This is a genomic window from Serratia sp. EC4, from assembly GCF_059652115.1.
In genome coordinates this window covers 1-114,565 of sequence record NZ_JBNIDE010000005.1, presented here as the reverse complement: position 1 = coordinate 114,565, position 114,565 = coordinate 1, and the positions used below count along the sequence as shown (strand labels likewise).

Here is a 114,565-nt window from a genome sequence, read left to right as displayed (position 1 = left end):
TTTCCCGCGCATCGGCTGGTGCTGGCGGCGGTGGGGCCGTTTCTGATCCTGGAAGGCTCGGAAGAAAGCCTGCGCCCTTTCCGCAGCACCGTCGGCACGCTGCTGGTCGATGACATTTATCCCTACCATCAGCGGCTGCTGGCCGCCGGAGCCGATATCTTCTTTGGCCCGGTGGAAGTGCCCACCGGCGCCTGTTTCAATGCCCGCCTGCCGGACGGCACGATTATCGAATACGTGCATCACCGGCCGCGCGCGGACGAATAAACCGCCTCAGGGGAGCGCCGGCGTCATGGCGTAACCGCGCAGATCCTTGCGCAGGCTGACCATGTACAACACGATCACCGCCGAGAACGGCAGGCCGCACAGCACCACCGCAGTCTGCATCGCGCTGAAACTGCCGGCGTACAGCAACCCGGCGCAGATCAACGTGGTGACCGCCGCCCAAAATACCCGCAGCCAGGCCGGCGCGTCATCGTGGGCGGAACCGCCCTGGCAGGAGAGGTTCGCTATCATCAGCGTGCCGGAATCGACCGGCGTCAGGAACAGCACGAAACTGATCGCCACCACAAAACCGGCGGTCAGCTGGGTATAGGGCAGGTATTCGAACAGCTTGAACACCGCCATCGGCGGATCGCTTTGCGCCACCTGCCCGAGGATCGCCTGCCCGCCTTCCAACACCAGGCTGATGGCGGTATTGCCGAAGATCGACAGCCACGCCAGCGTGAAGCCCAACGGGATCAGCAACACGCCGAAGATCAGTTCACGAATGGTGCGCCCTTTGGAGATGCGCGCGATGAACAGCCCGACAAACGGCGCCCACGCCACCCACCAGGCCCAATAGAATAACGTCCAGGCGCCCTGCCACTGGCGCGCCTTGCCGTACAAATACATATCGAAGCTGCGGCTGACCAGCGAAGTGAGATAATCGCCGAGGTTCTGCAACATGCCGTTGAGCAGATTCAGCGTCGGGCCGGCCAGAAACACGAACAGCAGCAACAGGCACAGGAAGCCGACGTTGATGTTCGACAGCATGGCAATGCCCTTCTCGACGCCGGTGACCGCCGCCAGCGTGGCCACCACCATCATCACCACGATCAGCGCCAGCAGCACGCCGGTGCTTTGCGGAATGTCGAACAGATAAAACAGCCCCGAGTTCACCAGCAGCGCGCCGATCCCCAGGTTGGTCACCATCGAAATCACCGTCACCAGAATGCCGAAACTGTCCACCAGATGGCCGGCGCCGCCGTGGATGCGCTCGCCGAAGATCGGGTATAACGCAGAGCGCAGCGCCAACGGCAGGCCGCGGCAATAGGCGAAATAGGCCAGCGCGGTGGCGATCAGCGCATACAGCGCCCAACCGTGCAGCCCCCAGTGCAAAAAGGTCAGCGCCATCGCCTGCCGCGCCGCCTGCACGGTGCCGCCGCTGCCTTCCGGTGGCGACAGGAAGTGATCCAGCGGTTCGTAGGCGCCGTAGTACACCAACGCAATGCCGATGCCCGACGAGAACAGCATCGCCACCCACGAGGGATAGCTGAACTGCGGCGGTTCGTCATCCTGGCTGAGGCGAATATGGCCGAAGCGCGACAGCGCCAGCCAGAAGACGAACACCATGCAGGCGACCATCAACAGCATGTAGTACCAGCCGAACACGTCGGCGACCCAGCTTTGCGCGGCGTTCAACCACTGTTTGCTGGCGGCGGGAAACAGCACGACCAGCGATCCCAGCAGCAGGATCACCGCCGCCGAGCCGAAAAATACCGGAACATTCAATCTGACAGGTTCTTCGTCAAGCGATGGAGGAGTTTTTGTTGTCATTGGCAGGCTTCCATGATGCGAAAGACAGACGATTTAAATGCAACTTTTAATTAACATTCTATCGTCATTTATTTGACATTTTCGCAGCATATAGAGTATTGATTGACCGTTCAATCAATCAAATTCAAAGTGTGATTTGCCTATCAGTTGGGGAAAATATGTACCGCAGAGACATTCCTGAGCAGCGTAAGGAGCAGTTGATTAACGCCGCCTTCGAGACCATAAACGTCGTCGGGCTGGCCGGCGTCACTCTCTCTCAGGTCGCGAAAGAAGCCGGGCTGTCGACCGGCATCGTCAGCCACTATTTTGGCGATAAAGAGGGGTTGCTGAGCGCCACCATGCGCAAGATCCTGCGCGATCTGCGCGACGCGGTGGCCGAGTGCCGCGCGCAAGCGGCGAGCGACAGCCAGTCACAGCTGTTCGCCATTATCCAGGGCAACTTCCACCCCAGCCAAACCAACGCCGTGTCCATGCGCGCCTGGCTCGACTTCTGGGCCGCCAGCATGCATCAGCCGGTGCTGCGCCGCCTGCAGCGCGCCAACGATCGGCGGCTCTATTCCAATATTTGCAGCCAGTTCCGCCGCGAGCTGCCGCTGCAGCAGGCGCGCGACGCGGCGCGCGGGCTGGCGGCGATGATCGATGGGCTTTGGCTGCGCGGCAGCCTGGCCGGCGACGAGACAGACCTAAAGCAGGACTGCCGCATCGCCTGCGACTACGTGGCGCAGCGGCTCAACGCCGCCCAGCAGCAGGGGTGAACGTGAACGGCGGCTCCATCAGTGCGGTTCCTGCTCTTCACTGTACTGGGTTTGCCACATGGCGGCGTAACGGCCGTTCGCGGCCAGCAACGCCTCGTGCCCCCCGCGCTCGACGATCTCCCCCGCCTCCAGCACGATAATTTCATCGGCGTCCACCACGGTGGAGAGCCGATGAGCGATCACCAGCGTGGTGTGGTTGCGGCTCACCTCGCGCAGGTGCCCCTGGATTTCGCGCTCGGTCTGGGTATCCAACGCGCTGGTCGCCTCGTCAAACACCAGGATGGCCGGATTTTTCAGAATGGTGCGCGCAATCGCCACCCGCTGCTTTTCCCCGCCCGACAGCTTCAGCCCGCGCTCACCCACCCGGGTGTCGTAACCGTCGGGCAGACCGACGATAAAATCATGGATATGCGCCAGCCGCGCCGCCCGCTCGATTTCTTCATCGCTGGAGCCGGTTTTGCCGTAACCGATGTTATAACGCAACGTATCGTTGAACAGCACCGTATCCTGCGGCACGATGCCGATCGCCTGCCGCAGGCTGGTCTGGGTCAGTTGGCGAATGTCCTGGCCGTCGAGGGTAATGGCGCCCCCCTGCACGTCGTAAAAGCGAAACAGCAGGCGCGACAGCGTGGACTTGCCCGCGCCGGAGGCGCCGACCACCGCCACCGTGTGGCCCGCCGGAATGGTAAAGCTCACCTGCTTGAGGATCGGCCGACGCGTGTCGTAACCGAAGCTGACCGCGTCGAACTTCACTTCGCCGCGATCGAGGCGCAGCGGCTGCGCATCCGGGCTATCGACGATCTCACGCGGTTCCTGCAGCAGATCGAACATGTTCTCCATGTCGATCAGCGCCTGGCGCACCTCGGAATAAATAAAGCCGAAGAAGTTCAGCGGCTGATACAGCTGCAGCAGATAGGCATTGACCAGCACGAAGTCGCCGACCGTCATCGTCCCCTGGGTAATGCCCTGCGCCGCCATGGTCATCATCACGATCAGTCCGATCGAAATAATGGCGGTTTGCCCCAGGTTGATCGCCGTAAAACTGAATTGGTTCTTGATGGCGGCGTATTCGTACAGCCGGCGCGAGAGGTCGAAACGCTCGGCCTCGAACTCTTCATTGCCGAAGTACTTCACGGTCTCATAGTTCAGCAGGCTGTCGATGGATTTGCTGTTGGCGTCGGCATTGGCCTTGTTGAGCTCGCGGCGAAAGCGGGTGCGCCAGCTGACCGCCAACACGGTGAACAGGATGTAGCAGCCGACCGTCGTCAGGATCGCCAGCGCGAACCAGCCGTTCAGCATATGCCACATGATCGCCGTGACCAGCGTCAGCTCGAACAGGATCGGCACGATGGAGAACAGCAGCCGCGACAGCACCGTGGACACCGCCTGAGTGCCGCGCTCGATGGACAGCGACAATCCGCCGGTCTGGCGCTCCAGATGGAAACGCAGGCTCAGCGCATGCAGCTGGCGGAACACCCGCACGCCCAACAGGCGCGTGGCGTTCTGGCTGACGTGGATAAACATCACGTTGCGCAGTTCCTCAAACAGCGCGCCGCCCACCCGCGCCACGCCGTAGGCGACGATCAGCCCAAGCGGCACCGCCAGCATTTTCGCCGTCTCGCCGCTCAGCGCATCGACCATAGCTTTATAAGCCAGCGGCACCAGCGTGGTGCTGACCTTGGCCGCCACCATGAACACGAAGGCCACCACCAGATACCCCCGCAGCCGCGGGTTGTCTTTCGGCCACAGATAGGGCAGCAGGAATTTCAGCAAACGGGAACGATCCATCATGTAATATTCATCTTCTCGATCGGGATCGCGGCGCACAGCCGCGCGGGGTTATGAGTTTGGCCTGGCCGACGGCGAACGCCGCACCCTCCCATTTTCCTGCGGCGACAACTCAGCATCATCCGTCAGGAGAAGCGGCGGCGGCTCGGGCAAAGTTCAGGCATGGAGGAGACAATCACATGACCCAGACGTATGCAAAGCGCTTTGCGCTGGTCTTTGACTATATCGACCGCCACCTGGACGAGGCGCTCACCGTCGAAAAACTGAGCGAAGTGGCCCACTTTTCGCGCTTTCACTTTCAACGCCAGTTTAGCGCGTATTGCGGCATCTCGGTGTGGCGTTATATCCAGTGGATGAGGCTCAAACGCGCCTCGTACCGCCTGGCGTATAACCCGCTGGAGCCGGTGATTGACATCGCGCTGGACGCCGGTTTTCAAAACCCGGAGTCCTTCAGCCGCGCCTTCAAACAGGCGTTCAGCCAAACGCCAAGCCAGTTTCGCAAACGGCCGGCCTGGATCGATTGGCAGCAGCGCTTTCCCGAGCCGAAACACAAAAGGAAACAACCCATGAAAGTAGACATTGTCGACTTCCCGGCCACGCCGGTGGCGATGATCGAACATCGCGGCCCGTCCGCGCTGGTCAACGAAACCGCCGCACGCTTTATCGAGTGGCGCAAAACCAGTGGCCTGTCGCCGGTCAGAAGCAGCCGCACTTACGGTATCGCACCGCACGATCCGGCCGCCACCGAAGCGCAGGACTTCCGCTTCTTCATTTGCGGCGAGGTCACTGCGCCGCTCCCGGAGGACAACGCCTTCGGCGTGGTGAACGGCACGCTGCCGGCCGGGCGCTGTGCGGTGCTGCGCCATCTCGGATCGCTGGATGGGCTCTCGGAAAGCGCCCGCTATCTTTACAGCGAGTGGTTGCCGGCCAGCGGCGAGGAGCTGCGCGATTTTCCGCTCTATTTCCACTACCACAACTTCGTGCACGAGGTGGCGGAATATGAACTGGTGACCGATCTTTATCTGCCGCTGAAATAGCTGACATCCGGCTCCGCAAGGAGCCGGATTGACGTTAACAGGACGGCGACGATCCCTGCGGCGGCAGATAGCGCTGCGGATCGAGCGCGGTGGCGCGATAGCGGATCTGGAAATGCAGGAACACCGAATCGGTGCCGGTGCTGCCCATAGTGCCAATCTTCTGCCCCGCTTTCACATCCTGGCCGTTGCGCACCAATGTAGTGTCGTTGTGCGCGTAGGCGGTAATAAAGTCTTCGCCGTGCTTAATCATGATCAGGTTGCCGTAGCCACGCAGTTGGTTGCCGACGTACACCACTTTGCCCTTGGCGGAAGCATAGATCGGCTGGCCGCGTTTACCGGCGATGTCGATGCCCTTGTTGCCGCCATCGGCATTGGAGTACGCCTGCGCGATCCGGCCGCTGGCCGGCCAGCGCCAACAGCGGGCGGCGCCCGGCGGCGGCGTTTGCTTGGCGATCGCGGAGGAAGACGTTTTACGGCGCGTGGCGGCGGTTTTGGTCGGCGCGCTGCCGCTCAGCCGCAGCTTTTGCCCCACTTCCAGGCTATAAGGCGGGCGTATCTTGTTGATTCTGGCCAGATCGCTGACTTCGCTGTCGGTGATCCAGGCGATGTAGTACAGCGTATCGCCCCGTTTGACGGTGTAGGACTTGCCGGTGTAGCTGCCCTTCGGCAGTTTGTCGTAGTCGCGGTTGTAGGTATTTTTACCCGAACACCCGGCCAACAATAGCCCCAATGTCAGACACACCGCGATGCGGCGCCACCTCGCCAGCTTGCTTCCTGTGCTCAAATCCTGTCCCCAATCGTCTTTTCGGTTCTGATACGCCTCAGCCGCACAGTGTAACATTTGCGCCGGGTCAGTCAAAAAGCGGGAAAGAGGCAACTATCGGAAAACAGCGGGCACGGAGGCCGCTGCGGCGCGATCGGCGGGAGGAAAATGGCGCCATAAGGCGCCAAACCATGCAGCGATGCCGGGATTACTGTTTACCTGAGGTCAGCAAACTGAAGCTGGTCATCAGATTGCGATAGTCAGGAATATGTTGAGAGAACAGGTTCCCCAACCCTTCGATATCATTTCGCCAATCGCGGTGCAATTCGCACGCCGCGCCAAACCAACTCATCAGCTGCGCGCCGGCCTGGGACATGCGATCCCAAGCCGCATCGCGCGTAATCGCATTGAACGTGCCGGATGCGTCGGTGATGACGAAAACCTCATACCCCTCTTCCAGCGCAGAGAGCGCAGGAAACGCCACGCAAACCTCGGTCACCACGCCGGCGATGATCAGTTGTTTCTTGCCCGTGGCCTTTACCGCCTTGACGAAATCTTCATTATCCCAGGCATTGATATTGCCGGGACGAGCAATATAGGGGGCGTCAGGGAAAGTTTGCTTTAGCTCTGGCACCAAAGGGCCGTTCGGCCCGTTTTCAAAACTCGTGGTCAGTATCGTCGGTAAATTGAAGTATTTAGCCAGATCGGCCAGCGCCAAAACATTATTTTTGAATTTATCCGGATCCTGATCTCTAACCAGGGACAGTAGCCCCGTCTGATGATCGACTAATAAAACGGCGGCCTGTGTCTTATCTAATCGGTTATATTTAAAAGTCATTCCCTTCTCCTTTATCATCAAAATCATCAAATTCCGATCGCCCCATGCATTCCAAGCATGTAGCATGCTTTCAAACGCTCCGACATCAGGCTAGCAATGAACCAGCCGGGTAAATAGCACGATTATTGGGAATGAGTGTTTCACCACTGGGAAGGTTAATTTTATATGATAGATTTCAATGAGATGGTTATGTTTGCCAGAGTAGTTGAATGCGGTGGATTTCTTTCCGCCAGTAAGAAGTTTGGTATACCCAAATCGACGCTATCAAGACGAATATCCAATTTGGAAAAAAGGCTTAATGTCAGGCTTATTCAGCGCTCAACGCGAAACCTTATGGTCACCGATATAGGAAAAGAATATTTTCAGTACTGCCTGCAGATGATTAGCACCGCAGAGAAAGCGGAATGCCTTATTATTAACAAAAGCGAAAAACCCACTGGAAAAATAAAACTGACCTGCTCAAACATTCTCCTGGATCTTGGCCTAACGGAAGTGCTGGCGAGATTCATGCTGCAATATCCCAAGGTCAATTTGCATGTAAAAATATTTAATCGCAACGTGGATATTATTTCTGAAGGGTATGACCTCTCATTAAAACTCATCGCCGATGAGCCCAAAAACAGCAATTTGGTGATGCGTCGAATTTGCGCTGTGCCCACCGCATTTATGGTCTCCCCCTCTGCAGCTATTCAGTACCAAAGTATAAATACGCCCGAAGATCTCTCCAGTTTGCCAACGGTCGGGTGGTTATCGACCCATCTTCAGGCCGCCTGGACGTTTCAACAAGCCGATCGCGAAGTCAAAATAAACAACGAGTCGCGCATGGTGTGCGATGACATTCGCCTGATCAAGGAATCGATCGTAAAAGGCGTCGGCGTTGGCTGCCTGCCGCTGAAATTAGCCCGCCAGGAACTGCTCGACGGCAGCCTGAAAACGCTGCTCGACGACTGGACATTGGAACAACACAAGATTGTCGCGTTTTACCCTTCCAGACAAGGACTCCCCCCTTCGGTAAGGGCGCTGATTGATTTCATCGTTGATGAACTGGCCGAATAACACGCCGCTTCCAAGCATAAACGCCACGCCGGATTTACCGCAGCGATTAAAAAGTGACTACTATAATAGAGCGCTCGGAAAAATAGAGTGCCCCCGAGGATCGCAACAAAGAGAATGGAGCTGTAACATGCTAAACCTTGATCGCAATAATCTGCCCCTCCTGAGCGAAGAACTGCTCAAAAAGCAACGCACCACCCTGCTGATCATCGCCTTCCTGCTGCTGGCGGGCGGCATACTGTGCCTGGTCAACCCTTTCGCCTCCGGCGCGGCGCTGAGCATCGTGGTCGGCGTCCTGCTGCTGTTGAGCGGCGCCGGGCTGATTATCGCCATGATCGCCAACCGGGCGCAGAATACCTGGCCGATGATCGGCGGCATTCTGCTGGGCGTGGCTTACCTGATTATCGGCTATGTGTTCATCACCAGCCCGCTGGCGGGCATTCTGGCGCTGGCGGTGTACCTTGCCGTGCTGTTCGCGCTCGGCGGCATCGCGCGCCTGGCGGCCGGCTATATGCGCCGCGGATTGCCGGGCAACTGGCTGCAGTTCGTTATCGGCGTGCTCGATTTGATCATCGCCTGGATGCTGATCGGTTCAGGCCCGGCGGCGTCGGTCACGCTGGTGACGGCGATCGTCGGCATCGAAATGCTGGTCAGCTCCTTTGCGCTGTTCCAGGCGGCGAATCTGTTTAAACGCGCCTGACTCTACCGGCCCGCCATCGCGGGCCTCATCGATTTCGTCGCTTCCAGACACAACAAGGCGATACCCCCTCGGCTTGTCCGTGGTTATCTTCATCGGTAAGTGCCAATATAGGCGCAGACAAGGGAGCTGAAACCGATGACAACCCATTCCAACCCGTTGAACTCGCGGGAAGTCTGCCTGCAATTACGCCATTTCAATCAGGTAATCGGGCAACAATGCCGCAATATGGCGCGCCAAAATACCACCTGCCCGTGCTGCCTGACGGACATCGCCACCGGTTGCGACGCCGGTATCAAACTGTGCGGCCAGCAGTTGGCCAAACCCAACCCGCAAACCCCGTTATTCCGGCAGATTCGCAACTTGCTGCTCGATCTGCGCGCAGAAGCGATAGGGGTTCACAGAATAGACGTCCTGAACCGCACCAATAACGAAATATCCTGGCTGTTGCGCGAGCTGTATTTCGAGACGTTCTGACCCCGCATTTTATCGGGGCCGCTAAAGCGAAAACCGAAAGCGAGATACAGGCTTTTGGCGACGCGATTATGTTCATCAATCATTAACGTCACCGGCTCCACGCCATACAGCCTGAACTCCGCGAGCAGTCAGCGGGAGGAGCCCGTTTAAAAGCGGCTCTGGCAAAGGAAACGTCCACCGGCGCGGGGTTAACCGGCGGCAGCGGTTTTCGGCAACACGAAGTCAACCCGCCGATTCTTGGCCCGGCCAGTCGGCGTGTCGTTGGAAGCCACCGGTTCAGCCTCCCCTTTTCCCCGTTCACTCAGACGAGATTTTTCTACCCCATGTGCGATCAGCCAAACAGCCACCGCACGTGCGCGTCGCAGCGACAGATCCCGATTATATTTATCGCTGCCCACCGCATCGGTATGCCCCTCGATCACCACGTTCCCTACCGGTTCGGCCGCGATAAATTGCGCCACCTGTTGCAGCGCAGGCTCCGCTTTAGCAGCAATCGCATCGCTGTCGAAGGCGAACAGCACATCGCTGCGCATCGATAACGTTACGACATTTTTGCTGTCTCTGACGGAAATGTCGGCGGATTGTTTAGCCAAATCCGCTGCCTTACTCTGCAGATCAAGGACGCCGGCATTCAGCCCCGAAGGCAAACCAACCAAATCCAGCCGGGTGGCCTTAAGATCGAGTATCACCGGTTTCCCAACGGATGCCGGCTCTCCGCTGTCAGCCCATGAACCCAATGACACCAACCCAAAGGCTAACATCCCCCCCACACAGGCGGCTTTCCTGAGGCCGTTCATCGCTCAACGATCCGTAATGGCTATCGGCCCGAGCGGCTCGACATTGGCGATCGTCAGGTACACCTCTTTCACATCAGGTGGAGGCGCAGGGAAGCTGCCAAACCAGGTGGCGACATAGGGAATGCCTGAACTTGAGCTGAATGACACGCTGGGAGAGGCCAGTGGGACATTATTGCTATCGGTAAGCAGCAGGTATTTTTTATTACCCACCAGAATATAGAAGGATTTCTCAAGACTGCTTTTATCCAGACTGCTATACAAGCCTTGTCCATTAAGGTTGTCTTTCAACCCTTTGAAACGCACTTTGATGGTCAGGATTTCACCGTGGCGCACGGCCTCGGTCACTTGCGCTTCGGCTACGCCGCTGCTGACGATCCCGGTAGCCAACGGTGTCACGGGGGGATCTTCCGCGAAGGCCATGCCGGGGAACATTATCGACGCAAACAGGCAGGAAATGACGAATTTTCTGACATGCTGCATGATCGGAGTCCTTATTCAGGGGGAATTGAAGATTGTTCTTTCAACAACCAGGCAATGCCACTGCGGTCACTCTGTCCCGGAATTATAGTAAAGCACCTCATATTCATGAGAGTTATCCCTGAAAGCGTAACCTTGGTCACGTTATGCTTGCGCATGAATTCTCCCCCGTTAGCGCTTATTTTGCTGAATGACGGCTTCATACCAGCATTCCCTTCCGCTCATCCTCTCTGCTGTTCACCCCACTTTACGACCGCCGTCACACCTCGCCACCGCTAAATTGCGTTGGTTATAGAGTCGTCTACAATTCAATCGAATTACCCCCTACAACATCAGAAATTATTATTATTAGAGGTGATTATGTTACAGAAACACGAAAACGTAATAAGTATGACTGTACTAAGCCCGCAAGCCACCCAACAGCTGATGCCATCGTTCTCCTCCTTGCCCCACACGCAACACGCCGACGGCAAATATCGCCTGCGCCGTTATTCGGTCGTTAAATACCTCAACCCCAACGTCGCCGAAGTTGGGCCGCGCACTTTCATGCAGTCGGATCAGATCAACCACTTCCAGGGCAATGTGGTGCGCCGCTTCGAACCTATCGACAGCGCCGTGTTGCAGAGCGCCGGCATGGCAGAGATGTGCAACCTGTTTGCAGAGAGCAACGACCTGCCGGAAGGCGCCGAGATAGAGATCCACCAGATGCGCGTGGTCGCTATCGAGAAAGACACCCAGGTGGCGCCGGAAGGCATACACCAGGACGGTTTCGACCATATCGCGATGATCGCCATTCACCGGCACAACATCGTCGGCGGTGAAATCATGCTGTATGACGACAGCCGCCACGATCCTTTCTTTAAAAAAGCGCTGGCGGACGGGGAAGCCGTGCTGCTGGCGGACAGCAAACTGTGGCACAACGCCACGCCGATCAACGCCGTGAGCCCGGAAGAAGAAGGTCATTTGGATCTCTTTGTCCTCACCGCGCGGGGGGAGAAAGCATGACCTTTACCCCCGAGCTCGCCCGCGCCCAGTTCAGCGCCCTGTCACAGCAGATCGACGGCAAACCGGCGATCTTTTTCGACGGCCCCGGCGGTGCGCAAGTTTCACGGGGCGTGCTGGAAAAAATGACCGACTACCTGGGAAGGTACAACGCCAACCTGGGCGGCCACTATTTCTCGAGCCGGGTCACCGGCGAGGTGATGGGCCAGGCGCGGGAATCGGTGCGCGCCTTGTTAAATGCGCCGTCGCCCGACAACATCGTCTTCGGCATGAACATGACCACGCTGACTTTTCATCTCAGCCGCATCATCAGCCGCGGCTGGCAGGCCGGCGATGAAGTCATCGTCACCGCGCTGGATCACTACGCCAACGTCTCCAGCTGGCAGCAGGCCGCCGCCGACAAAGGGGCCGCGGTGCATCAGATACCGCTGGAGAGCGCCGACTGCGCATTGGATGCCGCGAAAGTGTGTGAGCGCATCAACGCCAACACCCGTCTGGTGGCGGTCAGCTACGCCTCCAACGTCACCGGCGGCATCGTCGATATCAAAACCATCGTTGAAGCCGCACATCGGGTCGGCGCGCAGGTGTATGTCGACGCCGTTCATTACGCGCCGCATAACCTGATCGACGTGCAGGCGCTGGGCTGTGACTTCCTGGTCTGCTCCGCCTACAAGTTCTTTGGCCCGCACGTCGGCATGGCCTACATCGCGCCGCAGTGGCTGCAGCGCCTGCGGCCGTACAAAGTCGAGCCGGCCACCGACGTCGGCCCCGGCCGTTTCGAGACCGGCACGCAAAGCTTCGAGGCGCTGGCCGGCGTCGCGGCCGCTATCGAGTATCTGGCGCAGTGGGGCGCGCCCGGAGCGCCGTTAAGGCAGCGCTTGCAGGAGAGCTTCGCCGCCTACCACCGGCATGAAGAGGCGTTGTGCAGCCACTTCCTGCAGCGGCTGCAGCAACTCGACGGCGTGCGGCTCTACGGCAATCCCCAGGCGGACAGCGCGCGCCGCACGCCAACCTTCGCCCTGACCTTCAGCGGCCATACGCCTGACGCGATCGCCCGCCGCCTGGGGCAGCACAACATCTGCGCCGGCAGCGGGCATTTCTATGCGTTGGGCTTGGTGCAACAACTGGGGCTGCAGGACGGCGGCGTGCTGCGCATCGGCATGATGCACTACAACACTCAGGGCGAGATCGATACGCTGTTCAACGTGATCGCCGAAGATATTCTCAGTTAACCCGGCCATATCGACCCGTTCATCTTATTGGGCGGGCCGAATAAGGTATCAAACTGCCCGTCTTTTCTTCCACCGCGTCCACGGCACGCAGATGCGTGCCTTTCTTTCCCCGCGTTACGAAATGCGGAGATAACGGACATATAATGCCGGAACGGGAAAAGAGGCCGGGATCGGCGCATCGTGCGGTTGTCACCGGATACAGCGGAGGCAGCGCATTGCGCGCATTCTCTTTTGGCTCAGCAGTGGGCATAATGACAAACACGGTCTGGGTCAGATGAGTATGAATGGTGAAGTCGCAGCGAATTACGTTAAATGACATTGCTGTACTGGCTGGTGTCACCAAAATGACGGTCAGTCGCTATCTGCGCACGCCGGACAGGGTTAAACCGGAAACGGCTGCGCGCATCGCCGCCGTGATCGAGGAAGTCGGCTATCAGGCCGATCCCGACAATCCCGCCCTCTATTCCAATAGCCCTCCCCTCATCGGCGTTCTGGTTCCTTCTTTTAACAATCTGATATTTGCTGATGTCCTCGCCGGCATTGAATCCGTGACGTCTATACAGGGTTATCAGACGCTGGTCGTCAATTATGACTACAACAGCAAACGCGAAGAGGAGCAAATTGCCGCGATCCTGGCTTTTAAGATTAAAGGGCTGCTGCTGACCGAGTCGGTCCATAGCCTGCGGGCGGAAAAACTCCTGAAGGCGGCAAAAATACCCGTTGCTGAAATCATGGGGCTGTCAGGCAATGCAGATCGAATTAACGTGGGTTTTGATAATGTGAAAGCCGGCTACGATATGACCACCATGTTGCTGGCCAGCGGTAAAAAACGCATTATCTATTTTGGTTCAATGTCTGATATCCGCGATGAACAGCGTTACACGGGATACTGTCAGGCAATGGCTAACCATGATTTGCCTACCGGTCGCATTTCCCCCAATAAGATCTCTTCCATTTCGATTGGGACAGGCATGATGACGCTTGCGAGCCAAATGTATCCGGATATGGACGGTATTCTCTGTACCAACGACGATCTGGCCGTGGGCGTGTTACAGGAATGCCTGGCAAACGGTATCGGCGTTCCAGCGCAAATTGCCATTGCCGGATTTCACGGTCTTGAGATCGGGCAGATCATTACCCCCCGGTTAGCCAGCGTACTGACGCCACGGTATGAGATGGGGAAAGTGGCGACAGAAATCATAATAAAAAAAATTAAAGGGCTGCCGACCATTGAACATGTCGATCTCCACTTCCGCCTGTCAATGGGGGAGACAATATAGCTTTCCCCGCCAGTGACTTCATCACTGGCCATAGCGGCCCGCGTCGTCAGAAGAACATCACTCGCTATCCCGGCCAGAAATTCGGCCTGATGGCGTCACCCACCTGACCGAATGCCCCCTCAACGTGCCTTGCGGCGCCGGAGCCAGAATAGGATCAGCAGAATAATGACGACTGCCGTGGTGGCCATGCCAGGCAGAATCATCGGCTGTGCGCGCGCCAACAGCGGTTTCGGGCCCCCGGCGCGCACCTCACTCACGTCGGCCTCGCTCACGCTCAGCGTGCTGTTGCCGTATTTCTGCAGCACGAAGTTAGCGATATCGGCAACCTGCTTATCCGTCAGTTCTCCGACATAGGAACCGGCGCCAAAGCTCGGCATCAGGACGTGCTTACCGTCAACCCGGCGATCAACCCCCTGCAAAATGGCGGCAATCAGGTTTGACGGGTTGTTCGCGGCCGTGGTGGAGTTGTTGAATAGCGAAGGGTAAGCCTGGTTCAAACTGCCGCTGCCGTCCGGCTGATGGCAACTGGCGCAGTAGCCGCTGTAGAGCGCCTCGCCGCTATTGAGCGTGTGGTTGGCGTTGGGCGAATTCATGCCGCGGAGATGGTGCTCAACGTTGTAATGCGCCTGACTGAGACCATTGTCCTGGCGCCCCTCGCCCTGTGACGGCACGGTCTTCAGGTAAGTTGCAATCGCCTGCAGCTGCCGGTCGGTCAGGTATTGGAAGCTGTGCTCAACGGCTTCAGCCATTGGCCCCGCAGCTTGTGCGCGCCCTTCCGCCCGACCGGTTTTCAGATAGTTCACTAACTCCTGCTCGCTCCAGTCGCCGATCCCTTCCTGGCGATCGGCGGTGATATTCGGCGCGTACCAAGAACCCAACGATGCCCCCATCAGGAAGCGCGAATTGTCTTCCGCCATCAGCACATTACGCGGCGTATGACAGGTTCCGCAGTGAGCCGGCCCCTGCACCAGCGCGGCCCCCTCGTTCCACGCCTCACCTTTCGTCACATCCGGGGTGAAACGCCGATTATCCAAATAAAGCATGTTCCACACCGCCATGGAGAGGCGGATGTTGAACGGAAACGGCAGATCGGTTTGGCGCTTGGCTGGCTCATCGACCGGGGCAACGCCATGCATGAAATAGGTATACAACGCGTGGATCTCGTCATCACTCAGACGGGTGTAGGCGGTGTAGGGCATTGCCGGATAGAGATACGTCCCATCTTGCCGGATCCCCGAGCGCAGAACGTCGGCAAACGCCGCTTCAGAATAGCCGCCGATGCCGTATTTTACCGATGGGGTTATATTGGTGGCGTAGATAGTGCCCATGGGAGAAGCAATGCCGTACCCCCCGGCAAAAGGCTTGCCCTGCTGCTGCGTATTCGTATGGCAGGCCATGCAGTCCGAGGCGATAGCCAGCGCTTGCCCTTTAGCGATCAGATCGCCGTCCTGGGCATGCGCCGCGAAGCCGCTTCCCAGCAGCAGCGTCGCTGCCAGCGAATGGGTGATTTTATTCATTTGCGCTCCAGGGCTCGAAGTACGTCATTGGCCGCCTTGAGTCCAAGCGCCGCCATCGTCAACGTGGTGTTGACAACGCTGGCTGAAACCATGGCGCCTCCACCCGGGATCCAAAGGTTGTCATGATCGTGGGCGCGGCAATTGCCGTTCACCACCGAGTTCGTGGGATCGCTGCCCATGATCGTGCCGCCCATAATGTGGTTGTTGGCATTCAGCTTGTCGTTAATCACAAACTCTTGCGCATCGAACAAGTCGCCAATCTGCCGTAGCTGGGTTTTGACCACTTCCAGCCCTTTGCGCACGTAATCGCCGACGTCGTAGTGGATGTCCGGGCAGGCCAGGCCATGCTTGTCTTTGCGGGTGGAGCTCAGAGTAAGACGGTTGTTCGGATCCGGCAGCGGTTCCAGGCTAATGGAGAGATCCACCGAGCGGCTGGCGCGATCGCGCACTTCATCCTGCAGCGCCTTGCCGACCTTGCCCGATTTCAGTACTTCAAGGGCGGAGGGGATCACCCGGTTGATGTTGTTGATGATGATCTTGTTGGCGGAGTGGTCGCTGCGGAACGCGCCGTCACGATACCCCACCATGCAGCTGCTCTGCGCCGGGCCGCGGCCAACCCATAGGGCCTCTCGCGCCAGGAAGGAGCAGTGCAGGCCAGAGTGATCCATCATGTTGCGCCCCACCTGATCCGAGCTGTTCGCGATGCCGTTCGGGTTCTTTTCGTTGGCCGCCAGCAGCAGTAAGCGCGGGTTCTCAATCCCATTGCAGGCCAGAACGAACGCTTTACCGATCGCCCGATGGGAGTTATGCGCCGTGTCGTACCAGTGAACGGCGGTGATGCGGTTATTGTCGTCGGTGTCAATTTTGTACACCACCGCCTCGGGGATCACCTTCGCCCCCTTGTGTTCGGCCCGTTCAACGTGGTGAATGCCGTTGTACATGGCTCCGATCGGGCAAATCGGCTGGCAATTGTTATTGCCGCAGCAAGTGGGCCGTCCATTCCAGGGCCGGGTGCTGCGGCCTTGCGGAATGGGCACCGATTTAAAGCCGTGAGGATTAACAATCTCAGCAATGCGTCTGTCGCCGTAGGCCCAGGGCACCATGTCCATCGGGTAAGGCCCGCTGCGTTCCGCAGGGGACTGCCACTCCGGATTATTCGGGCCGGCAACGCCTATTTCCTCTTCGGCTTTCGCGTACCACGGTTCGATATCTTCGTAGGAAATAGGCCAGTCTCTCCCCACGCCATAGAGGGATTTCATGCGAAAATCATTGGGATGGTTGCGCCAGCAAGAAGCGGCCCAGTGCCAGGTGGTTCCCCCCACCACACGCAAATAGCCCTGTTTAAAGCCTGAGCCATTGGGGCCGGTCAGTTTGATATAGTCGTTCTCCGGGAAATAGAGCGGCGCGGTGGCGTACTCCGATTGCGGGTAAAGCCCCTGAAAATCCGACCCCGCACGATTGTGCAGTGGCATATTGCGCCAGTTTTCCACAGCCTGCGCGCGCTCAATGCGCGGGCCTGCCTCAAGTACCAGCACCGAGTAGCCCTGGCTCACCAAAGCATCCGCCATCAGACCGCCCACAATACCGGAACCGACAATGACGACATCGGCCTCTGCATCGCCGGAAGCATTAATTATTGGGCTTTTCACACGCGATCCTCATATTTTTTATCGGCTACGGCAGGCAAATCTGTTGCGGGAATGGAAGGTTGGCGGGTAACGCCCGGCGGCAAGCCGGTCCACCACAGCGGGCCAAAATTGCACCAGGTCGGCACAATCAGGGCATCCTGAACCGTGCGATACATCAGCGCCTCTTTATAACTAATCAACTGCCCCTGCTCGGCGCTTGAAGGATCTACGGTTCCGGTATACCACGCGGTCACAATTGCCTGGATAAGCTCCCTTTGCCCCTGTTCAATCGCATGTCGGTTCAAGGTTTCCGCATCGGTGGCTTGCTGGCTCAGGATGAACAGGGCGTTGAGTTGCGAGTTCAACTGCGGAAAATGTTCGCACAATGCGGAAAAATAGCGGGCGGAGAGTGTGACGTCCAAATCGTCAAACTCGGTAATTCTTCTCGAAATTTGTAAAAATTGCGCGTATTCAACGGGCGAGGCGGCAATTTGCGCCCGTTCGGCATAGGTTATATTTGAATAAGGCAACAGGCTGGCGGCGACGATGACGCCCACCATTTTCCCCAGCGCCTCCCTGCGGGTAAGCACGATTTGCAACGACATTATTAGCTCCGAAATAATTTATTTTTATATAGTTTTTTTAATATCTATCAGAACGCAGGCAAACCAAAATAAAAAATTGTGCTAATGGGGAGGAATCGCATTAAAAGATCAAGGCGTTATGAGATTGGCTACATCTACGACAGAGGTAAACTCACGGCCTTTAATGATGTAATCTGAACCTGAAGCAAATATCCCTGTAAATAATACGGCGTAATCTCTGCCGTAAATTTATTCAACCCAACTCAATTTTTAAAAGTTAGGGGCTATGGCGTTGACGGGAAAGGCGTATTCTTCGGAATCGCGGCAGACGGCGGATGAGCGAGGCTTTCCGCCGGGCAGCCTGAAGTAGCGATACCAGCCGCCGCTGAACGTTTTGCTACGTCAGCAGGGCGCCGTCGATTTTCGCCACAATTTTGCGCAGAACTGCCGGTGTTGTGCAGGTACTCATCGGGCGATGCAGCTCCCCCGGAAAGATAACGGCAAGTTCACCGGGTTGCAGGTGGATGAGAGTCTCACCGGGGATCGCCGGGCTAAACCCAAGGTCGTGCGCCTCGTTAAATGGCTCACTCAGGGGCAAAGGCAGCCCCAGAACCCCGGCGCCAATCACTTCTCTCCCTTCCAGGACAAGATGGATATCCAGATACTGGCGATGAAACTCCGGCTTCTGGTCGGACAATAGTTTGGTTTCCCCTTCAACGACGTTAAAGAACATCTGTTTACCCTGCACCTGATAGTGGCCGACAGGTAAATTGTACGGCTCACTTTCAATAATGCTGGCCAGCATTTTTCGAATGGCTGCCGGATAGAATCTATTATTTACGGCAGTGGTTAAGGCATCAATTATCATAATACTTTCTCTGGTAGATATCGGTTCGGTATTTCACTGATAAAAACAATGGCTGGGTAGTTTTATGGCAACACGCAATCTCGGCGTAATTACGGTAGAATCGCTATTAGTTCGCTCTACGGGCGCCACTATGAATAAGCAACAAAGCAAACCGCTTTGTTTCTAATATTTACAACCTATCTCCACTGTGAGTAAACTCCACCTGAAAGGCTATTCGGCATGGTGAAATAAGTCATGGCCTATCTCACGGTTTTTAGCCGCTTAAAACTGTGACAAAAGTCACTTAATTAAGTGTTACGAAACAACGTTACTTATCCTGTGATCCACGGCAGAAAATCACTGGTTATTCACCGCTCTCGCCAAAACCGATCGATTTCGCATTCTCCTCCTACGGGCATAATGGGTTATTTTCCCCGATAGTCACTGACAGAAGCCATGAAATTGCACACGAGATCACGCCAGCAGTAACATGCTTTTTTAACACTCTTTGGCGTGATGCAGATCGCAAAAATAAGCGGTAAAAAAACGTCTGATACAGGGTATCCCCTATTTTTCAGACAGGATCGCAACGATGCACACTGACACTCAACCTACCATTTTGCTTATCGCGCCGGTGATGGATGCTTTACAGGCCGCGTTGGACGCCCGTTACCGGGTATTCCGTCTCTATGAACAATCAGATATTCCAGCCTTCCTGGTTCGCCATGGCGCAGACGTTCAGGCGGTGGTCACCCGTGGTGATGTGGGGGTAACCCGGGAGACGCTGGAACAGCTGCCGCAGGTGGGCATGATTGCCGTCTTTGGCGTGGGAACTGACGCTATCGATCTCAACTACACCCGGGAACGCCATATCAGCGTCGGGATCACCGCCGGCGTGCTGACCGATGATGTGGCCGATCTGGCTCTGGGGCTAATGCTGTCCGCCAGCCGCCGCCTCTGCCAAGGGGACCGATTTGTACGCGAAGGCCGCTGGGAAACGACGCCGCCACCGCTGGCGACCAAAGTGAGCGGTAAACGCATCGGTATTTTCGGCATGGGGAATATTGGCCAAGCCATCGCCCGCCGGGCGAAAGGCTTCGATATGACCATCCTGTATACTGACCGCCAGCGCAAAGACGGCCTGGATTACCAGTGGTGCGCCGATCTGCAGACGCTTGCAGCACAGAGTGATTTCCTGGTGATCGCGGCATCCGGCAGTGCGGAAAACCGCGGGATTGTTGATGCCAGCGTATTTAACGCCATGCCCGAACGCGCCTGGCTTATCAATATCGCCCGCGGCAGCCTGGTCGATGAGGCGGCGCTGATAAAGGCGTTACAAAATCATGTTATCGCCGGGGCCGCTCTGGACGTCTTTGAAAACGAACCCCATGTCCCGACAGCGTTCTTTGCGCTCGAGAATGTTCTGCTTCAACCCCATGTGGCCAGCGCTACCGTAGAAACACGTCAGGGAATGAGCCAATCCGTTTTGGATAATCTGGCAGGTTATTTTTCACATCAGGATATTCCTGGGTTAATTAAATAAAAATGATCGTTTGAGTTACGAATGATCATTTTATCCGCCGACACAATATCCTTTGTGAATGGCGGATATCATCGAGACGCTATTATGACCGATAAAATACCAGGAACTCGCTGGCTGCGGGTTATCGCGCCGATCCTTATCACCTGCATTATTTCATTTATGGATCGCGTTAATATCAGCTTTGCTCTGCCGGGCGGCATGGAACAGGATTTAGGCATTACCAGCCAGATGGCTGGCGTGGCCAGCGGTATCTTTTTTATTGGTTATTTATTTCTGCAAATCCCTGGCGGACGACTGGCGGTTTACGGTAGCGGGAAACGTTTTATCGCCTGGTCGCTCGTGGCCTGGGCGGTTGTCTCTATTGCCACCGGGTTCGTCACCCATGAATATCAACTGCTCGTGCTGCGTTTTATTCTCGGGATCTCCGAAGGGGGAATGTTGCCCGTCGTGCTGACCATGGTCAGCAATTGGTTCCCGGAAAAAGAACTGGGCCGGGCCAATGCCTTTGTCATGATGTTTGCCCCACTAGGAGGGATGCTGACCGCCCCGGTTTCCGGCGCGATTATTGCCGCCCTCGACTGGCGCTGGCTGTTCATTATCGAAGGCTTATTGTCGATCGTGGTGTTGACCATTTGGTGGCTGGTGATCAGTGACCGCCCGGAAGAAGCGCGTTGGCTGCCGGCGAAGGAACGCGACTATTTATTGACCGAACTGGCCCGGGAGCGCAAAGCGCGGGAAGGGATGGCGCCGGCGGCCAAAGCGCCGCTAAAAGCGGTGTTCCGCAACAAGGGATTGATGCGTCTGGTCGTGCTGAATTTCTTTTACCAGACCGGGGACTATGGGTATACGTTGTGGCTGCCCACCATCTTGAAAAACCTGACCGGTGGCAGCATGGCCAATGTTGGGGTATTGGCGATCCTGCCGTTTGTTGCCACTCTGGCGGGGATTTATGTGATTTCGATGTTCAGCGATCGCAGCGGTAAACGCCGTTTGTGGGTCAGGATCTCCCTGTACTGTTTTGCGGCGGCGCTGATAGCCTCGGTGATCCTGCATGAGCACGTGGTGGCCGCCTATATCGCGTTGGTGGTGTGCGGCTTCTTCCTTAAAGCGGCGACCAGCCCCTTCTGGTCAATTCCCGGACGCATTGCGGCGGCAGAAGTGGCGGGCAGCGCTCGCGGGGTGATCAACGGACTGGGCAACCTCGGTGGGTTTTGCGGCCCCTATCTGGTCGGCGTCATGATTTATCTGTACGGACAGAACGCCGCGGTTTGCGCGCTGGCGGCATCGCTGCTGCTGGCGGGAAGTATCACCTTCCTGCTGCCGAAAGAATGCGATCGCACCTGCGAAGAAACGGATAACCGCCTGCCATCCGGGGCCGAACAGAAATGGAGTTGAGCGGCAATAACGCGGTGTGGGCAGCGACGGCGGCTCACACCCGCGTCAGGATTGGGCGGCGCGTTGTGTTATCGCGGTAAGATGCCAGGCCAGCGGCTTGATCGTCTCACACGTCAACCCGCACCAAACGGTGATGCATCGTTGAGAATCAGCTTTTCTGAAAACGGTTATAACTCAATGGGGTGATGCATAGGGAGATTTTGGAGCGGGTGAAGGGAATCGAACCCTCGTATGCAGCTTGGGAAGCTGCCGTTCTACCATTGAACTACACCCGCATCGGTGTGCGACAGGCATTATAACCGGTTATCGGCGGCGGGCAAGCGGAGATGGCGCGTAACTGCCGATGTTTTAAGCGGTTAAGTTCAGTGGGCGAAAAAAAACCGGCGCAGTTGCCTGCACCGGTTGTTTCACGCTAAACGGAATTATTTCTGTGGGCGCATCGCCGGGAACAGAATCACGTCGCGGATGGTGTGGCTGTTGGTGAACAGCATCACCATGCGGTCGATGCCGATGCCCAGACCGGCGGTCGGCGGCAGGCCGTGCTCCAGCGCGGTGACGTAGTCTTCGTCGTAGAACATCGCTTCGTCGTCGCCGGCGTCTTTGGCGTTCACCTGATCGGCGAAGCGCTGCGCCTGGTCTTCGGCGTCGTTCAGCTCGGAGAAGCCGTTGCCGATTTCACGGCCGCCGATGAAGAACTCGAAGCGGTCGGTGATTTCCGGGTTCACGTCGTTGCGGCGCGCCAGCGGCGACACTTCAGCCGGGTACTCGGTGATGAAGGTCGGCTGAATCAGATGGCTTTCCGCCACTTCTTCGAAGATCTCGGTCACGACGCGGCCCAGGCCCCAGCTCTTCTCAACCTTGATGCCGATGGATTCGGCGATGGCCACCGCTTTGCCCATGTCGGCCAGGTCAGCCAGATCGGTTTCCGGACGGTATTTCTTGATCGCCTCGGTCATGGTCAGCTTCTCGAACGGCTTGCCGAAGTCGAACACTTCATCGCCGTACTGCACCTGAGAGGTGCCCAGCACTTTCTCGGTCAGGGTGCGGAACAGGGTCTCGGTCAGCTCGATCAGGTCTTTGTAATCCGCGTAAGCCATGTAGAGTTCCATCATGGTGAACTCTGGGTTATGACGCGGAGAAACGCCTTCGTTGCGGAAGTTGCGGTTGATTTCGAACACGCGCTCGAAGCCGCCGACCACCAGACGCTTCAGATACAGTTCCGGCGCGATGCGCAGGTACATGTCGATATCCAGCGCATTGTGGTGAGTGATGAATGGGCGCGCGGACGCGCCACCCGGGATCACCTGCATCATCGGGGTTTCGACTTCCATGAAGCCGCGTTCCACCATGAAGTTGCGGATAGCCGACATCACCTGCGAACGCACTTTGAAAGTGTTGCGCGATTCTTCGTTGGCGATCAGATCCAGGTAACGCTGGCGGTAACGGGTTTCCTGATCCGCCAGGCCGTGGAATTTATCCGGCAGCGGACGCAGCGCTTTGGTCAGCAGACGCAGTTCGGTGCAGTGGATCGACAGTTCGCCGGTCTTGGTTTTGAACAGCTTGCCGCGCGCGCCGAGGATATCGCCCAGGTCCCACTTCTTGAACTGCTCGTTGTACACGCCTTCAGCCAGATCGTCGCGCGCGACGTACAGCTGAATGCGGCCGCCCACGTCCTGCAGCGTGACGAAGGATGCCTTGCCCATAATGCGGCGGGTCATCATGCGGCCGGCGACGGTCACTTCTACGCCCAGCGCTTCCAGCTCTTCGTTGTCTTTATCGCCGTACGCAGCGTGCAGTTTGTCGGAGGTGGAATCGCGACGGAAGTCGTTCGGGAACGCAATGCCGTTCTCACGCAGGCCGGCCAGTTTCTCGCGGCGGGACTGCAGTTCGTTATTGAGATCCAGCGCCTGATCGGCGCCCTGTACTTGTTGTTCAGACATTTCTATTCCTCATAACCCGGCTTTCAAACTTGCCTCAATGAATTTATCCAGGTCGCCATCCAGTACGGCCTGCGTGTTACGCGTTTCGACGTTGGTGCGCAAATCCTTGATGCGGGAGTCATCCAGCACGTAAGAACGGATTTGGCTGCCCCAGCCGATGTCGGACTTGTTGTCTTCCATCGTCTGCTTATCAGCATTTTTCTTTTGCATCTCAAACTCGTACAGCTTGGCTCGCAGCTGTTTAAACGCTTGATCCTTGTTCTTATGCTGAGAACGATCGTTCTGGCACTGCACCACGATGTTGGTTGGCAGGTGAGTAATACGTACGGCGGATTCGGTTTTGTTGACGTGCTGACCGCCCGCACCGGAGGCGCGGTACACGTCGATACGCAGATCCGCCGGGTTGATTTCGATATCGATATCGTCGTCCACTTCCGGGTAGATGAACACCGAGCTGAACGAGGTGTGGCGACGGCCGCCGGAGTCGAACGGGCTCTTGCGCACCAGGCGATGCACGCCGGTTTCAGTGCGCAACCAGCCGAACGCGTAGTCGCCGATGATCTTGATGGTGGCCGATTTCAGGCCCGCGACGTCGCCGTCGGACTCTTCGATCACTTCGGTCTTGAAGCCCTTGGCTTCGGCCCAGCGCAGGTACATGCGCAGCAGCATGCTGGCCCAGTCCTGCGCTTCAGTGCCGCCGGAACCGGCCTGGATATCCAGGTAGCAGTCGGCGCTGTCGTATTCGCCGGAGAACATGCGGCGGAATTCCAACTGATCCAGCTTGCTCATCAGTTGATCCAGCTCGGCAACCGCTTCGTTGAAGGTCTCTTCGTCGTCGGCTTCCACCGCCAGTTCCAGCAGCCCGCCGACGTCTTCGCCGCCCTGCTCCAGCTGATCGATGGTTTCAACGATGGCTTCCAGCGCCGCGCGCTCTTTGCCGAGCGCCTGCGCGCGCTCCGGCTCGTTCCAAACGTCCGGCTGCTCCAGCTCGGCGTTGACTTCTTCTAGGCGTTCCTTCTTGGCATCATAGTCAAAGATACCCCCTAAGAACCGCAGTCCGCTCGGACAGGTCCTGAATTCGGTTTTTTACCGGGTTAATTTCAAACATGGTTTCGTTCTTTTACGTTGATGTCGTCGATGGCGGAATGCCATTGGAACCGCTAATTCTAACGGATCCGGGCGGCAGTTTATAGCGAGTTGGTCAGTTTTTGTGGCGATCGGGAAGGATGCCGGGGATTGGAGAGCCCAATCCCCGAATTGTGTTCAATTTCGCCTCAGCGCGGCCAAAGATGCTGGATCAGCAGCTGCACGTTGCGGTTGCCGCGAAACTCGTTGACGTCGAGCTTGTAGGCCAGTTCCACTTCGCGCACGCTGCTGTCCGGCCACAGCGTGGTATCCACGTTGAACGCGATACCGTCGAGCAACGGGCCGCCGCCGAGCGGCTCCACCATCAGCTTCAGGTGTTTCTCGCCCACCAGCCGCTGCTGCAGGATGCGGAACTTGCCGTCGAAGGTCGGTTCCGGGAACGCCTGGCCCCACGGGCCGCCCTCGCGCAGCAACTCCGCCGTGGTCAGCGACAGCTCCTGCATCGCCAGTTCGCCGTCGGACCAGATCACCCCTTCCAGCATCGCCGGATCGAGCCATTCGCCCACCAGCTCGCCGAAACGCTGGCGGAACTCGTCGAATTTGGCTTCTTCCAGCGACAGCCCGGCCGCCATCGCGTGGCCGCCGAACTTCATCATCAGCCCGGGGTTCAGCATATCCAGCCGCTCCAGCGCGTCGCGCATGTGCAGGCCGGGCACCGAACGGCCGGAGCCTTTCAGGATGCCGTCACCCGCCGGCGCGAACGCGATCACCGGGCGGTGGAAACGCTCTTTGATGCGCGAAGCGAGGATGCCCACCACGCCCTGGTGCCATTCCGGGTGATACATCGCCAATCCGTAAGGCAGCTCGGTGCTGGTGCGCTCCAGCTGATCGCACAGCTGCAGGGCTTCCACCTGCATGCCCTGCTCTATCTCGCGTCGCGTCTGGTTCAGCGCATCGAGATCGTTGGCCAGCATGCGCGCCTGCGCGATGTCGTCGCTCAGCAGCAGCGCCACGCCGATCGACATGTCGTCCAGCCGGCCGGCGGCGTTGAGCCGCGGCCCGAGCGCAAAACCGAGATCGTTGGCCGCCAGTTGACGGGCGTCGCGGTTGGCCACCTCAAGCAGCGCGCGGATGCCCGGTCGGCATTTGCCGGCGCGGATGCGGTTTAATCCCTGATACACCAGAATGCGGTTGTTGGCGTCCAGCGGCACCACGTCGGCCACGGTGCCGAGCGCCACCAGGTCCAGCAGCTCCGCCAGATTGGGCATCGCCAGCGCGCGCTGCTCGAACCAGCCGCTGTCCCGCAGGCGGGCGCGCAGCGCCAGCATCAGGTAGAACGCGACGCCTACCCCCGCCAGCGATTTGGACGGGAAGGCGCAGCCGCGCAGGTTGGGGTTAACGATCGCTTCGGCCGCCGGCAGGGTCTCGCCCGGCAGGTGGTGATCGGTCACCAGCACCTGCATGCCCTTGGCATGCGCCACGTCGACGCCGGCGTGGGAGGAGATGCCGTTATCGACGGTGACAATGAGTTCTGCGCCGCGCGCCGCCGCCTGCTCCACCACTTCGGGGCTCAGGCCATAACCGTCTTCGAAACGGTTAGGCACCAGATAATCGACGGCTGCGCCGCCCATGCTGCGCAGCGCCAACACCGTCAGTGCGGTGCTGGTGGCACCGTCGGCGTCGAAATCGCCCACCACCATGATGCGGCGGCCGTCGGCCAGCGCCTGTTGCAGCAGGCTGACGGCGTCGTCGATGCCGTCCAGCTGTTGCCAGGGCAGCATGCCTTTGACGCCGCGTTCCAGCTCTTGCTCAGCCTGCACGCCGCGCAGGGCGTAAAGCCGACGCAGCAGCGGCGGCAAACTGGCGGGCAGATGCGTGTCGTCCGCCGCCGGGCGGCGGCGTAGTTGCGTTTTGATACTCACCGGCGATTAACCACCGGCTTTGGTGGCGGCCTGGTGCGCATCCAGCATGGCGGCCATCTCTTTCGGCCCCTGATAGCCCGGGATCATCATGCCGTTCTCCAGGATGATGGCCGGCGTGCCCTGAATGCCGAACTGCACACCCAGCTCGTAATGCTTGCTGATGTCGGTTTTGCAGGTCGCCGGAGAAACGGCGTCGCCTTTCATGGCGGCGTCAAACGCCTTGGCCTTGTCGGCGGTGCACCAGATCGACTGCATGTCTTTTTCAGCCTGGGAAGCCAGCCCCTGGCGCGGGAATGCCAGATAACGCACGGTAATGCCCAGATCATTGTACTCTTTCATCTGCTGATGCAGTTTGTGGCAGTAACCGCAGGTGATATCGGTGAACACGGTGATCACGTGTTTCTCTTTCGGCGCTTTGTAAACGATCATCTGATCTTTCAGCGCGTCCATTTTGCTGCTCAGCAGTTGGTTGGTCACGTTGACCGGCTCTTTGCCGCTGACGTCGAACAGTGGGCCCTGCAGGATATGCTTGCCGTCTTCGGAGGCGTACAGCACGCCGCTGTCGGTCAGCACGGTTTTCAGGCCGTTGACCGGCGAAGGCTGCACGTCCGCCTGCTGGATGCCCAGGCTGGCGAGCGCTTTTTTGATCGCCGCGTCATCGGCATGGGCGGCGCCGGCCACCGAAGCCACCAGCAGAGAGAGCAGCATTAAACCTTTTTTCATTGTTCCAATCCTTTCGAACCCGCCGCTCAGGCGCGCGGGTGATGCTGTTGATGTAGCTGTTTCAGTCGTTCGGTCGCTACATGTGTATAAATTTGCGTGGTCGAGAGATCGCTGTGCCCTAACAACATCTGTACGACACGGAGATCGGCCCCATGGTTCAGCAAATGGGTAGCGAACGCGTGCCGCAACACGTGCGGCGACAGACGCTCGCTGTCGATGCCCGCAAGGATGGCATAGTGTTTGATGCGATGCCAGAACGTCTGTCGGGTCATTTGCTGGCAGCGGGTGCTGGGGAACAGCACATCCAGCGTCTGGCCGTTGACCAGCCATGGGCGGCCGTGCTCTAGGTAATTTTCGATCCAGTAGACCGCCTCTTCGCCCAGCGGCACCAGCCGCTCCTTGTTGCCCTTGCCGATCACCCGCACCACGCCCTGGCGCAGGCTGACGTCGCTGATGCTCAACCCCACCAGCTCGGAAACCCGCAGCCCGGTGGCGTACAACACTTCGAGCATCGCCTTGTCGCGCAGCTCCAGCGGTTGATCGACGCAGGGCGCCTGCAACAGCGCATCGACCTGCGCCTCGCTCAGATCCTTCGGCAAACGCTGCGGCAACTTGGGAGACGCCAGCTGCACGGTGGGATCGTCGGCGCGCAGCTTTTCGCGGTACAGATATTGAAACAGGCGCCTCATGGCGCTCAACAAACGCGCGGAGCTGGTGGCCTTGTAACCGCCATCCACCCGCTCGGCGAGAAACGCCTGCAGATCCAACGCCTGCGCCTGCAGCAAATCGGTCTTCTGCTGGCCAAGCCAGGCGCCCAGGGCCTGCAAATCCAGCCGATAGGAGGCCAGCGTATTTTCCGCCAGATTGCGCTCAAGCCACAGCGCATCCAGGAATTGTTCAATCAGCGCATTGTCTTGCTGTTGCACGCGGTCCTCTCTTTGTTGCATTTCCACCCGCGCCATTATGCCTTAAGCCGGAGCAAATCAGGTATACTCGCTGCAATTCTCTAAACAGCAACGTAACGGTTTACACATGAAGATTGGTCTGTTTTACGGCTCCAGCACCTGCTACACCGAAATGGCGGCAGAAAAAATCCGTGAGATTCTGGGTGAAGACCTGGTCGACCTGCACAACCTGAAAGACGTCTCGCCCAAGCTGATGGAGGACTATTCCATTCTGATCCTCGGCATCCCGACCTGGGATTTCGGCGAACTGCAGGAAGACTGGGAAGCGATCTGGCCGCAGCTGGCGGCGCTGGATCTGAAAGGCAAGATCGTCGCCATGTACGGCATGGGCGATCAGCTCGGCTACGGTGAGTGGTTCCTCGACGCGCTGGGCATGCTGTACGATCACATCGCGCCGCTGGGCGTACAGTTCATCGGCTTCTGGCCAACGGAGGGCTTCGAGTTCACCAGCCCCAAACCGCTGAGCGCCGACGGCAAACACTTCGTCGGCCTGGCGCTCGATGAGGTCAACCAATACGATCTGAGCGAAGAGCGCCTGCAGCAATGGTGCGAACAGATCCTGTTGGAGATGGAGCCGCTGCTGTAGCCGCTATCGGGCGCGTAACGCGCCCGATTTTCCTCACTTATTTCCACAGCCGGAAGCGTGGCTCGTCTTCCCCGGCCGGCGTTTCCTTGGTCAAACGCGCCGGATCGGCCACCTGATACCAGTCCAGCTTGCGCGTCAACAGCATAATGCCCGCCAGAATGGCGAACAGCAGCCCCGCCCCCAGCACCAACGCATTGTCCTCCGACTGCAACAGCAAATAGAGCACGCCGTACAACAGCAATAGGCTCGCGGCGAACAGCGCACCGCGCAGCTTGCCGCGCAGCACGGCGCTCAGATAGAAGCCGATCAGTCCGCTGCAGGCGATGCCGGCCGCCAGGTAAGCGAGAGCGAATCCCAGGTGTTCGGAGAAGGCCAGCAGAATCAGGTAGAACAGCACCAGCGCCGCGCCGACCAGCAGGTACTGAATCGGGTGCACCCGCAGCCCGGTCAGGGTTTCGAACAGGAAAAACGCCATAAACGTCAGCCCGATAAACAGCAGCGCATATTTGACCGCGCGCTCGGTCAGCTGATAGTGATCGACCGGTTCGACCAGGCTGGCGCTGAAGGCCGGCAGTTTATCCTCGTCGATAATGCCATCGTCGTAATGGAACGCACTGTTGATGTTGTTGGCGAACCAGGTGCTGCGCCAGCGAGCGCTAAACCCTTGATCCGTCACCTTGCGTTCGTCCGGCAGGAAGTTGCCGAGAAAATTCGGGTGTGGCCAGTTGCTTTGCAGTTGCAGCTCGCTGCTGCGCCCCAGCGGCACCAGCGACAGGCTGCTGGTGCCCGCCAGCGTCAGGGTGAAGTCGGCGTTCAGCCCCTCTTTTTGTTGCAGCGCCGCCAGCGTCAGCGGTGCGTGGATCCCCTGGCGCAACGAACCCACGCCGGTGCCCGGCTCAAACGCCACCGGCTGCGGTGTTGCCAGCGGGGAAATGCGCTTGATGCCGCGCGAGTCGCTCAGCGCCACCAGCAGGAACGGCTGGCCGACGGTCACGTTGGCGCGCTGCAAATCCGTCAGCTCCGGCTGGCCGAAACGCACCTTGAAGTTCAGCGGCCCCTGGTAAACCTGCGTCTGATAGATGCCCAGCTTGCGCACTTCCACATTCGGCGCGCCCTGCACCTGAAGCGACTCCGGCAGCAAATAGCGGTAATGCTGCACCCGCTGCACCACCGTTTGCCCTTTCTCGTCTTTCTTCTCTTCGCGTTCGACATAGGGAATGACAATCAACGGGCCGAGCACGCGCTGCGCCCCGCTGGTGCTTTCGCTCACCTGCCCGACCACGCTTTGCCGATAGCCGCTGCGTTCGTCGATCACGCTCATCAGTTGGGCGATGGGGATCAACATCACCACCATCAATCCCAGCAACGTGGTTATTTTCCAGAAAAGTACCGATTTCATCATGCTCGCTCCTCATAGGTAATGAGGCCACGATAAAACCCGCAGGTGAAATCAGAATGTGGTTATGTGAAGGGAAGGTGAAGTCACAGCGATAACATGAAAGTCGCTTCCACCCCGTGCGGCCGGCGGTTGCGCAGGCGAATGCCGCCATGATGCAGACGGGTGACCTCCTGCACGAAGTTCAGGCCCAGCCCGCTGCTTTTAGGCCGTTCGGCGCGCGGCAGCGAATAAAAACGCTCGAACACTTTATCGAGCGCATAGTCCGGAATGCCGCTGCCGTCGTCACAGACGCTGATGCAGTAATGCTGTTCTCGCCGTTCGCCTCGCACGCTGACGCAACCGCCCGGCGGGGTAAAGTCGATCGCGTTGTCCAGCAGGTTGGTCAGCGCCTGGCTGATCAGCAATGCATCGCCATTCAGCGTCACCTCCGCCAACGCCTCCAGTTGCAATCTGACGCCGCGCTGCGTCGCCTGCGCCTCTTTGCCCGCCATCGTCTGGCCGATCAGCGCCGCAATCGCGATGGGCGCGGTCTCCATTTCTGGCCGGCTCTCCAGCCGCGCCTGCACCAGCAGTTTATCCACCAGTTGCTGGATGCGTGCGCTTTGCTGCTCGATATTGGTGAGAAAACGCCGGGCGGTCTCCGGCGGTGGCAGCTCCTGCAACAGTTCCGCCGCCCCCCGGATCGCCGCCAGCGGGCTTTTCAGCTCATGCGTCAGGGTATGTGCATACTGTTCGATATAAGCTTTGCCTTCCAGCTTCAGACGCATGCTCTCCAACGCCTGCGCCAGCTGCGTCAATTCCCGGCCGCCCACTTCGGGCAACGGCGCGTTTTCTCCCTGCGCCACCCCGTCGGCATAACGCACCAGACGGCCTATGGAACGGTTGATCCACCAGACGAATACCGCCCCGATCAGCAGCGCAATTCCCAGCAGCAATGCGCCGGCCCACAAAATGCGCCGTTCGCTGCGTTTGATCACCGGCGCCATGGTGCTGTTGGGTTTGCCCACGGTAAGCACGCCGATAATGCGCCCTTGTTCTATCACCGGCGCGGCCACATACATCACCGAACTGTTTTCATCTTCTGGATCGCTACGGGTGCTGCGGGCGCCGTACTGGCCGCGCAGCGTCCGATAAACGTCATTCCAGCGCGAATAATCCTGCCCCTGCGCGCGGCCGGCGGAATCGAAGATGACCTTGCCTCGCGCATCGGTAAGATAGACGTGGTATTCACTGCGATCCTTGCGGATGCCGGAGATATTGGCGCCAATCGGCCGCTGGTTCAGCTGCGTAAACGCCTGCGCCAGTTGGCCATGCGCCGCATCGCCGCGCTGCATGTCCTGACGGGCGATCTGCGCCAGCAGGTTGGCGGTGTCCACCAGCGTGCCTTCGGTAGCGCGCCGCACGCCGGGCTTCACTTCCTGGACGAAAATGCTCAGCACGAAGTACCCGGCCACCGCCACGATCAGAAAATATCCCAGCAGCAGGCGCAGGCCAATTTTCATGGCTGGCGGCTCACGCTGTAGCCCAATCCGCGGTGGGTGTGGATCGGCGGCTCAGCGGGATCCACCGCACGCAGCTTGGCGCGCAGGGTTTTGATGTGGGTATCGACGGTGCGATCCAGGCTTTCTTCCGCCTGCGCCCAAACGCTTTCCATCAGTTGCTGCCGCGAGAACACCCGTCCAGGTGCCAACAACAGCGTCTTCAGCAGCAGGTATTCGTAACGGGTCAGCGGCAGCGGCCGCTGATGGTAGGAGATGGTGGCCGCGTCTTCGTCGAGGGCGAAAGCGCCGAAATGGTAGCGCGCGTTCTGTTGCAGGCGCTGCTGCTTATGCAGGCGGCGCAAAATGGTGCGCACCCGGGCGCTGACCTCGCGAGGGGAGAACGGCTTGGCGACATAGTCGTCGGCGCCGATCTCCAGCCCGATCAGGCGATCCACTTCATCACTGCGGGCGGTAAGAAACAGAATCGGCAGGTCGGCCGCCTGAGCCAGCAGGCGGCGACACAATTCAAAGCCGTTGATATCCGGCAAACCGACATCGAGGATAGCGAGCGCTGGCGCGCCTTCTTGCGCCAGCGCCTGCAACGCCGGCTCCGCGCGTTCGAACCAGCGGACTTCGAAGCCTTCGCTCTCCAGCGTGTAAACCAGCGTATCGGCAATGCTGGGTTCATCCTCCACCAACCAGAGTACGGGTTTCATCAGGGTTCCTCGCCGTTACCCGCCGGCGGATGCAGCAACAGCTGCCGCAGGTGGCGCCACTCCTCTTTGCTCATGCAGTCGGAAGCCAGCCACAGCCGGCGGCGCTTTTTGCCCTCCATCGGCTGCAGTGTCAACAGCATGCCGTAACCCGGCATCCACGGTTTTTTCGCCAGCCGCCACTCGCGGCCGTGCCAGCTGAAACGCCTGTCCGCCAGCAGCCGCAGCTCACCCTGCACCGCGGCGATGCGCTTCTGGCTGCGAATGCACTGAAACACCACCAGCGTCAGCAGCACCAGCCAGAGCGGGCCAAAGCCCTCCGGCCAGGGCGAAATCAGGATCAGCAGGATCAGAACGCCGTGGGTCAACAGTGAAAACAGCTGGGTGCGCCAGGAAATGCGGATATCACATCGCCACTGGGCCACGGTCTTTATTTCGCGTTTGGATCAGGGTCACCATTCTCTGCAGCTCGCCGTCCTGCGGCGCGCCATGATTCATCAGCCAGTTGAACAAATCGGGATCGTCACACTCCAGCAGGCGGATAAACAGCGCCTTGTCCGCGTCATTCAGGCTGTCGTATTCGTATTCGAAGAACGGCATGATGGAGATGTCCAGCTCGCGCATGCCACGACGGCAAGCCCAGTGAATACGTGCTTTGTTGTTAATATCCATGTTGTTATGACTCACCTCTTTTCAGCGCGGCAGCGCCAGCGCAGGGTTCAAATGACACACTGTATGGCAACGCCGTCGCAATATAATTCCATCAGCCGGGGATCTGTCTGCAAGGGTGCCCTGGCCGCAAGCCTATAGAGTAACAATTTGACATACACGCCGGGAAGGCGCTTTGCTGCGGAAAACGCAATAAAGCGCAAAATGCCAAAAAAAGCGCACCCCGGCGCCACGGCGCGAATAACAGTTTGCAAAGCCCGCCGCCTCTTTTACCATGGGCTCAATACCCTTCAGGTAAGCTAAACGTTGAGCAGGAACTTACTATGGCGCATAACATTCCATTCCCACCCCGTCAGCCCTCCGCTTCCACCCATCTTCCCCTGACGCTGATCTCGCTGGAAGATTGGGCGCTGGTGACGCTGAACGGGCCGGACACGGTGAAATATCTCCAGGGCCAGGTGACGGCGGACATCGACGCGCTGGCGGCCGATCAACACGTGCTGTGCGCCCACTGCGACGCCAAGGGCAAAATGTGGAGCAACCTGCGTCTGTTCCACCGAGGCGAAGGCTTCGCCTATCTGGAACGCCGCAGCGTGCTGGACAGCCAACTGGCGGAAATCAAAAAATACGCGGTGTTCTCCAAAGTCACTATCGCCGCCGATAATGACGCGGTATTGCTGGGCGTCGCCGGTTTCCAGGCGCGCGCCGCGCTGACGGGCCTGTTCGCCACATTGCCGGACGCCGGGCACCCGGTGGTGCAGGACGGCGAGACCACGATTCTGCACTTCGCTGCGCCGGCGGAACGTTTTCTGCTGGTGACCCGCCCCGCCGTAGCCGAACAGCTGATCGGCAAATTGCATGACCAGGCGGAACTGAATGACAGCAGCCAATGGCTGGCGCTGGAGATCGAAGCCGGTTATCCGGTTATCGACGCCGCCAACAGCGCGCAGCTGATCCCGCAGGCCACCAACCTGCAGGCGCTGGAAGGCATCAGCTTCAGCAAGGGTTGCTATACCGGTCAGGAGATGGTGGCGCGCGCCAAATTCCGCGGCGCCAACAAGCGGGCGCTCTACTGGCTGGAAGGTAAAGCGGCCCGCGCCCCGCAGGCGGCGGAGGATCTGGAGCTGCAGCTGGGGGAAAACTGGCGCCGCACCGGCACCGTACTGGCGTCGAGTCAGTTGGCCGACGGCACGCTGTGGGTACAGGTGGTGATGAACAACGATCTGGATGCCGACAGCAAGCTGCGGGTGCGCGATGATGCCGCCAGCCAGCTGGCGATCAAACCGTTGCCCTACTCGCTGGCCGAAGAGAAATAATCCGTCGGCCGCAGGCCCCCTGCCTGCGGCCATCTTCGTTACTCGTCCAATTCCCCGTCGCGCTGCACCAGATAAATCAGCACCAGAATGATGGTGACGAAGAAGCGAAACGCGCTCGGCACGCCGTTCCATTGCGGCGACATCCACATGCCGAACCACTCGCCCCCAATCGACATAAAACCGACTTGCCAGGTAAGAAAGCCCAGCGTCAGCCCCGCTACCGCCCATTTTTTTCGGCCGTTGAAAGCTTTGGCGGGCAGTTTCAGGCCGCCCAGCAGGCGCAGGCCGCCAATCCAGCACAGCAGCGCGGTCAGGCTCTCCAGCGCAATGATGAAAATATAACCGGCGTGATGCAGCCACGGCGTCTGTATCGAGCGGTAGCCGATGGTGGCGTCGGGGAAAATCGTGTCCATCATAAAGACGTGGCGCACGAAGGCGAAGTTGGAGCCGTAGTCGGTGAGATTACCGAAGGCCACCAGCGAAGCGAACAAGGCGATAGCGCAGACCAGCAGCGCTTTGGATAAGCGAACGATCATCTTGGTGAGTCCTGAACAGAGGTTAAAGAAACGGTATGCGGGCTCAGAAATGAAGGAACGGGCTTGCTGGATACCCGAAAGAAGCAAGCGCCTATTTTTTAAAACAAAAGAGGCGCCTGTTCAATACGCATTCAGATGTAGCGGCAGCGCTTAGACGTACAGGTAGATCGCCATGAAGTGGCAGGCGCTGCCGCCGAGCACGAAGGCGTGCCAGATGGCGTGGCCAAAGCGAATGCGCTTGGAGGCGTAGAAAATCACGCCCAGGGTATAGACCACCCCGCCGATCGCCAGCAGCGTGACGCCGCCGGCCTCCAGCCGCGTAACCAGCTGATAAATCACGATCAGCGACAGCCAGCCCATCGTCAGGTAGGTCACCAGCGACAGGGCTTCAAAACGGTGGGCGAAGGCCAGTTTGAACAGCACGCCGAGCAGCGCCAATCCCCAGATTACCGCCATCAGGCCCTTCGCCAGCGGCGAATCCAGCCCCACGAGTAAAAACGGGGTATAAGTGCCGGCAATCAGGAGATAAATGGCGCAGTGGTCAAATTTTTTCAGCCAATGCTTGGCCTTCTGATGCGGGATCGCATGGTACAGCGTGGAAGCGAGAAACAGCAGAATCATGCTGCCGCCGTACAGGCTGTAACTGGTGATGGCCGTCGCATCGGCGCCGGTATTCACCGCCTGCACCAACAGCAATACCAGGCCGACGATGCCGAACACCAGCCCGATGCCGTGGCTGATGCTGTTGGCGATCTCTTCCGCCCACGGATAAGCCGCGGCGACAATCTTATTGCTCCCGGCTTTCACTACGTCCGTTTTCCCCATAACGCGCAACCCCTCAAAATGCCCTGCTTTGTGCGAAATTAACGCAAAGCAGCTTAACTGAGAATAATTCCAGTGTACACGTGTACGCTAAAATAAAAATGTGAACGCGTGTAACCATCGAAATCCCCCGCCCGGTGGTCTACAATCGTCAGGCTTCAACCCACCCACCTTGAGGTTTACACCATGTCATCCGCTGTACCCGCGTTAGATTTCGGTTCAATGACCCAGACCATCCAGTTCCTGATGGAAATCGATAAGTTGAAAGGCGTACAACGCCGCACCAAGGTGCTGGGCACCCAGCGCCAGGAAAACTCCGCCGAACACAGCTGGCACTTCGCCATCGCCGCCATGAGCCTGGCCCCGTACGCCGGTGATGACGTAGACATTCAGCGCGTGATCCAGATGGCGCTGCTGCATGACATCGTGGAAATCGACGCCGGCGACGTGCTGGTCTACGATCTGGCGGCCCGCGCGGCGATCCACGATCAGGAAGTGGCGGCGGCGCGCCGTCTGTTCGGCATGTTGCCGGAGGCTCAGCGCGAGTATTTCACCGCTTTATGGCAGGAATATGAAGACGGCGAAAGCGCCGATGCGCGCTTCGCCTTGCTGCTGGATCGCACCATGCCGATGCTGATGAATCTTCACAACGAAGGCCAGAGCTGGGTGGAAAACGGCATCAGCCTGGAGCAGGTGCTGGCGCGCAATGCGTCGATCGCCGACGTACACCCCGAGCTGTGGCACCATATGGAGCAACATCTGCGGGACGCGCAGCGCAAAGGCTGGTTGAAGTAATTGTATCTGCTGCAGTGAGTACACTGCAGCCTATTGATTTCACAGTGCCGCCTCATCCCCAGAGGCGCCATAGCTTGCTTTTAGCCGCCATCGTAGCGGTCAGTTCAAGGCAAAGCCACTGCTCCCTAGCCAGACACGTAGCCTGTCTCATACTTGCTTAAGCCCAAATTCTCTTCTTTACTTACCTTTTGCGAATCTATTTCTCTGGGAAAAGTCATGAGCTCAATCTTCGTTCAACGCGATGTCGCCGCATTATTTTATGCCATCATAGGGAAAAAAGCCGACATCAAGGAAATTGATTATTTTTCAAAAAAATCAACGCAAGAAAACTTCTCCTTTTCTACATTAGCAAATAAATTAATTAATTCTGAATTAGGTCAATCACGCCTGTCAGAGTTAAATGAACGTGAGAAAATACAGTTTATTTACCACAATATTCATGGTGCCGAAGCATCGGAGGAAACTCTCACTTATCTTCTCAGTCGATTGGAGAAGAGCGGTGATCTCGGTAGCCTTGCCGCTTACATGAGCAACGATCTTCTGCACTACTCCGGGCAAGATGCCCTCTTGCAAGAACAACAAGCTGCGTTGATTGAAACCGTTAATCAAACGCTATTTCCCTCTTTTAACAGCTCAGTATCAGACGGGGCTGAATGGGTGCAAGGTTTTTATTATGCAGTGAAATCCACGATGACGTCCGATGGGATAAACTATTGGGGTAATGTGATAAATAGTCACCCTGAAAAGTTAAATTTGATTGCACAAAAGTTTGTCGAAGGTAAAAAAACGTTGTCGAACCTTAGCGACAATGATTTCGTCATCAAAATCTATGAAAATATTTTTGGATCAGCCCCCGATAACGACCAACTACAAAAATATATTACCGGGTTAAATACCAATACGGAAAGCCGTGGTGATGTCATAGTACGCATGATTAATGATATCCGCAATGATGAAACCAGCGTTCATGCTGATGCCAAAGCAATTTTTTTGGCTAACACGCATGTTTATGCTGCTGGAGAGTTACCCGCACCGGAGTATCAGGAAGCCATCACTGCAATATACTTGAGCATTGCCGGTTATTATATTGATGCCAATGCATTGGATACCTACAGTAAGCAATTAGCCGCTGGGCGATCCGAGAGTGACATCCTCGCCATGTTCTCTAAGCAACCTGCTTTCGCCAAAGCCGCCTCGTACCAGATAATATTCAATAACCTATGGGGAAGACCCATGACGACAGCCGAGTCTGTCGCAATTATGAACGAAAGTGGCAACGATGCACTGAAGGCGACACTGGCTGTATTGGCGCACTTCCGTGCTAATGAGAGTATTATTGCAGGCAATGGCGGAGCACCAGGCAGTTATGCAGTCCAACAATTCGAACAAAAGATCGGGGCCAACTTAAACTATGTCAAACAGGGCGTACTGACAAAAAGTGGTGAAAACGGAGAGTTAACGGGGATAATAAATAATCATGGCGTCGAACATATTATCTCCAACGCTGAGTTATCCATGCTGAATGACATTACGCTGAACGTCGTAACATCAGGCACTATCGATATTAGTCAATTGAATGGGTGGCATACTCTTACCATCGACGGTACTGAAAGTGTTTTGCTGAAGTTGTTCGCTCAAGCGCTCAATAATATTGATATAGTCCTGAAAAACCCGAATGTCACCTTGGTAAACCCTATTACTGGAAACAATCAAAACATCATCATCACAGCAGATGCAGATATGGCGCATGCCACCGGTGAGCTTCGATTCAATTTTGCAAAAAATATCAATGTGCAATGGCAAGGCAATAGCATCAATGACGGCGCCAATAGCGTCAGCGATACGTTCAAAATTAAGGGGTATGACCAAGGCTCGGTATTAGCGGCTAACCTTATCACCAAGAATGTTTATCTCACTACGGGTGTCGATGGTGCGCTTTCCGGCACGATTGCCACCAATGTAGGTAACTTTACGCTTTTTCCCCAGCTCGATTTGGCGGGCTATCGAGGTACGGGTTCTATCTACGTTGACGGACAATTAGTCGGCAACGAGGGCAGGCACGTATTTGATATAGGCCTCTTGGCCGATCCCTCTATCGCTAACATACACAACAAGGATTATACGCATGTCACCGACCTGAAAGCCCCCGAACTTTGGGATCCTGCGTGGGGAATGCCAAACGGCTTTACGGGTTCATACGGTTTTGCGCTGTCTGGCTTTGCCGATAACGTTACGGTGATTAATGTGCCGGTAGATTCATTTATGGATGCCCCTTTTAGCCAACGCGCCCTGGAAATCACCGGTAATGCCGGTGAAAACAGCCATATTACCTTTGAGTACGCTCCCGATTACCGCTATAAAAACTTTTCGCCAGTGATGACCATCACTTTTGATGCAAAGAATATCACTCACGCTGATGCCGGTACCTTATCGTTCAAAACCGATACTGTCTATATTGACTCTGACATTCCGGAGGTCAGAGAGTTTTTGGAAATATCATCTAAAGGGGATGCGGAAAATACCCTACGCCTTGAGGGCCATGACAACCATATCAGTGAAATTAACATTACTGGTGATAAGGCGCTTAACCTCACCATCAAAAACAATTTCAGCGAAGAATTGAAATCTATCACCAGTCACATGGCTAATAGCGCACCACTGAATTTGACCCTGGAACAAGGGGGAACCGGCGGCGGGTTGTTCTATCAGGTGCTAAAACAATTAGACGGACTGACGGGATACGCTGCCATCATGTCCCAAATGGCCGGTTACCAACTGTCGATCGCTAACGACGCCCCCACGACCAACGGCATCCAGGCTAATCATCTCTACAACGTAATGGGCAATACAAATCTGGCAACCGGCCAAGGCGCGGATACGGTGGTATTCAGCCACAGTACCATTGATAACATGGTCACCTTTAACGATTACGAAAACAGCAGCGCGCAAAATGCATCATGGGTCGAAGGCGACAACATTGTCGTCGGTGATGTCGATCGGCAGTGGCTCTTTTCCGCAGGTGGCAGCAAGACTATCGATCTCGTCGGCAGTTTATCCCTGAATGACCTGACAGTGCTACTCTCCGGAATGAATGTTCAGACGAATACGACTCCGCAACAATTGTTCATTGAACTGGTCTCTAAAGTCACTCAAGGCCACAGTCAGAATACATTGAGCGAAGTCAGCGCCTTATCGTTGAATGGATCCTATTTTGTGATGGTGGATAAGAACCTGAATCACAGTTTGGACAACGATGACATTATTTTTGGTCTCACAAGCGACAATGCCTTCAAAATGGCCCATTACGATTCACCTGTTCTGGAAGTTAATGGCATTGGCAGTTTTACTCACGATGCCGTCGCTGCATAGCTGTTATTTATCATGCGTAACTTTCACGCCGGGCTTTAACCCGGCGTGAAAGTTACTACGGTTTGTGCGCCCTCTCCTTCGCGGCAATCACCGCCCACAGCGCGCTCGGCAATCCCCCCCGCCCCCCGAATGCAGGCCAGCGACGGCCCGGCATAACGTACCCGGGACAGAAAGGGTTCAGTGATGAGTAGCGGTGGCGCGCCATCTATTGGGCATGCTGCCAGGCGCACTGTATGAGTATTTCACCGCTTTATGGCAGGAACACGGGGCAACATCTGCGGGACGCGCAGCGCAAAGGCTGGTTGAAGTAAGGGAACCGGGCTGCCGCTTCTTGGTCGCAGCCCGTCTTCGTCACGCGAACGCCTGCTGGCGTTCCAACGCTTCCTCATAGCTCGGCATCGACCCCGCCGCCCCGGCGCGTTCCACGCAGACCGCCGCGTAGGCGGCGGCGAAGCGCACCGCATCGGCTAACGGCACCTGATTCGCCAGCTGCGCCGCCAGGGCGCCGTTAAACGCATCCCCCGCGCCAGTGGTGTCTTTCGGCTGCGCCGGAAACGCCGGGATCAGCTCACTGTATTCCCCATCCGAGAACAACGCCCCCTGCGTGCCCAAGGTCACGATCAGCAAACGAATGCCCTTGGCGTGCAGCACCTGCGCCGCCTGGCGCGCCGAAGCCACATCCCGCACCGGCACGCCGGTCAGCAATGTGCATTCGGTGGCGTTGGGCGTCAGCAGATCGACCTGCGCCAACAGGCTGTCCGGCACCGGTTGAAACGGCGCCGGGTTGAGTATGATGAACGTTTGCGCTTCGCGGGCAATGGCGATCACCTGCTCGATCGCCGGCAGGTTGTTCTCCAATTGAGTCAGCAGAATATCCGCCGCGGCGATCGCCGGGCGGCACTGGCGCACCTCGTCTTCGCTGACCGTCAGGTTGGCGCCGGGATCGACGGCGATCATGTTCTCCGCATCCTCGCCGGCAACGTAGATAAGCGCATTGCCGGTGGGGCAATCGCCGGTCGAGAACAGCGTCACCGCATCGAAACCGGCCGCGGCGAGATGGCGCCGGGCGAAGGTGCCGAAGTCGTCGCGCCCCACCTTGCCGATATAATGTACCCGCGCCCCGGCGCGCAGGGCGGCGGTGGCCTGGTTGGCGCCCTTGCCGCCCGCGCCCATCATGCTGTTACGGGCGATCAGCGATTCGCCGGGCTGCGGAAACCGCGCCATGCCGGCGACGATATCCAGGTTAAACGAACCGAACACGCAAACTTTGCCTTTCATTGCTGGTACTCCCTGCTTAATTGGAAGGGGCGCCGTGCGGCCAGACAGGCGCCTTTGCTGCCGGTTTCATCGGTCAGGCGGCTGATGGAGATCGCCAGCCCCTGTGCCGGCTGCGGCCCGCGCAGATGACGGCGGATCTCTTGCTCCAGCCGCGCCAACGGAAAACCGCGCATGGCGATCACACCGCCGCCCAGGATCAGCCGTTGGGGGTCGATCACATTCATTTCGATGGCGATGGTCTGCGCCAATCGTTCGACGAAACGCTGCAAATCCGGATGATCGCTATGGCGCTCGAACAGCCGGTCGAACGGCGTTTGCGCCGCGTTGGCGCGCGCCCAGCCGGTCAGCCAATGGCCGGAGGTCAAACTCTCGACGCAGCCCCGTTTGCCGCACGGGCACTCGCCCAGATGGCCCGGCCAGGGAATGTGCCCCAACTCGCCGGCGGCGCCGTGCGCCCCGTGGTAAAAGTCGCCGTTAAGCCACAGGCTGTTGCCCATGCCGGTGCCCAGATACAGCCCCACCGCCACCTGCGGCAACGCCGGCAACTGCTGCAAATCCCACCACAGCAGATGGTTGACGTCCTTGTCCATTCGCACCGGCAGCGCCAGCAAATCGGCCAACAGCGCCGCCACCGGCTGGGCGTCCAGCGCCGGAATGAACGGCAGCGACAGCACCCGCGAGCGATCGCGGCTGAGGATCCCCGGCAACCCCAGCATCACCTGCGCCACCTGACGATCCTGGCTATGCCCGGCGATCAGGCGGCCCAGCGCCGCCAGCGGATCGGCCTGCTGCGCCCAGTCGGCGGTCGCTATCTTGCGGTACCCGCTGAACTCGCCGTCATCATTCATCAACAACAGGCGGGTATTGGTGCCGCCGACGTCAACGCCAAGAAAATGCCGCATCATGTCCCCCGCCTCAGGCCGCCTGCCGCATTTGATCCAGCATTTTTTCCCATGCCGTCTCCAGATCCGGATCGAGGTTGAACAACCCGGAGCTGCCGACGATCAACACCTCCGCGCCGGCGCCCATCAGATCGCGGTAGGTCCGCTGATTGCAGGATCCGTCGATCTCGATCAGATAACGCAGATTTTGCTGGCGTTTCAGATCGCGCAACTGGCGGATCTTTTCCAGCATTTCGGGAATGAACGGCTGCCCGGCATAGCCCGGATCGACGGTCATCACCGTGACCTTGTCCAACAGGTGAAGGTAGTGGCGGATAAACTCCACCGGCGTGGCCGGGTTCAGCACCACCCCCACTTTTTTGCCCAGCGCGCGGATTTGATTGATCACCCGAAACGCGTCGCGGTTGATGGTTTCGGCGTGCGGGCAGATAAAATCCGCCCCGGCGCGGGCGATCGGGTCGATGAAATCGGTCGGGTTCTCCACCATCAAATGCACATCCAGCAACAACGAGGTGTGCGGGCGGATCTGTTCGATAAAGAACGGCGACAGCGTGATGTTTTTAACGTAGTGCCCGTCCATGATGTCGATATGCAGCATATCGGCGCGGCGATTCAGCACCGCCAATTGCTGGCGGATATCCATCAGGTTCATGCACATCAGTGAAGGTGAAATCTGGTATTTCATTAGCGTTATCCTGCGCAAAAGGGAAAAGGGATCAGTGGCCCGCCGCGGTTCTGGCCTGGGCCGCGCTGCGGCGCATCGCCCGCCGCTGCCGATAGCGATGCCGGAAAAACTTCATCGCCAGCACCGCGATCAGCACCGCGCCCCACATCGCCAGACTGAAATGCGGGCTGACGTTCATCAGGTTCAAACCGGTCGCGATCACCTGCAGCACGATCAGCGCCAACACCACGCCGCTGACCCGGCCAAAACCGCCGAACGGATCGGTGCCGCCCAGAATGATCGCCAGCACCGTGAGCAGCAGGTAGGAGTCGCCGTAGCCCATGCGCGCCGAGTTGAAGCGTGCCATCATCACCAACCCGGCAATGACGCACAGCAGGCTGGAGAGGGTGTAAATGGCGATCAGCACCCGATGGGTATTCACGCCGCTGAAGTGGGTGGCGTTGATGTTGCTGCCGCTCATGTAGATGCATTTGCCGAGCCGGGTTTTCTGCAAGAACAGCGCCAGCAAGGCGGCGACCGCCAGGAAGATCCACAGCGGTACCGGCACGCCCAGCACGCGCTCTGCGCCGATAAACCGCACGATCTCCGGCATGCCGCTCAGGGCCGCGCCGCGCGTCAGGTAGATGCCGATGCCGTTGACCGTGGTCATGGTGGCCAGCGTCACCAGAATCGGATGCGCGCCGACGTAGGCAACCAATGCGCCGGTCGCCGCGCCGATAAGCCCGGCCAACAGCATCGCCGCCGCCAGCGCCAACGCCAGCCACAGCGCCTGCAAACCCAGCCCGGCATCCGCCGGCAGGTAGCTGATGAACAGCCAGGCCATCAGCAGGCTGGTCAGGTTGGCGCTGGCGATAATGCACAGGTTCAGGCCGCCGCTGAGGATCGGAATGAACATCGCCAACGTCAGCAGGCCCAGCTCCGGCAGCTGGAAGGCCACGCTGGTGAAGGTGGTGCCGCTTAAGAAGCGCCCCGGCATCAGCAGGCTAAAGGCCAGCACCACCGCCAGCAGCAATGCCAGCAGACCGACGGCGACCCCATCCGGACGAAATTTCAGGTTGTTGCCCATCAGGCGCTCCTCAGGCGAAACCGACGTCGGTTTCTTTGCGTTTCTTGTAGTGAGTGACGGTGATCGCCGCGACGATCACCAGACCGATCACCACGTTCATGAAGTAGCTGGACACGCCGATCAGGTTGAGGCCGTTTTTCAGCACGCCGATCAGGAAGACGCCCATCAGCGTGCCGACCACGCTGCCCTTGCCGCCGTTCAGGCTGGCGCCGCCCAGTACCGCCGCCGCCAGCACGTCGAGCTCCCCGCCCACCAGCGCGTTGGGCACCACTTCCCCCATGCGATACACCTGCACCAGGCCGCCGATCGCCGCCATCGCGCCCAGATAGCCATAGGCGAACAGATGCAGCAGGCCGACGCGGATGCCGATGCGCCGCGCCGACTCCGCATCACCGCCCACGGCAAACAGCTGGCGCCCGAGGTGCGTTTTGTTCAGCAGCAGCCAGGTCAACAGCGCCACCGCCAGCATCACCAGCGTCGGCAAACCGAGCTGATAGCTCTGTTCACCCAGTTGGAACGGCAGCACGCTGCGTGGCAACGTCCACCAGTCCGGCAATGCGTACAGGCTGCGGCCGTTGGTCAACCACATCAGCATGCCGAACAACAACGCCTGCATGCTGATGGTGACAATGATCGAGACGATACGCAGGCAGTAGATCAGCAGCGCGTTGACCATGCCGAGCGCGGCGCCGAACGCCAACGCCAGCAAAATGCTGCCCGCCGGGCTGGCCAGGCCATAGTGAGTCGCCAGCGTGGCGATCAGGTACTGCACCACCGAAGCGACCGCGGCGAAGGAGATATCGATGCCGCCGGTCACCAGCACCACAAACAGGCCGAGGGCGAATATGCCGCTCACCGCGTAGCTTTCGCTGAGATCGAGCAGGTTTTGCACCGTCAAAAACCGATCGCTAAGCAGTGAAAAGACGATGACCGTCAGCAGCAGTACCCAGGCCAGATAGCCTTCGTTGCCGCGCGGTTTCAAACTGAATCTACGCATTGACCGCCTCCGCCAGCTGTTGCTGGCTCACCTGCCCCGGCAGGTATTCGCCGATCACGCTGCCGCCGCTGAAGTGCAGCACCCGATCGCAGTTGTAATACACCTCCGGCACCTCGTCGGAGATCAGCAAAATGGCGATCCCCTCCTGCGCCAGCAGATGGATCAGTTGGTAGATGCTGGCCTTGGCGCCGACGTCGACGCCGACGGTCGGCGAATCGAGGATCAGGATCCGCGGCTGGGTCAGCACCCACTTGGCCAGCACGATCTTTTGCTGATTGCCGCCGGACAGCGTCGAAACCGCCTGATCCGGATCCGCCACCCGCACGCCGAGTTTGGCGATCCACTCCGCGACGATGCGATTCTTGCGGTAGTCGTCGATCAGGCGAAAGCGCCCGCGCAGCTTATCGAGAATGGTCAGCACCGCGTTATCCGCCACCGACTGTTGCTGCACCAGCCCCAGCGTCAGGCGATCCTCCGAGACGTAGCCGATGCCGGCCTTGATCGCGTCCTCATGGCCGCGAAAGCGCACCGGTTTGCTGTCGAGATAAAGCTTGCCGCTGTCCGGCCGGGTCATGCCGAACAGGCTCAGCGCCAGCTCGGTGCGCCCGGAGCCGAGCAACCCGCACAGCCCGAGCACCTCCCCCTGATGCAGCCGGAAGCTCACATCCTGATACTGCCCGGCGCGGCTTAGGCGATCCGCCTCCAGCATCACCCGATCCTTATTCATGCTCGGTGACTTCAGGCGATAATCCAGCTTCAAGCCGGTCATCAGCTCGGTCAGACGATCGCCGGTGATCTCCGCCGCCGGCCAGGTGCCGACTTTGTTACCGTCGCGGATCACCGTGACGCGATCCGAGATCTCCAGCACTTCGTCCAGCCGGTGGCTGACGAACACCACGCAGATGCCCTGCGCTTTCAGATAGTCCACCGTACGCAGCAGCTGGTTGACTTCGGTGCGGGTCAGCGAGGCGGTCGGTTCATCCATGATCACCAGCCGCGCTTCCGCCACCAGCGCGCGGCAGATCGCCACCTGCTGGCGCTGGGCGATCGGCAGCTCCGCCACCCGTTTGTCGAGATCCAGATTAAAACTCAGCGCCTGCAGCAGGCGCTCGGCGGCGCGCCGCAGCCTGGCCGGGCGGTGCCACCCCAACAGCCCGCGCAGGTTGTGCTCAAAGGCGATGTTTTCCGCCACCGTCAGGTTGGGAAACAGCGACAGATCCTGATAGATCACCTGAATGCCGAAGGCGCGCGCCTGATCCGGCGACAGCCGGCCGAAGGTTTGCCCATCAAGGGTAATGCGGCTGCCATCATCCGGTTGATACACGCCGGCGATCGCCTTGATCAGCGTGCTCTTGCCGCAGCCATTGGTGCCGGCCAGGCAGTGCACCTCCCCCGGCATCAGCGCCAATGAAATATCGTTCAGCGCGCGCTGCCCGCCAAAGGTCATCGACAGCTGTTGCAGTTCGATAAGCGGCGCGCCCTGCATTGCCGTATTGCCGGAAATCGCCATGATTACAGCCCCATCTTCACCAGCTTCGGCAAGTTTTGCTTATCCAGGCTTTCGGTGGCGTTGCCGAGAATGGTGTGCTGCTGCGCATCCACCTGCACCTTGCCCATGCCTTCGATGGTCATGCCATCGGTGATTTTTTCGCCCTTGTGCATCATGTCGGCGATGCGCACGAACACTTCGCCCGCCACCATCGGATTCCAGATATAACCGCCCTTGATGGCGCCGCGATTGACCAGCGAAGCGCCCTGCCCCGGGCTGAACGGCCCGATGACGCAGATATCGTTGCTTTTGCCGCGGTTGAGCACCGCACGCCCGGCGCCGATCGGCCCCTGCGAACCGAACGCCAGCACGCCTTTCAGATCGGGATACTTGGCCATCAGATCGTTGGTGGTGCGCACGCTGTCATCCAGCGATTCCCCCACGCCGAACTTGTCGCCCACCAGCTGCATGTTCGGGTAGTGCTGCTTCTGGTAGTTGATGGCCGAGTCCGACCAGGTGATGTGCAGCGGCACCGTCAGGCTGCCGACGTATACCGCGTACTTGCCCTGCTCTTTCATGCAGGCGGCCAGCGCTTTCATGTGGTTGACCCCGTGCTGCGAGGCGTCCACCAGCTCAAAATCCCAGTCGGCGTACTTCTGGCCGGGGGATTCGTGCACGATCACCTTGATGCCAGCTTCCTGCGCGCGCTTGAGCACCGGCTCCAGCACCCGGGCGTCGTTCGGCACCACGCCGATGATGTCCACCTTCTGCGCGATCAGATCCTCGATGGCGCGCACCTGCAGCGCCGGATCCGCCGCCGTCGGCCCGACCATCCAGGCATCGATGCCGCGTTTGGCGCTCTCGCTTTTGATGCCGGCCTCCATGGCGTTGAACCAGGGAATGCCGCCGATCTTCACCACCACGCCCATTTTCAGCTTGTCCGCCGCCTGCGCGGAGACCGACAGCAGCAGCGAGGCAAACAGACCGACCAGTACGGATTTTTTCATTGTTCTCTCTCCACAAGTGTTGGCTGTAATAAAGGGTTTTCGTTGTTGTTATCGCGCCGCCCTTTTCGCGGCGGGTGAAACTTCAATCACGTCGACGTTGTTCCAGGCCAGTTCCTGACGAAATTCGTCGTCGCCAAGCCTGTCGGTGATCAGCGTGTCTATTTCCCGGTAATGGCAAATGCGGGCGAACGAGCGGCGGCCGAACTTGTTGCTGTCCACCAGCAGGAACTTGCGCTCCGAGGCCAGCAGCATCTGTTGCTTCAACCGCGCATGGTGCTCGTTGCTCTCGCGGATGCCGCCGTCCTGGCAAATGCCGTGGCAGGAGAAGAACAGCTTGTTGATCACGAACTCTTTCAGCATCTGCTCCGCCAGCACGCCGATAAAATCCTCGTACTTGGCGGAATACTCGCCCCCCAGGCCGATGGTGCGCACGTTGGCCTTGCAGGCCAGCGTCTGGATGATGTGCAGCGAGTTGGTCAGCACCACCAGCGAGATATCCGGCAGCTGGCGCGCCAAAAACCAGCTGGTGGAGCTGCTGTCCAGCAGCAGGCAATCCCCCGGCGCGATAAACTCCAGCGCGCGTTTGGCGATGCGCGTCTTCTGCTCCGGCGCCTCGTTGCTGCGCTGGCGGAAAGATTCCCCCTGGTCTATCTCGGCGGGCACATAGGTTTTCTCCGCCGCCGGCGGCTCGACGAACACCGCGCCGCCGTGGCTGCGCAGCAGCAGGCCGCGCCGTTCAAGCAGGGCCAGATCACGCCGCGCCGTCTCGATAGAGATGTGGCACAGCTGCGCCACCTCCTGCACCATCACGCGGCCGCGCTGGCTCAAGACTTCGGTGATAAAGCGATGACGTTCTACAGGCAGCATGTTTCTTTTCTCCTCCACGACGATGATTACGATATCGATTTGCCGCGCCGCGTTTTGCGCGCAGACGCAAAGCGCATCGCCCCGCGATCGGGCAACGATCGCGCTGTGATAGTTGTCAAAAAAATCGGGAAGGAAATGAAATGAATAATTACGAAAGTGTGGAGTAACAGACAGTTATGATGCGCGACCATCTGAGGCAGACTGGCGAGAAACGGTAAACGGTCACAATTCCACGTTCCGCAGCATGACCGTTAATGACCGTTTGTGTGGTTTTGACCGAACGCCGGGCCCAAAGTAGCCCGGCGTTCTATTTACAGCGGCTTATGCGCCGTTTCCCGCGCCGCCCATACCGCCCAAAGCGTGATAAGCAGAGCCAACGCGACATAGGCGGAAATCGCCAGCGTGCTGTCGTAAGATTTAAACAAAGAAGTGATGATCAGCGGGGCAAAGCCGCCACCGATAATCCCCGCCAAGGTATAGGCTAACGAAGATCCGGCATAACGCACCCGTGTCGGGAACTGTTCCGTGATGAATGCCGCCTGTGGCCCATACATCGCCGCATGGATCAACAGCCCAATCACCACAGCCATGCAGATCAACACCGGTTGACTGCTGTCGAGCAGGACGAAGAACGCAAACGCCCACACTATCGCCGCCAATGCACCGCCGATATACACCGGACGACGGCCGAAGCGATCCGACAACGCGCCGAACAGCGGTACTGCGACGGCGTTGCCTATCGCCCCCAGCATGGTGGCGCCCAGCGCCAGAGGGCGCGGCAGATTCAGCACGGTGGTGACGTAGGTCAACGTGAACACGACCACCAACGCATAGAGCACGTCAGAGCCGATTCGCGATCCGCCGGCGATCAGCAGTGGACGCATGTGCTGCGTGAAGACTTCTCGGATCGGCGACTGCGTAACATCTTTCGACGCCTCCAGTTGTAAAAATGCCGGCGTCTCACCCACACCCCGGCGCAGCCACAAACCGAAGATGACCAGCACCAGACTCAGCAGGAACGGGATCCGCCAGCCCCATTGCTGGAAATCGTCCGCCGACATCGCCAACGTCACCAGCGTAATGAGGCCTGTGCCGATCAACGAACCGCAGGACGGCCCTACCTGAGCAAAGGACGCGTTGCGCCCGCGCTGATGCGGCTTGCCGTGTTCCATCGACAACAGTACCGCCCCCGCCCATTCTCCGCCCAGCGCAATGCCCTGAATAAAGCGCAGCGTCACCAGCAGCAGCGGGCTCCAAATCCCCCAGCTGGCGTAGCCGGGCAGCAATCCCATCAGCGCCGTGGTCACGCCCATGATCACCAGCGTGGTGACCAGTACAAAGCGCCGTCCCAACACATCGCCAAGGTGGCCGAATACGATGCCACCGATCGGCCGGGAAACATAACCCACCGCATAAGTGGAGAAAGCCAGGATCGTGCCCACCAGCGGATCGAACGATGGGAAGAATACATGGTTGAAAATCAACGCGGCCATGATGTTGTAGACGGTGAAATCGTACCATTCCAGCGCCGTGCCGATCGAGCTGGCCGCCGCCAGTTTGCCGGTATTGGGCGGTGCGGCGGCGCTTTCTGCGGCCGGTGCGGCAGCCTGTGCCGTTTCAGTGGTGTATGCATTCATGATGTCAGCTCCTGTGCGGTCAGTTGCCAGCCAAGGGCATAATGCCAGGCATCGGCGGCGGGCATGTTCAGCGCTTCAGCGGCCTGCTCGCTTAAACGCAGGCCGGCTTCGGCGTCGCTGCTTTCGATCAATAGCATCGGCAACATTCGGCGGTTTTCTCGCGATTCTTTCGGCAGCGGGGAACTGAGTTCGGCATCCGGCGTCAACAGGCTGCTGCGCACGAATCCGGGCTGTTCAGCCAGCTGCGCGCCCAATTGCAAGACGCGGGCATGCAGCGCTTCCGATGCCGCCGACGGCAGCACAAAGATACAGAGATGACTGCCGCACCCTTGGCCAGTGACCGCCTCCACCGCACACACTCTGCGCATTGGATCACGCATTTTCTCCAGGCTCGCCACCGACCATGGCGTTTGGTGTTGAAACGCGGCGCGATAGGCTTCGGAGGTAAAACTGGCCAACGATTCGGTTTTATACAACCCCAAATATTGACGCCCCCCCTGCAATGCCCGATAGCGGGTGCCGGATAAAAAGCCGGGCACCCGCACTCGCTCCTCCACATGTTCGCGGTCATACCAGCGATTGAAATCCGCATCATCCTGCGTGGCGACATCCGTCGCGACAAACAGCATTCCGTTCTGGGAATCGTTCATGGATATTCTCCTGGTCATTTCAAAAGGCAGGCCTGCGCCCACCGGAAAATCACGCGTCGGCGAGGCAGCGTTCGATCGCCAGCGCCCACCCCAACAACGCCTCATCACGCATCGGCAACCCAGCCAGCATCAGTCCGACCGGCGCCTCTCCTAGCTGTTGGCAAGGCAAGGACAACGCGCAACCGTCGAGGAAATTGATGATCGCGGGATTGCGCAGCATCAGTCCGTTGCAACGGAAGTAGGCATCATCCGCCGCCAGCTCGCCGATAGTTGGCGCAATCATCGGCACGGTCGGCATCAGCAAAGCGTCAAAACTCTGCAGCTCCGCCGTAACTCGCCGCTGCCAGCCGGCGCGTTGTCGCTGCAACAGCTGCAGCTCGGCGTCGCCCAAGGATGCGCCGCGGCGAATGCGCGACAGCACCCTTGGGTCATAGCCATCGGCCCGTTCAGCGATCAACGCTTGATGCCAGCGCCAGGACTCCAGCGCAGTGAAACCGCCGTCGGCATTGATCGCCGCCAGCTCGGCGAACGCCGTGGCGGGGATAAATTCAATACGTGCGCCTGCCTGACTCAGGCATTGCAGGCTGCGCTGGAACGCCCCGGCGACTTCCGGCTGCAGTTCATCCAGCACCACCGCTTGCGGCACGGCAAAATGCGCCTGCGCCAACGTTTTTTGCGGCACCCGCAGTGGGCAGTCGGCAATCAGTGCATCCAGCGCAATACAGCTGGCGACGTCATGAGCGATCACGCCGATCGAATCCAGCGAAGGCGACAGCGGCAGTAAGCCGGCGTCATTGATGCGCCGTGCAGTGGGTTTATAACCGGTCAACCCGCACAGCGCGGCGGGAATGCGTACCGACCCGCCGGTATCGCTGCCAATCGCGCCCAGGCACATGCCGTCGGCCACCGCCACCGCCGCACCGGAAGAGGAGCCGCCGGGAATGCGCGCCGCCTGGCGCTCCCAAGGATTGGCCGGCGTCCCGTAATGCGGATTGATGCCCAGACCGGAATAGGCGAACTCCGTCATCGTCGTTTTGCCAACCACCACCGCGCCGGCTTGCAACAGCCGTTCCACTACCGCAGCGTGTTTTTCAGCGGCTGACGCGTCCGCTAATACGCGCGAACCGGCCGTAGTCACCTCACCGGCCACGTCAAACAGATCCTTGACCGAGATCGGCACGCCATCCAGCGCCGACAGAGGCGAGCCGGCGGCGCGTCGCCGATCGGAGGCCTGCGCTTGCCGTTGCGCCCACTCGGTGTAGGTTCGCGTAAATGCGCGCCCCCCCTCTCCCCGCTCATCGACGATCTGCGCCAAAGCGGCGGCGGTGAGTTGCACTGCGGTGAGCTCACCGCTAGCCAGCCCGGCGGTGGCCTGCATCAAAGTCAGCTTTTTCATTACGCCACCACCGGCAGTTCGATGCTGCGGTAGCGATGACTGATGGTTCGCCCGAGCACGTCGTCCACCAGTTCCATGCGAAACTCGCCAGCCGGCCGAATGCCGCCGATCGCCGCCACCGTGCCGCAAGTCATCGCCAACCCGTCGGGTGTTTGCGGCTGCGCCAGCCCGCACTCCGGCGGCTGCATACCGGTGAAGTAACGTTCCAGCAAATCACCGGGCGTACGCAACGCGGCAAGGCAGCCCTGTTGATACAATCGCCATTCGCCCTCTTCTCTGATCCACGAACGCAAGATCAAACTGTCCCAATGTTCCAACACCTCCTGCAGCGGCCAGGCGACTCGCGCCACCGGTTTAACGCAAATCTGTTTCGACAGCGCCACGCTGTGCGCTTCGAGTTGACGATCGGTGTGATCGGACGCCAATGACACGAACAGTTCGCCGCGGTGGGCAAAAATCAGCGGCTCCACTTCGCCGGACGTCGCGTTGCCAATGACTTCAATGGTCTCTTGCTGGCTCAACTGATTGGCGGCAACGCGGTAAAACAGGGGGATTGCACTGGGCTGGGGCACGCCCAGCTCGGCCAATTCACGAATATGGTGCAAGATCGCCTCGCGATCGCGTCCGGTCCAACCGGCGATCACCAGATGATCAATCTCAACATTCAACGTCGCCGCGCCGCAGGATTCAGGTAAAGTGAAGGTCAGTCTCATGGCAGTTTCGCCCCTTTTGTTAAAACACTGTGAAATTTCACTATATCTTTAGTTACCAAATAAGCGATTTCCATGCCATGTTTTTGTGTACTATGTCTAAAAACTTTCTTCTTGCAGGAGCAAAACGTGAAGACTGTTGACGCAGAAAGCCCGCAGCGCCCGATGACGGAAGAAGCCGGCGTGTCACTGAACGAGCTGGCCTACCGGCGTTTCAAACAGGCGCTGGTCACACTCAGCTACAAGCCGGGCGAATATCTCAATACCGCGCAGGTGATGAACGACCTGGATATGGGTAGAACGCCGATCAATCAGGCAATCCACCGCTTGGCCAACGAGGGGTTATTGCAGGTCATCCCGCGCAAAGGCGTGATGGTTTCACCGTTGTCGATGGACGATGCGTTGGAATTGATCGAAGTAAGGCTGGCTAACGAGATGCTGTGTATGCGGCTGGCAAGCCAGAAGATTACCGAGAGGCAGATAGCGACGCTGACCGAACTCAATCGGCAAATCGAAGCCGCGAGCCAGGAGCGAGATAGGGTGCGCATGATGACACTCGACCATGAATTTCACCAGGAACTGGCGCAGATCGCCGGCAATAACATGCTGGCGGATATCCTGAGTGTACTGCACGCCAGGGCGCAGCGTTTTTGGGCCAGCACCCTGTCGCGGGAAGGACATATGCGCGAAGTGATCGACGAACACCGGGCAATTATCGCCGCGCTGGCCGCACAAGACAGCGCCGCCGCCGCCGAGGCCGCGCAGGCGCATATCCTGTCATTCCGCACTGCGCTGCTGCACGACGGGTAACCCCGCGGCGCAGGATATTACCGGGAAGAGTTATGATGACCCTGTTCTGCCGATGAGCAGGAGATAAACGGTAAACGGTCATATTTCACGCTCCGCGGAATGACCGTTTTTATAGTTTTGATCGAGCTCCATCGAGAGGTGGCCGACGTTGGCAGGTGTTGCCTTAAAAAACAGCAAAAAAATCCGGTGAGAATCTCACCGGATCGTTAGCCGCCTGACACACATTATTCCTCGTGCTCATGCTCTTTCAACATCGCCTCACGCAACACGGCGTTCAGGCGTTTCTGATAGCCTTTGCCTGGTCGCTGAAGCCAGGCCAACACATCCGCATCGATTCGGATGGTCTTCGATACTTTCATCGGCTTATAAAAACGCCCCTGAACCGCAGTCTGCCACGTTGTTTCTTCCCCCAGCGCCGGCGCATCGGCATAATCGATGTCCTCGTCCGGCAACGCATTCAGTGAAGCAATTTGCGCTTTCTGCTCCTCCGTCAACGGCGGGAGTACGCTATGGGCCAGATTTTTGGCGGAATTTTTGCGCTTCATATCTTCCCCTCTCTTTGGCATCGGCCTTGCGTGCTGAAATGAAATGGTTGGGATCCAGAAAAACCCGTTGCGCTATCTCAAAACTGACATGGTGTTTGCGCTGGTTGCTGTGATTTTTATCCTGATTCCATTCAAAATAAACATACATTTTTGTAACTACATTTTGATTGTTATTTAATCAAAATACACTCCGCACGACGGGATGTCAAAACCCCCTCATGCATTCAACGCCCGCCTGCTGCCTCGATAAAAGTACCGGTCACGTAAGACGCAGCGTCAGACAGCAGCCAAGCGATCGCCTCCGCAACTTCCTGCGGCTGCCCGCCGCGCTGCATCGGTAAACTGTCCTTCACGCGATCCACCCGGCCGGGCTCGCCGCCGCTGGCGTGCATCTCGGTATAGATGAATCCGGGCCGTACGCCGTTGACGCGGATGCCCTGCGCCGCCACCTCCAGCGATAGCCCGATGGTCAACGAATCGACGGCGCCTTTCGAGGCGGCATAATCCACGTACTCCCCCGGCGCGCCTAAACGAGAAGCGGCGGAAGACACATTGACGATAGCGCCGCCCTGCCCGCCATGACGCTGCGCCATGCGTTTCACCGCCTCGCGGCAACACAGGAAGTAACCGGTGACGTTGGTACCGAGCACCTGATTGATGCGCTCGGCGGTCAACTGTTCAATGTTCGCCTGCCGGAACAGAATGCCGGCGTTGTTGACCAGCGCGCTGAGCGTGCCCAGCCCGGCATCCAGCGCCCTGAACATCGCCATCACCTGCGCTTCATCGGCCACATCGGCCTGCAGCGCCAGCGCCTTACCGCCCTGCGCCTCGATCTCCGCCACCACCTGGCGCGCCGCATTTTCGTCACGCAGGTAATTCACACCCACCGCATAGCCCTGCCGGGCCAGCAGCAAGGCGGTCGCGCGGCCAATCCCCCGGCTTGCGCCGGTCACCAATGCCACTTTCGTCATACTGTTTTTTCTCTGGTTAGCGATATCAACACAGCGGCCTGCGCGCAGGCGCCCCGTATGCCCGTCAGAGTATAGAGTGGCTCCCTAAAAACCGCTTCAAAGCTGAGCCAGGCGGCGCAGCTGCTTTTTAATGCGCGACTTGGCGCAGCCGTAAGCATCCGTCGCCGCCGCCTGATGCACCCGCTGCAAAGCGGAAGCATGATGGCCGCCGTGGCTATGGCTCTGCGCATCGCCGCGAAAAGACAACAGCAACAGAACGAGCAGCATCGCAACGCTTGAATACATCAGCCGCCGCGAGGCGCCCGCGTTCGGGAAACCTTCAGTCTGCATGTTTCGCTCCCCCAGCCATAATTTCGAATGGCAGCAAAATAACTGAAATTCTTCCGCGCTCCCTTAACGCGAGATTAAAGCCAGATTAAGGTTTGCTTAAGAACGCGCAGGCCGAGCAGGTTTCCCCGTTGTCTTCCCGTCAGCGTTATAGTTAGATAAGCGCGACTCAAGGATCTCAGCGGAAATAACGTGAACATACTGTTGGTGGAAGACGACCTGCAATTAGGCAAGGCGCTGTGCCGCGCATTGGAGCTGGCCGGCTTTAATTTGTGCTGGGTGCGCCTGATCGCCGACGCGGAAAATAAACTTTCATCCGGCGGATTCGATCTGATGCTGCTGGATCTCACGCTGCCGGACGGCGACGGTTTGCAGAAGCTGATCGCCTGGCGCGCCGCCGGGCAAAATATCCCGATCATCATCCTGACCGCCCGCGACCGCATTGAAAGCCTGGTGAACAGCCTGGACTCCGGCGCGGACGACTTTCTGGCCAAACCCTTTGCGCTGCCCGAACTCATCTCGCGCGTCAAGGCGGTCAACCGGCGCATGGCGGGCTTCGCGTCACAAACCTGGAGCCTCGGCGCGCTGTATCTCGATCCGGTCAACCATCAGGTCATGCTGGATAACGAATTGCTGATGCTGTCGAAAAAAGAGTATCACCTGCTGCACGAACTGATGCGTTGCGCCGGCACCGTGGTGCGCAAAGCGGTGTTGGAACAGCGGCTGTTCGGCCACGGCGATAGCGTGGAAAGCAACTCGCTGGAAGTGCACATGCATAATTTACGGCGCAAGATCGGTAAAGAAAGAGTGATTACCGTACGCGGCATTGGCTATTTGCTGAAGAAAGAGTAGCGGAATGATCGGTTTCAAATCCTTCTTTATGCGCACCATTATTTTCCAGGTGCTGGCCATTTTATTATTGTGGGGGCTCCTCGTCGCCTGGGTGAAATATTGGTATTACCCCGACATGGAGAAATATTTCGATAACCAGCAACGCATCGTCGCTGCAGGCATCGCCAATATTCTCGACGAAACAGGCACTGACAATATCGATTACCGCGGCATCATCAAGACCATTGAAGGCATGTACATTGATTCCATCAATAACGGCATGCAGGATGAAATCGACTATCACCCGCTGTTTGTGGTTTACGATCGAGACAACCGGGTGCTTTACAGTTCGCAAACGCAGGGAGAGCCGCTGCGCCTGCCGCCTTCGGTGCTGTCCGGTTCCGTCAATTACGCCGGCGCTAACTGGCATCTCGCCGGCAGCTGGAGCGAAAAGCGCCAGTACCGGGTGATCGTCGGCGAATCGTTCAACGATCGCACCACGCTGTTCGGCAATCCGGCGGAGAGCACCGCCGTACCGCTGCTGGGCATTCTGGCGGCCATCATCGTCACCTTGCTGTTTACCGCCTATTTCAGCCTGCGGCCGCTGCGCCAGATCGCCCGCACCATCTCCGATCGCCAGCCTGGCAACCTGTCGCCGATCAACGTCAGCGAGCAGTATCAGGAAATCCGGCCGGTGGTGATGGAGGTCAACAAACTGATGGCGCGCATCGACGCCGCCAATCAGCGCGAGAAACGGTTTATGGCCGACGCCGCGCACGAACTGCGCACGCCGATCGCCGCCGTGCTGGCGCAGCTGCATTTGCTGACCCAGGTCACCGAGCAGCAGGAGCGCCGGGAGATCATCGGCGACATGCAGCAAGGGCTGGATCGCGCGGCGTCGCTGTCACGCCAGCTGATCAACCTGGCCAAGCTGGAGGCGGAAGATTTTCCGCTGAAGATTGAGGCGGTGGACATCTACGCCGAAATTGGCAAATGCATCGCGCAGCACGTTCCCTATGCATTGGAAAAGGATGTGGAACTGTCGCTCGACGGCAGCGAGGATGTGGTGGTGAGCACCGATCGCCGTGCGCTGATCGCCATCTTCACCAATCTGCTGGACAATGCGCTCAAATACGCGCCGCCCGGCAGCCGCATCGAAGCCAATATCCGCTCGCTGGCGCCGCTCGGCTGCTATATTACGTTGCGCGACAACGGCCCAGGAGTAAGCGAAGAACACCGTTCCCGCCTGTTTGAGCGCTTTTACCGCGTGCCCGGCACGCAGCAAACCGGCAGCGGGCTCGGATTGGCCATCGCCCGCAACCTGGCCGACAAAATCGGCGCGCAGCTGCGCGTCACCGAAGGCCTCGACGATCGCGGCATCGGCTTCATCATCGATTTGCCGGAAAGTTACCGGCCACAGACTGAGAGTGAACCACGACCATGATTGCCCCTGTTCTGCTGCAACGGCAGCAACTCGACCGGCTATGGGATATCGACCGCAGCGAAATTATCGACACTCTGTATCGCCTGCAGGACGGCAAGTTGCACCCCTACCCGGACTACTACGATGTACGCGGCTGGGATCCGCACGATCGGGAAACCTATACGCCGATCCACGAAGCGTGCTTCGATCGCGGCGGGGCGTTCTTCGCGCTGTTCGAAGGCGAGGAGATCGCGGCGGCGGCGGCGCTGGACACCGAACCGCGCGGCCCACAGCGGGATCTGCGCCAGCTGCTGTTCTTTTACGTCAGCGCGCACAAACGCGGCCAGGGGTTAGGCAGGCAGCTGTTCCAGCTCTGCCTGCGTCAGGCGGCGCAAGACGGCGCCGCCGGGCTGTATGTCTCCTCCATCCCCAATAAAAGCACCGTAGACTTCTATCTGGCGCAAGGGTGCCGACTCATCGAACAGCCGGATACGGAATTGTTCGCCCGTGAGCCGGAGGATATTCATCTGGTCTGCCCTTGCCGCTAACGGCCGGGGCTTAACGGGCGATGCGTATCACCGAACGCACGTCACTTTTCTTGTTCAGATCCCACACCTCGGCGATCTCCGCCAACGCGTGTTCCTGCGTCTCGATAGTGAGCGCTCCGGTCGCCGCCAGCGTCAGAATCTCGGTCGCGTAGCGCTGCATTTCCGGGATCGGCGGGAAGTTGCCGGTGCCGCTGCCGAGGATCTGCAGCTGATTGCTGCGCAACACCGCCGCCGGCAGCCGGATGTCCGGCGCGGCCATCGAACCGACGTTGACCAAGCGAATGCCGCGTCCGCCGGCGTAAGACGAGAGATCGTGATTATTGAGGGTCGCGAGCAGCGCTTCGGTCGCCGGCCCCCAGATGTAATCGACGATCACCTGATAACCGCCCGGCCCCGCCGCCGCCGCGAAGGCCTGCGTCAGCGCCTCGCCCTGCAGGCTCAGATCTACCGTGGCATCCACGCCCAACGCTTCCAGCACGCTCAGCCGACGGCCGGCGGCAACGATACGCCCTGCCCCTGCCTGACGCGCCGCGGCAACCGCCAGCTTGCCTGAGGTGCCGGTGGCGCCGATGATCAGCACCGTTTCACCGGGCTGCAGATCCGCCCGCCAACGCAGCGGCAGCCAGGCGGCGAAGGCCGGATTGATCAGCGCTGCCGCCGTGGCGTCGTCCACCGCCTCCGGCACCGGCACCGTCCATGACGCGACGCTGCGCTCAGCCATCGCACCGTAAGGACGGCGGAAGGAGGCAAAGTACACCCGTTTTCCGTCCGCCGTACGGCCCACGCCGTCGGTGCCGGGCACTATCGGCAATTGCTTCGGGCTGGAATAGTGGGTGCCGGCGACGGTGGCGCGATCCAGCTGTTTGATGCCGGCCGCCAGAACGTCGATCGGCACTTCATTCGCCTGCGCCTGGGGCTCCTCAAAGGTGCCGAAAACCGGGGCTTGCCCCAGCGCTGTTACGATTGCCGCTTGCATGGTGACTCCTCAAATCGTGGGAACGTACAGGAAAGAATAGGCCGCTATAAAATAAAAAGGGACACCGCATGATGCGGTGTCCCCCGAACACAAACTTTGCCGAACGTGTTATTCGTAATCGCTCATCGGCACGCAAGAGCAGAACAGGTTACGGTCGCCGTACACGTCGTCCAGACGCTTAACGCTCGGCCAGTACTTGTTCTCGCGTACGCCGGCCACCGGGAACACCGCCAGCTCGCGGCTGTACGGGTGCTGCCAGTCGTTGACCAGCTCCGCCTGCACGTGCGGCGCATTCACCAGCGGGTTGTCTTCCAGCGGCCATTCGCCTTTGGCGACGCGGTCGATCTCGCTGCGGATCGCCAGCATCGCATCGATAAAGCGATCCAGCTCCACTTTGCTTTCCGACTCGGTCGGCTCGACCATCAGCGTGCCCGCCACCGGGAACGACATGGTCGGCGCGTGGAAGCCGAAGTCAATCAGCCGCTTGGCGATGTCCATTTCGCTGATGCCGGTCTCTTCCTTCAGCGGACGAATGTCGAGGATGCATTCGTGCGCCACGCGGTGATCGCGGCCGGTATACAGAATCGGATACGCGTCTTTCAGACGGGTGGCGATGTAGTTGGCGTTCAGGATCGCCATCTGGCTGGCCTGCTTCAGGCCTTCCGCGCCCATCATGCGGATGTACATCCAGCTGATCGGCAGGATGGAGGCGCTGCCGAACGGCGCCGCGGAGACCGCGCCCTGCTGGGTGGTTACGCCGTCGATCTGCACGACGCTGTGGCCCGGTACGAACGGCGCCAGGTGCGCTTTCACGCCGATAGGGCCCATGCCCGGGCCGCCGCCGCCGTGCGGGATGCAGAAGGTTTTATGCAGGTTGAGGTGCGAAACATCCGCGCCGATGTAGCCCGGCGTGGTGATGCCCACCTGGGCGTTCATGTTGGCGCCGTCCAGATACACCTGACCGCCGAACTGATGCACGATCTGGCACACTTCACGGATGGTTTCTTCATACACGCCGTGGGTCGACGGGTAGGTCACCATGATGCAAGAGAGTTCTTCGCCTGCCTGCTCCGCCTTGACGCGCAGATCGTGCAGATCGATGTTGCCGTTCTTGTCGCAGGCGACCACGACCACGCTCATGCCCGCCATCTGGGCGGAGGCCGGGTTGGTGCCGTGCGCCGAGCTCGGGATCAGGCAGACGTGACGGCCCGCTTCGTTGCGGCTTTCGTGGTAGCGGCGGATCGCCAGCAGGCCGGCGTATTCGCCCTGCGCGCCGGAGTTCGGCTGCATGCACACCGCGTCATAGCCGGTCAGCTGCACCAGCCACTGAGACAGTTGGCCGATCATCTGTTGGTAACCGGCAGCCTGCTCCGGCGGGCAGAACGGGTGCAGTTCGGAGAATTCAGGCCAGGTGATCGGGATCATTTCCGCCGCGGCGTTCAATTTCATGGTGCAAGAACCCAGCGGGATCATCGCCTGGTTCAGCGCCAGATCCTTACGCTCCAAGCGATGCATGTAACGCATCATCTCGGTTTCGCTGTGATAGCGGTTGAATACCGGGTGGGTCAGGATCGGATCCTGTCGCAGCATGGCGGCCGGGATCGATTGACTGTTTTTGCTCACCGCCGCGTCCAACGCGTCGATGTCCAGACCGTGATTGTCGCCGGCCAGCAGTGCGAACAGCGTTTGCACGTCTTCACGCGAGGTGGCTTCATCCAGCGTGATGCCCACGGCGCCGTGGATGTCGGTACGCAGGTTGATGCCGAAGCTCAGCGCGCGCTCCAGCACGGCGGCCTTGTCTTTCACTTCAACGGTCAGGGTGTCGAACCAGGTGTTGTGGCGCAGCGTCAGGCCGGCCTTCTGCAGCCCGGCGGCCAGAATGTCGGTCAGGCGATGGATGCGCCCGGCGATGCGCTGCAGCCCTTGCGGGCCGTGATACACCGCATACAGGCTGGCGATGTTGGCCAGCAGCACCTGCGAAGTACAGATATTCGAGTTGGCCTTCTCGCGGCGGATATGCTGCTCGCGGGTCTGCATCGCCATGCGCAGCGCGGTGTTGCCGGCGGCATCGCGGGAAACGCCGATGATGCGGCCCGGCATCGAACGCTTGAACTCGTCGCGGCAGGCGAAGAAGGCGGCATGCGGGCCGCCGTAGCCCATCGGCACGCCGAAGCGCTGCGCGGAGCCGAACACCACGTCGGCGCCCTGCTTGCCCGGCGCGGTCAGCAGCACCAGGGCCATGATGTCGGCGGCCACGCTGGTGATGATTTTGCGCGATTTCAGTTCGGCCAGCAGCGCGCTGTAGTCGTGCAGTTCACCGGTGGTGCCCACCTGCTGCAGCAACACGCCGAACACGCCGTCCAGCTCCAGCACTTTTTCCGCTTTATCGACGATGACGTCGAAGCCGAAGGTTTCGGCGCGGGTGCGCACCACGTCCAGCGTCTGCGGATGCACGTCGTCAGCCACGAAGAAGCGGTTGGCGTCTTTCAGCTTGCTGGCGCGTTTGGCCAACGCCATCGCCTCGGCGGCGGCGGTCGCTTCATCCAGCAGCGATGCGGAGGCCAGATCCAGGCCGGTCAGATCGAGGGTCACGGTCTGGAAGTTCAGCAGCGCTTCCAGACGGCCCTGCGACACTTCCGGCTGATAAGGGGTGTAAGCGGTGTACCAGCCCGGGTTTTCCAGCATGTTGCGCAGGATCACCGGCGGCGTCAGCACGGCGCTGTAGCCCATGCCGATATAGGATTTGTAGCGCTGATTCTGCGAGGCGATCGCCTTCAGCTCAGCCAGCGCCTGGTGTTCGGTCGCCGCGTCGCCAACCGGCGGCGGCCCCGGCAGCTGAATGTCCGCCGGCACGATCTGTTGGATCAGCGCGCTGAGCGAGCGAGCGCCCACCGCTGCCAGCAACTCCTGGCGTTGTTCCGCAGAAGAGCCGATGTGGCGTTCGATGAACGCTTCGCTGTGTTCGAGTTGGCTGAGTGTCTGAGTCATTGCTACAAATTCCTGAATGCTTGCGTGATACGGGATATAGCTTGAACGGTAACTAAAACGCCCCGGCCGAAAGGCCTGGGGCGTGGGCACGATTACTCGTCGATCGAGGCCTGATAAGCCGCGGCGTCCAGCAGGTTCGCCAGCTCGCCTTCGTCGGAGGCTTTAATCTGGAACAGGAAGCCGTCACCGTAAGGTTCGCTGTTCACCAGCTCCGGGGAGCTTTCCAGCTCGCCGTTCACCGCCACGATTTCACCGCTGATTGGTGCGTAAATGTCCGACGCCGCCTTGACGGATTCCGCCACGGCGCAATCTTCACCGGCGGCGACTGTGCGGCCCACTTCCGGCAGATCGACAAACACCATATCGCCCAGCAGTTCCTGCGCGTGTTCGGTGATGCCTACGGTGTAAACGCCGTTACCTTCTGAACGAACCCACTCGTGGGAGGATGCGTATTTCAATTCTGTTGGCACATTGCTCATCGCCGGTTACTCCTTCGAAGAAATAAAAAATCAATCAATAAAAATTAATTTGCCAGCGGCTTGCCGGCGCGAACGAAACCGGGCTTGGTCACTTTGACCGGCATCTCGCGGTTGCGGATCTGCACGATAGCCTGCTCGCCGATGCCCGCCGGCACACGCGCCAGCGCGATGCTGAAGCCCAGCGTCGGGGAGAACGAACCGCTGGTGATCACGCCTTCGCGGGTTTGCCCCGCCGCGTCGGTGAAACGCACCGGCAGCTCATTACGTAATACGCCTTTTTCCGTCATGATCAAGCCGACCAGTTGCTCGGTGCCCTGCTCGCGCTGTTGCTCCAGCGCTTCGCGGCCGATGAAACGGCGATCTTCCGGCTGCCAGGCGATGGTCCAGCCCATGTTGGCGGCCAGCGGCGAAACGCCTTCATCCATCTCTTGCCCGTAGAGGTTCATGCCCGCTTCCAGACGCAGCGTGTCGCGCGCGCCCAGACCGGCCGGCTTGACGCCCGCGGCCAGCAATTTTTGCCAGAAATCCGCCGCCTGCTCTTTCGGCAGCGCGATCTCATAGCCGGCCTCGCCGGTGTAACCGGTGGTGGCGATGAACAGCTCGCCGGCCTGCACGCCGAAGAACGGCTTCATGCCTTCGACCGCGCTTTTTTGTTCCGGGGTGAACAGGGTGCCGGCGCGCTCTTTGGCCTGCGGGCCCTGCACCGCGATCAGCGCCAGATCGTCGCGCACCGTCAGCGCGACGCCATACGGCGCGGCGTGCTCTTCGATCCAGGCCAGGTCTTTGTCGCGGGTGGCGGAGTTCACCACCAGGCGGAAATAGTCTTCAGTGAGGAAATAAACGATCAGGTCGTCGATCACGCCGCCGGAGGCGTTCAGCATGCCGGTGTACAGCGCTTTGCCGGGTTGGGTCAGTTTGGCGACGTCGTTCGCCAGCAGGTAGCGCAGGAACTCGCGGGTGCGGGCGCCGTGCAGATCCACAATGGTCATGTGAGACACGTCGAACATGCCGGCATCCTGACGCACCGCGTGGTGCTCATCGAGCTGCGAGCCGTAGTGCAGCGGCATCATCCAGCCGTGAAAGTCTACCATGCGCGCACCGCACGCCACGTGCTGGTCGTACAGTGGGGTTTGCTTTGCCATCTTTTCCCTCTTTCCACTCGTCGCTAGAAGTTAGGGTGCTGCCACGCAATGCGGCGGAGACTGGCTCGCGGCCCGATCGCCATGGCGCACTGACTGCTCAACACAAATGCTGCGCCGGGACGGGCGGAAACTGCGTGCAACCGCCGTGACGCAAACGATACCTTTCCCTCGAACTTATCACCGAACGACCACATTAACCATAAGTTAAAATAGGCTCATCGCCGTTCCCGGGCGGTAAAACGCCGGGCTAGTGTGCAGAGTTTTTCACTGGAAAAATGCGCCTTAAGGCACAAAATTAACAATTAAAGCGGCAAAACACCGAACTTATATAACAAACCTATGGCCGCACATGGGATCCTGACTTTTGATAACCGAACATGGAATTAGAAAAAGTAATGATAAAAAGCGGCTGAAATTAGATTATTTCAAATGAGGGGTTATATAAGGAAACGCGATGGCATAAGGCGAGAAGCGCGAGCCCGCTGCGGGCTCGCAGAAGGCAGGTGTCAGGCAAGCCACTCGGGCAGATCGTTCAGGCCCATCGCCTGACGCACCAGCTTCGGTTTGACGCCCGGCAGGCTGTCCGCCAGCCGCAGCCCCACGTCGCGCAACAGCTTTTTGGCAGGGTGGTTGCCGTCGAACAGTTCGCGGAAACCCTGCATGCTGGCCAGCATCACCGCCGCGCCGTGTTTGCGGCGGCGCTCATAGCGGCGCAGATAGAGGTGCTGGCCAATATCCTTGCCCTGCCGTTGCAGGCGACGCAGTTCGGAAATCAGCTCGGCGGCGTCCATAAAGCCCAGGTTCACGCCCTGTCCGGCCAGCGGATGCACGGTATGCGCCGCATCGCCCACCAGCGCCAGGCGGTGCGCCGCGAAGCTGCGCGCATAGCGGCCGGTCAGCGGGAACGCCAGCCGTTCGCTTTCCAGGCTGCAGGCGCCCAGACGCATATCGAAGGCCATCGCCAGTTCGCGGTTGAATTGTTCCGGCTCCAACTGCTTGAGACGCTCGGCCTCTTCCGGCGCGACCGACCAGACGATGGAGCTCAAATGCGGATCGCTGAACGGCAGGAACGCCAGAATGCCGTCGCCGTGGAAAATTTGCCGCGCCGTGGCCTGATGCGGCTCTTCGGTGCGGATGGTGGCCACCAGCGCGTGGTGGCGATAGTCCCAGAAGGTAAGCGGGATATCGGCATGCTGGCGCAGCCACGACTGGGCGCCGTCGGCGCCAATCACCAACCGGGCGGTCAGCATACGGCCGTCCTCCAGCGTGATGAAGGCGTCATTCTCGCCCCACGCCACCTGCTTGAGCGCGGCCGGGGTAATCAGCGTGATGTCCGACTGGCTTTCGGCGCGTTTCCACAGCGCCTGCTGGATCACCGAATTTTCGATGATGTGGCCGAGATGGCTGAAGCCGCACTCATCGCCGCGGAAGGCGATTTTGCCGAAGCTGTCGCGATCCCACACTTCCATCGCGTTGTAGGCGCTGGCGCGCTGCTGGAGGATGTCGTCCCACACGCCGATGTGCTGCAGCAAACGCTCGCTGGCGGCATTGATGGCGGAGACGCGCAGCGCAGGCTGCTCCGACGGCGGCGCCATCTCCGGCTGGCGCTGCTCCAGCACCGCCACGCGCAGCCCGCTGCCCTGCAAGCCGCAGGCCAACGCCAGCCCCACCATACCGCCACCGGCGATAATCACGTCAAATGATTGCATGCTGCTCGATTTCCTTAAATAACGCGCGACGCCTTGCCGCGCCGCGTTTTTGGGCGCGCCACAGGGCGCCCGATTCTGTGTCTAACGTTCCACCCAGCCCAGCGTACGCTTGGCGAAGGCGTCGCGCACCGCCGGCAAACGCGCCATCGCCATCAGCCCCAGATTGCGGCCGACCACCAGCGGGCTATAACGATTGGCGAACAGGTGGATCAACCCATCGGTCACGCCGATCGTCGCCTGCTGATCGTTTTGCCGCCGCTGCTGATAACGGCTCAGCAATGCGTAACCGCCGGCGTCTTCGCCGCTGTCTGCCGCTTCCGCCAGCGTTTCCGCCAGCGACATCACGTCGCGCAGACCCAGGTTGAACCCCTGCCCGGCGATCGGATGCAGCGTCTGCGCCGCGTTGCCCACCAGCGCCAGCCGGTGGCTGACATGGCGATCGGCGGTCAGCAGGCCAAGTGGATAACTGTGCCGCTTACCGGCCTTGAGGATGCGCCCCAGCCGCCAGCCGAAAGCCTGTTGCAGCTCGGCGATAAAACGCGCGTCGTCCCAGGCATCCACCCGGGCGCGATCTTCGCGCGCATGGCACCACACCAGCGAACTGCGCCCCTGCGACATCGGCAACAGCGCCAGCGGCCCATAACGGGTAAAGCGCTCGAAAGCTCGCCCCTGCGGATCTTCCGCCGTGGTGACGTTGGCGATGGTGGCGAACTGCGGATAGTCCTCCTGCCGCCACTGCACGTTGCAGGCCTGCGCCAGCGCCGAACGCGAACCGTCGGCCGCCACCAGCAGCTGCCCGCGCAGACGCTGGCCGTTGTCCAGCAGCACTTCCGCCCGCTCCGCGGTGCGGATCACGTCCACCACCCGCGCGGGGCAGTGCAGCGTGACGCCCGGCGCCTTCGTCAGCAGCGCAAACAGCCGCTGCCCGGCGTCGTGCAGTTCGATCACCTGGCCGAGCGCATCGACCTGATAATCCTGCGCCTGCAGATTAACGAAACCGGCGTGACCGCGATCGCTGACGTGCACCTGAGTGATCGGCGTGGCGCAGTCGCGCAGCGCCGGCCAAACGCCGATGCGCGCCAGCTGTTGGCAGGTGCCCTGCGCCAAAGCGATGGCGCGGGCGTCAAAACCAGGATGGCTGCGGTCGTCCGGCCGGGTCGCTTCGACCAGATCCACCGCCATTCTTCCCTGAGTAAGCGACGAGATAGCCAGCGCCAGCGTCGCGCCCGCCATACCGCCGCCAACGATAATTACGCTCATGCTATGACCTTGCCGCCGCCATCAACGCTTCGATGGCATCGGCATCTTTCACTACGGTGGCGGTCAGGTTTTCATTGCCGTCGGCGGTGATCACGATGTCGTCCTCGATGCGGATGCCAATGCCGCGGTATTCCTCCGGCACGTCCGCATCCGGCGCGATGTACAGCCCCGGTTCCACGGTCAGCACCATGCCCGGCTCCAGCAGCCGATCGCGGCTCGGCGTGCCGTAGTGGCCGACGTCATGCACATCGAGCCCCAACCAGTGGCTCAACCCGTGCATAAAGAACTGACGGTGGGCCTGCTCGGCGATCAATTGATCGACTTCACCTTTCAATACGCCCAGCTCCACCAGCCCGACCACCATGATGCGCACCACTTCGTCATTGACTTCGCGGATGCTGGTGCCGGGTTTGAACAGTTCCAAAGCACGCTGCAGCGACGCCAGCACAATGTCGTACACCGCGCGCTGCGGCCGGCTGAACTTGCCGTTGACCGGGAAGGTGCGGGTGATGTCGCCGGCGTACCCCTGGTACTCGCAACCGGCGTCGATCAACACCAGATCGCCGTCGCGCATCTGGCTCTCGTTCTCGGTGTAGTGCAGGATGCAGCCGTTTTCGCCGCTGCCGACGATGGTGTTGTAAGACGGATAACGGGCGCCGAGGCGGGTGAATTCATGATGAATTTCCGCTTCCAGCTGGTATTCGAACATGCCCGGGCGGCATTTTTCCATCGCGCGGGTATGCGCCAACGCGCTGATCTCACCGGCGCGGCGCATCACCGCCAGCTCTTCCGGCGATTTGAACAGGCGCATGTCGTGCAGCCACGGCCGCCAGTCGGTAACGGTGGCCGGCGCCTGCAGATTCTGGCGGAACCCCTTGCGCAGCTTGTCCAGCGCGCCGAACAGGATCTGATCGGCATAGGTGTATTCGCCCTGCGCGTGGTAGACCGCATCCAGGCCGTTGAGCAGCAGGTGCAGTTGGTCATTGATTTCATCGAACGGCAGCGCGCGATCCACGCCCAGCTTCGCCGGCGCGGCGTCTTGCCCCAGGCGGCGGCCAAACCAGATTTCCGCCGTCAAATCGCGCACCCGGTTGAACAACACGCTGTGGTTGTGCGTTTCATCGCTTTTAATCAGCACCAGCACCGCTTCGGGCTCATTGAAGCCGGTCAGGTACCAAAAGTCGCTGTTCTGCCGGTAGGGATAGTCTGAATCTGCACTGCGCGTCGTTTCCGGCGCAGAGAAAATAACCGCCGCGCTGGCCGGCGCCATTTTCGCCAACAGCGCCTGGCGGCGGTTGTTGAATTCCTGCTGAGTCATTGCCTTCTCCTGAAATCATGCCATCCGCACCGCCGGCGGAGGGGCGATAAAACGTTTAGTGCAACGTCGGTTTGATGTTTTCCGGCGCCGTCGGCTTGTGACGGGCGAATTCGCCGTGGCACATGATGGCGGCGACCCGCACATACTCCGCCACTTCTTCCAGCGACTGTTCCAATTCTTCCTGATCTTCGTCTTCGTCGTAGCCCAGTTGCGCGATGTTGCGCAGGTCGTCGATCGCTTCACCGACTTCGTCTTTCACCTGGGCCAGCTTCGGCTGCATCATGCCCAGCCCGAGCAGGAAGTGGTTGACCCAACCGGCCAGCGCGTCGGCGCGATCGAACACGCTGACGATCTCTCCTTCGGGCAGCATCAGTTGGAACAGGAATTCGTCATCTTCCAGCGTGTCGCGCGTCGCTTCATACAGCTGTTGCAGCGGTTGGCTGAGCGCCTGCGGGAAGGCGACGCCTTCGTTGGTCAGATCGTGCACCAGCGCCTGCCAGCCGGCGTCACGGCTGCCGCCGCACAGCAGGCCGCTGATCAGGCCGTGCATTTCTGCCGCGGTCAACGCCACCGACTGCTGGTTGAGGGCCACGGTTAAAGATTGGTAACTTGGAAATGTATTCTGTATAGACATGCGCATTCGTCATCGTTGGCAGGATAAGTTCGTGTTATGCTACCACCAAGGTCCGTCGCTATACCAGATAAGCGCGACACCTCAGTGGCTAGTTATAATCGCGATGTGGCAGGTTTCACACTGCGCCGGCGGGGGGTGAAAGTGCGGTAAATACGCATTTTGAAACCCTTTTTTGACTGGCAATGTGCGCCACAGTAGATTACAACCAGGTACTGAAAAAGGGGTTGTATCTTGGTACCGAGGTATATATAGTGGCGCCCGCTTTGACGGCCCGGCCAGGGCGGACAAGGCTGGCGCGAAATTTAGGCAGGAAGGTGGCATGTCTGCACAACCGGTAGATATTCAAATTTTTGGCCGCTCGTTAAGAGTCAATTGCCCGCCAGAACAACAAGATGCGTTGAATATGGCGGCGGACGATCTTAACCAGCGGTTGCAAGATCTTAAAGTTCGCACTAGAGTCTCCAATACTGAGCAACTGGTTTTCATCGCGGCATTGAACGTCTGTCACGAACTTGCTCAAGAACGGTTGAAAACCCGTGACTATGCGTCCAATATGGAACAACGCATACGGATGCTGCAGCAGACCATTGAACAAGCGCTGCTTGAACAAGGTCGCATCTCTGAACGTCAGGATGCACAATTCGAATAACTTAAGTTGTTGAAATCAAAGTTTCGGCAACGAGTACAAAATTTCTCTGAGATGTTCGCCAGCGGGCCAGTCCCCTGAGCCGATATTTAGTACAAACAGAATGTGTTGCTCCGCGATCGGTGAGCACGCTCGGTGCGCCGAGAAGCCTTAAGATTGCGACGGCACGTTCACCTTGAACCATGGGTTCAAGGGTTACAGCCTGCGACGGCATCTCGGAGATTCCCCTTCTCAGCGGTTTATGTGTGCTGAACGCCACACTGAGCAAGCCTGATACGATGTCTTTTCAACCCCAATTCGCGCAGCAGCGCCAAGCCATTCGTCAACTCATTCGCCAACGTCGGCGCGAGCTTACGCCGGGCCAGCAACGCTTTGCCGCAGACAAGATAGCCGAACGCCTCGTCGCGCATGAACGCATTCAGGCGGCGCACAGCATCGCGGTATTTTTGTCGTTTGACGGCGAACTTGATACCGGACCGCTGATCGAGCGGCTGTGGACGCTCGGCAAACGGGTTTACCTGCCGGTGCTGCATCCGTTCAGCCCAGGCCACCTGCTGTTCCTGCGCTATGCGCCGGAAACGCCGCTGGTGCGCAACCGCTTCAATATTCTCGAACCGCGCCTCGATGTGCGCCAGGTGTTGCCGCTGGGTGAACTGGAGGTGGTGCTGACGCCGCTGGTGGCGTTCGATCATACCGGGCAGCGTCTGGGCATGGGCGGCGGCTTTTACGATCGCACCCTGCAAAACTGGCGCAGCGGCGGCCCCTATCCCATCGGCCTGGCCCATGATTGCCAGCAGGTGGAGCACCTGCCGACCGAACATTGGGATATCCCGCTGCCGGAAATCCTCACCCCGCTCTGCAGCTGGGCGTGGCATGAGCCCAAATAGCAAAAGGCCGGATCGCTCCGGCCTTTTTCGTTGCGGCATGCCGCCGAATCAGAACAGCAGGCGGGCGCGGATGGTGCCGTCGATGGCCTTCATACGCTGCAGCGCGGCGTCGGCGCGCGCGGTTTCCGCTTCGATGTCGATCACCACATAGCCGATTTCCGGCCCGGTTTGCAGATACTGTGCGGCGATGTTAACCCCCTCTTCGGCGAAGATCTGGTTAATCTGCGTCAGCACGCCCGGACGGTTTTCGTGGATGTGCAACAGGCGGCTGGCGTTCGGGCCATGCGCCGGCAGCGACACTTCCGGGAAGTTGACAGCGGACAGAGTCGAACCGTTGTCGGAGTATTTCGCCAGCTTGCCGGCCACTTCGTCGCCGATGTTCTCCTGCGCTTCCTGAGTGGAACCGCCGATGTGCGGCGTCAACAGCACGTTGTCGAACTCACACAGCGGCGAGTTGAACGGATCGCTGTTGGTCGCAGGCTCTTCCGGGAAGACGTCGATCGCCGCGCCCGCCAGGTGATTGCTGGCCAGTGCGTCGCACAGCGCGGGAATATCCACCACGGTGCCGCGCGAGGCGTTGATCAGAATGGCGCCCGGTTTCATCAGCGCCAGCTCTTCCGCCCCCATCATATTTTTGGTCGATGGCGTTTCCGGCACATGCAGCGTCACCACGTCGCTCATATTGAGCAAATCGGACAGATGGCGCACCTGCTGCGCATTGCCCAGCGGCAGCTTATTCTCGATGTCGTAGAAGAACACCTTCATGCCCAGCCCTTCGGCCAGAATGCCCAATTGGGTGCCGATATGGCCGTAGCCGATGATGCCCAGCTTTTTGCCGCGCGCCTCATAGGAGCCCACGGCCAGTTTGTGCCACACGCCGCGGTGCGCCTTGGCGTTGGCGGCCGGAATGCCGCGCAACATCAACAGCAGCTCGCCCAGCACCATTTCGGCCACGGATCGGGTATTGGAGAAGGGGGCGTTGAAGACCGGAATACCGCGTTTGGTCGCCGCTTTCAGCTCAACCTGGTTGGTGCCGATGCAGAAGCAGCCCACCGCCACCAGTTTTTCTGCGGCGGCGAACACCTCTTCGGTCAGATGCGTGCGCGATCGGATGCCGACGAAGTGTGCATCGCGGATGGATGCCTTCAGCGATTCGGTGTCTAACGCACCCTTGTGGTATTCGATGTTGGTATAACCGGCGGCACGTAAATTATCGACCGTGCTCTGATGAACCCCTTCCACCAACAGGAATTTAATCCTGTCTTTCTCCAATGATACTTTTGCCATTTACCCGACCCTATGTTCAGACTTCAGAAGCGGCTGTGACGACACAGCTCCCATCCAACATAACAAAAATAACGCGGGCGGCAATACAAACGATTGCCTGCCCGGCAGGACAAGGCGCAGCGTTGATGGCGGTTTACGGCAGAAAATGCCATAGGGAAAGTTTTCGGCAGAAGCTTTGGGGAGTCAGTTTTCACAATGTGACATAAGTCACCAAATTTGCCGTTTTTCAGAAAAGATATTTTAACCGAAGAATTATGCGGCCCGGCACTGCCGGGCCACAGCCGGCAGAAGTTTATTTGACCACTTTCACGCCTTCCGGGGTGCCGACCAGCGCCACGTCCGCGCCGCGGTTGGCGAACAGCCCCACGGTCACCACGCCGGCGATGCCGTTGATCTTGTTCTCCAGCGCCACGGCGTCGGTGATGCTCAGGTTATGCACATCGAGGATCACGTTGCCGTTGTCGGTCACCACGTTCTGGCGATACTCCGGCAGACCGCCGAGTTTCACCAGCTCGCGCGCCACGTAAGAGCGAGCCATCGGGATCACTTCCACCGGCAGCGGGAACTTGCCCAGCACGTCCACCTGCTTGCTGGCGTCGACGATGCAGATGAATTTCTTGGCGATGGCGGCAATGATCTTCTCGCGCGTCAGCGCCGCGCCGCCGCCCTTGATCATCTGCATATGGCCGTTGATTTCGTCCGCGCCGTCCACGTAGATATCGAGCGAGTCCACTTCGTTGCTGTCGAACACGTGGATGCCGAGGCTTTTCAGCTTAGCGGTGGAGGCATCGGAGCTGGACACCGCGCCTTCGATCTGGTGCTTGATGGAGCCCAGCGCGTCAATAAAGTGGGCGGCGGTAGAGCCGGTGCCGACCCCGACGATGGTGCCCGGCGTCACGTATTCCAGCGCCGCCCAGCCCACCGCTTTTTTCAGTTCATCCTGCGTCATAATATGTCCCTTGCCTCTGTACGAAAACGTGTGCGTATTATAGGGTAAAACGCTGTTTTTCACGCCGGCAGGATCACACTTATTTACCGCAGCCCGCATTTTTACCCGCTTGGCGGCGAGCTGGGGGCGTGATTTTTCCACCTGCGCCGCACGCAAAATGTGGCATAGTGCCGGTATCATTCTAATTTAAGGGATATCTTTCCGATGAAACGCCCAGACTATCGTACGCTGCAAGCGCTGGACGCGGTGATCCGTGAGCGCGGCTTCGAGCGCGCCGCGCAAAAACTCTGTATCACGCAATCGGCGGTATCCCAACGCATCAAACAGCTGGAAAACCTGTTCGGCCAACCGCTGCTGGTTCGTACCGTGCCGCCGCGCCCGACCGAACAAGGGCAAAAGCTGCTGGCGCTGCTGCATCAGGTGGAGCTGCTGGAAGAAGAGTGGCTCGGCAATGACACCGGCGTCGATACGCCGCTGCTGCTGTCGCTAGCGGTCAACGCCGACAGTCTGGCGACCTGGCTGCTGCCGGCGCTGAAGCCAGTGCTGGCGGACTCCCCCATTCGTCTGAATCTGCAGGTGGAAGATGAAACCCGCACCCAGGAGCGGCTGCGCCGCGGTGAGGTGGTGGGCGCGGTGAGTATTCAGCCGCAGCCGCTGCCGAGCTGCCTGGTGGATCGGCTGGGGGCGCTGGACTACCTGTTCGTGGCCTCCAGCGGCTTCGCCGAGCGCTATTTCCCGAACGGCGTCACCCGTTCCGCGCTGCTGAAAGCGCCGGCGGTGGCCTTCGACCATCTCGACGACATGCACCAGGCATTCCTGCAGCAGAACTTCGATCTGTCGCCGGGCAGCGTGCCCTGCCACATCGTCAACTCATCGGAAGCCTTCGTGCAGCTGGCGCGTCAGGGCACCACCTGCTGCATGATCCCGCATCTGCAGATCGAAAAGGAGCTGGCATCCGGTGAACTGATCGATCTGACGCCGGGGCTGTACCAGCGCCGCATGCTGTACTGGCACCGCTTCGCGCCGGAAAGCCGCATGATGCGCAAAGTGACCGACGCGTTGCTGGAACACGGCCACCAGGTATTGCGCCAGGATTAAAACGAAAAAAGGTTCGCCGCAGCGAACCTTTTCTTCAATACAACACCCTTACTGCGCGGCGTTGCGCTGCAGCTCAAACACCACATCCACCTGATCGTCGAAGTGAATGCTTTGCTGTTCATAGGTTTGCGCCGCGTCGTTTTCCGCCGCCGCGCCGGCCGCCTTATACATCCGCGCCACCGGCATCGGCTGATAGTTGGCGACCCGGTAGCGAATGCTGTACACCGGCCCCAGCTTGGCGTGGAAGCCTTTGGCCAGGGATTCGGCCTGCTGAGTCGCGTTCTCGATCGCTTTTTGCCGCGCCTGCTCGCGATATACGTCCGGTTTGGCGACGCCCAGCTCCACCGCGCGGATCTCGTTCAGGCCGGATTTCAGCGCGCCGTCCAGCAGCTCGTTCAGCTTGTCCAACTGGCGCAGGGTGACCTGCACCTGGCGCACCGCCCGGTAGCCCTTCAGCACCGACTCGCCGGTTTTCAGGTAGTCGTATTCCGGCTGAGTGCGCAGGTTGGCAGCGCTGATGTCTTTTTTCTCGATGTTGTTTTTCTGCAGGAAATCAAAGTACTGCGCCACGCGCTCGTCTACCTGCTTCTTCGCCTGAGCGGCGTCTTTGGAGGAAACGCTCACCTCGATCGCCAGGGTGGCGATATCCGGCGTGGCGTCCACGCTGGCGGTGCCGGAGGTGACGACGTGCGGCCCTTCAGGCACTTCAGCCGCCTGCAGCGCCATCGGTAACGTCCCTAATCCGACCATTGCGGCCATAGCCAATGCTTTTAGCTTCACAGTGTCTCCTTAATGACAGGCTGTCTCTGATCGCCGGCTTTTCCCTGCGAGAACCGCCGGATTCCTGGCATCAAACGTAGCATATCGCACGGCGTTTTGAATTCGGATTAGTGACAAATTCTTATAAATTTGCCCCCTGCCAGGCCAGCTGCAGCGCGATGCCCCACATCACCAGCCCGACCAGCGCATTGATGATGCGCTGCGCCCGCTGCGTATTCAGCCACGGCGCCAGCCAGGAGGCCAGCAGCGCCAGGCCGAAGAACCACACCGCCGACGCGCTGACCGCGCCAAGCGCGAACCAGGAGCGCACATCCGCCGTCAGCTGTCCGCCCAGGCTGCCGAGCACCACGAAGGTGTCCAGATAGACGTGCGGATTCAGCCAGGTGACCGCCAGCATGGTGACCACGATGCGCCAGCGGCTCTGCGCCAGCTCCTGCGCCGCGGCCTGCGCCGGTTGCGGGCTGAAGGCGGAACGGAACGCGCCCCAGCCGTACCACAGCAGAAACGCCACACCGCCCCAGGTGACCAGCGCCAACAGCAGCGGCGAGCGGGTCAGCAACGCGCTGCCGCCGAAAATACCGGCGCAGATCAGCACGATATCGCTCAGTGCGCACAATGAGGCGATCATCAGATGATACTGACGGCGAATGCCCTGATTCATCACGAATACGTTCTGCGGGCCCAGCGGCAGGATCATGGCGGCGCTCAGGGCAAACCCCTGCAGGAAGACGGCTAACATGGGAGATTCCTCGAATGATAAAAGGCGCCGGACGTGGGCGCGTATCGGTCAACACGCGCATCATACGAGGAAGCGATCATTAGTTGAAATTGATGTTTCTAATCCAGCATCAGCAGAGCTAATACTCAAATCGGCGTGACGAACCCCAGCTCCTGCGAGATGCGTTGCGCGGTGGCCAGCACCGGTTTGATCAGGCTTTTGACGCCGATCTGCTGCAGCTTGGCGGTCGGCAGAGAAACAGACACCGCATAAGGCACGCGCTGTTGAATATCGAACACCGGCGCCGCCACGCAGGAGACCCCCAGCTCGTTTTCCTCGCGATCCATCGCCAAGCCGCGCTGGCGAATATCGGCCAGTTCCTCATACATCTTCGGCAGCTCGGTAATGGTATTGCGCGTCAGCGTCTGAATCTCCTGCTGGTGAGTCTGCCAGTAGTGGGCCGGATAATCGTCGTTGCCGTAGGCCATGAAGATTTTACCCATCGCCGAACAGTACAGCGGCATATGCTGGCCGATATAGGCGCGAGTGCGCATCATGCCGGTGGTCGGCTCCAGCTTGTAGATCAGGATGACGTGGTCGTCTTCGCGGCTGGAGAAGTTGACCGTCTCCCCCACTTCCAGGTTCAGCTGCTCCAAATGCGGCGCAGCCACGTGGATGATGTTGAGTGACGACAGCGCCTTCTGGCCGATGGAAATGAACTTGGTGGTCAGGCGGTAGCTGCCCGGCGACGGCGCCTGGGTCACATAGCCGCTGGTGTGCAACCCCTGCAGCAGACGGTGCACCGTGCTCTTGTTCATGCCGGCCAGCTCAGACAGATGCGCCAGTGGGCACCCGTTGGGAAAATTGCTCAGGATCTCAATCAACTGCAAACCGCGGAACAGGCTTTGGCTGCCCAGTGGTTTGTCTTTCTTGTCATCTTTCTCGTCGACGGCTTTCAGGCTCATAGCGAAAATCTCTCCAGTGTCGAACCGCCAACCGGCGCTGCGGCGAAGTCAGCAGGCTCTTTGCCGGGCATGTTACCCCAAGGCCCGCATCAGGTGAAGACGGAACGCCGTTTCATTGTCCGCAGCGGGCCAAAAATCCGCAATATTTCCCCCGCATTGAAGTGAGCCATCGGTCACACTTCCGCAAAGTAAAAAATAACCCATTGTTTAATAACAGTAATTAAAACCTCATCGCCTTTGATTTAGCGCAACGAACGTCATATTATTTTTGAAATTGAATTTCGCATATTGAAATTTAAAGACCATATACTCACCAGCGGTTTAGCTGATTTGCCCGGCATCTTCGCACGGGCGCAACACCAGGGGCGCATCACATGACTATCGATAATGCGGCACAACCCATCCTTACCCTCAGCCACATCGTCAAACGATTTGGCGGCAACGTGGCGGTCAACGACGTCAGCCTGCAGGTGATGCCGGGCGAAGTTCTGGCGCTGCTGGGCGAAAACGGCGCCGGCAAATCGACGCTGATCAAAGTGCTGGCGGGCGTCTACCCGCGCGACGGCGGCGATATTCGCTTTCAGGGCGCAAGCATCGCCTCCGCCGCCGCGATAAAAAGCGCCAGCCGCCAGCCGATCGCCTTTATTCATCAGGATCTCGGCCTGATCGAATGGATGACGGTGGCGGAAAACATGGCGCTGGTGATGGGGTTTCCCCGCCGCTTTGGTTTGATCGACTGGCGCGCCATTCGCCGCCGAGCGGCGCAGGCGCTACAAGACGTCGGCATCGCGCTCGATCCCGATGCGCGCGTCTTCGAACTGTCGCGCACCGAAAAATCGCTGCTGGCGATCGCCCGCGCGGTGGCGGTCAACGCCGAGCTGCTGGTGCTGGATGAACCGACCGCCTCCCTGCCCGCCAACGACGTGCGTCATCTGTTCGCCGTGATCAACCGGCTGCGCGCCAAAAAGGTCGGCATGATTTACGTCACCCACCGCCTGGATGAAGTGATCGAAATCGCCGACCGGGTCTGCGTGATGCGCGACGGGCGCTATGTCGCCGGCGGCCGCACCGCCGACTACTCGCTGCGCGATCTGGTGCAAACCATCGTTGGCGAAGCGATGGCGGACGATCAGCGCGAACCGCTGCCGGAGCATCGTCCGCCGGTGCTGCAGCTCGATAGCGTCACGGTGGGCGACATCGGCCCGGTGAGCTTCGAGTTGCAGCCGGGCGAGATGCTGGCGTTGGCCGGCCTGCGCGGGGCAGGGCAAGAAGAGATTGGCCGGCTGCTGTTCGGGTTGCGTCAGGCCGACGGCGGCGCGATTCGGTTTCGCGATCGGCCCTATCTGGCGAGTTCCCCGCAGCAGGCGATGGCCTGCGGCGTTTCACTGGTGGCGGGCGATCGCACCGGTGAAAGCTTGGTGATGTCGATGAGCGTGCGTGAAAACCTGTTTATCAACCCCTGCGCCAGCGGCCACCGGCTGCTCTCCCGCTACGGGCGGCGAGCGGAGATCGGCGCCAGTTGGTGGAAGGTGCAGCTGTTCGACGTACGCCCCAAGGACGTCAATATCGATATCAGCGCGCTGTCCGGCGGCAACCAGCAAAAGGTGGTGATGGCGCGTTGGATGCATCTGGGGGCGCCGCTGCTGATCCTGGAAGATCCCACCGCCGGCGTGGACGTCGGCGCGCGAGCGGAAATCTACCACCTGCTGAATAAATCCCTGGCGGAAGGCGTGGCGGTGCTGGTGATCTCCAACGATTTCGAGGAGATCGCCCATATTTGCAACCGCGCGCTGGTATTCAACCGCGGGAAAGTGGTCGGCGAATTGAAAAATCAACAGGTGTCATTCGCCAATTTATTGGAGCTGGCCTCTGCCAGCACCGGGGAAAGCGTCGCAATCACGTCAGAATCCGAGGTAGGCCATGTCTAAAACATCCGTTAAATCAACCGCGCTGGAGCAGCGCGTCAGCCTGGCGCAGGACGGCGCCGGCCCGTGGCTGATGCAGGTTCTCACCCGCTATGGCCTGCTGCTGCTGTGCATCGCGCTGGTCGTGCTGTTCTCACTGCTCACCCCCTCCTTCGCATCAATGCTGACGCTGCAGGCGATCCTGTCGAGCAAGGCCAAAATCGCCCTGTTGGCGCTGGCGGCGACCATCCCGATGATCGTGGGCAAGATCGATCTTAACGTCGGCTTCGGCATTGTGCTGTGGCACATCTTGGCGATCACGCTGCAGGTGGAATACGGCTTCTCCTGGCAGATGGCGGTGCTGACGGTGCTGGCGATTTCGGCGCTGTACGGGTTGCTGAACGGCATTCTGGTGGCGCTGGCCGATATCGACAGCTTTGTCGCCACCCTCGGCTCCGGCACAGTACTGTACGCCATTGCCCTGTGGCACTCCGGCGGGCGGCAGATCGTCGGCGACTTGCCGGATGCCTTTATCGCGCTGCACCACACCGAGATCGCCGGCATTCCGATCGTGGCGTTTTACGTGCTGATCGTCGCGGTGGTGCTGTGGCTCATCACCGAACATACCCCGCTCGGCCGCTGCATGTATGCGGTGGGCGGCAACCCGGCGGCGGCGCGTCTGAACGGCATCTCGGTCAATCGCTTTACCATCGGCGCCTTCATCGCCTCCAGCGTGCTCACCGGTTTCAGCGGCGTATTGATCGCCGCCGAACAGGGCGTCGGCCAGGCCAGCGTCGGCATGGACTATCTGCTGCCGGCGCTGGTCGGGGCCTTCCTCGGCAGCACCACCATTCGCCCAGGGCGCGTCAACGTCTGGGGCACCGTAGTCGGCATCGCCATTCTGGCAATCGGCATCGCCGGCATTCAGCAGTTCGGCGGCGAATTCTGGGTCGAACCGCTGTTCAACGGCGCGACGCTGTTGCTGTCGATCACCCTGGCCGGCTATGCCCAACGCCGTCGGCTGCTCAATCAGAAAGCGGTACAACGCAGCCAGGCGACGCCGGCTGACAACAACAATCAGACAGCGCCCCACCCTTAAACCAGGAGCACACCATGAAACGCATTTGGCTGTTACCGGGGTTCACCACATTTTTGCTCGCCGCATCGCCGGTCTGGGCCGACGCCTATCTCGATCAGGCCACCGCCGCCGTGGCGAAGGCCACCGCCAGCGCCACTCAGTGGGACGGCCCCACCAGCGGCCCGCAGCTGCAGGCCAACAAGAAGATCATTTTTATCGCCTCCGACATGAAGAACGGCGGCGTGCAAGGGGTGCAACAGGGGTTGAGCGAAGCGGCGAAAGCCGCCGGCTGGAAGCTGGAAACGCTCGACGGCGGCGGCTCGGTGAAAGATCAGCTGGCATCGCTCAATCAGGCCATCGCCCAGAAACCGGACGGCATCGTGATCGGCGGCTGGAACCCTAACGTCGCCAAGATCCCGCTGAAAAAGGCCGTACAGCAGGGCATCGTGCTGACCGCCTGGCACGCGGTGCCGGAACCGGGCCCCATCGCCAAATACAACGTGTTCTATAACGTCACGTCGGATTCCAACGAAGTGGCGCGCATCGCCGCGCAATACGCGGTGGTTCAGTCCGGCGGCAAGGCGAGCGTGTTGATCTTCACCGACTCGCTGTACCAAATCGCGTTGGACAAGGCCAACGTCATGAAAGAAGAGATCGCCAAATGCAGCGGCTGCACGCTGCTGGAATTCATCGACACGCCGCTGGCCGATACCGCCAATCGCATGCCGGCGATGACCTTCAGCCTGCTGCAGAAGTACGGCGAAAAATTCCAATATGCGCTGGCGATCAACGATCTGTACTTCGACTTTATGGCCCCGGCGCTGAAGACCGCCGGCAAAGGTGGCAAGAACGCGCCTTACAACGTGTCGGCCGGCGACGGTTCGATCTCCGCTTACCAGCGTATCCGGTCAGGCGACAGCCAGTCGGCGACGGTGCCGGAGCCCTTGAAGCTGCACGGTTGGCAACTGCTGGACGAATTCAACCGCGCCTTCGCCAAGCAGCCGCCTTCCGGCTATGTCACGCCGGCGCACCTGGTGACACGCGACAATATCGCCGCCGACGGCGGCGCCAATAACCTGTATGACCCGCAAAACGATTATCAGGGCCATTACAAAGCGATCTGGGGCGTGAAGTGAACGGCGGCATTCGGCATTCATTGCGCACGCACGCTCAGCTCGAGCGTTTGTGCTCACCGGCGATTTGGGCCGAAGGGCCGGTCTGGCTGCCGCAGGAGGATGCGGTGGTGTTCAGCGACGTGAAAGGCAATCGCATGTTCCGCTGGTCGCGCCGGGGTGAGCTGGCCCTATACCGTTCGCCGTCGCACTACGCCAACGGCAATGCGCGCGACGGCGAGGGGCGCGTGGTCAGCTGCGAACACGGGCGGCGCGGCATCAGCCGCACCGAAAGCGATGGCGAAGTGCGCCTGTTGATCGACCGCGTCGACGGCAAGCGCTTTAACTCGCCGAACGACGTGGCGGTGCGTTCCGACGGCACCCTGTGGTTCACCGATCCGCCCTACGGCATCATCGGCGACGAAGAGGGTTACAAATCGGAAAGCCAGGTGATCGGCTGTTACCTCTACAGCTTCGATCCGCGCGACGGTTCGCTGACCATCGCCGCCTGCGACCTGCAGCGCCCGAACGGTCTGGCGTTTTCACCGGATGAAAAATGGCTGTACGTGGCGGACATGTCGATCGTGGATTTTCCGACGCTGGGCCGCCGCGAGCTGCGCGTCTATGCGGTCAACGGCCGCAAGCTGGAAGCCGGCCGCCGTTTCGCCACGGTGGAGCCCGGTTTCCCGGACGGGTTCTGCGTCGACCGGGCCGGCAATCTGTTTTGCAGCTGCGCCGACGGCGTGCTGGTCTTTGATCCAGAGGGGCGACAGATCGACAAAATCAGCGTGCCGGAACGCGTCTCCAATTGTACCTTCGGCGGCCCGAACGGCGATGAGCTCTATATCACCGCCACCACCTCGCTCTACCGCATGGTGTTGAACACCCGCGGTTAGCCGGGGTCTTGCAAGACGCAGGGTGGGTTTCGATCCGCCCTGCTTTGCCACGTCTGAAGCACGCCATCTCCACCAAAATGTGGCGACGATCACAAAATCACCACTCAATTTTAACATCATGTTTTTCATGAATAATTTTACTCCCCCTTGCTTTGACTTCCCTGAATCGCCGGGATAGCATTTATTTGAAATGCAATTTCGCATATTGAAATTTAGCGAACCAAAAACAGACAATTCGCACAGGCGGAGAACCGGCATGAGAGTGAGTTACAGCGAATTAAAACAGCAATTCAAACGCGTGCTGCTGGCGCGCGGCGTGGCGGAACATCTCGCCGACGACTGCGCCGGCATGTTCGCCGACACCACCGCCAGCGGCGTTTACTCCCACGGCGTTAACCGCTTTCCGCGCTTTATTCAGCAACTGGACGCCGGCGATATCGTGCCGGACGCCGAACCCAGCAAACTGTTGTCTCTGGGGGCTATCGAGCAATGGGATGCGCATCAGGGCATCGGCAACCTTACCGCCCGCCGCATGATGGATCGCGCCATGCAGTTGGCCGACGATCATGGCATCGGCCTGGTGGCGCTGCGCAACGCCAACCACTGGATGCGCGGCGGCGGTTACGGCTGGCAGGCGGCGGAGAAAGGCTATATCGGCATTTGCTGGACCAACTCGATCGCCGTGATGCCGCCGTGGGGCGCCAAAACGTGCCGTATCGGCACCAACCCTTTGATCGTCGCCGTGCCCGGCAACCCGATCACCATGGTGGACATGTCGATGTCGATGTTTTCCTACGGCGCGCTGGAGCTGAACCGGCTTGCGGGCAAAACCCTGCCGGTGGACGGCGGCTTCGACAACGACGGCCATCTGACCCGCGATCCGGCCACCATCGAAGAGAATCGGCGCATTTTGCCGATGGGGTACTGGAAAGGATCGGCGTTGTCGATCGTGCTGGACATGATCGCCACCCTGCTGTCAGGCGGCGCCTCGGTGGCGGAAGTGACGGAAGATCACCGCGACGAATACGGCGTCTCGCAGGTGTTCATCGCGATTGAGATAGACCGGTTGATCGACGGCGACAGCCGCGATCAAAAACTGCAGCGCATCATGGATTACGTCACCAGCGCCGAACGGGACAACCCCGACGTCGCCATTCGCCTGCCGGGCCACAAGTTCCCGCGCATTCTGGCAGAGAACCTGCGCGACGGCATTCCGGTCGACGAACGAGTCTGGGCGCGCATTCAGGCGCTGTAACGGGAGGATCATCATGATATTCGGCCACATCGCCAACACCGCGCCCGAGCAGTACCCGACGCCGGTCGCCAACGCCGTCGCCTATTTGCAGCGCACCGATTTCAGCGTCTTGCCCGCAGGGCGCTATGAAGATCCCGCCACCGGCTACGTGGTGCAGGTGCTGGATCTGCATACCCAACCACCGGACGCGCTGCGCCCGGAAGTCCACCGGCAAAACGTCGACGTGCAGTTTCTGGTCAGCGGCACCGAACTTATCGGCGTAGCGGCGGACAACGGCGACAACGTCGTTCATCAGGAGCTGCTGGCGCAGCGCGACATCCTGTTTTATCAGGACGTGGCCGACGAATCCTGGCTCACGATGCGGCCCGGCAACTTCGCGGTATTTTTCCCACAGGACGTGCATCGCCCGGCCTGCATTAACCAACGCCCCAGCGCGATACGCAAGGTGGTGGTGAAGATACCGCTGGCGTCGTTTAGCGCCTGATAGCCGCCACACCCGTAACGATAACAACACCGGTCCATGGGCCTGTGCGGGCGCCCCTGCGCCCAAATCAAGCAAAACAATAACGCCCGACCCTACAAAAAAGCGAACATCGAAAGAGGTCCTTATGAATACAGCCTCCGTTTCCGTCAGCCAAAGCCAGGCGATCCCCAAGCTCCGCTGGCTGAGGATCGTGCCGCCGATCCTCATCACCTGCATCATTTCTTACATGGACCGGGTCAACATCGCCTTCGCCATGCCCGGCGGCATGGATGACGAACTCGGCATCACCGCCTCGATGGCCGGGCTGGCCGGCGGCATCTTCTTCATCGGTTACCTGTTTCTGCAGGTGCCCGGCGGCAAGCTGGCGGTATACGGCAACGGCAAGAAATTCATCGGCTGGTCACTGTTGGCCTGGGCGGTGATCTCGGTGCTGACCGGGCTGGTCACCAACCAGTATCAGCTGCTGTTCCTGCGCTTCGCCCTCGGCGTTTCCGAAGGCGGCATGCTGCCGGTGGTGCTGACCATGATCAGCAACTGGTTCCCGGATAAGGAGCGCGGCCGCGCCAACGCCATCGTCATCATGTTCGTGCCGATCGCCGGCATTCTCACCGCCCCGCTGTCGGGTTGGATCATCACCGCCTGGGACTGGCGCATGCTGTTTCTGGTGGAGGGCGCTCTGTCGCTGGTAGTCATGGCGCTGTGGTACTTCACCATCAGCAACCGGCCCCAGGAGGCCAAATGGATCTCGCAGGCGGAAAAAGAGTATCTGGTAAAGACCCTGCACGACGAACAGCTGCTGATCAAAGGAAAAACGGTGCGCAACGCCTCGCTGCGCCGGGTGCTGGGCGACCGGATCATGTGGCAGCTGATCCTGGTGAATTTTTTCTACCAGACCGGTATCTACGGCTACACCCTGTGGCTGCCGACCATTTTGAAAGGGCTGACCCACGGCGATATGGAGCAAGTGGGCCTGCTGGCCATCTTGCCCTATATCGGCGCCATCTTCGGCATGCTGACCATCTCCACCCTCTCCGATCGCACCGGCAAGCGCAAAATCTTCGTCGCCCTGCCGCTGGCCTGCTTTGCCGCCTGCATGGCGCTGTCGGTACTGCTGAAGGATCACGTCTGGTGGTCTTACGCTGCGCTGGTCGGCTGCGGCGTATTTATTCAGGCGGCGGCCGGGGTGTTCTGGACCATCCCGCCCAAATTGTTCAACGCCGAAGTGGCCGGCGGCGCGCGCGGCGTGATCAATGCGCTGGGCAACCTCGGCGGCTTTTGCGGCCCGTATATGGTCGGCGTCCTGATCAGCCTGTTCAACAAGGATGTCGGTGTCTACAGCCTGGCTGCCTCGCTGGCGATCGCCTCCGTGCTGGCGTTGATGCTGCCCAATAAATGCGACCACAGCGCGAGGAGCGAATGATGGAATATTGGCTGGGGCTCGACTGCGGCGGCACCTTCATCAAGGCGGGTTTATACGACCGCAGGGGCCGTGAACACGGCGTTGCGCGGCGCAATCTGGCGATCGTCGCGCCGCAGCCCGGCTGGGCCGAGCGCGATATGGCATCGCTGTGGCGCACCGCCGCCGACGTGATCCGTGAAGTGCTGTCCGCCAGCGGCGTCGCCGCCGGCGCCATCCAGGCCATCGGCATCTCGGCGCAGGGCAAGGGCGCGTTTCTGCTGGATAAGCAGGGGCAGCCGCTGGGCAACGCCATGCTCTCTTCCGATCAGCGCGCGCTGGCGCTGGTGCAGGAATGGCAACGGCAGGGCGTGCCGCAGGCGCTGTATCCGCAAACGCGCCAAACGCTGTGGACCGGGCACCCGGTCTCGCTGCTGCGCTGGCTGAAGCGGCATCAGCCTGAACGTTACGCCCGCATCGGCAGCGTGCTGATGGCGCACGACTACCTGCGCTATTGCCTGACCGGCGAGCTGGCCTGCGAAGAAACCAATATCTCCGAATCCAACCTGTATCAGATGCGCAGCGGACGCTATGACCCGGCGCTGGCGCAGCTGCTGGGCATCGGCGACATCATGCCCGCCCTGCCGACGATTGTCGGTTCGGCCGAGATCACCGGACGCGTCGCGGCAAACGCCGCGGCCATTACCGGCCTGCAAATCGGCACCCCGGTGGTCGGCGGGTTGTTCGACGTGGTGTCCACCGCGCTGTGCGCCGGCCTGCAGGACGAAACCCGGCTCAACGCGGTGATGGGGACCTGGTCGGTCACCAGCGGCATCACCGACGCCATCGTCGAGGGTTTCGATCATCCCTTTGTCTATGGCCGCCACGCCGAAAACGGCCAATACATCGTGCACGAAGCCAGCCCCACTTCCGCCGCCAACCTGGAATGGTTCTGTCACCAATGGGGGCTGCAGGACTACGACCAGCTTAACCGCTGGGTCGCCGCCCTGCCGAAAGCCGCCGGCGATCTGCTGTTCGCCCCTTTCCTGTATGGCTCCAACGCCGGCTTGGGGCTGAGCGCCAGCTTCTACGGCCTGCAGGCCTTCCACCAACGCGAGCACCTGGTGCAGGCGATCTACGAAGGCGTGGTGTTCTGCCACATGACGCACCTTAACCGCATGCGCCGGCGTTTCCCTGAGGCGCAGGCGCTGCGCGTGACCGGCGGCCCCGCCAAATCCCGCCCCTGGATGCAAATGTTCGCCGACGTCAGCGGCCTGCCGGTTGAGCTGCCGCAGGTGGAAGAAACCGGCTGTCTGGGCGCGGCGATGGCGGCCATGGTCGGCAGCGGCGTCTTCAGCGATTTCACCGCCGCCCAGCGCCGGCTGGCGCCGCGTATCGAGCGGCTGCTGCCTGATGCGGCCGCCGCCGAAGCTTACGACCACAAACACCAACGTTATCAGGCACTGATTGCTGCATTGCAAAATCTGCAGCCCGCCAACAAGGAGGCCCCATGAGCACGAAACCGCGCCTGCAGCTGGCGCTCGATCAAACCCGTCTGGATACGGCGCTGCGCACCGCCGAGACCCTCAGCCCCCATGTGGACATCATCGAGGCCGGTACCATTTTGTGCATCAGCGCCGGCATTCAGGCGGTTAGCGCGCTGCGCGAGCGCTGTCCGCAGCACACGCTGGTGGCCGATCTCAAGGTGGCCGACGCCGGTGCGACGCTGGCCGAGCAGGCCTTCGGCCAGGGCGCGGACTGGATGACGGTGATCTGCGCCGCGCCGTTGGCCACCATGGCCAGCGCGCGGGAGGTCGCCGAGCGTCACGGCGGCGAAATCCAGATCGAACTGTTCGGCCGCTGGACATTGGAGGATGCGCGGCAATGGCGCGGCCTCGGCATTCGCCAGGCGATCTATCACCGCGGCCGCGACGCGCAGGCCAGCGGGCAAACCTGGGGCCGGCAGGATCTGGATCGGATGAAGGCGCTGTCCGATCTGGGCATCGAGCTGTCGGTGACCGGCGGCATCACGCCCGCCGACCTGCCGCTGTTTAAAGAGATCGCCGTCACCGCCTTTATCGCCGGCCGCGCGCTGGCCGAGGCCGGCGATCCGCCGGCGGCCGCCAAGCAGTTCCGCGCCGCCATCGATGACATCTGGAGATCATGATATGCGTCAGCACCCGTTGGGAATTTACGAGAAAGCGCTGCCGAAACACCTGAGCTGGCCCGAGCGTCTGGCGCTGGCCAAGGCCTGCGGCTTCGACTTCGTCGAAATGTCGGTGGACGAAAGCGATGAACGTCTGGCGCGCCTGAGCTGGAGCAAGGCGCAGCGCCTGGCGCTGGTGGACGCCATGCTGGAAACCGGCATCCGCATTCCGTCGATGTGCCTCTCCGGCCACCGGCGCTTTCCGTTTGGCAGCCACGATCCGGCGCTGCGACAGCGCGCCTTCGACGTGATGGAACAGGCCATTCAGTTGGCCAAAGATGTCGGCATCCGCACCATCCAGTTGGCCGGCTACGACGTGTATTACGAAGAGCAGGACGAGGGAACGCTGGCGCGCTTTAGCGAAGGCATGCAGTGGGCGGTAGACCGTGCCGCCGCCGCCCAGGTGATGCTGGCGGTGGAAATTATGGATACCGCCTTTATGAACTCGATCGGTAAATGGAAAGCCTGGGACGCCCTGCTGGCCTCGCCGTGGTTCACGGTGTATCCGGACGTCGGCAACCTCAGCGCTTGGGGCAATGACGTGCCGCACGAGCTGGAGCTGGGCATCGATCGCATCGCCGCCATTCACCTGAAAGACACCTACCCGGTCACCGCCGCTTCGCCGGGGCAGTTCCGTGACGTGCCGTTTGGCGAAGGCTGCGTCGACTTCGTCGAGGTGTTTCGCACGCTGCAGCGCCTCAATTACCGCGGCGCATTCCTGATTGAGATGTGGACAGAAAAAGCCGAGGAGCCGGTGGCCGAGATCGTTCAGGCCCGCCGCTGGATCGAACAGAAAATGCAACAAGGGGGCATGACATGCTGACTCAGTTAAAACAACAGGTGCTGGAGGCCAATCTCGATCTGCCGCGCCATAAGCTGGTGACTTTTACCTGGGGCAACGTCAGCGCGGTGGATCGCGAACGCGGCCTGGTGGTGATCAAGCCGTCAGGCGTTGAATACGAGCATATGACGGCGGAGGATATGGTGGTGGTCGATCTGGCCAGCGGCCGCACCGTCGAGGGGGCAAAAAAACCGTCGTCGGACACCGCCACCCATCTGGCGCTGTACCGCGAATTTGCCGATATCGGCGGCATCGTCCACACCCATTCGCGCCACGCTACCATCTGGGCGCAGGCCGGGCTGGACATCCCCGCCTGGGGAACCACCCACGCCGACTATTTTTATGGCGCGATCCCCTGCACTCGCCTGATGACCCAGGATGAAATTGAGCACGATTACGAACTGGAAACCGGCAACGTGATTATCGAAACCTTCCGTCAGCGCGATATCAATCCCAACGCGATCCCGGCGGTACTGGTCAACGCCCACGGCCCCTTCGCCTGGGGCAAAGACGCCCACAACGCGGTGCATAATGCGGTGGTGCTGGAAGAAATTGCCTACATGGGCATTTTCTCGCGCCAGCTGACGCCGGGCATTCACAGCATGCAGCGCGAGCTGTTGGACAAACACTACCTGCGCAAACACGGCCAACACGCCTACTACGGGCAGTAGCGCGCCGGGGCTTTAACCGTGGCACCCGATGCTTTGCCGCATCGGGTGCCAACGGTCATGAGGCGCAGTGTAGCGAAAACCGCATTCGCCCATCGGCGAAAAATTCGCTATCATCCGCACCCACCCTCCAGCCGGCCGCCCGATGTCTACGATCACCGATACCTTTATCGCCCCGCCATGCCATGACCAGATAGAGATCCTCTATCAGGACGATCATCTGGCGCTGATCAATAAGCCGGCCGGGCTGCTCAGCCTCTCGGGCAAGAATCCGCAGAATCTCGATTCGGTACACCACCGGCTGGTACAGAGGTTCCCCGGCTGCGCCCTGGCGCACCGCCTGGATTTCGGCACGTCCGGTTTGATGGTGGTGGCCCGCAACAAGGCCGTCAACGCCGCGCTCTGTCGGCAGTTCAGCGAACGCACCGTCGGCAAAGTGTACAGCGCGCTGCTCTGCGGCCATCTGGCGGATAACGAAGGGGTAATAGACGCGGCGATCGCCAAAGATCCGGCGTTGTTCCCGCTGATGTCGATTTGCGCCCTCCACGGCAAGCCCGCCCGCTCCCGCTATCGGGTCGTCGAACGTTTTTATCGTGAAATGGAAGGCGGGAGCTCGCTGCCGCTGACGCGGGTGCAGCTCACCCCGGAGACCGGACGCACCCACCAGCTGCGTATTCACAGCCGGCAATTGGGCCATCCTATTTTAGGTTGCGATCTGTATGGCGGGCGCCTGCTGCCGGGTACCGAACAGACGCCGCGGCTGATGCTGCACGCCAGCGAGCTGGACTTTGTGCACCCCATCAGCGGAGAGCGGATAGCCGCTCGTCACGCAGCGCCGTTCTGAACGCGGCTTACCACATCAAATCGTCAGGCACTTTAAAGTCGGCATACGGATCGTCTTCATCCTGTTCTTCCTGACTCAGCGCGCTGTGCAGCACTATGCTGGCCGCATCGCGCTGCGCGATTTTATCGGCGACGCTCGCGGGGATAATCGCGTATTCACACTCTTCCCGGTTCTCGACCACCAAGCGGGCAATGGCGAGGCGGCCATTGATCAGCTGCGTCTGCGTCGCCTTATCCACCAGGATTTTTTTGATCAGGTTGCCGTCGGTGAAGTTGAAACCGATATCGCCTTTCGCCAGGACGATGCGGTTCATCTCGATCAGCTGCTTCACCTGCGCCTTGTACTCTTTGGACAACGCGGCCTGCTTTTGCTGCTCGCTCAGCTGCTTATCGCGCTCAAGCTGCGCCTTTTTATTCTCTTCCACCGCTTCTCTGGCCTCGCGGGCCTGAACGCGTGATTTTTTAGCCGTTCTCTGGACTTTGGCCATTTTCTTGCTGGTTACCAAGCCCGCTTTGAGCATCTGCTCTTGTAAGGTGAGTTTTGTCATGTTCGTGTCTGAAGCCGTGGGATCATGGAGGGATTATACCCGTAATTTTTCAGGCTGCACCAGGTTGCCGGCCCAACCCACCGGCGGTTTGCGCCGCAGGGCAACGGCGATAAACCGCCCCGAACGCCAGAACATGAATACCGCTCATGTGGTAATGAAATTAAGTCTCTTTCACTCCCACCGGGACTCTGGCAAAAATAGACCTCATTAACGACAGACAATATGAAATCGGCTGAATGAAAAAAGAGAAAAACAACCCATTGAAATAAATGGATAAATCCAGCCTTCATATCATATAACAGGATGCTATAAGACGATGAATAGAGACTTTACCTTTACGATTAAGAGCAGTTCTTTCGATGAAGATTATAACCCTTCTGAAAGTACGCGTATCACCACCAACTTCGCCAATTTGGCCAGAGGGGAAAATCGCCGGGAGAACCTGCGCAATACGCTGGTGATGATTAACAATCGCTTCAATACGTTGGCGCATTGGGATAACCCCAAGGCCGATCGCTATTCGGTCGAGCTTGAAATCATCTCGGTTGAGATGCGCATTGAAGATCAGGGCGCCAGCTTCCCGGTGATCGAAATCCTGAAAACCAACATCCTTGATAAAAAAACGCAAAAGCGTATCGAGGGCATCGTTGGGAACAATTTCTCCTCTTACGTGCGCGACTACGACTTTAGCGTCTTGCTACCGGCGCACAATAAAAACACGGCGGAATTTACCATTCCGGATGATTTCGGCGATTTGCACGGCAATATCTTTAAGCACTTCGTCAATTCAAACAAATACCATGAAAATTTCAGCAAACCGCCGGTGATTTGCCTCAGCGTGTCCAGCAAAGACACCTACCATCGGACGGGCAATCAACACCCGGTGTTGGGCGACGAGTATCGGCAAGACGGCGCTTCGCTGACCGACCGGTATTTTAAAAAAATGGGCCTGCAGGTGCGCTATTTCATGCCGAAAAATAGCGTCGCGCCCCTGGCGTTTTATTTCCCCGGGGATTTGCTGAGCGATTACACCGATCTGGAACTGATCGGCACCATCAGCACGATGGAGACCTTCCAGAAAATTTATCGGCCTGAAATTTACAATGCCAACTCGGCGGCGGGGCAATGCTATCAGCCCAGCCTGAATAACCAGGATCATTCATTAACCAAGATTGTTTACGATCGCGAAGAGCGTAGCCAGTTGGCGATTGAGCAGGGGAAATTTACGGAAGAGCAATTTATCAAACCCTACAAACCTCTTCTTGAGCAATGGTCTGCTCACTACGCGCTTTGATTCACTCAAATACAGGTCATCTATCATGAAAATATTGCTCCCTACGTCGACCGCCGGCAGCTTGCCCAAACCTGTCTGGCTGGCCCAACCGGAAACCCTGTGGTCGCCCTGGAAATTGCAGAATGAAGAATTAATCGAAGGGAAACAGGACGCCTTGCGTTTGTCGCTGGCAGAGCAACAACAGGCCGGCATCGATATCGTCAGCGATGGCGAGCAAACGCGCCAGCACTTCGTCACGACGTTTATCGAGCACCTCAGCGGCGTCGATTTCGAGAAACGCGAAGTGGTTAAAATCCGCAATCGCTACGAAGCGAGCGTGCCAACCGTTGTGGGGGCGGTCTCGCGCCAAAAACCCGTTTTCGTTGAAGACGCCAAATTTTTACGCCAGCTGACCAAGCAGCCGATTAAATGGGCCCTGCCGGGGCCGATGACCATGATCGACACGCTTTATGACAACCACTATAAAAGCCGCGAGAAATTGGCCTGGGAGTTCGCCAAGATCCTCAATCAGGAAGCCAAAGAGCTTGAGGCCGCAGGCGTCGACATTATTCAGTTTGATGAGCCCGCATTTAATGTGTTCTTTGACGAGGTGAATGACTGGGGCATCGCCGCCCTGGAAAGAGCCGTTGAAGGGCTTAAGTGTGAAACGGCCGTACATATCTGCTATGGATACGGCATTAAGGCCAATACCGACTGGAAAAAGACGCTGGGCTCTGAGTGGCGGCAATATGAAGAGGCGTTTCCCAAGCTGCAAACGTCGACTATCGATATTATCTCGTTGGAGTGCCATAACTCGCACGTGCCGATGGATCTGCTTGAACTGATTCGCGGTAAGAAAGTGATGGTCGGCGCCATCGACGTAGCGAATCATGCCGTTGAGACGCCGGAGGAAGTAGCCGCTACGCTGCGCAAAGCGCTGCAGTTTGTCGATGCCGACAAGCTCTATCCGTCGACCAACTGCGGCATGGCTCCCCTGCCCCGTCAGGTCGCCAGCGGCAAGCTGAATGCCTTAAGCGCAGGCGCCGAAATCGTGCGCCGAGAACTGTTGGCCAAATAACCGCGCCAGCGCCCGCCGCAGTAGCCTCCTGCGGCGGGCGATTATCATCGACTCCCCCTCCCCGCAACGCCCCCGCTCTGGTGTATACTCGGATTTCTACGCGATGCCAGCCAAAGCGGCCTGAACGGCCCCTCAGCCAGCCCACACCAGCTTAATAACAGTGGAACCCTCATGAGCCCAGATACCGCTCGCATCAGCGAAATTATCGATCGCGCCAAGATCTCGCCTTATCAAATCCTCATCCTCGCCCTGTGTTTCCTGATCGCCCTGCTGGACGGCTTCGATACCGCCATCATCGGCTATATCGCCCCGGCGCTGCGCGAAGAGTGGGGCCTGCAGCCAGCGCAGCTCTCCCCCGCCTTCGGTGCGGGATTGTTCGGCCTGCTGATCGGCAGCCTGCTGTTCGGGCCGATCGCCGACGCCATCGGCCGCAAACGCGTGCTGCTCGTCGCGGTGCTGGTGTTTGGCGGCTGCACCCTGGCTTCGGCCTATGCGCATTCGATCGAATCCCTGACCCTGTTGCGCTTCATCACCGGCATTGGCCTCGGGGGCGCGATACCGACCTGCATCACCCTCAGCTCTGAGTACTCACCGGCGCGCCGGCGCATGCTGATGGTCACCCTGAGCTGGAGCGGCTTTACCGCCGGGCTGGCCTTGGGCGGCCTGCTGGCCGGGCAGATCATTCCTGCATTTGGCTGGCGCGGCCTGCTGGTGGTCGGCGGCATTGCGCCATTGGCGCTGCTGCCGCTATTGGCCTGGCAGATGCCCGAATCAGTACGCTTTATGGCCGCCAGCGCCAAACATGCCGATCGGCTGCGCCGGGTGATCGAGCGCATCACCGGCCAGCGTTGGGCCGGTGTGACGATTGTCGATGACGAGCGTCCGGCGCAGGTCAAATCGCCGATCTCGCATCTGTTTATCGAAGGGCGCGCCGTGCGCACCCTGCTGCTGTGGGCGGCGTTCTTCTGTTCGCTGTTCGTGTTCTACCTGCTCACCAGCTGGTTGCCGACGATACTCAAAGACGCCGGTTTCGATATCGCCCACGCCTCGCGCATCGGAGCCATGGTGCCGCTCGGCGGCACTCTGGGCGCCATCCTCATGGCGCTGCTGATGGATCGGGTCGGGCCCTACCGCGTATTGGCCGTCTCCTACCTGGGCGCCGCGCTGGTGATCGGCGCGACCGGGTATCTGATGGGCGACGTCTACACGCTGGCCGCCATTGTGTTCCTTATCGGCTTCGGCGTGGCCGGCGCGCAGAACGGCCTGAACCTGGTTTCCGCCACCCTTTACCCGACCGCAGCCCGCGTCACCGGCGTCAGTTGGGCCATGGCCAATGGCCGCTTCGGCTCGATCGTCGGCTCGATGCTCGGCGCCTGGATGATGACCGCCGCCGGATCGCCAGAAGTGTTCTTCCTCTGGCTGGCGTTGCCGGCGCTGCTGGGCGCAGCCGCCATCTTCCTGCTTTATCGCCTCAGCCTGCGCCGCCGCGCGCCGCTGACCGAACCGGCGGCCGGCATCTGAACTCGCGGAAATAAAAGGCCGAGACGCCATCGGTAGCGTCTCGGCCCGCAATAAAAAAGGGGGCCAAGGCCCCCTTCTGTGTTATTCCGCCTTGGCGGAAGCGTCTTCGGTGCGATACAGGTGCACGTCCATCTGCGGGAACGGAATGCCGATGTTGTGGGCATCCAGCGCGCGCTTGAAGTTTTCCATCAGATCGAAGTACACGTTCCAGTATTCCGCGTTAGTGGTCCAGGAACGGGTCACGAAGTTCAGGGAAGATGGCGCCATCTCGTTCAGACGCACGGTCACGCCTTTAGCGTGCATGATGCGCTTGTCGGCGGCGATCACGTCGCCCAACACCTTTTTCACCACGTCGATATCGGCGTTGTAGGCCACGCCTACCACGATATCCACGCGGCGGTTCGGTTCGCGGGAGTAGTTGATGATGTTGCCGGCGATGATTTTACCGTTCGGCACCACGATGGTTTTGTTGTCTGCGGTGCGCAGGGTGGTGGAGAAAATCTGCACCTGATCGACGGTGCCGGCCACGCCGCCCAGATCGACATACTCACCCACGCGCAGCGGGCGGAAGATCACCAGCAGCACGCCGGCGGCGAAGTTGGACAGCGAGCCTTGCAGCGCCAGACCGACGGCCAAACCGGCGGCACCCAGCACGGCGATCACCGAGGTGGTCTGCACGCCGACGCGCCCCAGCACCGCGATGAAGGTGAACGCCAGCACGCCGTAACGTACGATCGCCGACAGGAAGTCAGCTACCGTGGCGTCGATGCCGCGCAGTTTCATCACGCGGTTCAGCGCATTGCCGACCACGCGGGCCACGATCGAACCGATGATCAGGATAACGATGGCGGCGACGATATTCACCGCGTACTGGATCAACAGATCCTGGTTCTTCACCAACCAGTCGCCGGCACCGTTGATGCCGTCTACTACATTCAAATCTTTCATTCGTGTCGTCCTAACTCAGTCCCTAACGGGAGAAACTCGCAAAAATACACTGGCTTCGGCAGCCAGTAGGAAACCACCGCCTAAGGGTAACCAACATTAAAGGCTCATGCCAACCGTCAGCGTTAAAAATAGCCGAAACCGCCCGCCGCTTCTTCTAAGCTGAAAACAGCGCGTTGGCCATTTCACGACAAGAGATCCGTTCTTCATGCACATTCGCTCTTCGCTCAAACACTATTGGCAAGTGCGGCCCAGGCTGCTGTTTTCCGTCGGCGCCGGGCTGTTGTGCTTTCTGCTGCTGCCCGCCCAACTCTCGTTGCTGCAGCGCCTGATGATCGGCTGGAATACGCTGGCCTGGCTCTATCTGCTGTTTCTCTGGCGGCTGATGCTGGTCAGCACGCCGCAGCACATTCGCCAAATCGCCCGGCGGCAGGATGAAAGCGCCAGCACGGTGTTGGCGCTGGTCAGTTTCGGTTGTCTGGTGAGCATTCTGGCGATCCTGTTCGAATTGAGCAGCGCCAAACAGGCCAGCGACTCGCTGAAAACGCTACATCTGGCGTTAACCGGCGCAACGCTGGCAGTCTCCTGGCTGCTGCTGCCGACCGCCTTCACCATGCACTATGCCCATCAGTTTTATCGTCAGGGCGCACAGCGGGATCCTTTGCCGCTGCTGTTCCCCGGCAATCTCACCGAGCCGACCTATCTGGACTTCGCCTACTTCTCCTTCACCATCGCGGTCGCGTCGCAAACCGCCGACGTGGCGGTCGGCGCCGCGGAGGTGCGTAAAATCGCGCTCGTGCAGTCGGTTATTTCGTTCGTGTTCAACATGCTGATCCTGGGCCTGTCGATCAACGTCGGCGCCGGCCTGCTGGGCTGAAAACAAAAAAGGCTCCCCGCAGGGAGCCTTTTGCATCGTGCAACAGGTGCCGAAGATTACAGAACGTCTACCGCGTTCAGATCTTTGAAAGCCTGCTCCAGACGCGTCACCATGCTGGTCTGCGCTGCGCGCAGCCATACGCGTGGATCGTAGTATTTCTTGTTCGGCTGATCGGCGCCTTTCGGGTTGCCCAGCTGGCCCTGCAGGTAAGCTTCGTTCGCTTTGTAGTACTGCAGGATGCCGTCCCAGGTCGCCCATTGGGTATCGGTATCGATGTTCATCTTGATCACGCCGTAGCTGACGGACTCTTTGATTTCCGCATCGCTGGAACCGGAGCCGCCGTGGAACACGAAGTTCAGGCTGTTATGCGGCAGGTTGAATTTCTCGGAAACGTATTTCTGAGAATCGCGCAGGATGGTCGGAGTCAGCTTAACGTTGCCTGGCTTGTACACGCCGTGCACGTTACCGAAGGAAGCTGCGATGGTGAAGCGCGGGCTGATGGCGTTCAGTTTTTCGTACGCGTAAGCCACGTCTTCCGGCTGGGTGTACAGTGCGGAAGCGTCCATATGGCTGTTGTCCACGCCGTCTTCTTCACCGCCGGTGCAGCCCAGTTCGATTTCCAGCGTCATGCCGATTTTGGCCATGCGCTTCAGGTAGGCGCTGCAGATCTCGATGTTTTCTTCCAGAGACTCTTCAGACAGATCGATCATGTGGGAAGAGAACAGCGGTTTGCCGGTAGCGGCGAAGTGCTTCTCGCCGGCGTCCAGCAGGCCGTCCAGCCATGGCAGCAGTTTCTTCGCGCAGTGGTCGGTGTGCAGGATCACCGGCACGCCGTAGTGTTCAGCCATCTGGTGAACGTGGTGTGCGCCAGAGATGGCGCCCAGAATCGCTGCGCCCTGCGGCACATCGGTCTTCACGCCTTTGCCGGCGATGAACGCGGCGCCGCCGTTGGAGAACTGAACGATGACCGGCGCGCGCACTTTAGCCGCGGCTTCCAGCACTGCGTTGATGGAGTCGGTACCCACGCAGTTTACCGCTGGCAGCGCAAAGTTGTTCTCTTTAGCAACTGCGAAGACTTTCTGAACGTCATCACCCGTGATGACACCCGGTTTTACGAAATCAAAAATTTTAGACATGTTACTTTGTCCTGTTTCGTCGGCCGTAGATGGATGTAAATCGATGTTTTCACGCCGCGCAGCGTTAGCCGCGCGGTATAAAACAAACGGGCGGCTTTCGCCTCCCGTTGTCTGAATTACTGCTTAGCGCGCTCTTCCAGCATCACGACTGCAGGCAGCGGTTTCCCTTCAACGAATTCCAGGAATGCGCCACCGCCGGTGGAGATGTAGGAAATTTTGTCAGCGATACCGAACAGATCGATGGCTGCCAGAGTGTCGCCGCCGCCAGCGATAGAGAAAGCGTCGCTATCGGCGATCGCGCGGGCGACAATTTCGGTGCCCTTACGGAAGTTAGGGAACTCGAATACGCCAACCGGGCCATTCCACAGAATGGTCTTGGCGTTCTTCAGGATAACGGCCAGACGCTCGGCAGAGACGTCGCCCATATCCAGAATTTGCTCGTTGTCCTGGATCTCGTTGGCCTGCTTCACGGTCGCGGTTGCGGTTTCGGAGAACTCGGTCGCTACGCGCACGTCGGTCGGCACCGGAATGTCGCAGGTTTCCAGCAGTTTCTGCGCGTTCGGGATCAGGTCAGGTTCGTACAGGGACTGGCCCACGTTGTTGCCCTGCGCCGCCACGAAGGTGTTGGCGATGCCGCCGCCGACGATCAGCTGATCGGCGATTTTGGACAGGGAATCCAGCACGGTCAGTTTGGTGGACACTTTAGAACCGCCCACGATGGCGACCATCGGACGGGCCGGGTTGCCCAGCGCTTTGCCCAGCGCTTCCAGTTCGGCGGACAGCAGCGGGCCGGCACAGGCGACAGGCGCGAACTTGCCCACGCCGTGGGTGGAAGCCTGCGCGCGGTGCGCGGTGCCGAATGCATCCATCACGTACACGTCGCACAGCGCCGCGTATTTCTTGGACAGGGTTTCGTCGTCTTTCTTCTCGCCCTTGTTGAAGCGGACGTTTTCCAGCACCACCAGTTCGCCTTCGGCGACGTCGACGCCATCCAGATAATCCTTCGCCAGACGCACTGGGGATTTCAGGTGGTCTTTCAGGTAGTTGACCACAGGCAGCAGGGAGAATTCTTCGTTGTACTCGCCTTCGGTAGGACGACCCAGGTGGGAGGTTACCATCACGCGGGCGCCTTGCTTCAGCGCAGCTTCGATAGTCGGCAGGGAAGCGCGGATACGCGCGTCGGAAGTCACTTTACCGTCTTTTACCGGCACGTTCAGATCGGAGCGGATCAGTACGCGTTTACCCGCCAGATCCAGATCGGTCATCTTAATTACAGACATGGTGAACCCTCTTTATTGAATCTCTATAAAATTGCCTGAGCAGCGCGCCAATCACGCCGGCGCCGCCGTACTAGAAACCGCTGGCGGCCATTGCCCGTGTTGTATCCAACATCCGATTGGCAAAGCCCCATTCATTGTCGCACCAGACCAAGGTCTTTATCAGGTGCTGCCCGCTGACCCGAGTCTGCGTACCGTCGACGATAGCGCTGTGCGGGTCATGGTTAAAATCGATCGAGACCAATGGTAATTCCGTGTAGTCAACTATACCACGAAATGATTCCCGTGCGGCCTTTTGCAACAGCTGGTTGACCTCCGCCACCTTCACCGCGGCGCTCACGCTGACGCTGAGATCGATAGCCGTCACGTTGATGGTCGGCACGCGCACCGAGATCGCCTCGAAGCGATCGCAAAACTGCGGGAAGATACGGGTGATGCCCGCAGCCAGCTTGGTATCGACCGGAATGATCGACTGGCTCGCCGCGCGGGTACGCCGCAAATCCGCGTGATACGCGTCGATCACCGGCTGATCGTTCATCGCCGAGTGAATGGTGGTCACGGTGCCGGATTCGATGCTGTAGGCGTCATCCAGCAGCTTGATCACCGGAATAATGCAGTTGGTGGTGCACGAGGCGTTGGACACGATGCGGTGTTCCGCCAGCAGCGTCTGATGATTGACGCCGAACACGATGGTGGCGTCCAGATCGTTGCCGCCCGGATGGGCGAACAGCACTTTCTTCGCCCCCGCCGCCAGATGGGCTTCGCCATCCGCCCGGCTGCCGTACACGCCGCTGCAGTCCAACACCACGTCGACGCCCAGCTCGCCCCAGGGCAACTGCTCCACCGCCGGCTGATGCAACAGGCGAATCGCGTCGTCTCCGACGCTCAGCGTGTCGCACTCTTGCCGCACATCCCAGGCGAAGCGGCCGTGGCTGGAATCGTACTTCAGCAGATGGGCCATGCCTTCGGCGTTCGCCAGCTCGTTGATCGCCACCACGGAGATTTCCGCTCGTCGTCCCGATTCGTACAGTGCGCGCAATACGCTGCGGCCGATGCGGCCAAAGCCGTTTATCGCTATGCGGATGGTCATGCTGCTCCTGAAAAAGGGCCGTCCACGCCGGGTGACTCACCGGCGCCGCCCGGCGCTGACTGGTTGTCTCACTAACCCGCATAGAGTAGTGGATCGCACCGCCCGCTGTGAATCGCCGAGTTTGCATTATTCCCGCGCTTCAGCGGCTTTTCGCCGCCTTCACATCGGCATTTCTGTCGAAGAGTGCTTCAACTGAAACGCTTCAGCTGAGCATAAACCAAAGTTTTGGCAAAAGAAACAGGTGCAACAGTTCCTCAGGTAACGGAGGGGAGTTTTACGAGCATAAGATGATCTGGCGCACATTTTTGGCCTTAAGGCCGCGGTGGATTTTCGCTCGCCGGCCCCGTTTCGCCGTAGTGCTCGCGGAAATAGTCGCGCAAAAATTCGACCGTCACTCGCACTTTCGCCGACGTTGCCAGCCGGGAAACGTATACCGCCCAGATGTTGGCCGGCTGATAATACTCCGGCAGGATGTGCACCAACCTGCCGCTGTCGATGTTCTCTTTCACGTCCCAGGCGGAACGCAGCGCGACGCCCTGCCCGTCCAGGCACCACTGGTGCACGATTTCGCCGTGGTTCGACGCCAGCGCCCCTGTCACCTTCACCGTCTCTTCGCCGCCCGGCCCCTGCAGCCGCCACAGCCCGAACGGGTGATCGCGTTCCTTGATCACCAAACAAGTGCGGCCCGCCAGCTCAGCCGGATTTTTCGGCACGCCGTGGCGCTGCAGGTATGCCGGCGAAGCACACAGGATGCGCTGATTGTCCGCCAGCTTGCGCGCAATCAAATTGGGGGCGATATCGTCGCCGATGCGGATATCCAGATCGAATCCTTCGCTGACCAGATCCACCAGCCGATCGGACACGTCGAGCCGCAGCTCCAGCTGCGGGTACTGCCGCGCCAGCGCCGACAGCGCCGGCGCCACGAAACGCCGGCCGAAGCCGAAGCTGCTGACCACCCGCAGCATGCCCTGCGGTGCCTGACGCACCTCGGACAACTCGTCCATCATCTGATCGACATCGTTGAGAATGCGCTGCGCCCATTCGTAGATGCGTTCACCGTCTTCGGTGATCGCCACCCGCCGCGTGGTGCGGTGCAGCAATGACACGTCCAGCGCCTTTTCCAGCAACGCAATGCGCTTGCTGATAAAGGCCGGCGAAACGCCCAGCTCTTCGGCGGCGGCGGCGAACCCGGCGCGGCGCGCCACCAGCACGAACACCCGCAGGTCACTCAGGATCGGCATATTGTTCATGATTCGTGTTTTATGTTTCACCGTTTTCGCGATTGATTAACAGTTAGTCAATTATAGGATAGCAGTGTTGTCAATCTCCCCTACCTACAAATGAGACCTCTGTATGAGCAAAACTTACAAGATTGCCGCCATCCCCGGGGACGGTATCGGGCGGGAAGTGTTGCCGGAAGGCATACGAGTATTGCAGGCGGCGGCAGCGCGCTGGGATCTGTCGCTGGAATTCGACACCTTCGAGTGGGCCAGCTGCGACTACTACCAGCACCACGGCCAGATGATGCCGGACGATTGGTTTGAACAGCTCAAGGGCTTCGACGCCATCTATTTCGGCGCCGTCGGCTGGCCGGATACGGTGCCCGATCACATTTCGCTGTGGGGTTCACTGCTGAAATTTCGCCGCGACTTCGAGCAGTACGTCAACCTGCGCCCGGTACGGCTGTTTCCCGGCGTGCCCTGCCCGCTGGCGAACAAACAGCCGGGCGATATCGATTTCTACGTGGTGCGCGAAAATACTGAAGGAGAGTACTCCTCGCTCGGCGGACGGATGTTCGAAGGCACCGATCGCGAGATGGTGATCCAGGAATCGGTCTTCACCCGTCAGGGCGTGGACCGCATCCTGAAGTACGCCTTCGAGCTGGCGCAGCAGCGCCCGCGCAAGCGCCTGACTGCAGCCACCAAGTCCAACGGCATGGCCATCAGCATGCCGTACTGGGATGAGCGCGTGGCGGAGATGGCGCGCCAATACCCTGATATCGCCTGGGACAAACAGCACATCGATATTCTGTGCGCGCGCTTCGTGCTGAACCCCGAACGCTTCGACGTGGTGGTGGCCTCCAACCTGTTCGGCGATATTTTGTCGGATCTCGGCCCGGCCTGCACCGGCACCATCGGCATCGCGCCGTCGGCCAACCTGAACCCGGAGCGCAACTTCCCGTCGCTGTTCGAGCCGGTACACGGCTCGGCGCCGGACATTTTCGGCAAAAACATCGCCAACCCGATCGCCATGATCTGGAGCGGCGCGATGATGCTGGACTTCCTCGGCGACGGCGATGCTCGCTACCGCCAGGCGCACGACGGCATCCTGCAGGCGATTGAGCACATTATCGCCGACGGGCCGCGCACGCCGGATATGCGGGGCGGCGCCTCCACCCAGCAAGTCGGCCAGGCGATCGCCGCCCTGCTGCAACGCTAAACGCCGTTGATTTTCCTGCGCAGGGCGCCCTTTCGCGCCCTGCTTTGCCACGTCCGTTTTTCCGCTTCGATCGCCGCCGCAAATCCACTGAAAATCACCCCAGAAAGCACGCCAATACCCCGGTCAAGATCACAACAAATTGTTTACATACTGTGTTTTATCCTTTTACAGATGCCCCAATTGTGGCCCTCCTGTAATTTGTGCACACTCAAAAATGTTAATGAAGAGTAAACATTTCCGGCGGCGTTCCGCCGGGGCGCTTGCTCCTCGCGGTGTAACAAAACAAAGGGTTCAAACCAACAAGGCCCGGGCGCACCCTACGCTTCGCGCACCGGCCCACCACCGATAACAGGAGTTCACTCCCATGCAGAGCAATCCTAAAAAGGATGTCACGCTCATCGCCATCAGCCTGTGCAGTATTGCGCTGATCGCCATTTGCCTGATGCTCTTTCCGGCCCAATCCGCGCTTATCGCCAACACCATTTTCAACGGCGTCACCCGGCTGTTCGGTTCAACCATTCAAATCCTGGTGCTGATCGCCCTGCTGGTGGTGCTGTATCTGGCGTTGAGCAAATACGGCAACATCCGCCTCGGCGAAGGCAAACCGCAATACTCCACGCTGGCCTGGCTGTTCATGTTCATCTGCGCCGGCCTGGGCTCGTCCACCCTGTACTGGGGGGTGATGGAATGGGCGTATTATTACCAGACACCGGGGCTGAACATCGCGCCGCGCACCCCGAAGGCGCTGGAATACAGCATCAGCTACTCCTTCTTCCACTGGGGCCTGAGCGCCTGGGCGACCTACGCCCTCGCCTCGCTGATCATGGCCTACCACTTCCACGTGCGTAAGAACAAAGGGCTCAGCCTGTCGGGGATCATTTCCGCCATCACCGGCGTGCGCGCCAACGGCCCGATCGGGCGGTTGGTGGATCTGATCTTCCTGGTCGCCACCGTCGGCGCCCTCACCATTTCGCTGGTGCTGACGGCCTCCACCTTTACCCGCGGGCTGACGGCATTGACCGGCATCCCGGATAACTTCGCGGTGCAGGCGACGGTGATCCTGCTGGCGGCGGTGATCTTCTGTCTCAGCTCTTACATCGGCATCGACGGCGGCATGCAGCGCCTGAGCAAAATGGTCGGCTGGGGCGCTTTCGCCTTCGCCGGGCTGGTGCTGCTGGTCGGCCCCACCGAGTTCACCATCAACAACACCATCAACGCCATCGGCCTGACGGCGCAAAACTTCCTGCAGATGAGCCTGTTCACCGATCCGATGGGCGATGGCAGCTTCAGCCGCAGCTGGACGGTGTTCTACTGGCTGTGGTGGATCTCCTATACCCCGGGCGTGGCGATGTTCGTCACCCGCGTCTCGCGCGGCCGCAAGATTAAAGAAGTGATCTGGGCGCTGCTGCTCGGCAGCACCCTCGGCTGCTGGTTCTTCTTCGGTTCGCTGGAAAGCTACGCCATGCACCAGTTCATCAGCGGGCAGCTCAACGTGCCGGAGATCCTCAGCACCCAGGGCGGCGAAACCGCCGTGCAGATGCTGCTGACGGCGCTGCCGCTCGGCAAGCTGTTCCTGGCCGCCTATCTGTTCATCATGATCATTTTCCTGGCCTCGCACATGGACGCGGTGGCCTACACCATGGCCGCCACCAGCACCCGCAACCTGCAGGAGGGGCAAGATCCCAGCCCGATGCTGCGCCTGTTCTGGTGCGTGGTGATCACCCTGATCCCGCTGTCGATCCTGTTTACCGGCGCCTCGCTGGACACCATGAAAACCACGGTGATCCTGACCGCGCTGCCGTTCCTGCTGGTACTGCTGGTGAAAACCTACGGCTTTGCCCGCTGGCTGAAGCAGGACTACGCGGCCATCCCGGCGCACCTGATCGAAAGCAGCCCGCCGGCGCTGCCCGACGCGCCGGCGACCGCCGAACTCTCCGCTCCATCGTCGTATCAACCGCGCCCTATGGCGAAATGACAATAAGAAAAGAGGAAGGTTAACTTATGAGCACTCTGATCCCTGAATTTACCTTACCGAAAGATTTCTGCGCCGACGCCCGTGAGGCTTACACCATTCCGGCCCGGTTCTATACCCACCAGGCGGCGTTCGAGCACGAAAAAGAGCAGGTGTTCGCCACCAGCTGGATTTGCGTGGCGCACCGCAGCGAGCTCGCCGAACCGAACGACTACATCACCCGCGAGATCATCGGTGAAAACATTCTGGTGGTGCGCGGCCGCGACAAGGTGCTGCGCGCCTTTTACAACGTTTGCCCGCACCGCGGCCACCAACTGCTGGCGGGCGACGGCCGGGCGAAAAACGTCATCACCTGCCCTTATCACGCCTGGGCGTTCAAGCTGGACGGCGAACTGGCGCACGCGCGCAACTGCGAAAACGTGCAGAACTTTGATAAGGAAAACTCGCACCTGGTGCCGGTGCGGGTCGAAGAGTACGCCGGGTTTATTTACGTCAATCTGGACTCGCAGGCCGGCACGGTGGAAGACCAGTTGCCGGGCCTCGGCGCCAAAGTGCGCGAGGCCTGCCCGCAGGTCGACGATCTCAAGCTGGCGGCGCGTTTCGTCACCCGCACTCCGGCCAACTGGAAGAACATCGTCGACAACTACCTCGAGTGCTACCACTGCGGCCCGGCGCACCCCGGCTTCGCCGACTCGGTGCAGGTCGACCGCTACTGGCACACCCTGCACGGCAACTGGACGCTGCAGTTCGGCTACGCCCGCCCTTCCGAGCAGTCGTTCAAGTTTGAAGAGGGTAAAGAAGCCAGCTTCCACGGCATCTGGCTGTGGCCGTGCACCATGTTCAACATGCCGCCGCTGGAAGGCATGATGACGGTGATCTATGAGTTCCCGGTCGATGCGGAAACTACCCTGCAGCACTACGACATCTACTTCACCAACGCCGATTTGAGCGACGAACAGCTCAAACTGATCGACTGGTACCGCGACGTGTTCCGCCCGGAAGATTTGCGGCTGGTGGAGAGCGTGCAAAAAGGCCTCAAATCGCGCGGCTATCGCGGGCAGGGGCGCATCATGGCCGACGGCGCCGGCAGCGGCGTCAGCGAGCACGGCATCGCCCACTTCCACAACCTGCTGGCGCAGGTTTATCAACCCTGATGCGACGGGGCCCAATGGCCCCTCCCCCAGACTTGTGAGGTTCTCGTGAATATTTCCGATCGGGCGCTATTCCGCCAACAGGCCTACATCAACGGCCAATGGCGCGACGCCGACAACCAGGAAACCCTGCCGGTGAGCGATCCCGCCACCGGCCAACTCATCGGCAGCGTGCCCAACATGGCGACGGCCGAAACCCAACGGGCGATCGACGCCGCCCAGCAGGCGCTGGAAGGCTGGCGCGCGCTGCCGGCGCAACAGCGCGCGCAGCTGCTGCGCCGCTGGTTCGAACTGATGCTGGAACACCAGCAGGATCTGGCCAGCCTGATGACGCTGGAACAAGGCAAACCACTGGCGGAATCGCTGGGCGAAATCCGCTACGCCGCCTCCTTTATCGAATGGTTCGCCGAACAGGCCAAACGCACCAACGGCGACATCATTCCCTCGCCAAGCGGCGATAAACGCCTGATGGTGCTGAAACAGGGCATCGGCGTGTGCGCGGCGATCACGCCCTGGAACTTCCCAGCGGCGATGATCACCCGAAAGGCCGCACCGGCGCTGGCGGCCGGCTGTACGCTGGTGGTCAAACCCGCCAACGAAACCCCTTATTCAGCGCTGGCGATGGCCGAACTGGCCGAGCGCGCCGGCATTCCCGCCGGGGTGTTCAACGTGGTGACCGGCAACTCGCAGGCGATCGGCGCCGAGCTGACCCGCAACCCGCAGGTGCGCAAGCTGAGCTTTACCGGCTCCACGCCGGTGGGCCGCCTGCTGATGCGCCAAAGCTCGGACACCATCAAGAAAGTGTCGCTGGAGCTGGGCGGCAACGCGCCGTTCATCGTGTTTGACGATGCGGACATCGATGCCGCAGTGGAAGGCGCGCTGATCGCCAAATATCGCAACGCCGGGCAGACCTGCGTCTGCGTCAACCGTTTCTACGTGCAGCGCGGCGTTTACCCGCAGTTCGCCGAGAAGTTTGTCGCCCGCGTAGCGGCGCTGCAGGTTGGCAACGGTTTCGAACCTGGCGTGCAGATCGGCCCGCTGATCAACCGCAAGGCGCGCGACAAGGTGGTGGAGCTGCTCGATGACGCGCTGAGCAAAGGCGCTCAGGTGCTGACCGGCGCCACGCCGCACGCGCTGGGCGGCAATTTCTTCACCCCGACGGTGCTGGGCGACGTGCAACCCGGTTCGCTGCTGCTGGAAGAAGAGATCTTCGGCCCGGTCGCGCCGCTGGTGGTGTTCGATGACGAAGCCGAGGCGATCCGCCAGGCCAATGACACCATCTACGGATTGGCCGCCTACTTCTACACCCGCGATGCGGCGCGCATATGGCGCGTTTCGGAGCGGCTGGAGTACGGCATGGTCGGTATCAATACCGGGCTTATCTCCAACGAGGTCGCGCCGTTCGGCGGAGTGAAACAGTCGGGCCTGGGGCGTGAAGGCTCCGAATACGGCATCGAAGACTATCTGGAGCTCAAATACCTGTGCCAGGCGGTATAACTTTTTTATGCGCGGGGACGCCCGCGCTTTGGAGCCAATGAATGACCAGCTATCAGATGCTTGATGTTCGCGTCGTCGACATCGAAACCGTCACCGCACAGGTCAAGCGCTTTACTCTGGCGGATCCGCAAGGCCGGCCGCTGCCCGCCTTCAGCGGCGGCAGCCACATCATCGTGCAAATGCAGGACGGCGAGAAGCGCTACAGCAACGCTTACTCGCTGCTCAGCTCACCGTTCGAGCTCGACCGTTACCAGATCGCCGTTCGGCGCGAGTCTCCTTCCAAAGGCGGTTCTGACTTCATGCATGACCGGCTGGCGGTCGGCGATACGCTGACCATCAGCACCCCGAATAACCTGTTCGCGCTGGCGCCGGAGGCACAGCATCACGTGTTGATCGCCGGCGGCATCGGCATCACGCCGTTTATGGCCCATCTGCATGAGCTGCAACGCAGCGGCCAACGCTACCATCTGCACTACTGCTTCCACAGCGAGGAACACAACGCCTTCCAGCAGCAGCTGACGCAAGCGCCATTCACCGACAACGTCAGTTGCCATGTCTCCAGCCTTGGCGGCCGGTTGGATCTGGCGCGCACGCTGGCCGACGTGGAACCCGGCGCCCATATCTACGTCTGCGGCCCGAGGGCGCTGAACGAAGCGGTCTACCGGACCGCCGCCGAACGGGGTATCGACGCCGCGCGTTTACACAGCGAAGCCTTCGCTGCCGAAGACACGGCGGGCGGCGCCTTTACGCTGGTGCTGGCCCGGTCGGGTATTGAACTTGAAGTGGCGGAAGACATGACCATCCTGCAGGCGCTGGAAAACAGCAAGGCGGCCAGGGTCGAGTGTCTGTGCCGCGAAGGCATTTGCGGCACCTGCGAAACCCGCATCGTCGAGGGGGAAGCCGACCACCGCGATCAGTATCTCAGCGACGAAGAACGCGCGGCGCAGCAAACCCTGTTGATCTGCTGCTCGCGCGCCAAAGGCAGCCGACTGGTGCTGGATTTGTAAACGGAACGCCCGCATCAGCGGGCGTCCTGATTAGGCTTTCGGGAATATCCACAGATGATCGGCCGGCAGGGAGAGCCGGCACAGCGCCCGATCGCGCGCCTCGTGGCCATAGGCGCGCACCACGAAATCTTCGGCCACGGTGCGGAACAGGTATTCCCAGCGATCGCCGAGATACATGCTGGTCAGCAACGGCAGCTCAAGCTGGTTGCCCTGCGGATCTTCGCCCAACCGCACGCGCTCCACGCGGATCACCGCCGTGCCCTCCTGCCCAACCTGCACGCCGGCGCCCACTTTGCCCCACAGCGCCCAATCCTTGCCTTCGATGCGCGCCCGGTCGCCTTCCAGCGCAACAACCTTGCCCGGCAAGCGGTTGTTGCTGCCCATGAACTCGGCGGTGAACAGCGTGGTGGGTGAACCGTACATCTCCTGCGGCGTGCCCTGTTGTTCGATTTTGCCGTTATTGAGCAGCAGGATGCGATCGGAAATGGCCATCGCCTCGTTCTGATCGTGGGTCACCATCAGCGCCGACAGACCGAGCTTGATGATCAGCTCGCGCAGGAATACCCGCGCCTCTTCGCGCAGCTTGGCGTCGAGATTGGACAGCGGCTCATCCAGCAGGATCACCGGCGGGTTGTAGACCAGCGCACGCCCGATCGCCACGCGCTGCTGCTGGCCGCCGGAAAGCTGGTGCGGGTGCCGCTTGGCCAGATGCCCCAACCCGAGCTGATCCAGCACCGCCTGCACCCGCTGGGCGATTTCCGCCGAGGCGGTCTTACGCAGCTTCAGCGGGTAAGCGACGTTCTCAAACACCGTTTTATGCGGCCACAGGGCATAGGACTGAAACACCAGCCCCAGGTTGCGCTCTTCGGCGGGAATTTCGCTGCGCGCGCTGCCGTTGTACACGGGGTTATTGCCGATGACGATCCGCCCTTGGCTCGGTTTCTCCAGCCCGGCCACCGCCCGCAGCAGCGTGGTTTTGCCGCTGCCCGACGGGCCCAGCAGCGAGACCACCTCACCCCGTTTCAGATCCATCGACACCCCTTTCAGCACCGGGTTGTCGCCATAGGTCAAATGCAGATTCTCTACCGAAAGTTCAATCATGTAATTTCACTCCAAAGCGCAAGGCGATCCCCAGCCCCAGCACCACCAGCAGGATATTGATGAACGACAGCGCGGCGACGATATCGATAGCGCCCGCGGCCCACAGAGAAACCAGCATCGAGCCGATGGTTTCCGTGCCCGGAGACAGCAGATACACCCCGGTGGAATATTCGCGTTCAAAAATCAGGAACATCAGCAGCCAAGAGCCGATCAGGCCATAGCGCGACAGCGGAATGGTGACGTGGCGGGTGATCTGGCCGCGGCTGGCGCCGGCGCTGCGCGCCGCCTCTTCCAGCTCCGGCCCCACCTGCAGCAACGTGGAAGAGATCAGCCTCAGGCCGTAGGCCATCCATACCACGGTGTAAGCCAGCCAGACGCTGAAGATAGTGCTGCGCAGCGAACGCAGCCAGACAATCCAGTTGGCACGCAGCCACTCGGCCATCGGCAACGCCGACAACCAGCCCTCCTTGAGCGATTTGTCCAGCCACATCGGCAAGAACAGGAACACCCACAGGAATGCCAGACCGGCCAACAGCCCCGGCACCGCGCGCGGCACCAGTACGCTGTAGTCGAGGAAGCGCGTGGCGCCATCCGGCTTGCGGTGCATGGCGATGCCGATAAACAGGTAGCACGCCACCGCCAGCGCCCCGCCGATCACCCCGATCGCCATCGAGTTGACGATGGCGCGCAGCAGGTTGGGCTGCGCCCAGATGGTGCGGAAGGTGTTGATCGACAGCTCGTCCCAGACAGACACGCCCACGCCCCAGTTAGAGATAAAGGCGCGCAGCACCACGCCGATCAGCGGCACGCCGATGGTCACGGTCAGCCAGAACACCACCACCGCGCCGGCCACCCAGCGCCATTTGCCGAGCGGCAGCGCGCGGGCCTGCGAGGCTTTGCCCTTGACGGTGACAAAGCGATTAGCGGTGCGCATCAGCCGGCGCTGCAGCATCACCAACGGAATAGTGATGCAAATCAGCACCACCGCCACCGCCGCCATCAGATGGTAAGACGGCGTGCCCAGCTTGTTGGTCAACTGGTACAGGTAGGTCGCCAGCACCAGGTTGCCTTCCGGATCACCCAACACCAGCATCAGGCCGAACACTTCCAGCCCGAGGAAGAACAACAGCACCCCGGCGTACAAGATAGACGGCCGCACCATCGGCAGACTGACGGCGGTCATCACTTGCAGCGGCGTGGCGCCGGCGGTGCGCGCCGCTTCTTCAACGTCGGAGCCCACGCTGCGCAGCGCCGAGGAGATGTACAGATACGCGTGAGGCACGTGCGTCAATCCGGCTATCACCACGATGCTGGCCATTGAGTAGATGTTCCACGGCACGAAGCCCAGCAGCGCCTCCGCCCACAGCGAGAAGAAACCTACCGGTCCCGCCGCCACCACGTAACCGAAACCCAGCACCATCGGCGACACGAAGATCGGCACCAGAATCAGCGGTTCGATGATCCGCCGCCCCGGCAGATCGGTGCGCACCATCAGGAAGGCCAAAACACCGCCGAGCGGGATGGCGATAATCACCAGGCCGAATGCCAAAATAAAGCCGCTTTTCAGCGCCTTGTAGAAATCCGGATCGGTAAAGATGAACTCGAAGGCCTCAAGGCTGAAAACCTTGGAAGGAGAGAAAAACGGTGCCGAGAGGAAGCTTTGAATGATGATAAACGACAGGGGGACATAGATAACCAGCGCGGTTATCAACACCACCAGGCCGCGCGGCAGACTCTGCCACTTTCTGCGCCATGCTTGCATAAATGCTCCCTATGGTTGTAAACGACGACCAAAGGGCGCGTGCCCGTGCGATAGGCGCGCGTCCGAATGCAGTCCCTGTTATTTCGCCGCGGCGGCGCGCCATTGTTTGATATAGTCGAGACGCTTGGCCGGCTGCAGATATTCCAGCAGGCTGTCATCGACCGGGATCGGTTTGAGCCCGTTACCCAACAGCTTGGTCATGCCATCGATGTCGTTCTTGCCTTCGATGTCGTTGCGGATCGAGGGGATATCCGCCTGATTGGCGAGAATATTTTGCCCTTTCTCCGACAGCACATAGTCAAACCACAGCTTGGCGGCGTTAGGGTTGCCGGCCTCTTTGCCGATGAAGCTCACGCGCGACAGCACCAGGGTATAGTCTTTCGGATAGACGATGCCGAGCGACGGATCGCTCTTGGCGCGGGCCTCGGCGTATGAACCGAGGATATTGAAGCCGATCAGGTTTTCACCGGAGGAAACGCGTTCCATCATGGTGCCGGTGGAGGATTGCACCGCCAGGCCACCCTTGGCCACGTCGGCCAGCGTTTTGAAGTAGTTAGGATCGGCCTTGAAGTCCTGCACCGACAGCATGAAGCCGACGCCGGATTTTTCGATGTCGTAGGTGGTGACTTTCTTCTTGAATTTGTCCGTCTGGCCGGCGATCAGCTTGGCCAGCGCCGCATGCGAATCCGGCACATCGCCTTGCGGGATCAGGCGTTTGTTATAGATAAACACCACCGGCTCATAGGTGGTGCCATACACCTTATCTTGCCATACCGCCCATTTCGGCAGTTGAGCCTGCTCGGGAGAGGCGTATTCCTGCGCGTAATCGCCCGCCAGTTTCAAAATGGTGTCCATCGACGAACTCCACACCACGTCGCCGCTGGTGCCGCCGGCCGCCTGCTCGCTGATAAAGCGGTTATACAGTTCGGTGCTGTTCATGTCGTTGTATTCGACCTTGATGCCCGGATACAACGCCTCGAACCCCTGGATCAGCGGCGCCGCCGCCTTGGTGTCGGTGGTCGAGTAAATCACCACCTTGCCTTCTTTCTTCGCGCCGTCGACCAGTTTCTGGTAGTCGGCGGGGTAGCCCGCCGGGAAGGCCGCATAGGCGGAAACGGAGCCCAACAAAGTGATTGCCGCTACGGTCGCGCTGATTTTTTTCATCATCATCATCCATCCCCTGATCACATTTAATAAACTAAAAATTAACATATAGTTAATAACTGTGACGAGGCAACGGCGTTGCTTTGTTATCTTTCGGTTTTGTGAGGTTGGACGTTTTTCAGCCAATAAAAAAGCCCGGCAGCGCGGGCTTTACGGCGCTTCCTGTCGCAAACTATTCGGCCAGGCGAGAACGCCGCAGCAGGCGAATTCGCTGTACGATGGCGACCCCCAGCAGGGTCAGGGCAAACCCCGCCAACTGCACCAGCGACAGCGCCTCGCCAAACAGCGCGTAAGCCTGCAGCGCCGCCGCCGGCGGCACCAGCAACATCAGCGCGGTAATGCGAGTCAAATCGCCGTGGCGCACCATCCAGATAAACAGCGCGGTGCCGCCCAGCGACAACACGCCGGCCGACCACAGCAGCGAGAACCACAGCGTCGGCGAATTGTCCCAGGCGCCGGAGCCCATCACGGCCGCCAACGCGCCGGTCACGATCGCGGCGCCGAGGTGCTGAATGGCGCCCGCCGCCCGCAGATCGGCCGCCGCCAGCGAAGACTTCTGCACCATGATGCCGATCGTCAGCGCGACGATGCTGCCAAACCCCATCAGGATCGGCAACAGCGCCATATTGCCGACGTCGATACCGGTCAGTCGAGGGGAGAGCACCAGCGCAACGCCGATAAAACCGACCGCCAGCCCGGCCCAGGAGCGTAACCCTATCGATTTGCGCAGCACCAACGCGAAAATCAGCGCGGTGAACAACGGCTGCAATCCGCCGATCAGCGACATCACCCCGGCCGCCAGGCCGTTCGCCACCGCCCACCAGCTTGCAGCGAGATAAACGCCATTCATCAACATGCCGGTCAGCAGGTGCATCACGAACTGCCGCCCCTTGGGCCAGGCGCAATGCAATGCCAGCAAAGCGAATACCGCGGCGGCGATCAAAAAGCGAAAGGTCAGGAAAAGGTTGGGATCGGCATGATCCGCCACCGCACGCGCGGCAATAAAACCCGTCGACCAAATTAATATCAGGAAAAACGGCGCGATAAATGCCTTTCGCCGATCGCGTTTTTCACGCGGGGTTATTTCCATATCACTACCTGAAAGAATGCGGTTGATGAATGAGGGCATACTAACCAATTTAACACGGGCTTAACAGTGCCGAGCGAACGCCCAAGTTCAGGTGGCGCACATAATTACCGGTGAATAATGAAGTTTCAATTTCATATAATTCATCGAGCTTATAATTAATTGCGCTACGTTACGATAATGTAAATTAATTGCTACATCAGGTATAAATATTCCCCTATCGGCGACATTGTCGGGATAATTCCCCTTTGCTAGCCTTTCTGAAGCCATTTAATTAACGGGACTGACTCATGGCCGAAATCACTGATTTTATGAAACTGGATATGCGTATTGGCGAAATTATTTCCGTGGAATATAACGACAAGGCGTTAAAACCCGCCTATAAGCTGCGCATTGATTTCGGCGAGGAAATTGGCATTAAAAACAGTTCGGCGCAATTATGCGAAAACTATCAGGAAGATGATCTGCTTGGCAGAAAAGTCATCTCCGTCGTTAATTTCCCCGCCAGGCGGGTTGCCGGATTTAAATCCGAAGTGCTGGTTCTTGCCGCGGTCACCAGGGATCAAGGCACCGTCTTGCTGAAACCCGATTTCGACGTGGAGATCGGCAGCAAGATTTTATAACCGCCCCATCATTCGTGAGGCCTCCGAGAAATGCGACAGTTATCTCTGCTTGATGAAGTTAAGAAAGCATACCAGGAACACCGTTCAGCCTTTATCCCCGGCGCTACCATGCAGGCAATCCTGCTGGCGCTGGGCGCGCGGCCGGAAGATTTCGCCAGGCTGCAGCAGGTCAGCGCCAATCTGGCGGACGATCCCACGCTGCCTTTCCGCAAGTCCAGAAACGGCCGTTTCTGTTTCGACTTCGATCGCGCCCGGATTGAGCGGCTGGAGTTCCAGCCTTTCGTGCTCTCGGTCGAGGAAGACTTCATCCGCTACGATTCGGGAAAGGTGCGCCATTTCCGCGGCATCAACGACGATCTGCAGTTGAATACGGCATTTCAGGCGCTGATGAAATTCAAAGCCTACGTGATCGATGGCGTGAGCGTGACGCCGCGCCCCCGGCTTAATCAGGAGATCAACAAGTTCGTCTGCACGGTGTTCAACCTGCGCACCGTCACCACGCCGCAGATGCTGGGCGAACCGGCGCTGGAAGGCGTGCACAGCGACGGCGTCGACCACACCATGACGACCTTCCTCGGCTGCGACAACATGACCGACGACAGCGCCAAGACCTTTATTCACGATATGCGCGAAACCAGCGGGATCAAATTCGATCGGGCCCGGCCGGAATGGATTTTGGGCGCAATACAGCATCGGCATTTCCTCGATACCCTGCTGATTGTCGACCATGAGCGCAAACACAGCCTCTCACCGGTGGAAGCGCAGGACAAACGTAAGAATTCAACCCGCGATATGCTGATCTTTTTCACCCGTAAACCGGTCGAAGACGGCCACGTCTCCTTCGCGTATGACTCTTTTAAACCGCATATCGAAATCCCGCTGTCGATAGACATGGTGGCGCGCGCAAGCTAACGCGCTGCCGGGCCGGCCGCCAGGATGCATCTGTGCGGCCGGTTCACGCAAGGATAAACAGCGCTGGATTAATCAGGTTTTTGTCGCCGAATTATTATATCCTGCCGGACGAAAATTTTTGCGGGCGCTCGCTGCCCCACGCGCCAGCCCTCTGCAGGCAGGCCGTTTATTTCATGAATACAGGCAGTGCCATACCGTTATGACCAAGAGTTTATCCCCGAAAGACATTATCGCCCTGGGCTTTATGACCTTTGCCCTGTTTGTCGGCGCCGGCAACATCATCTTCCCGCCGCTGGTGGGACTGCAGTCCGGCGAACATCTGTGGCCGGCCGCTATCGGGTTTATGGTGACCGCCGTCGCCCTGCCGGTGATCGCCGTGATCGCGTTGGCGCGCGTCGGCGGCAGCATCAGCCTGCTGACCGGCCCCATCGGCCGCACCGCCGGTTTGCTGCTGGCGACCGTCTGCTATCTGGCGCTCGGCCCGCTGTTCGCCACGCCGCGAACCGCCAATGTCTCTTTCGCCCTCGGCATTGCGCCTTTCACCGGCGACGGCGCCCTGCCGCAGTTCATCTACAGCCTGCTGTTCTTTACCCTGGCGATGATTGTGTCGCTTTATCCCGGACGGTTGCTCGATAACGTCGGCCATATTCTGGCGCCGCTGAAAATTCTGGCGCTGGCCGCGCTCGGCATCGCCGCCCTGGTCTGGCCCGCAGGCGCGCCGCTCTCCGCCGTCGGCAGCTATCAAGCCTCGGCGTTTTCCACCGGCTTCGTACAGGGTTATCAAACCATGGACACGCTGTCGGCGCTGATGTTCGGTTCGATTATCGTTACCGCCGCCCGCTCGCGCGGCGTCAGCGACAGCGGGTTGCTGCTGCGTTATACGCTGTGGGCCAGCCTGATCGCCGGCGTCGGCCTGACGCTGGTCTATATCTGCATGTTCAAACTCGGCGCCGGCAGCGGTAGCCTGATCGAGAACGGCGCTCAGGATGGCGCGGCAATCCTGCACGCCTATGTACAGCACACCTTCGGCGATCTGGGCAGCGTCTTTATGGCGGTGCTGATGTTCATCGCCTGCCTGGTGACGGCGGTCGGCATGACCTGCGCCTGCGCGGACTTCTTCTCCCGCTACCTGCCGCTCTCTTACCGCACGCTGGTGGTGATCCTCGCCCTCTTCGCCATGCTGGTCTCCAACATGGGGCTGGCCAATCTGATCCGCGTCTCGCTGCCGGTGCTGACGGCGATCTACCCGCCCTGCATCGCGCTGGTGTTGCTCAGCTTCAGCCAGAACCGCTGGCGCAGCGCCAGGCGCGTCTTCGCGCCGGTGATCGCCACCAGCCTGGTGTTTGGCTTGGCCGACGGCCTGAAGGCTTCCAGCTTCAGCGGCCTGCTGCCCGCCTGGTTCGATAAGCTGCCGCTGGCCGAACAGGGGCTGGTCTGGCTGCAGCCTACGCTGCTGGTGCTGTTGCTGGCGGCGGCTTACGACCGGTTGCGCGGCGTCGAAAGCGCCAATGCCGCGTCGTAAGCGCGATTTCCGCCCATAAAAAAAGCCGGTCATGATGACCGGCTTTTTTATCGGCTTGCGCCAGACCGCTTACTTCAA

At 59.7% G+C, this 114,565-nt stretch carries 106 protein-coding genes, 1 tRNA gene and 1 other RNA gene (1 of these 108 cut by a window edge); 47 read left to right on the top strand and 61 right to left on the bottom strand.

Going from position 1 to position 114,565, the window contains the following annotated elements; translation table 11 throughout:
* A protein-coding gene (locus ACP39K_RS16580) for a VOC family protein (RefSeq protein ID WP_048795930.1) crosses the window boundary here: on the top strand, positions 1-264 show its 3' portion. It extends 168 nt beyond the left edge of the window; 264 of the gene's 432 nt are visible here — the last part of the coding sequence; its start codon lies off the left edge, out of view; the stop codon is at positions 262-264.
* Between the two features lie 6 nt (positions 265-270).
* On the opposite strand, the gene ACP39K_RS16575 is transcribed toward ACP39K_RS16580, so the two are convergent.
* A complete protein-coding gene (locus ACP39K_RS16575) occupies positions 271-1,815 on the bottom strand; it encodes a BCCT family transporter (RefSeq protein WP_033639490.1) in 1,545 nt (514 codons plus the stop codon).
* 158 nt (positions 1,816-1,973) lie between these two features.
* On the opposite strand from ACP39K_RS16575, the gene betI reads away from it, so the two are divergent.
* A complete protein-coding gene (gene betI, locus ACP39K_RS16570) occupies positions 1,974-2,570 on the top strand; it encodes a transcriptional regulator BetI (RefSeq protein ID WP_033639489.1) in 597 nt (198 codons plus the stop codon).
* An 18-nt stretch (positions 2,571-2,588) separates the two neighbouring features.
* Here the strand turns inward: betI and ACP39K_RS16565 are convergent, their stop codons facing one another.
* Positions 2,589-4,358 (bottom strand): ABCB family ABC transporter ATP-binding protein/permease, encoded by a 1,770-nt coding sequence (locus tag ACP39K_RS16565; RefSeq protein WP_244758257.1) that lies wholly within the window; start codon positions 4,356-4,358, stop codon positions 2,589-2,591.
* A 179-nt stretch (positions 4,359-4,537) separates the two neighbouring features.
* Between ACP39K_RS16565 and ACP39K_RS16560 the strand changes: the two genes are divergently transcribed.
* Positions 4,538-5,395, top strand: a complete 858-nt coding sequence (locus ACP39K_RS16560) for an AraC family transcriptional regulator (RefSeq protein WP_497008693.1) — start codon at positions 4,538-4,540, stop codon at positions 5,393-5,395.
* A 34-nt stretch (positions 5,396-5,429) separates the two neighbouring features.
* On the opposite strand, the gene actS is transcribed toward ACP39K_RS16560, so the two are convergent.
* A complete protein-coding gene (gene actS / locus ACP39K_RS16555) occupies positions 5,430-6,179 on the bottom strand; it encodes an amidase activator ActS (RefSeq protein ID WP_028127683.1) in 750 nt (249 codons plus the stop codon).
* A 187-nt stretch (positions 6,180-6,366) separates the two neighbouring features.
* Positions 6,367-6,996: an isochorismate family cysteine hydrolase YcaC gene (gene ycaC / locus ACP39K_RS16550; RefSeq protein ID WP_016929953.1), complete on the bottom strand. Its 630-nt coding sequence runs from the start codon at positions 6,994-6,996 to the stop codon at positions 6,367-6,369.
* 189 nt (positions 6,997-7,185) lie between these two features.
* Here ycaC and ACP39K_RS16545 point away from each other — a divergent pair, with 189 nt between their 5' ends.
* The 3 genes from ACP39K_RS16545 (at position 7,186) to ACP39K_RS16535 (ending at position 9,223) form a co-directional block, all read left to right on the top strand.
* Positions 7,186-8,052 (top strand): LysR substrate-binding domain-containing protein, encoded by an 867-nt coding sequence (locus ACP39K_RS16545; RefSeq protein ID WP_158523365.1) that lies wholly within the window; start codon positions 7,186-7,188, stop codon positions 8,050-8,052.
* Positions 8,053-8,179: 127 nt separating this feature from the next.
* Positions 8,180-8,749: an HdeD family acid-resistance protein gene (locus tag ACP39K_RS16540; protein ID WP_004931723.1), complete on the top strand. Its 570-nt coding sequence runs from the start codon at positions 8,180-8,182 to the stop codon at positions 8,747-8,749.
* A 135-nt stretch (positions 8,750-8,884) separates the two neighbouring features.
* Positions 8,885-9,223 (top strand): hypothetical protein, encoded by a 339-nt coding sequence (locus tag ACP39K_RS16535; protein WP_015378954.1) that lies wholly within the window; start codon positions 8,885-8,887, stop codon positions 9,221-9,223.
* Between the two features lie 188 nt (positions 9,224-9,411).
* Here the strand turns inward: ACP39K_RS16535 and ACP39K_RS16530 are convergent, their stop codons facing one another.
* Complete coding sequence (locus ACP39K_RS16530; RefSeq protein ID WP_497008692.1) at positions 9,412-10,020, bottom strand: OmpA family protein; 609 nt, start codon at positions 10,018-10,020, stop codon at positions 9,412-9,414.
* Positions 10,021-10,023: 3 nt separating this feature from the next.
* Entirely contained in the window at positions 10,024-10,500 is a 477-nt protein-coding gene (locus tag ACP39K_RS16525; protein ID WP_004931717.1) for a hypothetical protein, read from the bottom strand.
* A 387-nt stretch (positions 10,501-10,887) separates the two neighbouring features.
* On the opposite strand from ACP39K_RS16525, the gene ACP39K_RS16520 reads away from it, so the two are divergent.
* From ACP39K_RS16520 to ACP39K_RS16510, 3 genes are all read left to right on the top strand, one after another.
* A complete protein-coding gene (locus ACP39K_RS16520) occupies positions 10,888-11,502 on the top strand; it encodes a 2OG-Fe dioxygenase family protein (RefSeq protein ID WP_004931716.1) in 615 nt (204 codons plus the stop codon).
* Complete coding sequence (locus ACP39K_RS16515; protein ID WP_497008691.1) at positions 11,499-12,731, top strand: cysteine desulfurase-like protein; 1,233 nt, start codon at positions 11,499-11,501, stop codon at positions 12,729-12,731. Before ACP39K_RS16520 ends, ACP39K_RS16515 begins: the two co-directional genes overlap by 4 nt.
* 287 nt (positions 12,732-13,018) lie before the next feature.
* Positions 13,019-14,011, top strand: a complete 993-nt coding sequence (locus ACP39K_RS16510) for a LacI family DNA-binding transcriptional regulator (protein ID WP_004931713.1) — start codon at positions 13,019-13,021, stop codon at positions 14,009-14,011.
* 119 nt (positions 14,012-14,130) lie between these two features.
* Here ACP39K_RS16510 and ACP39K_RS16505 read toward each other — a convergent pair whose 3' ends face one another.
* The 4 genes from ACP39K_RS16505 to ACP39K_RS16490 form a co-directional block, all read right to left on the bottom strand.
* A complete protein-coding gene (locus tag ACP39K_RS16505) occupies positions 14,131-15,528 on the bottom strand; it encodes a c-type cytochrome (protein WP_060445360.1) in 1,398 nt (465 codons plus the stop codon).
* Complete coding sequence (locus tag ACP39K_RS16500; RefSeq protein ID WP_197788607.1) at positions 15,525-17,177, bottom strand: GMC family oxidoreductase; 1,653 nt, start codon at positions 17,175-17,177, stop codon at positions 15,525-15,527. The genes ACP39K_RS16505 and ACP39K_RS16500 overlap by 4 nt, the downstream gene beginning before the upstream one ends.
* On the bottom strand, positions 17,174-17,761 hold the full coding sequence (locus tag ACP39K_RS16495) for a sorbitol dehydrogenase family protein (RefSeq protein ID WP_161545025.1): 588 nt from the start codon (positions 17,759-17,761) through the stop codon (positions 17,174-17,176). The genes ACP39K_RS16500 and ACP39K_RS16495 overlap by 4 nt, the downstream gene beginning before the upstream one ends.
* A 376-nt stretch (positions 17,762-18,137) precedes the next feature.
* Positions 18,138-18,608, bottom strand: coding sequence for a NanQ anomerase/TabA/YiaL family protein (locus ACP39K_RS16490; protein WP_089184984.1), 471 nt, complete (start codon positions 18,606-18,608; stop codon positions 18,138-18,140).
* Between the two features lie 571 nt (positions 18,609-19,179).
* On the opposite strand from ACP39K_RS16490, the gene ACP39K_RS16485 reads away from it, so the two are divergent.
* Together ACP39K_RS16485 and ACP39K_RS16480 are read left to right on the top strand one after the other, a co-directional pair.
* Positions 19,180-20,130 (top strand): 2-hydroxyacid dehydrogenase, encoded by a 951-nt coding sequence (locus ACP39K_RS16485; protein ID WP_089184985.1) that lies wholly within the window; start codon positions 19,180-19,182, stop codon positions 20,128-20,130.
* A gap of 84 nt (positions 20,131-20,214) precedes the next feature.
* Positions 20,215-21,525: an MFS transporter gene (locus ACP39K_RS16480; RefSeq protein WP_497008714.1), complete on the top strand. Its 1,311-nt coding sequence runs from the start codon at positions 20,215-20,217 to the stop codon at positions 21,523-21,525.
* 201 nt (positions 21,526-21,726) lie between these two features.
* Here the strand turns inward: ACP39K_RS16480 and ACP39K_RS16475 are convergent.
* The 6 genes from ACP39K_RS16475 to xerD form a co-directional block, all read right to left on the bottom strand.
* Positions 21,727-21,800, bottom strand: a tRNA-Gly gene (locus tag ACP39K_RS16475).
* Between the two features lie 147 nt (positions 21,801-21,947).
* Positions 21,948-23,465: a lysine--tRNA ligase gene (lysS, locus tag ACP39K_RS16470; RefSeq protein WP_004931697.1), complete on the bottom strand. Its 1,518-nt coding sequence runs from the start codon at positions 23,463-23,465 to the stop codon at positions 21,948-21,950.
* Positions 23,466-23,474: 9 nt separating this feature from the next.
* Positions 23,475-24,573 (bottom strand): peptide chain release factor 2 gene (gene prfB / locus ACP39K_RS16465; RefSeq protein WP_096242572.1). Its coding sequence is split into 2 segments (ribosomal slippage): positions 23,475-24,497 and positions 24,499-24,573, totalling 1,098 coding nucleotides; the frame shifts between segments, so codons are not numbered across the junction.
* Positions 24,574-24,739: 166 nt separating this feature from the next.
* The gene (gene recJ / locus ACP39K_RS16460) at positions 24,740-26,473 is read right to left on the bottom strand and encodes a single-stranded-DNA-specific exonuclease RecJ (protein WP_033639478.1); all 1,734 of its coding nucleotides are present in this window, start codon (positions 26,471-26,473) and stop codon (positions 24,740-24,742) included.
* Positions 26,474-26,479: 6 nt separating this feature from the next.
* The gene (gene dsbC / locus ACP39K_RS16455; protein ID WP_004931688.1) at positions 26,480-27,196 is read right to left on the bottom strand and encodes a bifunctional protein-disulfide isomerase/oxidoreductase DsbC; all 717 of its coding nucleotides are present in this window, start codon (positions 27,194-27,196) and stop codon (positions 26,480-26,482) included.
* Between the two features lie 26 nt (positions 27,197-27,222).
* Entirely contained in the window at positions 27,223-28,122 is a 900-nt protein-coding gene (gene xerD / locus ACP39K_RS16450) for a site-specific tyrosine recombinase XerD (RefSeq protein WP_497008713.1), read from the bottom strand.
* Positions 28,123-28,228: 106 nt separating this feature from the next.
* Between xerD and fldB the strand changes: the two genes are divergently transcribed.
* On the top strand, positions 28,229-28,747 hold the full coding sequence (fldB, locus tag ACP39K_RS16445) for a flavodoxin FldB (protein WP_033639477.1): 519 nt from the start codon (positions 28,229-28,231) through the stop codon (positions 28,745-28,747).
* 37 nt (positions 28,748-28,784) lie between these two features.
* Here the strand turns inward: fldB and creD are convergent, their stop codons facing one another.
* The 5 genes from creD to sdhE all read right to left on the bottom strand — a co-directional run bounded on the left by creD (position 28,785) and on the right by sdhE (position 33,012).
* Positions 28,785-30,149, bottom strand: a complete 1,365-nt coding sequence (creD, locus tag ACP39K_RS16440) for a cell envelope integrity protein CreD (RefSeq protein WP_033639476.1) — start codon at positions 30,147-30,149, stop codon at positions 28,785-28,787.
* Positions 30,150-30,229: 80 nt separating this feature from the next.
* A complete protein-coding gene (gene creC, locus ACP39K_RS16435; protein WP_497008690.1) occupies positions 30,230-31,648 on the bottom strand; it encodes a two-component system sensor histidine kinase CreC in 1,419 nt (472 codons plus the stop codon).
* A complete protein-coding gene (creB, locus tag ACP39K_RS16430) occupies positions 31,645-32,343 on the bottom strand; it encodes a two-component system response regulator CreB (protein ID WP_048795299.1) in 699 nt (232 codons plus the stop codon). Before creB ends, creC begins: the two co-directional genes overlap by 4 nt.
* A complete protein-coding gene (locus ACP39K_RS16425) occupies positions 32,343-32,765 on the bottom strand; it encodes a protein YgfX (RefSeq protein WP_016929976.1) in 423 nt (140 codons plus the stop codon). Before ACP39K_RS16425 ends, creB begins: the two co-directional genes overlap by 1 nt.
* The gene (gene sdhE / locus ACP39K_RS16420; protein ID WP_004931679.1) at positions 32,746-33,012 is read right to left on the bottom strand and encodes an FAD assembly factor SdhE; all 267 of its coding nucleotides are present in this window, start codon (positions 33,010-33,012) and stop codon (positions 32,746-32,748) included. Before sdhE ends, ACP39K_RS16425 begins: the two co-directional genes overlap by 20 nt.
* Positions 33,013-33,332: 320 nt before the next feature.
* Between sdhE and ygfZ the strand changes: the two genes are divergently transcribed.
* Complete coding sequence (ygfZ, locus tag ACP39K_RS16415; protein ID WP_346418150.1) at positions 33,333-34,325, top strand: tRNA-modifying protein YgfZ; 993 nt, start codon at positions 33,333-33,335, stop codon at positions 34,323-34,325.
* A 38-nt stretch (positions 34,326-34,363) separates the two neighbouring features.
* On the opposite strand, the gene ACP39K_RS16410 is transcribed toward ygfZ, so the two are convergent.
* Positions 34,364-34,861, bottom strand: a complete 498-nt coding sequence (locus tag ACP39K_RS16410; protein WP_033639468.1) for a DUF2165 family protein — start codon at positions 34,859-34,861, stop codon at positions 34,364-34,366.
* Between the two features lie 150 nt (positions 34,862-35,011).
* Positions 35,012-35,686 (bottom strand): PAQR family membrane homeostasis protein TrhA, encoded by a 675-nt coding sequence (gene trhA, locus ACP39K_RS16405; protein ID WP_033639467.1) that lies wholly within the window; start codon positions 35,684-35,686, stop codon positions 35,012-35,014.
* Between the two features lie 183 nt (positions 35,687-35,869).
* Here trhA and ACP39K_RS16400 point away from each other — a divergent pair, with 183 nt between their 5' ends.
* Together ACP39K_RS16400 and ACP39K_RS16395 are read left to right on the top strand one after the other, a co-directional pair.
* The gene (locus ACP39K_RS16400; protein ID WP_028127691.1) at positions 35,870-36,478 is read left to right on the top strand and encodes an HD domain-containing protein; all 609 of its coding nucleotides are present in this window, start codon (positions 35,870-35,872) and stop codon (positions 36,476-36,478) included.
* Between the two features lie 216 nt (positions 36,479-36,694).
* Positions 36,695-39,847, top strand: a complete 3,153-nt coding sequence (locus tag ACP39K_RS16395) for a DUF4214 domain-containing protein (RefSeq protein WP_212562630.1) — start codon at positions 36,695-36,697, stop codon at positions 39,845-39,847.
* A 351-nt stretch (positions 39,848-40,198) separates the two neighbouring features.
* Here the strand turns inward: ACP39K_RS16395 and rbsK are convergent, their stop codons facing one another.
* The 12 genes from rbsK to ACP39K_RS16335 form a co-directional block, all read right to left on the bottom strand.
* Complete coding sequence (rbsK, locus tag ACP39K_RS16390) at positions 40,199-41,125, bottom strand: ribokinase (protein ID WP_261280701.1); 927 nt, start codon at positions 41,123-41,125, stop codon at positions 40,199-40,201.
* Entirely contained in the window at positions 41,122-42,030 is a 909-nt protein-coding gene (gene alsK / locus ACP39K_RS16385; RefSeq protein WP_497008689.1) for an allose kinase, read from the bottom strand. The genes rbsK and alsK overlap by 4 nt, the downstream gene beginning before the upstream one ends.
* Before the next feature lie 10 nt (positions 42,031-42,040).
* On the bottom strand, positions 42,041-42,712 hold the full coding sequence (gene alsE / locus ACP39K_RS16380; RefSeq protein WP_033639463.1) for a D-allulose 6-phosphate 3-epimerase: 672 nt from the start codon (positions 42,710-42,712) through the stop codon (positions 42,041-42,043).
* A gap of 31 nt (positions 42,713-42,743) precedes the next feature.
* Positions 42,744-43,778, bottom strand: coding sequence for an ABC transporter permease (locus ACP39K_RS16375; protein ID WP_497008688.1), 1,035 nt, complete (start codon positions 43,776-43,778; stop codon positions 42,744-42,746).
* A 10-nt stretch (positions 43,779-43,788) separates the two neighbouring features.
* Entirely contained in the window at positions 43,789-44,775 is a 987-nt protein-coding gene (locus ACP39K_RS16370; RefSeq protein WP_089184997.1) for an ABC transporter permease, read from the bottom strand.
* On the bottom strand, positions 44,768-46,285 hold the full coding sequence (locus tag ACP39K_RS16365; protein ID WP_028127692.1) for a sugar ABC transporter ATP-binding protein: 1,518 nt from the start codon (positions 46,283-46,285) through the stop codon (positions 44,768-44,770). Before ACP39K_RS16365 ends, ACP39K_RS16370 begins: the two co-directional genes overlap by 8 nt.
* Positions 46,286-46,287: 2 nt before the next feature.
* The gene (locus tag ACP39K_RS16360) at positions 46,288-47,271 is read right to left on the bottom strand and encodes a substrate-binding domain-containing protein (RefSeq protein WP_025304134.1); all 984 of its coding nucleotides are present in this window, start codon (positions 47,269-47,271) and stop codon (positions 46,288-46,290) included.
* Positions 47,272-47,319: 48 nt separating this feature from the next.
* On the bottom strand, positions 47,320-48,138 hold the full coding sequence (locus ACP39K_RS16355; RefSeq protein WP_016929989.1) for a DeoR/GlpR family DNA-binding transcription regulator: 819 nt from the start codon (positions 48,136-48,138) through the stop codon (positions 47,320-47,322).
* A gap of 311 nt (positions 48,139-48,449) precedes the next feature.
* Positions 48,450-49,775, bottom strand: coding sequence for an MFS transporter (locus tag ACP39K_RS16350; RefSeq protein ID WP_048797032.1), 1,326 nt, complete (start codon positions 49,773-49,775; stop codon positions 48,450-48,452).
* On the bottom strand, positions 49,772-50,425 hold the full coding sequence (locus tag ACP39K_RS16345) for a DUF4286 family protein (protein ID WP_016929991.1): 654 nt from the start codon (positions 50,423-50,425) through the stop codon (positions 49,772-49,774). Before ACP39K_RS16345 ends, ACP39K_RS16350 begins: the two co-directional genes overlap by 4 nt.
* A 49-nt stretch (positions 50,426-50,474) precedes the next feature.
* Entirely contained in the window at positions 50,475-51,821 is a 1,347-nt protein-coding gene (locus tag ACP39K_RS16340; protein ID WP_497008687.1) for an amidase, read from the bottom strand.
* Positions 51,821-52,534 carry a DUF2848 domain-containing protein gene (locus tag ACP39K_RS16335; protein WP_048797030.1) on the bottom strand — a complete coding sequence of 238 codons (714 nt, stop codon included), beginning with the start codon at positions 52,532-52,534 and terminating at the stop codon, positions 51,821-51,823. The genes ACP39K_RS16340 and ACP39K_RS16335 overlap by 1 nt, the downstream gene beginning before the upstream one ends.
* A gap of 162 nt (positions 52,535-52,696) precedes the next feature.
* Here ACP39K_RS16335 and ACP39K_RS16330 point away from each other — a divergent pair, with 162 nt between their 5' ends.
* On the top strand, positions 52,697-53,341 hold the full coding sequence (locus ACP39K_RS16330) for a GntR family transcriptional regulator (protein ID WP_169540627.1): 645 nt from the start codon (positions 52,697-52,699) through the stop codon (positions 53,339-53,341).
* Between the two features lie 224 nt (positions 53,342-53,565).
* Here ACP39K_RS16330 and ACP39K_RS16325 read toward each other — a convergent pair whose 3' ends face one another.
* The 3 genes from ACP39K_RS16325 to ACP39K_RS16315 all read right to left on the bottom strand — a co-directional run bounded on the left by ACP39K_RS16325 (position 53,566) and on the right by ACP39K_RS16315 (position 55,187).
* Positions 53,566-53,886, bottom strand: coding sequence for a BrnA antitoxin family protein (locus ACP39K_RS16325; RefSeq protein ID WP_497008686.1), 321 nt, complete (start codon positions 53,884-53,886; stop codon positions 53,566-53,568).
* A gap of 224 nt (positions 53,887-54,110) precedes the next feature.
* A complete protein-coding gene (locus ACP39K_RS16320) occupies positions 54,111-54,857 on the bottom strand; it encodes an SDR family oxidoreductase (protein WP_497008685.1) in 747 nt (248 codons plus the stop codon).
* 96 nt (positions 54,858-54,953) lie between these two features.
* Positions 54,954-55,187: a hypothetical protein gene (locus ACP39K_RS16315; RefSeq protein WP_016929998.1), complete on the bottom strand. Its 234-nt coding sequence runs from the start codon at positions 55,185-55,187 to the stop codon at positions 54,954-54,956.
* Positions 55,188-55,376: 189 nt separating this feature from the next.
* Between ACP39K_RS16315 and ACP39K_RS16310 the strand changes: the two genes are divergently transcribed.
* From ACP39K_RS16310 to ACP39K_RS16300, 3 genes are read left to right on the top strand one after another with little or no spacing between them, the layout of a single operon-like run.
* Positions 55,377-56,036, top strand: a complete 660-nt coding sequence (locus ACP39K_RS16310; RefSeq protein ID WP_016929999.1) for a response regulator — start codon at positions 55,377-55,379, stop codon at positions 56,034-56,036.
* 4 nt (positions 56,037-56,040) lie between these two features.
* Complete coding sequence (locus tag ACP39K_RS16305) at positions 56,041-57,459, top strand: ATP-binding protein (protein ID WP_033639452.1); 1,419 nt, start codon at positions 56,041-56,043, stop codon at positions 57,457-57,459.
* Positions 57,459-57,986 (top strand): GNAT family N-acetyltransferase, encoded by a 528-nt coding sequence (locus ACP39K_RS16300; protein ID WP_028127694.1) that lies wholly within the window; start codon positions 57,459-57,461, stop codon positions 57,984-57,986. Before ACP39K_RS16305 ends, ACP39K_RS16300 begins: the two co-directional genes overlap by 1 nt.
* Positions 57,987-57,996: 10 nt before the next feature.
* On the opposite strand, the gene ACP39K_RS16295 is transcribed toward ACP39K_RS16300, so the two are convergent.
* The 8 genes from ACP39K_RS16295 to ACP39K_RS16260 all read right to left on the bottom strand — a co-directional run bounded on the left by ACP39K_RS16295 (position 57,997) and on the right by ACP39K_RS16260 (position 68,492).
* Complete coding sequence (locus ACP39K_RS16295; protein ID WP_048797028.1) at positions 57,997-58,962, bottom strand: quinone oxidoreductase family protein; 966 nt, start codon at positions 58,960-58,962, stop codon at positions 57,997-57,999.
* A 108-nt stretch (positions 58,963-59,070) separates the two neighbouring features.
* Positions 59,071-61,950 carry an aminomethyl-transferring glycine dehydrogenase gene (gene gcvP, locus ACP39K_RS16290; RefSeq protein WP_004931634.1) on the bottom strand — a complete coding sequence of 960 codons (2,880 nt, stop codon included), beginning with the start codon at positions 61,948-61,950 and terminating at the stop codon, positions 59,071-59,073.
* A 92-nt stretch (positions 61,951-62,042) separates the two neighbouring features.
* On the bottom strand, positions 62,043-62,429 hold the full coding sequence (gene gcvH / locus ACP39K_RS16285; RefSeq protein WP_016930003.1) for a glycine cleavage system protein GcvH: 387 nt from the start codon (positions 62,427-62,429) through the stop codon (positions 62,043-62,045).
* 44 nt (positions 62,430-62,473) lie between these two features.
* The gene (gene gcvT, locus ACP39K_RS16280) at positions 62,474-63,571 is read right to left on the bottom strand and encodes a glycine cleavage system aminomethyltransferase GcvT (protein ID WP_033639449.1); all 1,098 of its coding nucleotides are present in this window, start codon (positions 63,569-63,571) and stop codon (positions 62,474-62,476) included.
* A 506-nt stretch (positions 63,572-64,077) separates the two neighbouring features.
* On the bottom strand, positions 64,078-65,280 hold the full coding sequence (gene ubiI / locus ACP39K_RS16275) for an FAD-dependent 2-octaprenylphenol hydroxylase (RefSeq protein WP_147826883.1): 1,203 nt from the start codon (positions 65,278-65,280) through the stop codon (positions 64,078-64,080).
* Positions 65,281-65,361: 81 nt separating this feature from the next.
* On the bottom strand, positions 65,362-66,540 hold the full coding sequence (gene ubiH / locus ACP39K_RS16270; protein ID WP_497008684.1) for a 2-octaprenyl-6-methoxyphenyl hydroxylase: 1,179 nt from the start codon (positions 66,538-66,540) through the stop codon (positions 65,362-65,364).
* A 1-nt stretch (position 66,541) separates the two neighbouring features.
* Positions 66,542-67,858: a Xaa-Pro aminopeptidase gene (pepP, locus tag ACP39K_RS16265; RefSeq protein WP_497008683.1), complete on the bottom strand. Its 1,317-nt coding sequence runs from the start codon at positions 67,856-67,858 to the stop codon at positions 66,542-66,544.
* Positions 67,859-67,913: 55 nt separating this feature from the next.
* Positions 67,914-68,492 (bottom strand): YecA/YgfB family protein, encoded by a 579-nt coding sequence (locus tag ACP39K_RS16260; RefSeq protein ID WP_028127696.1) that lies wholly within the window; start codon positions 68,490-68,492, stop codon positions 67,914-67,916.
* 319 nt (positions 68,493-68,811) lie between these two features.
* On the opposite strand from ACP39K_RS16260, the gene zapA reads away from it, so the two are divergent.
* The 3 genes from zapA (at position 68,812) to ACP39K_RS16245 (ending at position 70,025) form a co-directional block, all read left to right on the top strand.
* Complete coding sequence (gene zapA / locus ACP39K_RS16255; protein WP_004931621.1) at positions 68,812-69,141, top strand: cell division protein ZapA; 330 nt, start codon at positions 68,812-68,814, stop codon at positions 69,139-69,141.
* A gap of 40 nt (positions 69,142-69,181) precedes the next feature.
* Positions 69,182-69,364, top strand: a non-coding RNA gene (gene ssrS, locus ACP39K_RS16250) — 6S RNA.
* A 52-nt stretch (positions 69,365-69,416) separates the two neighbouring features.
* On the top strand, positions 69,417-70,025 hold the full coding sequence (locus ACP39K_RS16245; protein ID WP_049300360.1) for a 5-formyltetrahydrofolate cyclo-ligase: 609 nt from the start codon (positions 69,417-69,419) through the stop codon (positions 70,023-70,025).
* Between the two features lie 48 nt (positions 70,026-70,073).
* Here the strand turns inward: ACP39K_RS16245 and serA are convergent, their stop codons facing one another.
* Together serA and rpiA are read right to left on the bottom strand one after the other, a co-directional pair.
* Positions 70,074-71,312, bottom strand: coding sequence for a phosphoglycerate dehydrogenase (gene serA, locus ACP39K_RS16240; RefSeq protein WP_028127697.1), 1,239 nt, complete (start codon positions 71,310-71,312; stop codon positions 70,074-70,076).
* A gap of 292 nt (positions 71,313-71,604) precedes the next feature.
* Entirely contained in the window at positions 71,605-72,261 is a 657-nt protein-coding gene (rpiA, locus tag ACP39K_RS16235; protein WP_004931614.1) for a ribose-5-phosphate isomerase RpiA, read from the bottom strand.
* Between the two features lie 204 nt (positions 72,262-72,465).
* On the opposite strand from rpiA, the gene ACP39K_RS16230 reads away from it, so the two are divergent.
* Complete coding sequence (locus ACP39K_RS16230) at positions 72,466-73,359, top strand: LysR family transcriptional regulator ArgP (RefSeq protein ID WP_004931613.1); 894 nt, start codon at positions 72,466-72,468, stop codon at positions 73,357-73,359.
* Between the two features lie 48 nt (positions 73,360-73,407).
* On the opposite strand, the gene ACP39K_RS16225 is transcribed toward ACP39K_RS16230, so the two are convergent.
* The 3 genes from ACP39K_RS16225 to ACP39K_RS16215 all read right to left on the bottom strand — a co-directional run bounded on the left by ACP39K_RS16225 (position 73,408) and on the right by ACP39K_RS16215 (position 75,822).
* Positions 73,408-74,139 carry an oxidative stress defense protein gene (locus ACP39K_RS16225; protein WP_004931607.1) on the bottom strand — a complete coding sequence of 244 codons (732 nt, stop codon included), beginning with the start codon at positions 74,137-74,139 and terminating at the stop codon, positions 73,408-73,410.
* Between the two features lie 121 nt (positions 74,140-74,260).
* Positions 74,261-74,878 carry an arginine exporter ArgO gene (gene argO, locus ACP39K_RS16220; RefSeq protein ID WP_004931603.1) on the bottom strand — a complete coding sequence of 206 codons (618 nt, stop codon included), beginning with the start codon at positions 74,876-74,878 and terminating at the stop codon, positions 74,261-74,263.
* A 125-nt stretch (positions 74,879-75,003) separates the two neighbouring features.
* A complete protein-coding gene (locus tag ACP39K_RS16215) occupies positions 75,004-75,822 on the bottom strand; it encodes an IclR family transcriptional regulator (protein WP_033632146.1) in 819 nt (272 codons plus the stop codon).
* 374 nt (positions 75,823-76,196) lie between these two features.
* Between ACP39K_RS16215 and ACP39K_RS16210 the strand changes: the two genes are divergently transcribed.
* The 12 genes from ACP39K_RS16210 to ACP39K_RS16155 all read left to right on the top strand — a co-directional run bounded on the left by ACP39K_RS16210 (position 76,197) and on the right by ACP39K_RS16155 (position 88,506).
* Positions 76,197-77,750, top strand: coding sequence for a sugar ABC transporter ATP-binding protein (locus ACP39K_RS16210; RefSeq protein ID WP_016930013.1), 1,554 nt, complete (start codon positions 76,197-76,199; stop codon positions 77,748-77,750).
* The gene (locus tag ACP39K_RS16205) at positions 77,743-78,825 is read left to right on the top strand and encodes an ABC transporter permease (RefSeq protein ID WP_330765386.1); all 1,083 of its coding nucleotides are present in this window, start codon (positions 77,743-77,745) and stop codon (positions 78,823-78,825) included. Before ACP39K_RS16210 ends, ACP39K_RS16205 begins: the two co-directional genes overlap by 8 nt.
* A 14-nt stretch (positions 78,826-78,839) precedes the next feature.
* The gene (locus ACP39K_RS16200) at positions 78,840-79,940 is read left to right on the top strand and encodes an ABC transporter substrate-binding protein (RefSeq protein ID WP_089185005.1); all 1,101 of its coding nucleotides are present in this window, start codon (positions 78,840-78,842) and stop codon (positions 79,938-79,940) included.
* Positions 79,937-80,812 (top strand): SMP-30/gluconolactonase/LRE family protein, encoded by an 876-nt coding sequence (locus tag ACP39K_RS16195; RefSeq protein WP_176167144.1) that lies wholly within the window; start codon positions 79,937-79,939, stop codon positions 80,810-80,812. The genes ACP39K_RS16200 and ACP39K_RS16195 overlap by 4 nt, the downstream gene beginning before the upstream one ends.
* Before the next feature lie 256 nt (positions 80,813-81,068).
* On the top strand, positions 81,069-82,067 hold the full coding sequence (gene yiaK, locus ACP39K_RS16190) for a 3-dehydro-L-gulonate 2-dehydrogenase (RefSeq protein WP_016930017.1): 999 nt from the start codon (positions 81,069-81,071) through the stop codon (positions 82,065-82,067).
* Between the two features lie 13 nt (positions 82,068-82,080).
* Positions 82,081-82,551 (top strand): NanQ anomerase/TabA/YiaL family protein, encoded by a 471-nt coding sequence (locus ACP39K_RS16185; RefSeq protein WP_016930018.1) that lies wholly within the window; start codon positions 82,081-82,083, stop codon positions 82,549-82,551.
* Between the two features lie 124 nt (positions 82,552-82,675).
* Entirely contained in the window at positions 82,676-83,971 is a 1,296-nt protein-coding gene (locus ACP39K_RS16180; RefSeq protein ID WP_497008682.1) for an MFS transporter, read from the top strand.
* Positions 83,971-85,461: an FGGY-family carbohydrate kinase gene (locus ACP39K_RS16175; RefSeq protein WP_497008712.1), complete on the top strand. Its 1,491-nt coding sequence runs from the start codon at positions 83,971-83,973 to the stop codon at positions 85,459-85,461. The genes ACP39K_RS16180 and ACP39K_RS16175 overlap by 1 nt, the downstream gene beginning before the upstream one ends.
* Complete coding sequence (gene ulaD, locus ACP39K_RS16170; RefSeq protein WP_212562620.1) at positions 85,458-86,114, top strand: 3-keto-L-gulonate-6-phosphate decarboxylase UlaD; 657 nt, start codon at positions 85,458-85,460, stop codon at positions 86,112-86,114. The genes ACP39K_RS16175 and ulaD overlap by 4 nt, the downstream gene beginning before the upstream one ends.
* A gap of 1 nt (position 86,115) precedes the next feature.
* Positions 86,116-86,976, top strand: a complete 861-nt coding sequence (locus ACP39K_RS16165) for an L-ribulose-5-phosphate 3-epimerase (RefSeq protein WP_497008681.1) — start codon at positions 86,116-86,118, stop codon at positions 86,974-86,976.
* Positions 86,970-87,665, top strand: a complete 696-nt coding sequence (gene araD, locus ACP39K_RS16160) for an L-ribulose-5-phosphate 4-epimerase (protein WP_261267565.1) — start codon at positions 86,970-86,972, stop codon at positions 87,663-87,665. The genes ACP39K_RS16165 and araD overlap by 7 nt, the downstream gene beginning before the upstream one ends.
* A 142-nt stretch (positions 87,666-87,807) precedes the next feature.
* The gene (locus ACP39K_RS16155) at positions 87,808-88,506 is read left to right on the top strand and encodes an RluA family pseudouridine synthase (RefSeq protein WP_497008680.1); all 699 of its coding nucleotides are present in this window, start codon (positions 87,808-87,810) and stop codon (positions 88,504-88,506) included.
* Positions 88,507-88,513: 7 nt separating this feature from the next.
* On the opposite strand, the gene ACP39K_RS16150 is transcribed toward ACP39K_RS16155, so the two are convergent.
* A complete protein-coding gene (locus ACP39K_RS16150; RefSeq protein ID WP_025160208.1) occupies positions 88,514-89,053 on the bottom strand; it encodes a DUF2058 domain-containing protein in 540 nt (179 codons plus the stop codon).
* Between the two features lie 316 nt (positions 89,054-89,369).
* On the opposite strand from ACP39K_RS16150, the gene ACP39K_RS16145 reads away from it, so the two are divergent.
* From ACP39K_RS16145 to ACP39K_RS16135, 3 genes are all read left to right on the top strand, one after another.
* Positions 89,370-90,347, top strand: coding sequence for a DUF1852 domain-containing protein (locus ACP39K_RS16145; RefSeq protein ID WP_497008679.1), 978 nt, complete (start codon positions 89,370-89,372; stop codon positions 90,345-90,347).
* Positions 90,348-90,372: 25 nt separating this feature from the next.
* The gene (locus tag ACP39K_RS16140; protein ID WP_028127699.1) at positions 90,373-91,404 is read left to right on the top strand and encodes a methionine synthase; all 1,032 of its coding nucleotides are present in this window, start codon (positions 90,373-90,375) and stop codon (positions 91,402-91,404) included.
* A gap of 171 nt (positions 91,405-91,575) precedes the next feature.
* Positions 91,576-92,925: an MFS transporter gene (locus tag ACP39K_RS16135; protein ID WP_060444425.1), complete on the top strand. Its 1,350-nt coding sequence runs from the start codon at positions 91,576-91,578 to the stop codon at positions 92,923-92,925.
* 81 nt (positions 92,926-93,006) lie between these two features.
* Here the strand turns inward: ACP39K_RS16135 and mscS are convergent, their stop codons facing one another.
* The gene (gene mscS / locus ACP39K_RS16130; protein WP_015378992.1) at positions 93,007-93,873 is read right to left on the bottom strand and encodes a small-conductance mechanosensitive channel MscS; all 867 of its coding nucleotides are present in this window, start codon (positions 93,871-93,873) and stop codon (positions 93,007-93,009) included.
* Positions 93,874-94,078: 205 nt separating this feature from the next.
* Between mscS and ACP39K_RS16125 the strand changes: the two genes are divergently transcribed.
* Positions 94,079-94,747: a DUF1345 domain-containing protein gene (locus tag ACP39K_RS16125; protein ID WP_016930030.1), complete on the top strand. Its 669-nt coding sequence runs from the start codon at positions 94,079-94,081 to the stop codon at positions 94,745-94,747.
* 56 nt (positions 94,748-94,803) lie between these two features.
* On the opposite strand, the gene fbaA is transcribed toward ACP39K_RS16125, so the two are convergent.
* The 4 genes from fbaA to ACP39K_RS16105 form a co-directional block, all read right to left on the bottom strand.
* Positions 94,804-95,883, bottom strand: a complete 1,080-nt coding sequence (gene fbaA / locus ACP39K_RS16120; RefSeq protein ID WP_004931586.1) for a class II fructose-bisphosphate aldolase — start codon at positions 95,881-95,883, stop codon at positions 94,804-94,806.
* Between the two features lie 116 nt (positions 95,884-95,999).
* A complete protein-coding gene (gene pgk, locus ACP39K_RS16115) occupies positions 96,000-97,163 on the bottom strand; it encodes a phosphoglycerate kinase (RefSeq protein WP_025160206.1) in 1,164 nt (387 codons plus the stop codon).
* Positions 97,164-97,233: 70 nt separating this feature from the next.
* Positions 97,234-98,250, bottom strand: coding sequence for an erythrose-4-phosphate dehydrogenase (gene epd / locus ACP39K_RS16110; protein WP_004931582.1), 1,017 nt, complete (start codon positions 98,248-98,250; stop codon positions 97,234-97,236).
* A gap of 311 nt (positions 98,251-98,561) precedes the next feature.
* Positions 98,562-99,521: a LysR substrate-binding domain-containing protein gene (locus ACP39K_RS16105; protein ID WP_272491432.1), complete on the bottom strand. Its 960-nt coding sequence runs from the start codon at positions 99,519-99,521 to the stop codon at positions 98,562-98,564.
* Positions 99,522-99,603: 82 nt separating this feature from the next.
* Here ACP39K_RS16105 and ACP39K_RS16100 point away from each other — a divergent pair, with 82 nt between their 5' ends.
* From ACP39K_RS16100 to ACP39K_RS16080, 5 genes are all read left to right on the top strand, one after another.
* Positions 99,604-100,689: a tartrate dehydrogenase gene (locus ACP39K_RS16100; RefSeq protein WP_497008678.1), complete on the top strand. Its 1,086-nt coding sequence runs from the start codon at positions 99,604-99,606 to the stop codon at positions 100,687-100,689.
* Between the two features lie 364 nt (positions 100,690-101,053).
* Complete coding sequence (locus ACP39K_RS16095; protein ID WP_049190615.1) at positions 101,054-102,664, top strand: BCCT family transporter; 1,611 nt, start codon at positions 101,054-101,056, stop codon at positions 102,662-102,664.
* Positions 102,665-102,690: 26 nt separating this feature from the next.
* Positions 102,691-103,815: an aromatic ring-hydroxylating oxygenase subunit alpha gene (locus tag ACP39K_RS16090; RefSeq protein WP_033639430.1), complete on the top strand. Its 1,125-nt coding sequence runs from the start codon at positions 102,691-102,693 to the stop codon at positions 103,813-103,815.
* Between the two features lie 45 nt (positions 103,816-103,860).
* The gene (locus ACP39K_RS16085; protein WP_033639429.1) at positions 103,861-105,309 is read left to right on the top strand and encodes an NAD-dependent succinate-semialdehyde dehydrogenase; all 1,449 of its coding nucleotides are present in this window, start codon (positions 103,861-103,863) and stop codon (positions 105,307-105,309) included.
* Between the two features lie 41 nt (positions 105,310-105,350).
* On the top strand, positions 105,351-106,316 hold the full coding sequence (locus ACP39K_RS16080; protein ID WP_197788010.1) for a PDR/VanB family oxidoreductase: 966 nt from the start codon (positions 105,351-105,353) through the stop codon (positions 106,314-106,316).
* 30 nt (positions 106,317-106,346) lie between these two features.
* On the opposite strand, the gene ACP39K_RS16075 is transcribed toward ACP39K_RS16080, so the two are convergent.
* The 4 genes from ACP39K_RS16075 to ACP39K_RS16060 all read right to left on the bottom strand — a co-directional run bounded on the left by ACP39K_RS16075 (position 106,347) and on the right by ACP39K_RS16060 (position 111,433).
* Entirely contained in the window at positions 106,347-107,417 is a 1,071-nt protein-coding gene (locus ACP39K_RS16075; protein WP_497008677.1) for an ABC transporter ATP-binding protein, read from the bottom strand.
* A complete protein-coding gene (locus tag ACP39K_RS16070; protein WP_033639426.1) occupies positions 107,410-109,179 on the bottom strand; it encodes an ABC transporter permease in 1,770 nt (589 codons plus the stop codon). Before ACP39K_RS16070 ends, ACP39K_RS16075 begins: the two co-directional genes overlap by 8 nt.
* Before the next feature lie 78 nt (positions 109,180-109,257).
* Positions 109,258-110,346, bottom strand: a complete 1,089-nt coding sequence (locus tag ACP39K_RS16065; RefSeq protein ID WP_497008711.1) for an ABC transporter substrate-binding protein — start codon at positions 110,344-110,346, stop codon at positions 109,258-109,260.
* A 169-nt stretch (positions 110,347-110,515) separates the two neighbouring features.
* The gene (locus tag ACP39K_RS16060; RefSeq protein WP_016930036.1) at positions 110,516-111,433 is read right to left on the bottom strand and encodes a DMT family transporter; all 918 of its coding nucleotides are present in this window, start codon (positions 111,431-111,433) and stop codon (positions 110,516-110,518) included.
* A 287-nt stretch (positions 111,434-111,720) separates the two neighbouring features.
* Between ACP39K_RS16060 and ACP39K_RS16055 the strand changes: the two genes are divergently transcribed.
* From ACP39K_RS16055 to brnQ, 3 genes are all read left to right on the top strand, one after another.
* Positions 111,721-112,053, top strand: a complete 333-nt coding sequence (locus tag ACP39K_RS16055; protein WP_004931561.1) for a tRNA-binding protein — start codon at positions 111,721-111,723, stop codon at positions 112,051-112,053.
* Positions 112,054-112,083: 30 nt separating this feature from the next.
* Positions 112,084-112,965, top strand: a complete 882-nt coding sequence (locus ACP39K_RS16050) for a 2OG-Fe dioxygenase family protein (protein WP_028127702.1) — start codon at positions 112,084-112,086, stop codon at positions 112,963-112,965.
* Between the two features lie 199 nt (positions 112,966-113,164).
* Positions 113,165-114,487, top strand: a complete 1,323-nt coding sequence (brnQ, locus tag ACP39K_RS16045) for a branched-chain amino acid transport system II carrier protein (protein ID WP_016930038.1) — start codon at positions 113,165-113,167, stop codon at positions 114,485-114,487.
* Positions 114,488-114,565 lie beyond the last annotated feature (78 nt).

What these genes read in the sequence shown, in the direction of transcription:
- ACP39K_RS16325 (WP_497008686.1), bottom strand. Translation starts at nt 53,886, where the DNA reads ATGAAGCGCAAAAATTCCGCCAAAAATCTGGCCCATAGCGTACTCCCG.
- creD (WP_033639476.1), bottom strand. Translation starts at nt 30,149, where the DNA reads ATGATGAAATCGGTACTTTTCTGGAAAATAACCACGTTGCTGGGATTG.
- ACP39K_RS16060 (WP_016930036.1), bottom strand. Translation starts at nt 111,433, where the DNA reads ATGGAAATAACCCCGCGTGAAAAACGCGATCGGCGAAAGGCATTTATC.
- ACP39K_RS16340 (WP_497008687.1), bottom strand. Translation starts at nt 51,821, where the DNA reads ATGAAAAAGCTGACTTTGATGCAGGCCACCGCCGGGCTGGCTAGCGGT.
- ACP39K_RS16210 (WP_016930013.1), top strand. Translation starts at nt 76,197, where the DNA reads ATGACTATCGATAATGCGGCACAACCCATCCTTACCCTCAGCCACATC.
- ACP39K_RS16575 (WP_033639490.1), bottom strand. Translation starts at nt 1,815, where the DNA reads ATGACAACAAAAACTCCTCCATCGCTTGACGAAGAACCTGTCAGATTG.
- ACP39K_RS16485 (WP_089184985.1), top strand. Translation starts at nt 19,180, where the DNA reads ATGCACACTGACACTCAACCTACCATTTTGCTTATCGCGCCGGTGATG.
- rpiA (WP_004931614.1), bottom strand. Translation starts at nt 72,261, where the DNA reads ATGACGCAGGATGAACTGAAAAAAGCGGTGGGCTGGGCGGCGCTGGAA.
- creC (WP_497008690.1), bottom strand. Translation starts at nt 31,648, where the DNA reads ATGAAAATTGGCCTGCGCCTGCTGCTGGGATATTTTCTGATCGTGGCG.
- ACP39K_RS16295 (WP_048797028.1), bottom strand. Translation starts at nt 58,962, where the DNA reads ATGCAAGCGGCAATCGTAACAGCGCTGGGGCAAGCCCCGGTTTTCGGC.
- ACP39K_RS16515 (WP_497008691.1), top strand. Translation starts at nt 11,499, where the DNA reads ATGACCTTTACCCCCGAGCTCGCCCGCGCCCAGTTCAGCGCCCTGTCA.
- ACP39K_RS16410 (WP_033639468.1), bottom strand. Translation starts at nt 34,861, where the DNA reads ATGATCGTTCGCTTATCCAAAGCGCTGCTGGTCTGCGCTATCGCCTTG.
- epd (WP_004931582.1), bottom strand. Translation starts at nt 98,250, where the DNA reads ATGACCATCCGCATAGCGATAAACGGCTTTGGCCGCATCGGCCGCAGC.
- pepP (WP_497008683.1), bottom strand. Translation starts at nt 67,858, where the DNA reads ATGACTCAGCAGGAATTCAACAACCGCCGCCAGGCGCTGTTGGCGAAA.
- ACP39K_RS16095 (WP_049190615.1), top strand. Translation starts at nt 101,054, where the DNA reads ATGCAGAGCAATCCTAAAAAGGATGTCACGCTCATCGCCATCAGCCTG.
- ACP39K_RS16150 (WP_025160208.1), bottom strand. Translation starts at nt 89,053, where the DNA reads ATGACAAAACTCACCTTACAAGAGCAGATGCTCAAAGCGGGCTTGGTA.
- ACP39K_RS16350 (WP_048797032.1), bottom strand. Translation starts at nt 49,775, where the DNA reads ATGAATGCATACACCACTGAAACGGCACAGGCTGCCGCACCGGCCGCA.
- ACP39K_RS16260 (WP_028127696.1), bottom strand. Translation starts at nt 68,492, where the DNA reads ATGTCTATACAGAATACATTTCCAAGTTACCAATCTTTAACCGTGGCC.
- ACP39K_RS16140 (WP_028127699.1), top strand. Translation starts at nt 90,373, where the DNA reads ATGAAAATATTGCTCCCTACGTCGACCGCCGGCAGCTTGCCCAAACCT.
- ycaC (WP_016929953.1), bottom strand. Translation starts at nt 6,996, where the DNA reads ATGACTTTTAAATATAACCGATTAGATAAGACACAGGCCGCCGTTTTA.
- ACP39K_RS16180 (WP_497008682.1), top strand. Translation starts at nt 82,676, where the DNA reads ATGAATACAGCCTCCGTTTCCGTCAGCCAAAGCCAGGCGATCCCCAAG.
- ACP39K_RS16540 (WP_004931723.1), top strand. Translation starts at nt 8,180, where the DNA reads ATGCTAAACCTTGATCGCAATAATCTGCCCCTCCTGAGCGAAGAACTG.
- ACP39K_RS16175 (WP_497008712.1), top strand. Translation starts at nt 83,971, where the DNA reads ATGGAATATTGGCTGGGGCTCGACTGCGGCGGCACCTTCATCAAGGCG.
- gcvP (WP_004931634.1), bottom strand. Translation starts at nt 61,950, where the DNA reads ATGACTCAGACACTCAGCCAACTCGAACACAGCGAAGCGTTCATCGAA.
- ACP39K_RS16205 (WP_330765386.1), top strand. Translation starts at nt 77,743, where the DNA reads ATGTCTAAAACATCCGTTAAATCAACCGCGCTGGAGCAGCGCGTCAGC.
- lysS (WP_004931697.1), bottom strand. Translation starts at nt 23,465, where the DNA reads ATGTCTGAACAACAAGTACAGGGCGCCGATCAGGCGCTGGATCTCAAT.
- ACP39K_RS16135 (WP_060444425.1), top strand. Translation starts at nt 91,576, where the DNA reads ATGAGCCCAGATACCGCTCGCATCAGCGAAATTATCGATCGCGCCAAG.
- ACP39K_RS16490 (WP_089184984.1), bottom strand. Translation starts at nt 18,608, where the DNA reads ATGATAATTGATGCCTTAACCACTGCCGTAAATAATAGATTCTATCCG.
- ACP39K_RS16525 (WP_004931717.1), bottom strand. Translation starts at nt 10,500, where the DNA reads ATGCAGCATGTCAGAAAATTCGTCATTTCCTGCCTGTTTGCGTCGATA.
- alsK (WP_497008689.1), bottom strand. Translation starts at nt 42,030, where the DNA reads ATGATGCGGCATTTTCTTGGCGTTGACGTCGGCGGCACCAATACCCGC.
- ACP39K_RS16370 (WP_089184997.1), bottom strand. Translation starts at nt 44,775, where the DNA reads ATGCGTAGATTCAGTTTGAAACCGCGCGGCAACGAAGGCTATCTGGCC.
- ACP39K_RS16545 (WP_158523365.1), top strand. Translation starts at nt 7,186, where the DNA reads ATGTTTGCCAGAGTAGTTGAATGCGGTGGATTTCTTTCCGCCAGTAAG.
- ACP39K_RS16505 (WP_060445360.1), bottom strand. Translation starts at nt 15,528, where the DNA reads ATGAATAAAATCACCCATTCGCTGGCAGCGACGCTGCTGCTGGGAAGC.
- ACP39K_RS16215 (WP_033632146.1), bottom strand. Translation starts at nt 75,822, where the DNA reads ATGAGCCTGAAAGCCGTCGACGAGAAAGATGACAAGAAAGACAAACCA.
- ACP39K_RS16315 (WP_016929998.1), bottom strand. Translation starts at nt 55,187, where the DNA reads ATGCAGACTGAAGGTTTCCCGAACGCGGGCGCCTCGCGGCGGCTGATG.
- ACP39K_RS16520 (WP_004931716.1), top strand. Translation starts at nt 10,888, where the DNA reads ATGACTGTACTAAGCCCGCAAGCCACCCAACAGCTGATGCCATCGTTC.
- trhA (WP_033639467.1), bottom strand. Translation starts at nt 35,686, where the DNA reads ATGGGGAAAACGGACGTAGTGAAAGCCGGGAGCAATAAGATTGTCGCC.
- ACP39K_RS16330 (WP_169540627.1), top strand. Translation starts at nt 52,697, where the DNA reads ATGACGGAAGAAGCCGGCGTGTCACTGAACGAGCTGGCCTACCGGCGT.
- ACP39K_RS16145 (WP_497008679.1), top strand. Translation starts at nt 89,370, where the DNA reads ATGAATAGAGACTTTACCTTTACGATTAAGAGCAGTTCTTTCGATGAA.
- fbaA (WP_004931586.1), bottom strand. Translation starts at nt 95,883, where the DNA reads ATGTCTAAAATTTTTGATTTCGTAAAACCGGGTGTCATCACGGGTGAT.
- ACP39K_RS16165 (WP_497008681.1), top strand. Translation starts at nt 86,116, where the DNA reads ATGCGTCAGCACCCGTTGGGAATTTACGAGAAAGCGCTGCCGAAACAC.
- ACP39K_RS16055 (WP_004931561.1), top strand. Translation starts at nt 111,721, where the DNA reads ATGGCCGAAATCACTGATTTTATGAAACTGGATATGCGTATTGGCGAA.
- ACP39K_RS16495 (WP_161545025.1), bottom strand. Translation starts at nt 17,761, where the DNA reads ATGTCGTTGCAAATCGTGCTTACCCGCAGGGAGGCGCTGGGGAAAATG.
- gcvH (WP_016930003.1), bottom strand. Translation starts at nt 62,429, where the DNA reads ATGAGCAATGTGCCAACAGAATTGAAATACGCATCCTCCCACGAGTGG.
- ACP39K_RS16560 (WP_497008693.1), top strand. Translation starts at nt 4,538, where the DNA reads ATGACCCAGACGTATGCAAAGCGCTTTGCGCTGGTCTTTGACTATATC.
- yiaK (WP_016930017.1), top strand. Translation starts at nt 81,069, where the DNA reads ATGAGAGTGAGTTACAGCGAATTAAAACAGCAATTCAAACGCGTGCTG.
- ubiH (WP_497008684.1), bottom strand. Translation starts at nt 66,540, where the DNA reads ATGAGCGTAATTATCGTTGGCGGCGGTATGGCGGGCGCGACGCTGGCG.
- rbsK (WP_261280701.1), bottom strand. Translation starts at nt 41,125, where the DNA reads ATGAAAGGCAAAGTTTGCGTGTTCGGTTCGTTTAACCTGGATATCGTC.
- ACP39K_RS16305 (WP_033639452.1), top strand. Translation starts at nt 56,041, where the DNA reads ATGATCGGTTTCAAATCCTTCTTTATGCGCACCATTATTTTCCAGGTG.
- ACP39K_RS16400 (WP_028127691.1), top strand. Translation starts at nt 35,870, where the DNA reads ATGTCATCCGCTGTACCCGCGTTAGATTTCGGTTCAATGACCCAGACC.
- araD (WP_261267565.1), top strand. Translation starts at nt 86,970, where the DNA reads ATGCTGACTCAGTTAAAACAACAGGTGCTGGAGGCCAATCTCGATCTG.
- ACP39K_RS16080 (WP_197788010.1), top strand. Translation starts at nt 105,351, where the DNA reads ATGACCAGCTATCAGATGCTTGATGTTCGCGTCGTCGACATCGAAACC.
- ACP39K_RS16185 (WP_016930018.1), top strand. Translation starts at nt 82,081, where the DNA reads ATGATATTCGGCCACATCGCCAACACCGCGCCCGAGCAGTACCCGACG.
- ACP39K_RS16090 (WP_033639430.1), top strand. Translation starts at nt 102,691, where the DNA reads ATGAGCACTCTGATCCCTGAATTTACCTTACCGAAAGATTTCTGCGCC.
- brnQ (WP_016930038.1), top strand. Translation starts at nt 113,165, where the DNA reads ATGACCAAGAGTTTATCCCCGAAAGACATTATCGCCCTGGGCTTTATG.
- fldB (WP_033639477.1), top strand. Translation starts at nt 28,229, where the DNA reads ATGAAGATTGGTCTGTTTTACGGCTCCAGCACCTGCTACACCGAAATG.
- ACP39K_RS16155 (WP_497008680.1), top strand. Translation starts at nt 87,808, where the DNA reads ATGTCTACGATCACCGATACCTTTATCGCCCCGCCATGCCATGACCAG.
- creB (WP_048795299.1), bottom strand. Translation starts at nt 32,343, where the DNA reads ATGAAACCCGTACTCTGGTTGGTGGAGGATGAACCCAGCATTGCCGAT.
- gcvT (WP_033639449.1), bottom strand. Translation starts at nt 63,571, where the DNA reads ATGGCAAAGCAAACCCCACTGTACGACCAGCACGTGGCGTGCGGTGCG.
- ygfZ (WP_346418150.1), top strand. Translation starts at nt 33,333, where the DNA reads ATGGCGCATAACATTCCATTCCCACCCCGTCAGCCCTCCGCTTCCACC.
- ACP39K_RS16100 (WP_497008678.1), top strand. Translation starts at nt 99,604, where the DNA reads ATGAGCAAAACTTACAAGATTGCCGCCATCCCCGGGGACGGTATCGGG.
- ACP39K_RS16070 (WP_033639426.1), bottom strand. Translation starts at nt 109,179, where the DNA reads ATGCAAGCATGGCGCAGAAAGTGGCAGAGTCTGCCGCGCGGCCTGGTG.
- argO (WP_004931603.1), bottom strand. Translation starts at nt 74,878, where the DNA reads ATGTTAGCCGTCTTCCTGCAGGGGTTTGCCCTGAGCGCCGCCATGATC.
- ACP39K_RS16375 (WP_497008688.1), bottom strand. Translation starts at nt 43,778, where the DNA reads ATGGGCAACAACCTGAAATTTCGTCCGGATGGGGTCGCCGTCGGTCTG.
- ACP39K_RS16335 (WP_048797030.1), bottom strand. Translation starts at nt 52,534, where the DNA reads ATGAGACTGACCTTCACTTTACCTGAATCCTGCGGCGCGGCGACGTTG.
- betI (WP_033639489.1), top strand. Translation starts at nt 1,974, where the DNA reads ATGTACCGCAGAGACATTCCTGAGCAGCGTAAGGAGCAGTTGATTAAC.
- ACP39K_RS16320 (WP_497008685.1), bottom strand. Translation starts at nt 54,857, where the DNA reads ATGACGAAAGTGGCATTGGTGACCGGCGCAAGCCGGGGGATTGGCCGC.
- ACP39K_RS16360 (WP_025304134.1), bottom strand. Translation starts at nt 47,271, where the DNA reads ATGAAAAAATCCGTACTGGTCGGTCTGTTTGCCTCGCTGCTGCTGTCG.
- ACP39K_RS16345 (WP_016929991.1), bottom strand. Translation starts at nt 50,425, where the DNA reads ATGAACGATTCCCAGAACGGAATGCTGTTTGTCGCGACGGATGTCGCC.
- ACP39K_RS16480 (WP_497008714.1), top strand. Translation starts at nt 20,215, where the DNA reads ATGACCGATAAAATACCAGGAACTCGCTGGCTGCGGGTTATCGCGCCG.
- serA (WP_028127697.1), bottom strand. Translation starts at nt 71,312, where the DNA reads ATGGCAAAAGTATCATTGGAGAAAGACAGGATTAAATTCCTGTTGGTG.
- ACP39K_RS16535 (WP_015378954.1), top strand. Translation starts at nt 8,885, where the DNA reads ATGACAACCCATTCCAACCCGTTGAACTCGCGGGAAGTCTGCCTGCAA.
- pgk (WP_025160206.1), bottom strand. Translation starts at nt 97,163, where the DNA reads ATGTCTGTAATTAAGATGACCGATCTGGATCTGGCGGGTAAACGCGTA.
- ubiI (WP_147826883.1), bottom strand. Translation starts at nt 65,280, where the DNA reads ATGCAATCATTTGACGTGATTATCGCCGGTGGCGGTATGGTGGGGCTG.
- alsE (WP_033639463.1), bottom strand. Translation starts at nt 42,712, where the DNA reads ATGAAATACCAGATTTCACCTTCACTGATGTGCATGAACCTGATGGAT.
- ulaD (WP_212562620.1), top strand. Translation starts at nt 85,458, where the DNA reads ATGAGCACGAAACCGCGCCTGCAGCTGGCGCTCGATCAAACCCGTCTG.
- ACP39K_RS16530 (WP_497008692.1), bottom strand. Translation starts at nt 10,020, where the DNA reads ATGAACGGCCTCAGGAAAGCCGCCTGTGTGGGGGGGATGTTAGCCTTT.
- ACP39K_RS16395 (WP_212562630.1), top strand. Translation starts at nt 36,695, where the DNA reads ATGAGCTCAATCTTCGTTCAACGCGATGTCGCCGCATTATTTTATGCC.
- ACP39K_RS16075 (WP_497008677.1), bottom strand. Translation starts at nt 107,417, where the DNA reads ATGATTGAACTTTCGGTAGAGAATCTGCATTTGACCTATGGCGACAAC.
- ACP39K_RS16565 (WP_244758257.1), bottom strand. Translation starts at nt 4,358, where the DNA reads ATGGATCGTTCCCGTTTGCTGAAATTCCTGCTGCCCTATCTGTGGCCG.
- ACP39K_RS16245 (WP_049300360.1), top strand. Translation starts at nt 69,417, where the DNA reads ATGTCTTTTCAACCCCAATTCGCGCAGCAGCGCCAAGCCATTCGTCAA.
- ACP39K_RS16050 (WP_028127702.1), top strand. Translation starts at nt 112,084, where the DNA reads ATGCGACAGTTATCTCTGCTTGATGAAGTTAAGAAAGCATACCAGGAA.
- ACP39K_RS16125 (WP_016930030.1), top strand. Translation starts at nt 94,079, where the DNA reads ATGCACATTCGCTCTTCGCTCAAACACTATTGGCAAGTGCGGCCCAGG.
- ACP39K_RS16355 (WP_016929989.1), bottom strand. Translation starts at nt 48,138, where the DNA reads ATGCTGCCTGTAGAACGTCATCGCTTTATCACCGAAGTCTTGAGCCAG.
- ACP39K_RS16230 (WP_004931613.1), top strand. Translation starts at nt 72,466, where the DNA reads ATGAAACGCCCAGACTATCGTACGCTGCAAGCGCTGGACGCGGTGATC.
- sdhE (WP_004931679.1), bottom strand. Translation starts at nt 33,012, where the DNA reads ATGGATATTAACAACAAAGCACGTATTCACTGGGCTTGCCGTCGTGGC.
- zapA (WP_004931621.1), top strand. Translation starts at nt 68,812, where the DNA reads ATGTCTGCACAACCGGTAGATATTCAAATTTTTGGCCGCTCGTTAAGA.
- ACP39K_RS16065 (WP_497008711.1), bottom strand. Translation starts at nt 110,346, where the DNA reads ATGATGAAAAAAATCAGCGCGACCGTAGCGGCAATCACTTTGTTGGGC.
- ACP39K_RS16365 (WP_028127692.1), bottom strand. Translation starts at nt 46,285, where the DNA reads ATGGCGATTTCCGGCAATACGGCAATGCAGGGCGCGCCGCTTATCGAA.
- ACP39K_RS16200 (WP_089185005.1), top strand. Translation starts at nt 78,840, where the DNA reads ATGAAACGCATTTGGCTGTTACCGGGGTTCACCACATTTTTGCTCGCC.
- mscS (WP_015378992.1), bottom strand. Translation starts at nt 93,873, where the DNA reads ATGAAAGATTTGAATGTAGTAGACGGCATCAACGGTGCCGGCGACTGG.
- dsbC (WP_004931688.1), bottom strand. Translation starts at nt 27,196, where the DNA reads ATGAAAAAAGGTTTAATGCTGCTCTCTCTGCTGGTGGCTTCGGTGGCC.